Here is a 115,343-nt window from a genome sequence, read left to right on the forward strand (position 1 = left end):
CATCGTCGCGCTGCTGTCGTTGCTCGTCCTCGGCGTCGGCGTCGCCGGCATCGTCTTCACGCACAAGATCGCCGGCCCGATCTTCAAGATGAAGCGGCTGCTCCGTCAGGTCGGCGAGGGCAAGCTCATCGTGCGCGAGCGGTTGCGGAAGGGCGACGAGCTCCAGCACTTCTTCGAGGCGTTCGAGAAGATGGTCGAGGATCTGCGGACACGTCAGCAGGCCAAGATCGAGAAGATGGACGCCATCCTCGCGAAGCTCGAGGCCGACGCGCGCGCGCAGAAGGTCACCGAGATCGACCCCGACGGCCTCGCGCAGCTGAAGCGCCTCCGCGCCGAGATGCAGGAGCAGATCGAGGCGTGACCGCGACCGCGCGCCGCTCCAGCGGCTGCGCACCCCCTCGAGCAGCCCCTGCAGCAGCTCGAGATCAACCCAAAATCAACCCGAATTTACGAACCTGAGCGAGCCAGGCGATCGCGTGGCCGCGTCGTCCTCTCCCCGACCACGGCGTCGCCGCGCTCCGCGCTAGAAGGCCGCTTTGATGTGCTCGATCGCTGCTTCTCCGTTCGGGAGGAACGTCACCGACGCGGCGTCGAAGCGCATCCGCTCCACGCCGCGCACGCGCGAGAAGCGGGCGCGCCAGAGCTGCTCTCCGGCGCGCCGCACGCGGGCGCGCTTGCCCGCGTCGATGCTGTCGAGGGCGCGAACGTACGAGCCGGCGCCGCGCGTCCGCACCTCGACGATCGCGATGACCGGGCCGTCCCGCGCGATCACGTCGATCTCCAGGCGGCCGACCCGCGCGTTGCGCGCGACGATCTCCATTCCCTGCGCCGCGAGGTAGGCGACAACGGCGTCTTCCGCGCGCACCCCGAGCGCTCTCCGCGCGTCCACCGGCGGAGCGGCAGCGGGCGTGAGCGCCGCGCGCCTCGGCGACGCCTCGCCCCGGGCGCCGCGCCGCGCGGAGCCCCCGGCGCGCGCGTCTCCACCGCTGCCGGCATCGTCCGTCGCATGGGCCGTCGGCGCTCCGGCGCGCGCTGCGCGTTCCGGGCGCGCCGTGCGCCCGGGCCGCAGGCCGTCGTGTGAGGCTGAATCGTCGCTGGAGGGGAGGGAGCCGCCGGCCTGATCGACCGGCGCACGTCGAGGGCTGCGCGAGGCGCCGCGGCCCGTCACCCGATGCCTAGAAGCCTTCGCACTGGTCCGAGTTGACGCGGCCGGGCACGTCGCCGCACGCCTGCTCGCCCTCGAACTGCGAGCCCTGCTTGATGCAGTACTTGCCGGTGATGTTCGGGTCCCCGAGCCCGACGTTCGGGCGGATCTCGGAGCAGGTGAAGCCCTGCGGGCACTCGCAGAAGTTGAAGTTCGGGTCGTCCGGCTCTCCGTCGGCCACGCCGCACCGGCAGGAGCAGTACACCGCCTGCTCCGCGTTCCGTTGCGAGTTGCCGGCGCACTGGCCGCAGACGGGCGACGCGACGGGATCCTCGGTCCCCGGCACGCAGCAGGGCTTCCCCTGGTTCTCCGCCGCGGACTTGGTCGGGTCCTGGCATAGGGTCTTGCCTTCGTCGGACTTGGGCATGCCGTCGTGGCAGATGTGGAGCGTGCAGACCCCGTCACCGCCGCAGGTCCACTCCGTCGTGGGGCAATCCGTGTCGGCGGTGCACCTGCAGAAGGCGCCCGCCGCATCGCAGTTGCCGCTGAGGCACTGCGCCTTGCCGCCGTCCGGCTCTGTCGGATCGCAGTCGGGAGCGTACGTCCCCGACGGCTTGCAGTCGGTGCATCCGGCCGCGTTGGGTTTACAGGTCGGAGGCGCCTCCTGGCCCATCGGGCAGCTCACGCGCCCCTGGAAGTGGTTCACCAGGCAGATCCGCGTCTGGCATTGGAAGGACCGCGATTCGATGTTCTCTTCCGTCACCTTGAAGCCCGCGAACTGCGGATCGTACTCGTCTTCGGGCAGGCACGGGTCGCCCACGCCGCCGCTTTCACACGCGGAGGGCAGGCTCGCCATAGCGACGACGCTGAGCAGGCCGAGCAGGCCGGACAGAATGGAACGGGTCATCAGAACGTGCTCCTTCGGCGGCGGTGCGCGCCATCGCCTCGGCTGAGGCGCGCGGACGGGAGGCAAGAAAACGCTCAAGTCGAGGTGCTCAAAGGCACAACGTCAGCGGTTGGACCCTAGACGAAGCGCGCCTTGAGCGTCAACAGCCGGATGGGGCGCGCCCCGACGAGGTCGGGGCCGTGCCCGGCGCACAGCGTTCGACCCCGCGCCCGCCCGTCCCTTGGCAGCCGGCGGCCACGCCTCCGCCGCGCGGCGCCGCCGTGGCGCTCGGGTGAGGGGAGCGGCCGCTCATCCTTGAGGAAGCGGTCGCGCTTCCGTTCGAACATTCCACCCTCAACTCCTACGCAGTGCGCAACCCCAAGGTCGACGCGGCGCCCGGTGTCTGAGGCCGGGAATGTAGAGCAGGCCCACAGCCGGCATCGCTTGACAAGCCGCGTGCCGCAATCCTACCATCCCCCGCCACACGCAAGTATCCGTTGATTCTCATTGAACTTTTTGGTTCTCGACCGAGCTGCCTCGGGGGTCTACGGCGCGCGCTTCCGGTGTGTGGAGCCGCGAACGGGGCGAAGGGGCCACGATTTTACGTCGCCGAAAGCGAGGAACGACGATGCGGAACCGGGTGGCGAGTATCTGCCTTGTAGCTTCTGCCCTCTTGCTATCCCCCGCCGTGGGGCATGCGCAGGCCGGCAAGGGTAAGCCCGTCGCGGCTGAAAAGGCGGACGCCAAGGGCAGCACGAAGCCCAACAAAGAGATCAACCTCGACGACGATGCGGGCCCCGTGACCGCGGGCCAGATGACGGAGGAGGCGGCGCAGGCGAAGCGGCTGTTCGACGGCGAACGGTGGAGCGACGCCGCGCGGCAGCTGAAGCGCGTCGTCGACGGCGACACCGGCGACGACGAGGGCAACCGGCAGATCGCGCAGTACCACCTCGCGATCGCGCTGTACCGGCTGCAGTTCTACCAGGCGAGCTATGCGATCTTCTCGCAGGTCGCCGACAAGCCGAGCCACATCAAGTTCAACGAGACGCTGCTCTGGCTGTCCAAGCTCGCGACGCAGCTCCCCGAGCCGGCGGACATCATCGAGCGCGTCGGCAAGTACAAGACCGAGCAGATCGCGCGCTTCAACAACCCCCAGCAGCGCGACCTCTACTGGCAGCTCAACTACCTGCTCGGCCGCTACAAGTACCGGAACCGGAACTACGAGGAGGCCATCGCCCTCTTCGCCAAGGTCGACCCCAACAGCAAGTACTACGTCCAGTCCCAGTTCTTCAGCGGCATCTCGTACGTGCAGCTGCGCAAGTCGGTGCCCGCGGTCAAGTCGTTCCAGCGCATCGTCCAGGCGATCGACGAGGGCGTCGAGGGCCTCGAGGACGAGGCGCGCATGCGCGACCTCGCGTTCCTCTCGATGGCGCGGACCTACTACTCGGCCTCTGTTCGCCTGGACGACAACAACGTCCCGACGATCGACGCTGCGAAGCTCTCGGCCGCCGTCAAGTACTGGAACCGCGTCGACGTCGCGAGCGAGTACTGGCTGGACAGCCTCTTCGAGGGGTCCTGGGCGTACTTCATGGCCGGGCTGTACCCGCAGGCGCTCGGCAACATCCACACGATCGAGGCGCCCTACTTCCCGAACTCGTTCTATCCCGAGGCCGACATCCTGAAGGCGGTCGTCTCGTTCACGATCTGCCAGTACGGCGACGCGACCACGATCGTCGCGAAGATGCAGAAGAAGTACGAGCCGATCAAGAAGGAGCTCGAGGCGATCCTGAACCGGTTCCAGGGGGAAGGGAACGAGGAGCGCTTCTTCCAGTTCCTGAAGGACGTGAGCGCCGGCAAGGCGAACCTGTCGCCGACGGTCCGTCCGATCGTCGAGAACGCGCTCTCGGACCGGCAGCTGCGCCGCAACATGGAGTACGTGCGCGTGCTCGACGAGGAGGCGGAGCGGTTCAAGAAGGCGCCCGCCAACTTCCGCAACTCTCCGGCGGGCAGCGAGGTGACCGACGCCCTCGACTTCGCGAGGAGCCTCGCGGTCCGGAACGCCGGCACGCTCGGCCGGGAGCGCTACCAGCGCAACCTCGACGAGCTCAACGAGCACCTCCGCGACTCGTCGAAGATCCTCATCGACATCACCGCGGCCGAGAGGAACAAGCTCGACCAGCAGGTCGTCAGCGGTCAGCTGTCGAAGGAGGACGCGCTCACGTACGGCGTCGTCAAGCCCGACGATGAGCACGTGCTGTGGCCGTTCGACGGCGAGTACTGGCGCGACGAGCTGGGCTTCTACCGGCAGGTCGTGACCTCGAAGTGCAGCAAGTGAGAGATTTCTTAAGGGTTCGCCTCGCGGCACGAGACCGCGGGGCAGACAGCGCTTCCTCACGGGGGTCCGTGGCGGAGGGACGGAGATGGAGATGAAGCAGTCGAAGTTCGATGTACTGCATGCGCTCCGCGCAGCGGCGGGCACGCTGGCCGTGGCGGCGTGCGCCGTCACGACGAGCCCCGCGTCGGCGGCGGACGCGTGCATCACACAGCCGGCGAAAGATGCGATCGCCGCCTGTCCGGGCGGCAAGCTCCAGGTGTCGGCGGGCAAGAAGCCGCAGGTCAGCTTCAAGTCGGCCCCCACGGGCGTTCAGCTGAAGAAGCGCGACGACCTGACGAAGCCGACCAACCCGACGGCTTCGCAGGCCTCGGCGCAGCGCGACGAGCGGCGGAACCGCCTCGCCCCCAAGGTAAGGAGCCTGCTGATCACCGAGATCCAGGGCCTCGAGGGCCTGTACCGCTCGACGCCGAAGAACGCGCCGGATCGACCGAAGCTGATGCGGCGGCTCGCCGAAGGCTACGTCGAGCTCGAGTCGGCGGCGTTCCGCGACAAGACCGAGGGGCAGATCAAGGCGGACGAGGCCAAGCGGAAGAACCCGAAGGCGGTCGCCGCGATCCGGGCCGAGGTCGGCAAGGCCGACAAGATCCTCGCCGCCGCGCGGAAGAGCGCGATCAAGTACTACACGCAGCTCAAGACGCAGTACCCGAAGTACTGCCAGAGCACCAACGCGTCCGACCCCGCGAAGAGCACGGGCTGCACGGACGAGGTCCTCTATTACCTCGCCTACGAGTACGAGCAGGCGCAGCAGCTCGAGGACGCGCGCAAGGTCTACTTCGAGCTCATCAAGAACTGGCCGAACTCGAAGTACATCCCGAACGCGTACCTCGCGTTCGGTGAGCTCTTCTTCAACGAGGCGCAGGGCGACCCGTCCAAGTGGGACCTGGCCGAGCAGTCGTACGTCAAGGTCACCCAGTACCCGGCGCCCGAGAACAAGGTCTGGGGCTACGCCCACTACAAGCTCGGGTACGTCTACTGGAACAAGGGCGACTTCGCCCGCGCCATCAGCGAGTTCAAGAAGACGATCGAGTACGGGCAGCAGTTCCAGCAGATGCCGAACGCGGCGCAGCTCGCGATCTCGGCGCGGCGAGACATCATCCCCGTCTACGCGCTGGCGGGCGATCCGCGGAAGTCCCATGACTTCCTCCGGCCGCTCAGCGGCGACTCGAGCGGCAGCTCCGAGAAGACGTTCAAGATGATGGACGACCTCGGGCAGAACTACCTCGACACCGGTCATTACAAGGAGGGCATCGAGCTCTACACCGACCTGATGACCCGCGATCGGGGCCCGAAGTTCTGCGTCTACCAGGGGCACATCGCCGAGGCGACGCTCGCCATGAAGTCTGGCAACAAGGACCAGATCGTGGACGTGCTCGGGCGCCAGCTCGACGTGCACAACAAGTTCCAGGGCGACGGGCACCCGGCGGACGCCAAGCTGAAGTGCTCCAACATCACCGCCGGCCTGATGACCGAGACGGCGATGGCCTGGCACCTCGAGGCGGTGGGCTCGGGCGGCGTGCGCGGCACCAGCGACAAGAAGACGATGCAGCTGGCGGCGCAGCTCTACGACAAGGTCGTCAACAACTTCAAGCAGGAGCAGTTCGCCAAGTTCGAGTTCCCCCGCATCCTGAAGGAGGACTGGCCGAACATCTTCAAGATCAAGTACGCGATGGCCGACCTTCTGTACTTCCAGAAGGACTGGGCCAAGTGCGGCCCCGCCTTCGACTCGGTCGTGGCGGAGGATCCGAACGGCCCGCAGGCGCCGGAGGCCGCGTACGCCTCGGTGCTCTGTTACCAGAACATCTACACCGAGACCCACAAGGACGGCTCCCACTTGAAGGGGGCCGGCAACCTCCCCGATCCGAGCACGGGCAAGAAGGGCGAGAAGGACAAGAAGGCGGACAAGGCGAAGTTCCAGCCGAAGGACTTCACCGACAGCCAGAAGGGCATGATCACCGCCTTCAACCGCTACGTCTGCTACATCAAGCCCGCCGCGAACGACAAGGATGCGCAGGAGCAGTACGTCGAGGTGAAGTACGCGCGCGGCCGCACGTACTTCGAGGCGCAGCACTGGGAGGAGGCCGCGCTCGCGTTCCGCGACGTTGCGCTGAACCACGCCGACAAGGAAGTCGGCATCTACGCGTCCCAGCTCTACCTCGAGTCGCTCAACGTCCTCGGCGCGAACATGGACCCGCCGCGTCCGTCTTGTTACGACGACATGGCCGCGGACGTGCCCAAGTTCATCGATCTCTACTGCAAGGGCGGCAAGGAGAAGGAGAACGCCGAGCAGTGCGGCATCCTGATCCGCATCCAGCGCGACATCGAGCGCCTGCGTGCCCAGAAGCTCGTCGAGGCGGCGGACGCCGCCGGCGGCGTCGAGGCCCTCAAGAACTACGAGAAGGCCGCCGTCGCGTACATGGACATGTGGAAGAAGTACGGCGAGGCCGCGTGCGAGGCGAGGCAGCCCGCGTGCGACAAGAGCGAGGAGGTCCTCTACAACGCCGCGAAGGCGTTCCAGGCCGCTCGCCTCATCGCCAAGTCGATCTCGGCGCGCAAGATTCTGCTCGATCCGAGGTACAACCTCCACAACACCGAGCTGGCGAAGACGTCGATCTACGAGATCGGCGGCAACTACCAGGCGATCGCGGTCTATGACGAGGCGGCGAACTGGTACGAGCGCTACGCCCGCGAGAACCCGAAGGGGGACAAGGCCGCGGAGGCGCTCCAGGACGCGGTCGTGTTGCGGCTCGGCCTCGGCCAGGAAGACCAGGCGATCAAGGACGCCGACCTCTTCAACAAGAACTACGGCAGGGCGAAGCCGACGCAGACCGCGCAGATCGCGTTCGCGATTGGCGCGCACTACATCGACCGCGAGGACTGGGACCAGGCGCGCAGGCGGCTGTCGACGGCGATGCCGCAGATCGACCGCAACGCGACGTTCGACGTCCAGGTGCAGGCGCACGCGATGTACGCGCGCGTCCTGCTACAGACGAAGAGCGTGACCCCGGCGAACGGCGAGTACAACAAGGTCCGCGGCTACTGGAAGGACCCCGCGGCCGCGCTGAAGAAGCTCAACGCGATCGGCGGCGAGGAGCCGGAGCAGCTGCGCCGGCTCGGCAAGGTGCTGACCGCGGTGGGCGAGGCCTACTTCCACTTCGCGGAGCAGAAGCGGAAGGACGTCGATAAGATCAAGTTCCCCGAGTACAAGGGCGCCGGGAACCGCGAGGACGTCCTCAAGCACATCAACACCAAGGTCGCCGACTGGGTGAAGAAGAAGCGCCCGGCGATCGAGGCGGCCGACGCGGAGTACCAGAAGATCCTCAAGCTGGAGCCGACGCCCCCGCCGAAGTGGGTCATCGCCGCCGGTGCGCGCGTCGGTCAGATGTGGGGCAAGTTCGTCGCCGAGTTCCGGGCCGCTCCCATTCCGAAGGAGTGGAAGGGGCACGGCCTGGTGCCGGGCACCGACGTCTCGTACGACGAGATCCGAGGCGAGTACTACTCGCGCCTGGATGAGGCGAGCGAGCCGCAGAAGCAGATGGCGAAGGGCGCGTTCAAGACCTGCCTCGACCTGTCGGTGAAGTACCAGTACTTCGACGATTACTCGCGCACCTGCGAGGTGTGGCTCTCGAAGAATTACGGCGCCGAGTACCACCTCATCGACGAATTCCGCGGCTCTCCGTCGCGGGTCAACTCCGGCTTGAGCGATCGTCCGGCACCGCTGAACCTCGACGGGACCCCCTTCCGAGAAGCGCTGACCGCGACCGACAAGCCGGCTGCGACCAAGGAAGAGGGTGAGGACAAGAAGGCGGCGCCCGGCGGCTCGAAGGAAGGCTCGGCGCTCGATCGGGCCACGACCCGACCCAGGAAGTGATGGAGCGAAATATGAGAAGCATCACCTCATTGGCAGCGGTTGCGGTGCTCCTGCTGGCCGCGACGGGTTGTGGCGGCGGGAGCGTCAGCGGTACGTCTCGCGCGGCGAAGGACCCGACGACCGGCAAGGAGCTCACCGACAGCAAGGGCAACGCCGTGTCGGTCAAGGCGGCCAACAAGTTCAAGACCGCCATGGACACCATGGTCCAGCACGACAAGGTTGGGGACTGGAGCGAGGCGACTTGCAGCTCGACGGCCCAGCTGTTCCTGGACGCGGCGGACGAGCAAGGGGACGCGATGTTCGCCGAGGCCATCTACAACGCGGGGCTCGCGTACCAGCGTTGCAAGAAGGACTCTGAGGCGAAGAAGCACTTCCAGCAGGCGCTCCAGAAGAACCCGAAGTTCCACCCGGCGCGGGTCCAGGTGGCGCTCTACAACCTGGCGGAATCGGGCGAGAAAAACATCGACGCGGCGATCAGCGAGATGCGCCAGGCCGCCGTCGTCGATGCGCAGTACAAGAACGTCGAGGCGCTCGTGCACCTCGCGCTCCTGTACATGAAGCGCGGCAACCAGGTCGCCGACAGCGACGGCCCCAACGATTTCCAGCGCGCGAAGCGGTACATCCAGAGCGCGCTGGCCGTCGACGACGCCTTCATGCCCGCGTTCAACCAGCTCGCCATCTACTACCTGGAGACGGCGAAGCAGAAGGCGGGCCGGAGGTCGGGCAAGGCGGTCGCGGCCAGCGTCAGCAAGCAGAAGAAGATCGACACGCAGGCGCTGGAGCTCGCCGCGCTGGTCTGCTCTCAGGCCATCCGCAAGAACCCGAACTACGCGCCGATCCACAACACCGCTGGCATGATCCAGGTCGAGCTCGCGAACCTGAACGGCGCCGTGCAGGAGTTCAACCTCGCGAGGAAGCTCGACCCGACCTTCTACGAAGCGCAGATGAACTACGCGGCGGTGAACCTCCAGTTCCGCGGGTTCCAGCAGGCAGAGGAGGCTTACCGCGCGGCCTTGAAGATGCGTCCGAACGACTACGACGCACACCTGGGGCTCGCGCTCGCCCTGCGCGGTCAGATCGACGACGCGAACTTCGACAAACTGGTGGCGGCCGCCAGCGCCGAGCTTGACTCCGCCAAGAAGCTCGCCCCCGAGCGTCCCGAGACCTACTACAACGAGGCGATCCTGACCCAGGAGTACAAGGCGAAATCGGGCGGCAAGTCCGCCGAGGGGGCCCTCCAGTCGGCGAAGGGGCTGTTCGGCCAGTTCATCCAGAAGGCGGGCTCCAATGCCGAGTTCGTCGACGCGGTGAAGCGCTCGAAGGAGCGCATGGAGGAGATCGACCAGATCATCGCCTTCAACAAGCAGACCGAGGCCGAGCGCAAGGCGGCCGAGGCTGACATGAAGACGAAGGAAGCCGAGCAGGAGGCCGCTGCCGGGAACGAGGGCGAAGGGGGAGAAGGGGCGACTCCGGCGCCCTAGGCAGAAGGAGCCTTGTCCCAGGCGCCGTCTGACGCACGTCGCGAGCGGCCCGAGCCCCAGGGAGAGCAAGCCAGGGATACTGCAATATTCCGAGTGAGCTCAACCGGCGTCCCGGGCCGTGTAGCGGTGCGTCAGACAGTGCTCCGAGCCCCCCTCTCTCGCTGCACGTAACACGCTGCACGTAAGGAGAGGGGGGTTCGTCGTTTCTTCGCAACGCTCTGGGAACCTTGGGTTGATTCGGTTGTCGAGGTGAGTGTGGGTCGTGCTCTCCGACGCCTCGATGGCATGCGAAGCTGGTTGACCGGCCGCCGCGTCCGGCGGTACAATGGCACTGTAACCGCGTCGAAACATTGTGAGGAGGCTGGAATGAGAGGGTTGACCCGATTGGGTGCGGGAGTCGTGGCTGCCGTTCTTACGAGCGTGGTCGCCTCATCGGCGTTCGCGCAGGCCGCTCCGGGCGGCGCCGGCGCTGGGAAGAAGGATGAGGGCTACGGGTACGAGTTCTCCGACGATCCGCTGAACGCCGGTGGATTCGGCCCCAACGACGCCACCATCCGCGTGCGACCCGGCCCCGTCCGGACGACGCTGATCCGGCCCCGCACCTCGTTCGTTCCGGAGATGCTCAAGTCGGTCGAGAACCTCTGATGTGTCGGGCAGGTTGGCGCCTGCCCTATCGATTTATCCCCCGGTGCCGGGGGCGTGCGCCGCGGGGCGTATAGGGAAGGCTGGCGGAGATGGAAGGCAAGCAAAGGGTCGCTCTCACATTTGCGCTCTACCAAAACGAAGCGCTCGTCCGTCGAGAGACGATCACGCAGGACATCGTCAAGGTAGGCAAGGACGCGAAGAGCCATCTGCGTGTCGATGACGAGCTTGCCTCGCGCATGCACGCGGTCATCGAGGTCGCCTCCCCGCAGGACATCACGCTCATCGATCTCGGCAACGAGCCGGGGACGATGGTGAACGGGGCGCGCGTCAACAAGTGCAAGATCAGCCCAGGCGATCAGCTCCAGATCGGCGGGACGAAGATCATGCTGGAGCGCGCCGAGCCGGTGGCGGTGGCCGCGGCAGCGGGCCCTGCGAAGCCGGTCCCCGCGAACCCGTTCGCCGCCGCGCCACCGTCGAACCCGTTCGCGGCCGCGCCGTCGAACCCGTTCGCGGCCGCGCCGTCGAACCCGTTCGCCGCGACCGCTACGAGCGGGGCAGACCCGTTTGCCTACAACAACCCGTTCGCGCAGTCGGCGCCCGCCGTCGACGAGGTGCCCCCGGACGCGCCGGAAGGCTCGTACACGTACACGCTCGTGAAGAACGGGCCGGACGTGCCGAACGAGGAAGTCGAGGTCCCGGCGGCCTCCGTCGAGATCATGATTTTGTGGGATGCCGCGGTGCTTCACGTCGCGCACCTCACGCCGCCGCGCTCCTTCTACGTGGGTGAGGAGGAGAGCAAGAACTTCAAGTGCGACTACTTCATCCCCTCGGAGAAGCTCGGCACCACGCGGGCGCCCATCGTCCTCGCCGACCGCACGGGCTCGGTCTCCGTGGTGCTCCTTCCCCGCGCCACCGGCACGATCGATATCCCGGGGACGCCGAAGATGACGGTGCAGCAGGCGATCGACCAGGGCCGCGCGCAGCCTTGCTCCGAGCTGTCGGGCGCCTACCAGATGGCGCTTCCGTCCGGCGCGAAGGCGAAGGTCGAGATCGACGGCATCGCCTTCCAGGTGTCCGCCGTGAACGCAGGCAAGGCTGTGGCCGGCCACTTCCAGATGGACTCACAGAGCCTGCTGTACACGGGCCTCTCCATGGCGGTGCACCTCGGGCTGCTCGCGGCGATGGCCTTCTTCATGCCGCCGCTGGGCGACACGGGAGAGGACGGGATCTCGGCGGACCAGCAGTTCCTTATCCAGCAGTACCTCGCGGCGGCCGCCGAGAAGGAGATGGAGGAGAAGGAGACCGAGCAGGTCGCCGAGAACGCGGCGGACAACAAGGAGGGTGGCACCGGTACGCGCGCCAAGGGTGAAGAGGGTTCGATGGGTAACCCGAACACCAAGGCCACCGGCAACCGCTACGGCGTCCAGGGCCCCGCGGACAACGCCGATCCGCACATCGCCCGCCAGGCCGCGCTGCGCGACGCCGCGGAGTTCGGCATGATCGGCCTGCTGAACGCCGGCGCCGGCGGCGACCCGAACGCCCCGACCGCGCCGTGGGGGCGCGACGATTCGCTGGGCAACGATGCGCTGAGCGCCCGCGGCAACATGTGGGGCGATCAGATCGGCGACTCGTTCGGCGCGGGCGGCCTCGGCCTCTCCGGCATCGGCGAGGGCGGCGGCGGGCGCGGCGAGGGTATCGGCCTCGGCTCGATCGGGACCATCGGTCACGGCGCCGGCACCGGCACGGGCCAGGGCTTCGGCTCCGGCCACGGCCGCCTCGGCGGGTCGCATCGCACCAAGCCGCCGCAGGTGCGCATGGGTGCGACGAGCGTGAGCGGCCGTCTGCCGCCCGAGGTCATTCAGCGTATCGTTCGCCAGAATTTCGGCCGATTCCGGCTTTGCTACGAGAACGGCCTCAGGAACAACCCGAATCTGCAGGGCCGCGTCGCGGTGCGCTTCGTCATCGGGCGCGACGGCGCGGTCTCCAACGTCGGTAACGGCGGCTCGGACTTGCCGGACAACGGCGTGGTCTCGTGCGTGGTGCGGGCGTTCTACGGCCTGTCGTTCCCGCAACCCGAGGGCGGTATCGTCACCGTCGTCTACCCGATCATGCTCAGCCCCGGCGGCTGAGCTCGCCTCGCCGGTCGGCTCTCGCGAGCGCCCCGCACGCACTGTGCGGGGCGTTTGCCATTTCGGGAGCCGGGTGCGGCAGGCGCCGGGCACCGCTCGGCGTCGCCGGCGCTCGCCGCGCTGCGGTCGTGGGGGGCCAACGTCGGCGTGCGTCATCGCGGGGGAGGGGACGGGGGCTCGCCGGAAGGCGCTGCCGGCCGGCGCATGACCGGGGTCGAAGCCCTGGACTTCCGCGGTAGCCTCCGCCTATTCTCGCGACGCCGCGCGAGGTTGAACGCGCGCCACCTCAGGACGCTTGTGACGGTGCCACACGGAACGGCGCAGCCCGTCTCCGGATTGCTGATGGAGCGGCGTAGCCGGCTCCGGGAACTGTTGGAGGAGCGGCGGAGCCGACTCCGGGAACCGTTGGAGAGGGGCGGCGTGACCCCGCGGACACTTGGACGCCGGCAGAGCCGATCCCATTCGAAAGGTGAGCAGATGAAGCTTGGGGCATTCTTGATGGTTGGGCTGGTCGCGGCGAGCGCGGCGGGGCTGGGCTGCTCCCGGCATCGGCAGGAGGCCGTCATCCTGGCGAATCAGGCCGACAAGGAGGTCGCCGTGAACCCCGAGGGGGCGGCCAACAAGTACGAGCAAGCGACCAAGCTCGACCCCACGAACCACCGCATCTTCTTCAAGCTGGCGATGGCGCACAAGAAGAGAGATGCGTGGGATAAGGTCGCATCCACGCTGGCTCGCGCCACGCAGATCGCTCCGAATTTCGCCAACTACTGGTTCGAGCGAGGCTGGGCGCTCGAGCAGCAGGCGAAGAAGAAGACGATCTCCTACGAAGAGGCCAAAGAGCCCTACCAGAAGTGTATCGAGAACGATCCCAACTTCGCGGACTGCTACTCGCAGCTCGGGAACGTCTACCTCTGGACGGACGACGAGCAGAAGGCGCTCGAGAACCTCACCAAGGCGATCGAGCACAACCCGAGCGAGATCCGTTACTACGCGGCGCTCGCCGACCTGTACACCCGTCTCGGTTACACGAAGGAGGCGGAGCAGGTGCTCAAGGAGGCGAAGTCGCTCGCGAAGCCGGGGGACAAGTACCTCTTCGGCGTCCACAGCCTGCTCGCGTCGGTCTACCAGGAGCGCGGGTCCACGGCGGAGATGGTGACCGAGCTCGAGGCCGCTCGAGCGGTTGCCCCGGCGGATGGTCCGGAGTCAGTACAGATCCTCTGGAGTCTCGGGAGCACCTACGCGACCCTGGATCCGCCGCGCAAGCAGGAGGCGATCCAGATGCTCAAGGGGTTCACTACGCGCGCCTGCAAGGGATCGAGGGCGGCGAGCTTCAAGACCGAGTGCGAGACGGCGAACACGCTCGTCGCGCGGCTCGGTGGCCAGTAGCCGTGATGCCGCGCGTGGCGCGGGACACGTAAGGCGTTTCAATCCGTTCGAAGGTCGGGGCCGAGGGTCGATAATCAATGGATCTTGCGCAGCGTCTCAATCATCTCGAGTCGGTTCATGACTGGCAAGGGCTCGTCGAGGAGCTCGAGAAGGGGATTGCGGCCGAAGGGGACGCGACCCGGAAGGCGGCATATCACCTGAAGCTCGGGCGGCTGCTCGAGGAGAAGTTCCTTCAGGCCGTCAAGGCGCTGAAGCACTTCCAGGACGCGTACAAGCTGAATCCAGCGCTGCTCGAGGCGCTGGAGTCGGCTCGTTCCATCTACTGGGACCTCGGCAAGACCAACATGGTCCAGAAGCTCCTGGAGCTCGAGCTGAGGAACGCCCCCGAAGGGACATCGGCCGCGGAGCTCCTCGTCGAGCTCGGCGACGTGCTCTGCGACGCGGGCGACTTCGAGCGAGCGACGGCGACGTACGCGCGCGCGCTCGGCGCCTCGGGCGGGACGAGCGAGGAGGCGCGCGCCTGCCTCGGCGACATGCAGGTCGATCAGTCGTCGTGGGCCGCGCACATGGCGGAGCTGGTCGACGCGGCCGACACCGGCGCGACCACGAGCGAGCGCAAGCGGCTGCTGCTGCGCGCGGCGCGCCTCGCGAAGCGCTTCGATCGCGGCCAGCTCGAGGGCCTGCTCCGGCGGGCGTACGAGACGGCGCCCTCCGACAAGCAAGCCGCGGCGATGTTCGAGGGGCTGCTCGCCGAGGAGGAGCGGCCGCAGGCGATCGTCGAGACGCAGCGTGGCATCCTCGAGTCGCGCGCCGGCGTGGCGCGCGGCGAGGCGGCGTTCAAGTTCGGCGTCCGCTGGGCCACGCGGCACCAGAACGTCGAGATCGGCTCGAAGCTCCTGGAGGAATCGCTCCGGTACGACCCCTCGAACGAGGCGGCGTTCGCCTACCTGCGCGAGCTCTGGGGGACGAAGGAAGGCAACTGGGAGCGCGTCGCGGCGCTGGCGGAGAGCGCTGCGAACCAGAACGGCAACTCCCCGTTCATGATCGCTCAGGCGGGCGGCATCGCCTGGCGGCAGCTCGGCAACCTCATCCGGGCAAGGAGCTGGTTCGAGCGGCTCTCGGCGGTCGCACCGACGCACCCGAGCGTCAGTGCGTTCGAGGCGCAGATCGGCGAACGTCTCACGGCCGCCGCGCCTGTTGCGACGCCTGCGCCGGTCGCCATCGCGCCGGTCGAGCGGGCGGCGGACGTCACGCCGCTCCCCGTGAGCACGCCGGCGCCCGTGAGCACGCCGGCGCCCGTGAGCGCGGCTGCGCCCGTGAGCGCGCAGGCTCCGGTCAGCGCGCAGGCTCCGGTCAGCGCGCAGGCTCCGGTCAGCGCGCAGGCTCCGGTCAGCGCGACTTCCCCCCTGAGCGGCAGGGCGAGCACGCCTGCGGACGTTCCGGTCGATGGCGCGTCGGACGACGACGGCAACGCGAGGTCCTCGGTCGTCAGCGCAGAGCCGGCGTCGCCGCGGCGCGCTCCCGCCGAGAGCAGGCCTGCCGATTCCGAGGTCGGCCGGCGGCCGACCGCGCCGCCGCCCCCGGCCGCCGAGGTCGCGGGCCGCGTCGAGGAGCTCAAGGCGAAGGCCCAGAAGCAGGAGCAGGCCAAGCGGTACAACGAGTACGTCAAGACGCTGATCGAGATCGCCGAGGCGGTCTCGGATCCCGCCGAGAAGATCGAGAACTACGCGAAGGCGGCGGAGCTCTACTCGGGCAAGTTCTCGAACGCGGCCGAGGCGGTGAAGTGCTACGAGGCGATCCTCGCGATCGACGGCGAGCACGCGCAGGCGATCGATTTCCTCCGCCAGAGCTACGAGAAGCGGCGCGACTGGGAGAAGCTCATCGGGCTGCTCCGCCGCGAGGCCGCCGCGCTCCCGGAGGGCGGCGAGCGCGCCGCGAAGTACCTCGAGATCGCGAAGCTCGCGTCGGAGCGGGTGAAGAAGGTCGACTTCTGCATCGAGCTCTGGGACGAGGTCCTCGCGAACGATCCGGAGAACCCGGAGGCGCTGAACGCGCTGGCGGGGCTCTACGAGAAGAACAAGGACTACCAGGCGTTCGCGCGGGTGCTTCAGAAGCAGGTCGACACGACCTTCGACAGCACCCAGAAGCTCGCGCTCCTCAGCAAGCTCGCGCAGCTCTACGGCGAGCGCCTCAAGGACGACGAGGCCGCGGTCAAGGCCTGGCAAGAGGTGATCGCGCTGAACCCCCAGGACCGCAAGGCGCAGGAGGCGCTCAAGAAGGCGTACCTCCAGCTCCAGCGCTGGGACGACCTCGAGGTGTTCTACGCCGAGAGCGGCAAGTGGGACGAGTTCATCCGCGTCCTCGAGTCGCAGGAGGCGAAGGAGACCGACGACGCGGCCAAGATCAGCCTGCTGCTCAAGATCGCCGAGCTCTGGATGGTCCAGAAGCAGAAGGCGGATCGCTCGGCGCGCGCCTACGAGAAGGTGCTCTCGATCGACGTCGCGCACCTCGCCGCGGCCGAGGCGCTGATCCCGATCTACACGCACGCGAACAACTCGAAGGGGCTCGCCGGCGCCATCGAGGTGAAGCTCTCGCACGACCAGGACGATGTCTCCCGGCTCGATCTCTACCGGCAGGTCGCGGCGCTCTACGAGACGCGCCTGAAGGAGCCGCAGAAGGCGTTCGAGCGCTATCTCTCGGCCTTCCAGATCGCGCCGCAGGACGAGCAGTGCATCGATGACGTCGAGCGGGCCGCGCGCTCCACCGAGGGCTGGGACGCCCTCATCGACGCCTACTCGACGGCGATCGCGCGCGGCGAGAGCGAGGGGGACATCGCGCTCGGGGTCGATCTCCGGCTCCGGCTCGGGCGCGTGCTGCTCGATGAGGTGAAGCGCATCGACGAGGCGCTCTCGCAGTTCCGCGCCGTGTACGAGGCGGACGGCGAGAATCAGGCCGCGATCAGCGCGCTGGAGCGGCTGTACCGCGAGACGGGCCGCTTCGGCGAGCTGCTCGGCATCTACGAGAAGAAGCTCGGCATCGTCACCGAGCCCGAGGAGCGCAAGCAGATCCTCTACGCCATCGCCGAGCTCTACGAGGGCGAGCTGCGCGACGCCGTGCAGGCGATCGCGACGTACCGCCAGGTGCTCGACGACGAGCCGACGGACCCGCAGGCGCTCGCGGCGCTCGACAAGCTCTACCGCGAGCAGCAGGACTGGGAGTCCTACGTCGACGTGCTCCGCAAGCGGATCGACTCCCCGCTCGACGAGGAGGCGCTCATCGACCTCAAGTTCCGGCTCGGGAGCACCCTCGAGAAGCACCTGAACGATGCGGCCGGAGCGCTCGAGAACTACAAGGAAATCCTGATCCTCGATCCGGGCAACGACGCGGCGCGCCTCGCGCTGGAGGCGCTGCTCACGAACGAGTCGCTGCGGGCCGAGGCGGCGGCCATCCTGCAGGAGATCTACGAGGGGCGCGGCGACTGGGAGAAGCTGATCCAGGCGCTCGAGATCCTCGCGGCGGCCGAGGGCGACACGGCGACGCGCGTCTCGCTGCTCCGGAAGGTGGCGCGGACGGCCGCCGAGAGCCTGAGCGATCTGAACCGCGCCTTCGACGCGCAGTCGCGGGCGCTCAAGGACGACCCGTCGCACGCCGAGACGCGGGCGGAGCTCGAGTCGCTCGCCGCCCAGGCGGGCGCCTGGGACCGGCTCGACGTCATCTTCAGCGAGATCGCCGATTCGCTGAGCGACACCCGGCTGAGCCGCGAGTACTGGATGCGGCTCGCGAGCACCCACGAGCGGCTCGGCAAGGTCGAGGAGGCGGCGAACGGCTACCTCCGCGTGCTCTCCATCGATCCCGCCGACTCGGAGTCGCTGGAGGCGATGGACGCGCTCTACCGGCGCACCGAGCGCTGGGGCGATCTCATCGGCGTCTACCGGCGCCGCATCGAGCTCGTGCACGAGCCCGCCGAGCGCGAGGGCCTCTACGCGCAGATGGCCGAGGTCTACGAGCAGCGCCTCGGGCAGCCGGAGGAGGCGATCGCCGCCTACCGCGAGGTCCTCTCCATCGACGACACGAGCCTTGTGGCGCTCTCGGCGCTCGACGGGCTCTTCAGCCGCCAGGGCATGTGGGAGGAGCTGGCGGACAACCTCGAGGCGCAGCTCAACATCGCCGCAGAGGAGGAGGCGCAGATCCGGCTGATGCTCCGGCTCGCCGCGCTGCGCGAGTCGCGGATGCGGCTCGTCGATTCGGCGATCGACATCTACCGGCAGGTGCTCGAGCGCGAGCCGACCAACGTCGAGGCGCTCGCGGCCCTCGAGCGCCTCGGCAAGCTCCCCGAGCACGAGGTCGCGATCGCGGAGATCCTCGAGCCGCTGTACCGCCAGTCGGGCGACTACCAGAAGCTCATCGGGGTGCACGAGGTGCAGGTGCGCCGCAGCGACGACGTGACCCGTCGCGTCGAGCTGCTCCACCAGATCGCCGTGCTCTACGAGGACGCGGGCGCCGATCTCAGCTCGGCCTTCGACACCTACGCGCGGGCGCTGAGCCAGGATCCGGCCTCGGAGTCGACGCAGGAGGGGCTCGATCGGCTCGCGCGCGCGACCGGTCGCTTCGCCGACCTGGCGCGCGTGTTCGAGACGCTGGCGGCGCAGCAGACCGACGCAGAGCTCGCGAGCACGCTCTACACGATGAGCGCGCGCATTTACGAGGGTGACCTCGGCGACATGGACAGCGCCGTCGGGCACTACCGGCGCGTGCTCGAGATCGATCTGCGCAACCTGCACGCGGCCGAGTCGCTCGAGCGGCTGTTCCGGACCTCGGAGCGGTACAACGAGCTGTCGCAGATCCTCCAGCAGAAGGCGGAGATCCTCGACGACCTGAGCGAGAAGAAGCTCGCCCTGTTCCAGGCCGCGAGCATCGAGGAGGAGGTGCTCGATCGGCACGACCAGGCGATCGCGGTCTACGGCAAGGTGCTCGATCTCGACGCCGAGGATCTGCGGGCGATCGACGCGCTGACCAAGCTCTACCTCAGCCTCTCGCGCTGGCAGGAGCTGCTCTCGGTCTACGCGAAGAAGGCCGATCTCGTCCTCGACTCGAACGAGAAGAAGCGCATCTACTACCAGATCGGCGCGGTGTACGAGCGCGAGCTCGGCAACGTCGCGAGCGCGATCGACACGTACCAGCGGGTGCTCGAGATCGATCCGGACGACCTGCAGGCGCTCGGGCGGCTCGACGTCCTCTACCAGACCTCGCAGAACTGGCTCGAGCTGCTCAGCGTGCTCCAGCACGAGGCGGAGATCACCGCGGACCCGGCCGAGGGCATCAGCTACCAGTACCGGATCGCGGAGCTCTACGAGAAGCACCTCGACGACGTCTCCCGGGCGATCGAGCTCTACCGCGATCTCCTCCAGCAGATGCCCGACCACGAGCCGACGCTCCGCGCGCTCGAGCAGATCAAGGACGGCAGCCGCGATCCGCTCGGCGCCGCGCTGGTGCTCGAGCCGATCTACGACGCGTCCGGCGAGTGGCAGAGGCTGATCAGCGTGCTCGAGGTCCGGGTCAGGGTGGCCGAGGACCCGTACGAGAAGGTGGATCTGCTCCACCGCGTCGCGCGCCTCTCGGAGGAGATGCTGAGCGACCACGTGACCGCCTTCGAGACGTACGCGCGGGCGGTGACGTTCGACATCGGCAACGAGGAGTCGCTCGCGAACCTCGAGCGCCTCGCGATGATGGTGAACCGCTGGCCCCAGGTCGCCGCGCTCTACGACACGGAGCTCGGCCGGCTCGACGAGGAGCCGTCGCGCTTCGTCGAGCTCGGGCTCCGGCTCGCGCAGATCTTCGAGACGCAGCTCGACGACATCGACAGCGCCGTCGCGCGCTACCGGCGCGTGCTCGACGTCGAGCCGGAGAACCAGACCGCGATCGCGTCGCTCGACCGCCTGTTCACGGCGACGGAGCGGTGGAGCGACCTCGTGACGATCCTCTCGCGCGAGTCGGAGGTCGCCCAGTCGCCCGACGAGATCCTCGAGTTCAAGTACCGGCTCGGCGTGGTCTACCAGACGCGGCTCAACGACCTGCCGGCGGCCATCGCGGCGTACCGCGAGGTGCTCACCGCAGCCCCCGAGCACTCGCCCACGCTCGAGGCCCTCGAGGGGCTCTTCGCGGCCGGGATCAAGCAGATCGAGATCGGCGCGATCCTGGAGCCGCTCTACCAGGCGGCGGCGGAGTGGGAGAAGCTCGGCGGGGTGCTCGAGGCGGAGCTCACCCACCTCACCCAGGAGCCGGATCGGCTGTCGATGTACTACCGGCTCGGCGAGCTCCAGGAGGAGCGCCTCATCTCGCCGGACGGGGCCCTCGCCGTCTTCATCCGGGCGCTGAAGGAGTACCCGGGCGACGAGAAGACGATCGAGGAGGTCGAGCGGCTCGCCGGCTCGGTCGACGGCGGCTGGGAGCTGCTCGCCAACGCCTACGCCGACGTGCTGGGCATCCACGCCGACAAGGACGTGCAGACCAGCATCGGCAAGCGGCTCGCGCGGGTCTTCGAGACCGACCTCAGCGACGTCGCCAAGGCCGAGGAGACGTACCGGTACGTGCTCGGCATCGAGCCGCTCGAGGCCGAGGCGCTCTCGAACCTCGACCGGATCTACACGCAGCTCGAGCAGTACCCGGAGCTCGCGAGCGTCCTCGAGCAGCGGGTGCGCGCGACCGAGGATCGCCCGGAGCTCGTCGACCTGTACCTCCGGCTCGGCCAGACGTACGAGGAGCGGCTCGGGCAGCTCGACGACGCCATCCGCGCCTTCCGGCGCATCTTCGACGAGCTCGAGACGACGAACGAGCAGGCGATCAGCGCCCTCGAGCGCATCTACACGACCAAGGGGGCCTGGACCCAGCTCAAGGTCGTGCTGGAGCGCGAGCTCGAGAACGCGATGGGCGACAGCCAGGAGGCCGACATCCGCGCCAAGATGGCGCACCTGCTCGCCGATCGGCTGAACGACGTCCAGGGCGCGGTCGAGACGTGGAAGCGCGTCCTCGACCTCCGCGGCGAGGATCCGGAGGCGCTCGGGGCCCTGTCCAACCTGTACGAGCGGGTCGGGCAGTGGGCCGAGCTCTGCGACGTGCTCGAGCGACACTACGACATCGCGCTCGACGACGAGTCGCGCGTCGCGGTGCTCCTCCGCCGCGCCAAGCTGTTCCACGAGCAGCTCGGCCGCGACGACTCCTCGCTCGACGACTACCAGCGCGTGCTCGACATCGACTACGCGAACCTCGAGGCGCTCTACGCCATCGCGGCGATCTGGCGGCTCCGCAACGAGCCCGAGCAGATCGTGACCTCGCTCCACCAGACGGTGGATCGGGCGAGGGACGTGCTGCCGGCCGAGAACGTGATCGCGCTCTACCGCGAGCTCGGGACGACCTACCAGCACGTCCTCGGGCAGGCGTACGACGCCATCGACGCCTGGAGGAAGCTGCTCGAGGTCGACCCGAAGGACTTCGAGGCGATGGCCGCCCTGGAGAACCTGCTCCGGGCCGAGGGGCGCTGGGTCGAGGTCATCGACGTGAAGATGGGCCGAGCGGCGGCCTACGAGTCGCCGGCGGACAAGGTACGCGAGTACCTCGAGGTGGCGCAGATCTGGGAGCACCAGGTCGAGGAGAAGGACCGGGGCACGCTCGCGTACGAGAAGGTCCTGGAGCTCGACCCGACGCACGACCAGGCCTTCGCGGCGCTCGAGGAGCTCCACGACGCGGCCCGGCGCAGCGAGCCGCTCATCGAGCTCTACCTCGCGCGGCTCGAGTCGCGCGAGGAGGTCCACGAGAAGACCGACATCCTCCGCAAGGTGGCCCGGGTCTTCGAGGAGCAGCTCGAGGACAGGCCCCAGGCCTTCGACGCGCTGCTCACGGCGTTCGAGATGGACTTCTCCGACATGGAGACGGTCCGGTACCTCGAGCGCATGGCGCAGGCGACGAACCGCTGGCCCGAGCTCGTGCAGACGGTGAACGGGTGGCTGCAGCAGCAGACGTCCCCGGTCCAGAAGATCACGCTCTGCCTGCGGCTCGCCAAGTGGTACTCGGAGGACCTCGGTCACCCCGAGTACGCCCAGCCGTACTACCAGCAGATCTACGCGTACGACCCGAACAACGTCGCTGTGCTGCGCCAGATGGCGAACTTCTTCAAGAAGACCGGCCAGTGGCAGCGGCAGGGCGAGATGCTGACGAACGCCCTCAACGTCGCGGTGATCGACGTCGACCGGAAGGAGATCCTGACCGAGCTCGGCGAGGTCCTCGAGAAGCACATGGGCGAGGTCGAGCAGGGGCTCAGCTTCTACAGGCGCGCCCTCGACGTCGATCCGCTGCACCTCGCGGCCCTCGAGGCGCTGGAGCGGATCTACACGGATCGCGACCAGTCGAACGATCTCGTCGACGTCCTGCTCCGCAAGGCGCGGGCCGTCAGCGAGCCCGACGTCGTCGCGTCCGTGAAGCTGCGCACCGCCGGCCTCTACGAGACCAAGCTCGGCCTGATCGACAAGGCAGGCGCGGTCTACCGCGAGGTGCTGGAGATCGACGCGTCGAACCTCCTCGCGATGCGGGGGCTCGAGCGCGTGTACACGACCACGCAGCAGTGGCCGGATCTCGTGCGCGTCCTCGAGATGCAGCTCGACGTGGTCACCACCGAGCGCGAGCGCATCGACGTGCTGATGAAGATCGCGACCCTCCAGGAGGAGCAGTTCCTGAAGCCCGATCTGTCGGCCGCGCGGCTCGAGCAGGTGGTCGAGATCGACCCGACGCACGAGCCCGCGCTCGAGGCCCTGGAGCGCTGCTATCGCCGGCTCCGGCAGTGGCACGATCTCATCAACACGTACGATCGGCACATCAACGCCGCGGAGGATCGCCAGAAGAAGATCGAGCTCTGGTCCCACACGGCGAAGGTCTACGCCGAGGAGATCGAGGACCTCGACCGCGCGATCGACGCCTACCTGAACATCGTCGAGATCCAGGACACGCACATCCCGTCCCTGGAGTCGCTGGCCAAGCTCTACGAGAAGCAGGACAACTCGGCGAAGGCCATCGAGTACATGACGCGCGTCGCGGATCTGACCGCCGACGGCAAGCAGCGCGTCGAGATGTACTTCCGGATCGGCCGGCAGCTCGACGAGAAGCTCGGCGAGCGGACGCTGGCGCAGGAGCGCTTCGAGATGGCGCTCGATCTCGATCCCACCCACGTGCCGTCCTTGGCGGCGCTGCGGGTGATCGCGATCGACGCGGCCGACTGGGATCGCGCGGCGCGCTACCTCGAGCAGGAGCAGATGAACACCGACGCGCCCCGCGCCAAGGCGCGGCTGCTCGTCGAGCTCGGCAAGCTCCGCGACGACATGCTCGGCGAGCACACGCTCGCGGTGCAGGCGTACGAGATGGCGCTCCAGAGCGACCCCGACAACGAGGACGCCGCGATGCCACTCCTCAACGAGTACGTCTCGACGGAGCGGTGGGCCCAGGCCGAGCCGCTCGCTGAGATGCTCGTCAGGAAGAGCGGCAAGCGCGACCGGTCAGAGCAGCACAGGCTGCAGCGGACCTTCGGCAGGGTCCTCGATCGGCTCGGCAAGGACGAGGCGGCGCTCAAGGCGTACACGGCCGCGCACAACCTCGATCTGACCGACCAGGAGACGATCCGTGGCCTCGCGGACGTGAGCTTCAAGCTCGGCGACTGGGCGAGCGCGCTGACGAACTACCAGAAGGTGCTCACGAGCCTCGACGAGGTCGAGACCGAGGAGCGCGCCACCGTCTACTACAAGCTCGGCTGCATCAAGCAGGCGCAGGGGCAGTCGAAGCAGGCGGTCAACAACTTCGAGAAGGCGCTCGGGGCCGACCCCGCGCACCGGCCGACGCTCGAGGCGATGGTCTCCGTCTACGACGCGCTCAAGGACTACAAGCAGGTCTGCCACTACAAGCGGCTGATCCTCGACAACATCATGGACGGCCTCGAGCGGTTCAAGATGTTGAACGAGATCGGGGACATCTGGGTCGAGAAGGAGAACAACACCTCGAAGGGCGTGGAGGCCCTGGAGGAGGCGCTCGATCTCGAGCCGCAGAACCACGTCCTGCTCCACAAGCTGCTCCAGCTCTACCAGCGCACGGGGCAGTGGGAGCAGATGGTCGACTGCCTCCAGCGGATCGCGGAGCTCGAGACGCAGCCGGATCGCAAGAGCCGCTACCTCTACACGATGGCGCAGATCTACCGCGACAAGCTGGAGGACCCGGCGCGCGCGGTGGAGCTGTTCAACGACACGCTGGACCTGAACCCGCACTCCCTCGAGGCCTTCGAGCGCATCAACAAGATCCTCACGGCGCAGAAGGAGTGGAAGCAGCTCGAGCGGGCGTACCGCAAGATGCTGCACCGGGTCGCCGGCAAGGGGAACACGGACCTCGAGTACAGCCTCTGGCACGCGCTCGGGCTCATCTACCGCGACCGGCTCGGCGACCGGACGGCCGCGGTCGAGACGTTCCGCATGGCGTCGCGGCTCAAGCCCGAGGACGCGACCGAGCACCTGATCCTGGCGGAGCTCTACGAGCAGTCGGAGCAGTTCGATCTGGCGACCGGCGAGTTCCAGGCGATGGTCAAGATCGACCCGATGAAGATCGACCCGTACAAGCGGCTCTACCGCCTGTACGTGGACGGCAAGCGCTACGACCAGGCCTGGTGCGTCGCGGCGGCGCTCGCGTTCCTCCGCAAGGCCGATCCGGACGAGCAGCAGTACTTCGAGGACTACCGCCCGCAGGGGCTGATCGCGGCGAAGAGCCGGCTCGACAACGAGCAGTGGATCAGGAACCTGTTCCACGAGGAGGAGAACCTCTACGTCGGCAAGATCTTCGAGATGATCGCGGGGGCCGCGCTCAGGGCGAAGATCGAGACGCTGAAGCAGAGGAGGGAGCTGCCGGTCCTCGATCAGCGGTTCCTGCAGGATCCGGCGACCTCGACGGTGACGTTCGCCCGGACCTTCGGCTGGGCGGCCAACGTCCTCGGCCTCCCGGCGCCGCGGCTCTACGTGCGGAGCGACGTGCCCGGCGCGCTCGTCGCGGTGGCGAACGAGCAGCCGGCGTCCGTCGCGGGGCAGACCGTCCTGACAGGGTTCTCGCCGCAGGACCTCACGTTCATCGTGGGCAAGCACCTCGCGATGTACCGTGGCGAGCACTACATCAAGACGCTGTTCCCGACGGTCACCGAGCTGACGGTGCTCCTCTTCGCCGGGATCAAGCTCGTCGCGCCCGACACGCAGGTGCCGCAGGACATCGAGAAGCAGATCATGGCCACCGCGCAGACGCTCCGCGGCTTCATGCAGCCGATGCAGCTCGAGGGGCTCCGCATGGTGGTCAAGAAGTTCCTCGCGGAGGGTGCGAAGGCGAACATCAAGCGGTGGGTCCAGTGCGTCGACATCACCGCGGCGCGCACCGGCCTGCTCCTCTCGGGCGATCTCGAGATCGCGAAGAAGATCATCGCCGCCGAGCCGCAGCAGCCCGGGGATCTCCCGCCCCAGGACAAGCTCAAGGAGCTGATCATCTTCTCGACCAGCGATCAGTATTTCGCGCTGCGTCAGGCGCTCGGCATCGCCATCGGCGAGGGGTGAGCGCGCGCGACTGCGGGTCCTAAGTAGCTGAATTTACTTCATAATCGGAGATCTGGGGCCGGGAGCCGTCCGCTTCCGGCCCCAGATCTCGCCGGCGTCCTCGGGAGGCACATCTCCATGAGTCTGCTTGACGAGTCAGCAATCCTTACGAACGATCGGGTGCTGTGACCTCGTCATCGATGATCGTCCGGCTCCCCGTGCAGTCCGCGAGAGGCTTCGGGAGATACAGGCTGATCGCAAAGCTGGGGCAGGGAGGGATGGCCGAGGTCTTCCTCGCTGCGCATCGCGGCCCGCTCGGTTTCGAGAAGCTGGTCGTGATCAAGCGGCTCAGGCCGGGCATCGCGACCGAGCCCGAGGTCAACGCGATGTTCCTCGACGAGGCGAGGCTCGCGGCGCGGCTGAACCACCCGAACGTCGTGCAGACGTACGAGTGCGGTCAGATCGACGACCAGTACTACATCGTGATGGAGTACCTGGAGGGGCACTCGCTCGATCGGATCTGCCGGAAGATCGACCCCTCACGTCATCGCGCGGTCTACCTGGCGATCCTCTCGGACGCGCTCGCCGGGCTGCACTACGCGCACGACCTCATGGACTTCAACGGGCAGCCGCTCCATGTGGTCCACCGCGACATCAGCCCGCACAACATCTTCGTCACCTACGACGGGCAGGCGAAGGTCGTCGACTTCGGCATCGCCAAGTGGGCGACGCGCGACGCGGACACGAGCACCGGCGTCGTGAAGGGGAAGATCCGGTACATGGCGCCGGAGCAGGCCCTCGCGACGATGGTGGACCGCCGCGCCGACGTCTTCTCGATGGGCCTCATCTTCTGGGAGCTCGTCGTGGGCGAGCGCTTCTGGGGAGATCTCTCCGACGTGCAGATCCTCCAGCGGCTCACGTTCGGCGAGATCCCGCAGCTGCGCGAGCGGTGGCCCGCGGCGCCCGAAGCGCTCGAGCGGATCTGCTCGCGCGCCCTCGCGATGGCGCCCGACGACCGGTACGCGACGGCGGCCCTGATGCGCGAGGACGTCGAGGCCTACCTCGCGACGATGGGCCGGCGCCCCTCGTCGGCCGAGATCGGCCGCCTCATCGGCGAGACGTTCGCGAACCGCCGGGCCGAGGTGCGGTCCGCGATCAGCGACCAGCTCGGGCGGCTCCACGCGGTCGCGGGCGAGGGCGCGGAGGAGTTCGAGGTCCTGCCGGTGCTCGAGGAGCGCGCCGCGGTGCCGTGGTCCCAGCGCATGCCGATGTCGCAGATGTCGCAGCAGTTCTCCGCGCCGGTGGCGGACCCGATGCTGGGCGACGACAGCTCGCGCGAGGACAGCATCTCGGACCGCCAGACGATCCCGACGATCATGGTCGCCAACGCCAGGTCGACCCGGCGCAAGGCGCTGTGGAGCGCGGGGATCGCCGTGCTCTCGGTGCTGCTGATCGGCGGCGCCTGGGCGGTCATCTCGATGTTTCCCTGGACGTCGTCGGAGCCGGATCCTCTTCCGGCCGACACGTCCGGCCCCGGGCCGACGCCCACCTTCACTCCGCCCGTCGTCGCCAATCTCATCGAGCTCCGGATCATCGCCACGCCGCTCGACGCGAAGATCTACCTCGATGATGTCGAGCTCCCCAGCAACCCGTTCTTCGCGCGCTTCAGCCGGGATGGCACCGGACACCGCATCCGGGTCGCGGCCGACGGGTACACCCCGGAGGCGCGCTTCGTGGTGTTCACGCGTGACGAGGTGCTGACCATCAACCTCCGCCCGGTGCAGTCGACGTCCCCCAAGCAGGGCGGCGGCGCCGCGCCCCGGAAGTGACGGGCGGGGCCGCCGGCTCGCCGTAGCCGCCGGGGGGCGGCGAGGGCTGCCGCGAAGCGGACGCCGGGGTTGGGGCGGAGCCCCGAGGAAACGACACCAGGGCCGCCCGGGCGAAGCCGCCGCGGAGCGGCGCAGACGTCCGGCCAACCCTGGCCGGACGTCTGGCGGGCGGAGCTAGAGCTTGCCGCTCATCATCGCCTCGAGCGGCGGCGGTACGCAGCCGTAGGCCTCGGCGGCCGCGAGCAGCGCCGAGTTCTGCGGCAGGTTGAGCAGGAACGAGCTCGCGTAGGGCGTCCCCTCCAGGCCCTTCAACCGGCGCAGGAGCGGCGGCATCGCGCGCTCCATCGCGTCCCGCGCGCCCTCCAGGTCGCCCATGTCCACGCAGGCGTCGTGGAGCGCGAGGTAGATGGGCGCCTCGTTGAGCAGGCTCGGCGCGCCCGCCTCGACCAGCGCCGCCGCCTCGCGCGCGATCTCGCGGGCCTGCTCGGCGTTGCCGAAGCGGCGCTCCGCCTCGGCGCAGAACCCGAGCGCCACGGGGAGGACGTCGCGGTTCTCCGTGACGCGGTAGGCCTCCGTCGCCTTCTTCAGCAGCGAGCGCGCCCGCGCGAGGCCCGACGAATCGAAGCGCAGGAGCTCGCAGCCCCGGTAGAACAGGATGCCGAGCGTCACCCGGTCGCGCACGACCCAGATGCTCCCCGCGGCCTCGTCCGCGCTCGCGCGCGGCTCCGCGAGCGCGGCGTCGAGCTGCGGCTCGGGGCCGAACGTCGCCGCCCAGCAGAGCAGGATCATCTGCCCGTGCCGCGCCGCCCCGGAGCTGCCGATCGCCTGCGCCCTCGCGATGCCCCCCTCGATCTCCTGGAGCGCCTCCGCCCGCGCGCCGATGGTCGTGAGCGCGAAGCCGACGTTCATCGTCAGCATCGCCTCGCGCTCCTGGAGCCCCGCGCGGCGCGCCGCCCGCGCCGCGTTCCGGCGCGCCTCCAGCGCCGCGGCGGGCTCGCCGCGGGTCTGGTGGGCGACCGCGCGCGTCTGCCAGGCGTCGACCGCCGCCCAGACGAGGCCCCGCCGCGCCGCGAGGTCGAGCAGGTGCGCGGCCTCCTGCTCCGCCATCGCGAGCTGCCCGGCGAACGCGTGGACGTGCGCCAGCGTGGCCGAGCACTGCGCCTCCTCCTCGACCCGATCGATCGACCGAGCGCGGTCGCGCAGCGCCGTCAGGCGCCCCTCCAGGTCCATCCCGGAGCCGCAAGCGTGGTCGTAGCGGGCCCGCGCGGTGAGCGTGCGCAGCTCGCTCGCCTCGTCGTGGACGTTCTCCCACATCGCCCGGATCGCCGAGTCGCGCTCGGGCGAGCGCGCGTCGAGCCGCGAGTACGCCTCCTCGAGCAGGACCGCGCGCGAGAACCCGGTCGGCTTGTCGGGGGAGAACACGAGCGCGCGATCGGCCATGGTGACCGCGTCCCGGAGCGAGTTCGTCGCCAGGGCGCGCCGCGCGGCGGCCTCCCAGCGGATCGCGGCCTCCTCGTGCTCGCCGCCGAGGTCGAAGTGCTGCGCCACCGTCGCGCTGTCCTCGCCGTGCCGGTCGAGCCAGCGCGCCGCGGCGGCGTGCAGCTTCTGGCGGAGCTCGTCGCCGACCGAGGCGTACGCGACGTCGCGGACGAGCGCGTGCTTGAACAGGAACTCGCGCGCGGCCGGGACGCGCGACGCGGGCTGCTCGACGATGAGCTCCGCGGCGATGAGCTTCTTCAGCGCGATCTCGGGCTCGACCACGCCGACCTCGGCGAGGCCCACGTCCCAGACGGACAGGCCGAAGACGCTCATGCGCACCACCGCCTCGCGCGTGGGCTCGTCGAGCGCGTCGAGGCTCACCTGGATGGCCGCCTCGATGGTCGGCGCCGTGGCCGCGTCCTTGCCGGAGGCGATGACCCGCGCGAGCTCCTCGGCGAAGAGCGGCGAGCCGGCCGCCTGCTGCGCGACCCGGTCGAGCGTCGCGTCGTCGACGGGCCGCGCGGCCGCGGCGGCGCTGAAGACGGCGCGCGCGATCTCGCGCGTGGCCCGGCGCGCGATGGGGCGCAGCTCCACGCGCACGTGGTCGCGGCCGGTGAAGCGCTGGCCCTGGTCGCGCCAGAACGCCGGGCGCACCATGAGCATGACGAAGAGCGCCCGGCCCGCCGCCCGCCCGAGGAGGTGATCGAGCCACGCGACGCTCTCCGGGTCGGCCCACTGCACGTCCTCGACGAGCAGCGCGCACGGCTCGATCGAGGCCGCGCCGACGGCGATGTCGGTCATCGAGAGGTACAGCGCGTCGCGCGCGCCGCGCAGGTCGACCCCGTCGGGGAACGGCTGGTTCGCGAGGAGGCGCGCGAGGAGCCCGCCGTCGCCGTGGGGCATGCGCCGCGCGCGCACCGCGTCGTCGGCCTGCTCCAGCGACGCGCCCTTCGGCAGCCCCGTGAGGACGCGCAGCGCGTCGGTGGCCACGCCGAGCGCCTGCGCCCGGCCGAACGACTCGCAGCGCAGCTGGACGAGCCGGGGCGGATCCGGCCGGTCCGCGATGCGCGCGGCGAACTCGCGCGCGAGCCGGCTCTTGCCGATGCCCGGCGGCCCCGAGATGCTCACCACGACCGGCGTCCGCTCCTCCACGCAACGGTCGAACGCGGCGACGGTGGTGAGGAGCTCGGCGTCCCGCCCCACGAAGGGCGTCTGCGCGTCGGGCCGCTTCGGCGCGCGCGAGAGCACCCGCACGGCGCCGCTGTCCTGGATCTCGCCCAGGAAGCGCCCGCGGGACAGCTCCACCGTGGTCGCGTCCGCGAGGACCCGGCCGAGGCCCGCCTCGCGCGCGAGCGCGACCGCGCGGTCGACGACCTCGCCGGCCGATCGCGTCCGGTCGACGCGCATGCGGCCGGAGGCGACGCCGACGCGGCCGCCGCGGTCGCCGAGCGCGAGCCCGAGCTCCAGGGCCCGCGACGCCTCGTCGCCGTGGGCCTGCCGCACGCCGAGGTGGGCGGCGATCGAGTCGGCGCCGAGCGGCAGCGCGTCGGCCCCGCGGCGCCGCAGCGCCTCGAGCTCGCGCTGTCGCTCCTCGCCGGTGGCCACGTGCAGCGCCACGATGGTGGTCACGAGCCGCGTGCCCATCACGCCCGGCGGGTTGTCGCTCACGCGCAGCGGGGAAGGGGTGGGCAGGTGCGGCTCGCGGACGAGCGCCGCGAGCTTCTCCGCCACCTCGCGCGCAGAGCTCGGCCGGAGCTGCCGGTCGGCGAGCAGCAGCGCGTGGATCAGCTCGTCGAGCGCCGGGACCACGTCGAGCAGGAACTCCGACAGCCGCGGCGCGGGCGTGGTCGCCAGGCGCACGAGGGTCGCCATCGAGGTCGGCCCCATGTGCGGCGGCCGGCCGGCGACCAGCTCGAACAGCGTCGCGCCGAGCGAGTAGAGGTCGCTGCGCGCGTCCACCGTCGCGTCGCCGCGCGCCTGCTCCGGCGAGATGTAGGCCGGCGTGCCGACGAGGCCGCCCGCGTCGGTCGTGAGCACGAGCTCCTTCGACGCCGCCACCCCGAAGTCGACGAGCTTGACCCGGATCTCGGCGTCCGGCGGTCCGCGCAAGAGGAGGATGTTCGACGGCTTGATGTCGCGGTGGACGACGCCCGCGTCGTGCGCGGCCGCGAGCGCGCTCGCCACCTGGCGCCCGACCTCGATCCCGTCGCGGAGCGAGAGCGGGGAGCGCCGCTGGCGCGACGCCAGGTCCTCCCCGTCGAGCCACTCCATCGCGATGAACGTCGCCCCCTCCTCGATCCGCCGCCCCTCCCCGTCCGTCGTGCTCGAATCCAGCGTCCCGAACGCCACGACCCGCACGATCCCTGGATGATCGAGCTCCGAGAGGATCTGTCCCTCGCGGGAGAGCCGGGCCTGGCTCTCGGCGTCGACGCCGAGCGCGGTGATCAGCTTCAGCGCGACGTACCGCTCGGTCTGCACGTCGAACGCGCGGTGCACGGTGCCAATCCCGCCGCGGCCGACCTCGCGCTCGATGTGGAATCGGCCTGCGATGAGCGGCCTTGCGGACTCGATGCGCGCGGTGTTCATGCGCTGGCCAACGTGATGCGTGGGATGGGCGCCGGGGGCGCCCGGCGCGGCGGGGAGGCGATCTCATGGCGCCGCGGCGGGTGGGCCTGCGGTGTTCCGACAAGGCGCATTGGCCAAGGAGACTACGCTGTCGTCCATGGTAGTTCCAGCGTCGCGGTCGCGCTGCGCGCGGTTCCGCGGCCGCGCCGTGCGCCGTACGCGACCGCCGTACGCGACCGCCCGAGCCGTTCGCCGCGCCGCGCTCTCGCGTCGCCGCGCCGCGCCTCGCTTGACGGATCCGAATGCGCTTCTTACGGTCTGCGGCTCTGCGCTAACGTCGGGAGCCAATCGATGCTCGATCGCGTCGCCGTTCACCAGACCCGGCTGCGCACGCCCGGCCTCGGGCTGGATGCCAAGGGCGTCGCGCTCGGGGCCAAGGGGCTCGTCCTCCTGCCGTCGATCGATCGGCTCGTCGCCTTCCTGGCGCTCTACACGCGGCAGGGCTCGCTCGGCGACATCATCCGCTCGCTCGTCGTCGAGATCGTGCGATCGAAGCTGGGCGCCCGGGAGGTCACCCTCGTGTTCGCCGCGGAGAGCAGCGACCGGCTCGACCGCGTCGCCGAGATCGCGCGGCTCGCCGGCGGCTACTGCTTCACCGGGACGAGCCGGCACTTCGTCCAGTACCGCGACGCCGCCGCGCCGTTCGGGTACGACATCCCGCAGATCCTGCCCAGCGACGCGGCGCTCTCGCTCTACCACAACGCCTTTTCGCAGACCTACGAGGTCGAGCGGCGCCTCGACGTGCGCGGGCTGCTGCTCCGGCTCGAGCCGCACCTCGATCCGGCCGCCGGACGCGAGCCTGGGCCCCGCTGGCTCCTCGCGGAGTCGGGGCTCGGCCCTGCGCTGATCCGCTACCTGTCCCGGAGCAGCGTCGAGGCCGAGGTGGGCCTGTGCGAGTGGCCGCCGGAGTCGAGCTTCGACGACGCCCCGGTCCTCCGGTACCTCTTCCGTGTACCGGCCATCCCCGGCCGGATGGTCCCGCTGCTCACGAGCACGCCGGGCCTCGGGTACTTCGTCCCGGTCGCGCCGGGCGCCGCGGTGGAGGTCGGGTTCCGGCATCCGGTCAACCTCCGCGCCTGCCCGGTGTTCAGCGAGGCGGGCCTCGTGCTCTTCCGCGGCAAGGGCCGCGAGGCGCTGGAGATCGCGAAGCTGCCGGCGATGGGGGACGTCTCGGCGTTCGCCCGGGTCGAGCTCAGCCGCGAGCCCGCGGTGGCGCGGGCGACGCCGGAGGGCGACGCCCTGCGCCCGGCGTCGGTGGTGCTGTCGCTCCGCCTCGTCCCGAGCTCCGAGCCGTGGCGGACGGTCACCGCCTCGTGGATCCGGCCGGAGGAGATGCAGCTGTTGCGGCACGTCGCCTACGCGCTCGGCCCCGAGACCCTGCGCCGCGCCCGCATCGCCTTCACCGCCGCCGGCGCCTTTCTCCGTCACCCGACCGGCATTGAGGGGATCCCGGTCGGCGAGTTCTTCCGGGAGGTCCACCCGGGCCTCTACATCCCCGCCGGCTACGACGCGGTCCCCGCGGTCGCGCCCAGCGTGCTGTTCCGCGCGATGGGCGCCCCCGCCGGGCAGGCGCTGTTCATCGGGCGCGACGGTCGGGCGATCGGCGTGCCCGAGGAGGCGTTCGTCTCCCTGGAGACGGCGCTCCTCGAGGCGCAGCAGTGGTCGCCGGTGGCCGCGCGGTCCGCGGGCCTCACGGCCGCGCTGGCGACCGAGCTGCCCGAGGTCGTCCTCGGCGGCGTCGGCATCCGGCCTCTGCGCGACCTCGCCCCGCCCGACGGGAGCGCCGAGCCGAGGGCGCTCCCGCCGGGCACCGGTCGGACACCTCAATGACGGAGCCCGAAGCGATCGCCGAGCGCCTCTCCGAGCTCCAGGCGAACGTGCTCGCCCCGCTCGTCCTCGGCGGCCCTCTCCATCCGGTGCGCCCCTTCGGCGTCCGGCTCGCGCTCCTCGTCGGCGACGGCGCGCCGGCGCTCGATCGCGACCTCGGCTCGCGCGTCGATCTGGTACGCGTCCGCGTCGCCCGCCTCGTCGCTCCGGTCGACGTGCTCCCGGAGCTCACCTCCGCCGACTGGGCGCTGCTGGCCGCGCTGAACGATCTGCTCCAGCTCACGAACCACGAGCTCGCCGGCGTCCTGACGCGGAGCCGCTACCCCCGCCTGCTCGCGAGCGTGCGCGATCTCTGCGAGCTCGTGCCCGCGCCGGCGGACGTCGCGACAGCGCTCTCGCGGCACGCGACGTTCGCGCGCGTGCTCGACTGTTTTCGCACGGATGCGCTCGTCGCCTGGTGGACGGGCCGCGCGAGCTTTCGCGGCCAGCGCCCGCCCGCGCGGCTGCTCCGGTGGCGGCAGCTGCGCAACGTCGAGGTCGAGACCCGCCGCGTCGGCCTGGCCGACATGGGCCATGACATCCCGGGGCTCGCCCCGCCGGACTTCACCGACGCGGTCGCCCTCTGGATGACGCGCACGCCGCTCACGGATCTCGCGACCGCCACCCGGAAGAGCCCGCCGTTCGCGTGGTCGTCCTCGACGCTCGCGATCGTCGCGACCCCCCCTGGCCGGAGCCTCGCGTACCGCGTCCTCCTGCGCCAGCCCCACGACCTCGCCGTCGCGGCGCTCGCCCGCGCCGCCAGGGAGGTCCCGCCGCGGTTCGGTCAAGCCCTGGCGATCGCCGAGTCGTTCGCGAGCGAGGTCGCCGCCGGGATCAAGCTGCTCGACGAGCGCTCCGGGGCCGCGTGAGCCGCGTCCGCCGCGCGCCTCCGTCGCCGCGCGCCTCCATCGCGCGCCGCGCGGTTTTGATCGGTTCGACCGGGGCGTGATACGCTCGGGCCCCCTCTTCACGAGCCTCGCCTGGAGCGACGATCCGTTTGAACCGGCAAGACGCTGAGCCCTCCGAGAACCGGCTTTCTTTTCCCTGGCGCTCCTTCCGCCGCGGCCTCTTCCGGGAGGCGGTCGGGCGCGCGCGGCGCCCGTGGGCACGCATCGCCGGTGCTGCGCTGGCGCTGGCGCTGGCGGTGAGCCCGGGCGTCGCGTTCGCCCAGGCGGCGGCGCTGCTCGACGAGGGCAAGGCGCTGATGAAGAAGGGCAAGCTCGCGGAGGCGTGCCCCAAGATCGAGGAGAGCTACCGGCTGAGCCCGCGATCGGCCACGCTCCTCGCGCTCGCCACCTGCCACGAGAAGCAGGGCAAGCTCGCGACCGCCTGGTCCGAGTACATCGATCTCGGCGCCGCGGCCCGCAAGGAGGGCAACAAGCGCCTCGAGGCCGACGCCAAGGCGCGGGGAGCGAGGCTCGAGCCGCGGCTCCCGCGGCTCACGGTGAATGTGTCGCGGGCCGCCGCCGTCGAGGGGCTCGAGGTGACGCTCGATGGGGCGCCGCTCGACAGCTCGATCTGGGGCCAGGCCCGGCCGATCGACCCCGGTGCGCACAAGGTGAGCGCGAGCGCCCCCGGCAGAAAGACGTGGGAGGGCTCGGTCTCGATCAAGCGGGGCGAACGGAAGGCCGTGGCGGTTCCGGCGCTCGCCAAGGACGGCTCGGCGGCGCCAGAGCCCGCGCAGGCGGAGGCGGCGCCCGCGAGGGAGGCGGCAGCGCCGGCGGCCGCGGCGCCGGAGAAGGGCGCGGCCGGGCCAGGGAAGGGCGCGCCAGCGCCGGGGCCAGGAAAGGGCACCGCGGGGACCGGGAAGGGCGCGGCGGCCGGGGCAGGGAAGGGCGCGGCGGCCGGGGCAGGGAAGGGCGCGGCGGCCGGGGCAGGGAAGGGCGCGGCGGCCGGGGCAGGGAAGGGCGCGGCGGCCGGGGCAGGGAAGGGCGCGGCGGCGCCGGAGCAGGCCGCTGCGGACCCGGAGGCGTCCGCGCAGCCCGAGGCGCCTCCCTCGGCCGAGGCGCCGGAGTCGACCCAGGGCCCCTCGCCGGGACATTCCGGGAGCTTCGTGCTCGAGGTCGGCGCGGCCGGCGGCCTGCTGGTCGGGCTGATGGACTCCGGCAGCTTCGGCGATCTGAGCGCCTATTCGTACAGCTACAACATCCCGGAGGGGGAGCTCATCGCGCCCTGCAACGACGACGTCTGCCACGCCAGCTTCGACCCGGCATTCGGGCCGTTCGCCGGTGGTCAGGCCTTCGTCGGGGTCGCGCTCTCCGAGCAGCTGCACCTCGGCGCCCGGGCGCTCGGCGGCTACCGGTTCGGCGGCGGCTACCTGCTGGTCGGCGGCCCGTCCGCCTCGATGCGCTTCGGGCGTCTCTGGCTCGGCCTCACGGGGCTCGTCGGCATGGTGGGGCAGGAAGCGAAGGTCACCGGCGTGAAGGGGGAGATCCCCTCCGAGTTCGTCGACCTCAACTACGGCCGGAGCGAGGTCGACGTGACCGCGCGCGAGGGCAGCCTCCCCGAGACCGCGCTCGTCGAGACGCTCGCGTTCGGCGGCAGCGTCGAGGTGTCGCTCGTGCTCGCGGATCTGCCGAGCTCGAGCTGGACGTCGGGGGCGCTCCTGCTGAGCGCCTGGCCGACGTTCATGAAGGGGCTCGACGGCTTCGTGATCGCCGCGCCGGTGGGCCTCGGTTACCGCTTCTATTGAGCGGCGCCGTCACGCCGGCGGGCGTCCCCCCACGCGGCGCTGCACGCCGGCGGGCGTCCCCCCACGCGGCGCTGCACGCCGGCGGGCGTCCCCCCACGCGGCGCTGCACGCCGGCGGGCGTCCCCCCACGCGGCGCTGCACGCCGGCGGGCGTCCCCCCACGCGGACCGCGACCACCAGCCGCTCGGCTATCCCGCCTTCTCCGCGCGCCGCCGCCGGGCGCGCCGCGGCTCGCTCCGGGCGCCGTCGCCGTGGGTGGACGGCTCGGGCTGCGGCGCGAACCCGATCGCCGCGAGCTCCTTCTCGCCGATCACGTCGCCCTTGGCCACGAGCGCCGCGCGGAGGAGGACGGCGCCCATCTCGGCGTCGTTGCCGGGCCACGGATGGTCGAGCACGGCCTGCAGCGCGCGCAGATCGAGGCCGAACGGCCGGCCCCGCAGCCGGACGCCGATGCGCGCGAGGTGGTCCAGCGAGAGCGCCCGGAGGTCCTCGCCGCGCGACGACAGCGAGGGCAGCGCGACCGCCCGGTCGCCGAGCCGGTCGGCGAGCCGCTCGCTCATCTGGCCGGTCGCCACCAGCGCGTCGACCGTCTGAGGCACCGCCACGACGAGCTTCACGTCGTCCGGCAGCGCCGCGCCGAGGTAGCTCTGCACCTCGGCCGGCAACGCCTGGGCGTCGAGGACGAGCAGCGTCCCCCCCTTCGCCGCCTCGATCGGCGAGCTGTCCGGATCGCGCCACAGGGCGAGCGCGGGCGGCGTCTCCTCGGAGCCCGAGGACCCGGCGCCGCCCGCGCGCTCCGAGGAGGCGCCCCGCGCCTGCGCGAACGCCTGCGCGAACCCCTCGGGGACAGGCGCCGCGCCGTCGACGATCGCCAGCGGGCCGCCCGCCCGCGCCGACGACAGGTGGACGACGGCGCCCCACGCCACCGCGTCGATCCCGGGCGCCGTCAGCAGCGTGACCGGGCCGCCCGCCGCGCCGAGCCGCTCCAGCTGCTCGATCGCCGCGCGCGCAGCGGGGCTGTAGGCCGCGGCCCGCGCCGGCCGCGCGAGCAGCGCCGCGATCGCGCGGAACCGCCCCGCGCCCTGCGTCACGGCGCGCGTGAGTCGCCTCACTTCGCCCGCGCGCGCCTCGGCCTCGCGGCGGGCGGCGACCTCACGGCCGCGCGACCCCGACAGCATCGCCGACACAGCGATCACCGCGCCGAGCCGGTCGGCGACCGCGCGCAGGCCGCTCACCTCCTCCAGCGTCATCGGCGACGCGCGCCGGCCCCGCGGGATCGCGAGCGCCCCGATGGGCCCCTCCGCGTCGTTCACCAGGGCGACCACGCCGATGTCGCGCTCGGCAAGCCAGGCGAGCAGCGGGCGCACCTCCGGACGCCGGACCTCGACCGCCTCGGCCGCCTCGACGCGCAGGACGCGCTCCGGCTCGATCTGAGCGAGCTCGATGAGGCGCGGCGGCACCTCCGCAGGCGCGGTGTGCGCGTAACCCGCGCGATCGACGGTCACCCGCTCGGGCGGCGAGAGCAGGTACAGCGCCGGCGGAGCCTGCCCGGCGGTGCCCGCGTCGGACGCGTCGCGCAGGGCGGCGAGCGCCGTCTCCAGCGCCGCCTCCGGCTCCGGGTTCATGGCCGCGCGCGTCGCGGCGTCGAAGGCGCCGAGCCAGCGCGCCCCCTCCGGCGCGAACCGGCGCGCGAGCGCCGGCGCGGCGAGCCCCGCGAGGGCGCAGAGCGCGCACGCGCCGAACACGGCGACGCCGACGGAGGACGGCGGCGCGCCGCGGAGCCCGAGATCGCCGCGCGGCGCCTCGTGCACCGCGTAGACCGCGAGGAGCGCCGGCGGGGTCGCGAGCGTCGCGATCGCGAGCGTGCGACGGAGCGCGCGCGAGACCTGCGCGGCGTCCGCGGCCACCGTGCAGAACGCGACGCAGACCGCCGCGACGGCGCTCGTGACGGGCAGGATCGACTCGGGCGGCGCGACGCCGACGAAGGCCGCCGCGAGGCCGACAGCGAGCGCGGTCGCCGAGAGCAGCAGCGCGGCCTCGACCCGGTCGGCGACGCCGAGCTCGATCCGCCGCGCGATGCGGACGCGCGCGATCGCCACGAGCATCACCGTGAGCGAGCCGAGCGACGCCGCGGACGTCGCGTAGGGCACGAGCAGCGGATCGAGGTCCGCCGCGCGCTCGGGCGCCACCGCCGAGACGGCGGGCAGGGCGACCGCGACGGTCCAGAAGAGCGAGGCGAACGCCGCGGCGTCGAGGCGCCGCGTGCTGGGCGGCGGCTCGAGCAGGCCGCCGAGGCCCGCGATGCGCGCGAGCCCGACCAGGGCGGCCATCGCCGCGGCCGCGGCGCCGAGGTTGCCGAGCGCGATCAGCGCGAGCCCGGTGGGGCCGCTCCGCGCGGCGGCGAGCATCGCGGCGCCGGTGAGGCAGACGGCGGCGGCGCTGCGGGCGGCCGGCTCGATCCGGTCCTCGCCGCGCGGCGGCCGCTCGACCCACCGGAAGCCGAGCGCGAGCAGCGCCGGCAGCCCGAGCAGGGCGAGCCACGCGGGCCCGTGGCCGCCGGACGCCCGGAGCGCGGCGAAGGCCGTGTAGGCGACGGCCGCCGCGGCGATCCAGAACGAGCGCCGGCGCAGCATTGCGGCGAGCGTAGCGTCTGGCCGAGGGGGCGCCAACGAGGCGGGCACGTCGATGGAACGACGCTCCGCCCGCGCCGCCGCCCGCGGCGTTCCGCTCCCTCAGCTCCTCACGGTTGGAGCGTCATGATCCAGTCGCGCACGCACGCGATCTGCTCTTCCATGAGCGCCGGTTGGTTCAACGGCATCCGGTTACCGCATTTATTGGCGGCCGTGATCTTCGTGTAGATCGAGCTCATGTCCGGCTGACCCGGCACGAGCACCGAGCCGCCGCACGACCCGGACGGCTGGTTCTTGAGCATCGTCTCGAACCCCGCCGTCAGGGCGAGGCCCGAGGCCCTCGTGGTCGCGTTGTGGCAGTTTGTGCCGCCGCACGTGCCGACGATCAGCGCCGGAACGTCGCCGCAATCCGGCCCGCCGCCGGTGGTCGCGGTGGTGGCCGCCGCCTCGCCGCCGGTGGTCGCGGTGGTGGCCGCCGCCTCGCCGCCGGTGGTCGCGGTGGTGGCGCTTGTGGCGCCGCCGCCGCCGCTGGTCGCGCCGGTCGTCGCAGCGGCCTCGCCGGTGCCCTGGCCATCGCCGGCGCCGGCCCCGTCGCCGCCGGCGGCGTACTCGTCCTTGAAGTCGTCGTCGAGGGTCCCCGCGCAGCTGGCGAGCAGCGCGGCGCCGCTCATCAGCGCGGCAGCTGCGAGCGCGGCGCGCCCGTGAAAGGAAGCGATGAACGTCACGTACTACCTCACTCTCAGTGGATGTAAGCCCCGGCGAGCCGGATTCCAAGGTACTGGTCGGTGGCCCCGCCCGCGGCGTAGGCGTCGGTGAGCTCGGGCTGGAACGACGAGAAGAACCGGGCGTACTCGAGGAGCAGCCGCGCCTCGATCCCTGTCGCGACGGGGATGAGGACCCCGGCCGTCGCGCCGATGCCCTGCACGCTTGCCCCGGTGAACCGGTCGTAGACCGGGCCGGACGAGAGCGGCATCAGGTAATCGGCGCCCAGGGCCAGCGCGACCGGGCCGACCGGCACGCGCGCGTCGAGGCCGACCCGGAAGATCGTGTAGGAGACGTTCGGAACCGTGTTGGCGAGCGCCCCCTGCGCGTCGATCTCGAAGGTCAGGAACCGGAGCCCGGCCGAGATCCCGAGCACCGACGACTCGCCGATCGACAGCCGCTGCCGCAGCCCGAGGTTGATGCGCTGGTAGGTCGTGCTGATCGGGTCGCCGTCGCCCACCGCCGAGTTGAGGCCGAGCGCCTGCGCGTACCCGGCGGTGATCCCGAGGCCCTTGAGCACCGAGATGTCCGTCCCCGCGAGCGGGTACAGCTCTCCGGAGAGCGACAGCGCCGGCTGACCGAAGACGCCGTAGGGCCGGAGGTTCTGCGAGAGGGGATCGGAGTAGTCGAACCAGCGGCCGACGAACTCGAGGCCGAGCTCGACCGAGAAGAGCGCCGAGCGGACGTCGTTGCGCGTGCGCTTCGCGCCCCCGTCGTCCTTCTCGTCCTCGTCTGCCTTCTTCTCGCCGTCGCCGTCGCCGTCGCCGCCCTCGCCGCCGTCGCCGTCCTTCTTGTCCTCCTCGACGGCGGGCGGGGGCGCGATCTGCGCCAGCGTCGGGCCGAGCAGATCTTCCAGCGCCCTCTTGCGCTCGTCCCTCGAGCCGCCCAGCGGCACCGCGCTGTCCACCTCGAGGTCGCCGGCGTTCTGGTCCACGTAGACGAGGTGGACCTCTTTCTTCTTCTTCTTGTTCGTCCGCGAGACGCCGTAGATCACCCCCTCGACCTTCGCGGCCTTGCCTGCCTTGCGAATGCGGTCGAGGGCCTTCTTCCGCTGGGCCTTGCTCACCAGGGCGTCCCCGACGGGCTTGGTCTGGCCGGCGCCCTTCAGCGACTTCGAGAACGCGGCGGGCTCGACGACCTCCAGCGTCTCCGGAACGAAGGAGAGAATGTCGTCGCGGATGGCATCCGCGTTGGGCCCCTCGATGTGAACCGCGATCGACGTCGACGCCTTGGGGGCGGCGAGCACGACGGGCGAACCCGCGAACGTGGCTACGGTCGCGGCGGAGAGCCCGAGGAGGATCCTCCCGCAGAGGCTCAAAGAGAGAGATAGCGTGGTGAACCGGGTGCGCTTGCGCACGGGCCTTTGGGGGGAGGTTGCGGCGTCAACTGAAGCTTGCACGCGCGCGAGCCTACAGGCGATGTCATGACAGAATCCAGCGTCTTTCGAGGGGCTCAGCATTCTTTCGAGCGACACGCAGTGTCGGTAGGAGACTCCGCTACAACCGGATTCCGAAGGCTCGCCGCGTCGCGGCCCGGCTTTCGCGACTGGCTTCAATGGAGTAAGAAAAGTCGTCGCACGATGCGCGGCGCCGCAACGCAACGCAAACCAGCGCGTCCCAGGCAGGGGGCAGATGGATCGGTCAAGAGGACGGCATCCCCGCGCGAAGCGCGGCCCCGGTGGCTGGCTGGGGCCCGCGACGATCGTCGTGACGGCGGCAGCCGCCTGCTCCGGCAGGCCCGTCGCCGGAACGGCGGACGAGCCTACGCGCTGCGCGGAGATCCGGCCGGGCGCCTCGCCGCTCCGTCGGATGACGCGCTTCGAGTACAATAACACGATCCGGGATCTCCTCGGCGATGACAGCGCGCCGGCCGACGCCTTCGTGATCGAGGAGGAGGCGCTCGGGTTCAACAACCAGGCGGCGGCGCTCGGCGTCACCGCGCTCCTCGGCGAGCAGCTCATGAAGGCCTCCGAGAAGATCGCGGAGCGCGCCGTCCGGGATCTCGAGAGGCTCCTCGAGGGGTGCGACCCGGCGGTGCAAGGGCCCGAGGTGTGCGCCGACGAGCTCATCGCGCGTTTCGGCAAGCGCGCGTTCCGCCGGCCCCTCGCGCCGCTGGAAGGCGAGCGGTTCGCGCGGCTCTTCGCCTGGGGGAACGACGAGCACGGCTTCTCGACCGGCGTCGAGCTCGTGATCCAGGGGATGCTCCAGTCGCCGCACTTCCTCTACCGTGTCGAGCTCGGCATGCCGGACCCGGTAGGGGACGGCGTGGTGCCGCTCTCCGATCACGAGATCGCCTCGCGGCTCTCGTACCTGCTCTGGGGCTCGATGCCCGATGACGCGCTGTTCGTCGCGGCCGACGCGGGCGAGCTCCGCACCGCCGAGCAGATCGCCGCGCACGCCCGCCGCCTGCTCGAGGAGCCGCGCGCCCGCGCCGCGGTCGCGAACTTCCATGCGCAATGGCTGCAGCTGTCGAACATCGACACCCTCACCAAGGACACGGCGGTCTACCCGGGCTTCCACGCCGGGCTCCCGGCGCTCTTCCGGGCGGAGACCGAGGCGTTCCTCGAGCACGTCGTGTTCGAGGACGCGGCCGGCGACGTGGCGACCCTGCTGACGGCGCCTTACTCGCTGATGAACGCCGAGCTCCGCGCGTTCTACGGGCTCCCGGCCCCGGCGGGCGGCGCCGGGGCGCCGGGCGAGCTCGCGATCGTGCCGCTCGATCCGGCGCAGCGCGCCGGCTTCCTCACCCACGCGAGCCTGCTCTCGGTGCTCGCGAAGCCGAACCAGTCCTCGCCCGTTCACCGCGGCAAGTTCGTCCGCGAGCGGCTGCTCTGTCAGACCTTGCCGCCTCCGCCGCCCGACATCGACATCCAGCCACCCGAGGTGCGGGGCGGGATCCCGACCCGCAGGCGGTTCGAGCGCCACGCGGAGGACCCGAGCTGCTCGAGCTGCCACCGGCTCATGGATCCGATCGGCTTCGGGTTCGAGCGCTACGACGGGATCGGCCTCTACCGCGAGGTCGACGAGGGCGTCCAGGTCGACGCGAGCGGCGAGATCGCCGGGAGCCGCGGCACGGATGGACCCTTCGACGGGGCGGTGGAGCTCGCGCACCGCCTCGCCGAGAGCGACGAGGTGCGCCAGTGCGTCGCGACGCAGTGGTTCCGCTTCGGCCATGGCCGCGCCGAGCAGGCGGAGGACGAGTGCAGCATGAACCAGATCCAGGAGGCGTTCGCCGAGGGCGGGTACAGCATCAAGGCGCTGCTCGTGGCGCTGACCCAGACGGACGCGTTCCGCTACCGCCGCAGGGGGCCGGGCGCGTGGGGTGAGCCGTGAGCGGCGCCGCGCGGCATCGCGCGTCGAGGAGGCGCCTCGACCGACGCACCTTCCTGCGCGGGGCCGGAGGGCTCGCCCTCGCGCTGCCCTTCCTCGACGCGATGGCCGGCTCGGCGAGCGCCGTCGATTTCCCGAAGCGGTTCGTCGTCTTCTTCACGGGCCTCGGCACGGTCAAGAACGCCTGGCAGCCGATCGGGACCGAGACGTCGTTCGAGCTCGGTGAGATCCTCGCCCCGCTCTCGCCCTACCGGGACAAGCTGCTCGTCATCGAGGGCATCGACATGGAGTCCGCCCACCACGGGCCGGGCGACTCCCACCAGCAGGGCATCGGACAGGCCCTCACCGGCACGGAGCTCCAGGAGGGGACGCTCTTCCCGTACGCCTGCGATCCGGCCGCGCGCGTCGGCTGGGGCGGCGGCATCTCGGTCGACCAGTTCCTCGCCGCGAAGCTCGGCGAGCGCACGAAGCTCTCGTCGCTCGAGCTCGGCGTCCAGGTCCAGTACGCCAACGTCTCGTCGCGCGTCTCGTACCTCGGCCCGGGCCAGCCGGTCCCGCCCGAGGACGACCCGCGCGCGGCGTTCGACCGGCTCTTCCTGGATCTCAGCGCCGACCCGGCGGACCTCGAGCGGCGGCGCGCCCTGCGCCGCCGGGTGCTCGGCAGCGTCATGGAGGACTACGGCTCCCTCGCGAGGACGCTGGGCGGCGAGGATCGACAGAAGCTGGAGCAGCACCTCGACGCGGTGAGCGAGATCGAGAAGCGCCTCGACGCGCCGGGGCTCCTCGGCGGCGCGTGCGCGCTGCCGGAGCTGGGCGAGCCGCTCGACGTCTACGCGAACGACGACTTCCCTGCGATCGGGAGGCTGCAGGCCGACCAGCTCGCGATGGCGCTCGCCTGCGATCTCACGCGGGTCGCGTCCATCCAGTGGAGCGCGACGCAGGCCGGGAAGGTGTTCACGTGGCTGGGCCAGTCGGACACGCACCACGCGCTCTCGCACTCGAGCCTGGGCGACGCGGACAAGCAGCGGCAGCTCATCGACATCGGGCGCTGGCAAGCGGAGCAGCTCGCGTACCTCCTCGGGAAGCTCGACGCGGTCCAGGAGGGCACGGGCACGCTCCTCGACAACACGCTCGTCCTCTGGTGCACCGACATCGCGCAGGGGCAGAGCCACGCGCGGCGCGACATGCCGTACGTGATCGCCGGCGGCGCCGGCGGGGCGCTCCGGACCGGGAGGTACCTGCGCTACGAAGGCGACCCCCACAACAATCTGCTCGTGACGCTGTGCAACGCGATGGGCGTGGACGTGTCGACGTTCGGCAACCCCGCGTACTGCACGGGTCCGCTGCCGGGCCTCCTGGCCTGAGCGCCGGGCGGGTGTTTTGGGCTTTTCGTCGCGCCCCGTTTTTGGCAAGTAGGCCCGCATGGGCGGCCTGCTGTCTTCCGGGAAGCCTCGCTGTGCGTCGCGGTCGATGCGCGCGGCGCGCCTCGTTCTTCGTCTCGCTCGTCTCGCTCGTCTCGCGCGCGCCGCGGCGCTCACGGGGGCGGTGTGCGGGGCGGGCGCGTGCAAGAAGCCCGCGGACGCGCCGGCGGACGCCGTGGCCGACGACGCGGGCGCGGAGGCGGCCGCCGCAGCGCTCACGGCCGCCGCGGGGGAGCCGGCGCCCGCGGTGACGGCGTGGCCGCCGAGCGACAAGCCGCTGCTCGGGATCACCGGCTTCGTGGCGACCGTCTACAAGGAGCCACGCGACACGTCGAAGAAGCTCGGCTACCTGCGCGTCGGCTCCAGGGTGCCCCGCGCCGCCGAGCCCGCCGGCACCGCCGGCTGCCCGGGCGGCTGGTACGCGATCGAGCCCCGCGGCTTCCTCTGCGTCGGCCAGGACGCGACGCTCGATCTCGACGACCCCCTGCTGAAGGCCGCCGGCCCCGGGCCGAACCTGAGGGCCGCGCTCCCGTACCGGTACGCCTTCGTCCGCGCCGTGCTGCCGCTCTACCTGCGCGTGCCCACCGCCGAAGAGCAGCGCAAATCCGAGTTCAAGCTCGACGAGCACCTCTCGTGGTTCGAGGAGAACAAGGCGACCGTGCAGCGGGTCATCCTCGGCGCGAACGACGTGGCGATCGACGCGCGCGGCGTGCCGCTGCCAGGCAAGCGGATCGGCGAGCTCGGCCTCGGGAAGAACTCGCTCGAGCTCGGCGAGGGCGCCCTGCTCGGCGCGGAGGGGGACAGCGACCCGATCCCGTTCTGGCTGGAGGGCGGCAAGCGCCTCATCCGCAACATCAGCGACTTCAAGGTGCCGGACTACGCGGTGTTCGCCGATCGCGCGCGGCGCTTCACCGGCCTGTCGCTGATCGGGTCGTTCCCGACCGGACCGGAGTCGCTGAACCGGCGGTTCGCGATCACGACCGATCTCCGGCTCGCGCCCGCCACGAAGATCAAGCCCGACACGGGCTCTCCCTGGCACGGCGTCGAGCTGAACGAGCAGCTCACGCTGCCGCTCGCGTTCGTCCGGGCGCGGAACGCTCGCGACGTCCAGATCCAGGGGGACAAGGCCACGCCGGGCAAGGAGCTCCCGTTCCGCGACGTCGTCCCGCTGACCGGGCGGATGCGCCGGATCGAAGGGGTGAAGTACTACCGCACGAAGGATCAGCGGTACGTGAGCCAGCTGGACGTCGGGCTCGCGGTCGCCCCGTCCGTGTGGCCCCAGGTCGCCGAGAAGGGCGAGAAGTGGATCGAGGTCTCGATCACGCACCAGACGCTCGTGCTCTGGGAGGGCAAGCGCCCCATCTACGCCACGCTGGTCTCGACAGGCCAGGCGGGGGTGGCCGACCCCAAGACCACGACCGCCACGGTGCGCGGCACCTTCCGGATGCGCAACAAGCACATCACGGCGACGATGGACTCGAACGAGTCGTCGAGCGTCGGCGGCCGCGCGGACACGACCGCCGACGCGCCCTCCGCGTCGCGCGGCGCGAAGCCGGACAAGGGCGGCTCGTCGAAGGAGCGCTCGTCGAAGAAGCCGGGCGCGAGCGCGGCGGCGAAGCCCGAGGCGGGCCAGAAGGCGGCCCCCCGCAAGGGCGACGGGGAGTACGGCGTCACGCGGCGTCGCGGCGAGGGGACCTACGCCCTCAAGGACGTGCCGTACATCCAGTACTTCGCGAGCGGCTACGCGCTCCACGCCGCATACTGGCACGACGTCTTCGGCACGCCGCGCAGCCACGGCTGCATCAACCTGTCGCCCGTCGACGCCCACCGGGTGTTCCTGTGGACCGAGCCCCCCGTGCCGCCGGGGTGGCACGCCATCAACACAGGCGAAGAGCTGGGCGAGGGTACCACCATCATCATCCATGAGTGAGGCGGTCACCCGCTTCGGATACGGGCCCATCTCGACGTTTTCGGTGCTCGGCGTACAGAAGTACGCCTCCGCGCCGAAAACGCCGATCTGGGCCCGTCTCCTGTGCGGGTGACCGCCGCGGGGCGCCGTCGGGATTAAGAGGGAGGGATGGGGGACGGCTTAGCGGCGGGGCGGGGCGGTGTGGAGGAGGTCGTCCAGGGCGTCGTCGGCGGAGGGGGTGAGGGTGTCGAGGAGCGCGGCGAGGTGGTCGTGCTGCTCGGGGGTGAAGGGGGGCATGCCGAAGCGGGCGCGCACGCCGGAGAGGCGTAGGGTGAGGCCGGCGCCGTGCTGGTAGCCGGCGATCCAGGGGCCGCGGGCGAGCTCGTCGCAGATGTGACGGAGGCGCGCCTCGAAGGCGGGGCGATCGGTGAGCGCGGCGGTGGGGGAGGGGGCGCGCCGGTCGAAATGATGGAGCGAGGCGGCGGCCTCGGTGGGCGCGCCGGCGATGGCCGTGAGGCCGGCGCGGAGGTCGTCGAGGAGGGGCGCGAGGCCGGTCCGGCGCACGAGCGCGCCGTCGAGACACATCTCCCAGAGCACGTGGGCGAACAGCGCCAGCCGCGGCGCGCCGAGCGCGGCGCCGCGCAGCGCCTCGGAGAGGCGGCGCTCCCCCTCCACGAAGACGGGGGCGGCGTGGAACCAGCGGTCGAGGGCGACGTGGTGATCGATGCCGGCCAGCACCTCGGCGAGGCAGGTCGTCGGGGCGTCGGGGCGCTCGGGCGCGCGCGCGGGCTTCACGCGCCGGTCCGCCATGCGCCAGAGGTCAGGGAGCATCGCGCCCGCGCCGGCGGCGACCGAGCCGAGGTCGCGCGCGGCGAGGTGCCGATGAAGCAGGAAGTTCATGCGTTCAGGATGGCGCCGCCGCCCGCGGCGGTCGACGGTGAACGGATGCAGCGCGGTCTCCCTCGCCTCTCGCTCTTCGAGTGGAACGATTCGCCGTGGTCTCCCGGTCCGCTGCGCGAGCTCATCATCGAGTCGCTGAGCCGGACGATCCGGTGGGGCGGCATGCTGCGCGGCCTGATCGCGCCGTTCCGGCGCTTCCTCGCCGCCTCGGGGGCGACAGAGGTCATCGAGCTCGGCGCAGGCGCGGCCGGGCCGTCGGAGGTGCTCATCGACGAGCTCCTCCGCGCGGGCGCGACGCCGCCGCGCTTCGTGCTCACCGATGTCCTGCCGCAGCCGGAAGCGTGGGCGGCAGCCGCCGCGCGGCACCCGTCGCTCGTCGCCTTCGAGCCCTCGCCGGTGGACGCGACGCGCATCCCGCGGGCGCTCGCCGAGGGCCGCGCGCGGCTGATGATCAACGCCTTCCACCATTTCTCTCCCGAGCTCGCGCGGGCGATCCTGGCGGACGCGGCGCGCGGCTCGTCCGGCATCTTCCTGTCCGAGGGGTTCGAGCGGAACCCGCTGGGGTTCTTGCCCATGGTGCCGGTCGGCGTCGCCGCGCTCGCCGCGAACCCGCTGCTCACGCGCCGATCCCGGGCCGCCAAGGCGTGGCTCACGTGGGCGACGCCGATCGCCGCGGCGGCCAGCGTGTGGGACGGCGTGGTGAGCACGCTCCGCGTCTACACCGAGGCCGAGCTGCGGGAGATGGTCGCCCCGCTCGGCGGCTCGTTCCGGTGGGAGTACGGCACCTATGAATTCCCGCTCTGTGGCAAGGGCTATTACTTCTTCGGCGTCCCTGCGGCGTGAGCTGCGCGAGCCCTGGCCCCGTGGTCGATCTCAACACGAGCTCAACACGAGGGGGGTGAGGTGCTCACCTTCACGGGCGACGAGGATCTCTTCACCTTCATCACCCGCTGATCTTCTCGGACGCCGTGCCAGCCACACCGCCGTCCATCTCCCCACCGTCACTGCCCCCGCGTGGCCCCTCCTCGCCGGCCCCAGCGGTCCGGGCCCGCGACTTGCGCCGGCCGTTGCCTCTGCCTCTCTTGCTCGTGGTTCGTCGCAGCAGGTAGCCTAGGTAACGATGCAGGCCAGCGACCCGTTCGGCTGGGTGGGGTCGATCATCGACGGTCAGTTCGCTGTCGAGGCGCTGGCGGGCGAGGGCGCGTTCGGCGTCGTCTACCGGGCCCGGCACCTCGGCTTCGACGCGCCGGTCGCCGTCAAATGCCTCAAGATCCCGACGGGCCTGGGCCCTGAGCCGCAGGACGCCTTCCTCGCCAAGTTCCGCGAGGAGGCGCGCCTGCTCCACCAGCTCTCGCGCCGGACGATGGGCATCGTCCAGGCGCTCGACATCGGCGCTGCGGCCGCGCCGAAGGGGCCCTGGACGCCGTACATCGTCATGGAGTGGCTGGAGGGCGAGACGCTCGAGCACGACCTCAGGCGCCGCCGCGCCGAGAACCTGCCGCCGAGGAGCCTCGCCGAGGCGATCAAGCTCCTCGCGCCGGTCGCCTCCGCGCTCGCCGTCGCCCACGACGAGAACGTGTCCCACCGGGACGTGAAGCCGGCCAACCTGTTCCTGCTCGGCGACCGCATGAAGGTGCTCGACTTCGGCCTCGCCAAGGTCTTCTCCGAGACGCCGACGTTCGCCGAGGCGCTCGTCCAGACGGGACGAACGTTCCGCGCCTTCACGCCGCAGTACGGCGCGCCGGAGCAGTTCAGCCCGCGGTTCGGCGCCACGGGGCCATGGACCGACGTCTATGCGATGGCCCTCATCCTCGTGGAGGTCGCCAGCGGTCAGCCCGCCCTCTCCGGCAGCGACGTGATCCAGCTCTTCGTCGCGTCGAGCGACGAGTCGATCCGGCCGAGCTTCCGCGCCCGCGGGGTGAACGCGAGCGCCGACGTCGATGCGGTCCTCGGCCGGGCGCTCGCGATCAACCCCGCGCAGCGGTTCCACAACCTCGGCGAGATGTGGTCCGCCCTGGAGGCCGCCCAGCGCTCCAGCGTCGTCGTTGTGGCGCGCGACACCCTGCGCGCGCCCGGGTTCGGCCCGGACGGCGGCGCCGCGGACGACGACGCCGACAACGACCCCGACGGGCTGCTCGACTTCGCCGCCGTCCACCTGCCGCCGCTGCCTCCGCCGCCCGCGCTCTCGGTCCCGCCGCCGTCGCGGCCGCCGGCGTCGCGGCCGCAGCGGCGGCCGCCGGAGAGCAGCGGGGGCCGGGGGAGCGTCAGCCCGGATCGGAGCGCGCCGAGGGGCCGGGCCGGCGTCCCGTTCGAGGGCGGAGAGCACCGGGTCTGCACCGTCCTGTTCGCCGATCTCTCCGAGGCGAACGCGCTCTCGTCGCGGCTCGATCCCGAGGACGTCAAGGACGTGGTCGATCGCTGCTACCAGGCGCTCGCGGAGCACGTCGAGCAGATGCACGGGATCGTCGAGCGGCCCATCGGCGGGCGTGTCATGGCCGTCTTCGGCGTCCCCCGCTCGACCGACTGCGACGCGGAGCGGGCGATCGTCGCGGCGCTCGGCGCGCAGGCCGCGATCCCGCGCCTCGCGCTGCCGCGCGCGGCGCGCTCGTTCCGCCTCTCGGTGCGGATCGGGATCTCGACGGGGCGGGTGTTCGTCGGCGCCGCGAGCTCGGCGCGCCAGGATCTCGCGGTCCTCGGCGACGCGGTGGACGTCGCCGCGCGCCTGCAACAGCTCGCGCCGCGCGGCGCGATCGTGATCGGCCGCGACACCCACCGCCTCGTCCTCGGGCGCTTCCGGGTCGAGCCGATCGAGGCGAGCGCGGACTCCGGCGCGGTCCGGGCGGCGCCGGCGTCGCCGGTGCCCGCCGCTCGCGGCGCGGCGCTGCCGATCTACCGCGTGCTCGGCGAGGCCCCGCTCCATCGCGCGTTCGCGCCGGCCGAGTTCCACGGGCTCGCGACGCGGCTCGTCGGGCGCGGCGCGGAGATGCAGCGCCTGCGCGATCTCGTCGAGACCGCCTTCCACGAGCGGCGGCCGCGCCTCGTCACGCTGGTCGGCGCGCCCGGCGTGGGCCGGACACGGATGCTCGCCGAGCTCATCGCGGGCCTCGGCGACGGGCCGGCGTTCGGCGCGCCCTCGTCCGAGCGCGGCGCCGCGTCCTCCCCGTCCGAGGGGCTGTTCGTCCTCTCGGCGCAGTGCTCGGCGCTCGCGCGGGAGACGAGCTACGGGCTGGCCGGCGCGCTGCTCCGCCGCTGGTTCGGGATCCACGAGGCCGACCCGGCCCAGGTCATCCTGCGCAAGCTGCGCCGGGGCCTGCGCTGGCTCCGCCTGCGCACCGCGCGCGCCCGCGCCCGCGCCGAGCAGGAGGCCGCCGGCGCGGGGACCCGCGCTGCGCTGGGGGGCGCGTCGCCCATGGTGACCCGCGCGTCGACCATCCCCCTGCGAGGGCCGGTCAGCTCGACCGTGAGCGGGCGCAGGGCAGCCGGCGCGGTGCGGTACGAGGACGACGACGAGCTCGATCCATCCCCGTCGCTGGCGAGGTCGAGCGGATCGAGCGACCTCGAGGACATCCTCGCCCGGCTGGCGGCCATCCTGGGCGCGCGGCCTGCGCCTGCCGGGCTCCTCGAGGCCGCGGCGCGCGGCAGCGTGCTGGCGAAGCGCAGGATCGCCGCCGCGCTCGCGCAGCTCGTCACCTTCGCGCTCGAGCGGACGCCGATGGTGATCGTGTGCGACGACCTCCAGTGGGCCGACGACGCCACGCTCGACCTCATCGAGGAGCTCGTGGCGCACGCCGAGGGGCTGCCGCTCTGCGCGGTGTGCGCCGCGAGCCCCGAGCTCTACGAGCGCCGCCCGGACTGGGGCATCGCGAAGGAAGCCTACGTCCGCGTCGACGCGCTCCCGCTCGCGCGGCGGCACGCGGAGGAGATGATCCGGGATCGGCTCCGCGGCGTCTCGGAGCTCGACCCGGAGCTCGTGCGCGCGCTCGCCGAGCGCGCCGAGGGCAACCCGCGCACCGTCGAGGAGATGCTCCAGCTCCTCGTGGACGCCGGCGCGATCGATGTGCAGGACGGCGCCTGGCGCGTGCGCGAGGACGCGATCGGCACGCTGAGCCTGCCGCCGTCGGTGCACGGCGTCGTCCAGGCGCGCCTCGATCGCCTCGACGCCGACGCGCGCGGGCTCCTCGCCCAGGCGGCCGTCGTGGGCCGGACCTTCTGGGAGGGCGCGGTGGAGCGCCTCCGGAACGACGCCCCGCAGGCGCGCTCGCCGATGTCGAGCGAGCGCATCCTCGCCGAGCTCCAGGATCTCGACCCGCCGTTCTCGGTGCGGCACGGCGCCGGCGCCTCCACCGCCGAGCTGCTCGCGCGCCTGTGCGATCGCCAGCTGATCCGGCTCCGCACCCCCGCGTCGTTCCCCGGCGAGCGCGAGTACGTGTTCGCGGAGCACGCCACGTGCGAGGTCGCCTACGAGATGCTGAGCCTCAAGATCCGGCGGCGGATCCACCTGCTCGTCGCGGACTGGCTCGAGCACCGCGCCCCGGACGCGGTGGCGCGCGACGAGGGCGCGGCCCTCCTCGCGCACCACTACGATCGGGGCGGCGATCTGCGGGCAGCCGCGGCGGCGTACGACCGCGCCGTGGCGTACGCCGCGGCGATCGGCGAGGGCGCCGAGGCGGCGCGCCACGCGGCGCGAGCCCGTGAGCTTTACGACGAGCTCGCGGCCGACGAAGCGTAGACGCGCGCGGCGCGGGTTCGGGGCGGAGCCCCGAGGGAGCTACCGCGCCTTGCGCTGCACCTTCGGCAGGCGCGCGCCGGATACGCGCAGCGCGTGGCGCAGGGCGTCCTCCAGCTCGCCGAAGGTCTCGAAGGTCCGCGCGTCGCTGCCGAGCTCCACGATCGCCTGCGCGACCCGGGGGGAGATGCCCGAGATGAGGCAGCGGCTGCCGAGCAGGCTCGCGGCCCGGGCCACCTGGAACAGGTGGTCGACGGTCGGCGCGTCCACGTCCTCCACGCCGGTCAGGTCGAGCACGGCGAAGTGGGCCTGCGTGCGGACGACCTCCCCGAGCAGCTTCTCCATGATCTGCGTGGCCCGGCCGCTGTCGAGCGCACCGATGATCGGCAGCACGAGGACGCCCTCCCACGCCTGGATGATGGGCGTCGACAGCGCGCGGATCGCCTCCTGCTGCTGGCGCAGGACGCTCGCGGTCCGCTCGCGCTCGGCGTTCTCCTCGGCGAGCATCCGGTTCTTGCCTTCCAGCTCCTCGGCGTACGCCTCGAGGCGCTCGATCGACTGGCGCAGCTGGTCTTCGAGCCGCTTGCGGTCGGTGGTGTCCCGCATCGTCACGGCCACGCCGTCCTGGATCGGCACGACCTGGTGGTGCACCCAGGCGCCCGGGCGCGCCGGCTGGGCGGGCGGCGCGGGCAGGAAGATCTCCTCCGCGAGCGGCGTTCCCTTCCGGATGACGCGAAGGCACTTCTCGAGGAGGACGCCGGCCTCGACCGAGTGATCGAGCTCCGAGAGGCGCTGGCCGAGGAGCTGCTCGCGCTGCATCGACAGCATCGCCGCGGCGCGCGCGTTGAGGCCCGTGATCACGAGGTCGGCGATCTCCTCGCCCTCGTCGCGCCGGCACCTCATCGTGAGGAACGCGTCCATGCTGGCCTCGACGGCCGCGTGGAACCGCGCTTCGCTCTCCCGGCGCAGCTCCTCGGCGCGCCGGCGCTCGGTGATGTTCTCCGCCACGATGAGCACGTTCGTGACCTCGTCGGCACCCCGGATCGGGCTGACGTGGTTCGCGTACCACGCTCGCCCGCCGTTCATCCCGACGCCGACCACCTCGTAGTGCGCCCGGTCGCCCGTCCGGAGCACGGTCTCCAGCGCCTCCTTCACGGTGGCGTGGTACTCCGGCGACGTGAAATCGTGGAGGCTCCGGCCGACGAGGCTCTCCTGATCGATCCCCAGAGGAGTCCGGTTCACGGAGACGATCCGCGCGTCCTTGTCGACGACGGTCAGGACGTGCGGGATGCCCTCGTAGAGCGCACGCAGCTTCTCTTCGGACTCGCGGAGCGCCAGCTCGGCGCTCTTGCGCCGCGTCACGTCGCGGGCGACGAAGTAGACGAGCCCCTCGTCGAGCGCGAGCATCGCGTTCCACTCGAGCCACCGGTACGAGCCGTCCTTGCAGAGGAAGCGGTTCTCGTAGGTGAGCGTCTGCGCGCCGGTCGAGAACGTATCGGTCTCCGAGAGGGTGCGCGCCCTGTCTTCGGGGTGGATGAACTCGACGTACGGCCGGTCCATCAGCTCCTGGCGGCTGAACCCGAGCGTGCGCTCCCACGAGGGGCTGAGCTCCCTGAAGCGTCCGTCGAGCGTCGCGATGCCGAGCATGTCGACGGCGAGCGCGTAGAGGCGCCGTTGCTCCTTGTCCTCCTCGCGCACCACCGCGCGCAGGATCGTCCCCGTGCCCTCGGTGAGGGCGAGCCGGGCGAGCTGCGTGTCGGCCTGGATGAACCCGCCGCCCGGTCGCCCGTAGAGCCATCGAAACCGCTGCGGCTCGCCGCGGCTCGCCGCGTCGATCCGCTGCTTCAGGCCTTCCGCCGAGGCGTGTCCATCGGGCTGCAGGAGCGGCGAGAGGCCCGTGAATTCGCGCCCGAGCAGGCCCTCCGTTGGCCCGGCGAGCAGCCGCACCGCGCTCGGGTTGGCGTCGATCACGCGGCCGTTCTCGAGGAGGAGGAGCGCGTCCTCGGCCGCCTCGAACGCGGCCCGGTAGAGATCACGATGGCTCATCGTTGGCGCCGCCTGGCGCCGGGAGTGTCCTGCTGCCGCGTTGTCCTCTCGAGCTCGATCGCCAATCCGCACCTCGAGCGGCCGCCTGCTTCCCCCTCTGCCGCCGCCAACGGCCATTGTGCAGGAAGCCTCGGTGGAGATCGAGAACCATGAGCCCGCTCTGTGCGTCGCCGTCGCGCGCGGAGCTGTTGTCTGCCTGCCACTTGCCGGCGACGACCTCTCGCGTGCCGCGCGCGTCGTGGTAGCGTTGTGCTGTGTCGGGGAGGTTTCCTGCTGCACGACCTGCTGGCGGGCCGCGCTCGCGCGGCGCGATGGGGGCACGATGATCTCCGAGGCGTGCGGGCTCTGCGCCTGGCCGGTGAGCCTCGAGGTCGGGGACGTGCAGCGGCACAAGAGCGCGCTCATGGATGTGGCGCTGCAGATGCGCGCCGAGGGCAAGGATCCGCTCGCGCGCGTCGCCTTCCGGGGTGCGCTCTACTGGCAGCGCTGGCTCTTGACGAAGGAGCCGGGCCTCCATGAGGAGGCCCGGGTCGTCTCCGGTCTCGAGTTCGCCCGCGAGGCTGGCGACTGGAAGGAGGCCGATCTGCTCCTCGCTCATGTCGACAGGTCGAGCGCGCTCGCGGAGCTGCCGTTCGTCGATCACTGGAAGAAGCTCGTTGCGGAGCACTTGCCGGAGCAGGTCAGCGACGAGCACGAGCTCGAGGAGGCGTTCCAGGAGTTCCGGCGGCATCCCAGCGAGGCGGCCGCGGAGAACGTGCGTCGCTGTGCGACGGCGATCGCGCCGCTCGGGTCGCCGGTCCCGGTGCACAGCCTCCTTGCGCGGGTTGCGGTGGACCTCGGTCAGACCGAGGAAGCGGAGTTCCACCTCGCGGCGCTCGTCGTTTGCCGGCCGCTCTGGATCCCTTACGTCGTGCAGCTGGCCGAGCACCAGGCCAAGCTCGACCTCCCCCGCGCCCTCCGCACCATCGAGGCCGCGCGCCGCCTCTTCGGCCCCGACTTCTGGCTACCGCTTTAGTTACACGGCGGGGGCACGCGCCCCCGCCGCCCCGCCGAGCAAAGCTCGTCGGGGCCCCACCACGTTAGTTATACGGCGGGGGCACGCGCCCCCGCCGCCCCGCCGAGCAAAGCTCGTCGGGGCCCCACCACCCCGCGAACCACACGAGCCGTTGGGGACGTGTTGCCGCTTCGGGCCTGACATTCGTCTCGGCTGAAAGCGTCTGTAGCGCCACGGAACACGCCTAACTCGCCTCGGAAATCAGGCGAGCGCCAGCGTCCGCATCCACCCGCTGATCCGCGTCCCCGCCGGCTTGGGCCACCCCATCCGCGCGAACCGCTCCAGGAGCTGCGGCGTGTGGTCCCCGGTCCGGCTGTCCTTGAACGACGCCCGCGCCGCGTCGAGCTCCCGCGCCGCCTCGTGGAACCGCCCCTCGTGGTACGCGAGCCACGCGAGCGTCAGGTGCCGGTGCTGCCGCGGCTCCGCCTCCGCGAGCGCCACCGCCTCGCACGCGATGAGGTGCTCGCGCGCCTGCTCCGCGTCCCCGCGGTGGAGCGCGATCTGCGCGAAGAGCAGCCGCGCCTCGACGAGGCCCCACGGGTCCGCGAGCGTCTCGTAGATCCTGCCGGCCGAGAGCGCGTGCTCCTCGGCGAGCTCCGGCGCGCCCGCGTCGAGCGCGGCCATCGAGAGGAGCCGCTCGCACCCCGCCTCGCCGCGCGGGTTCGCGAGATCGCGGAAGCTCTGCCGCGCCGCGAGCGCGCCCGCGCGCGACGCCTCGAAGCGGCCGAGGCGGTGATCCACGTGCGAGAGCGTCAGGTCGCACTGCGCGAGCCCGAGCCGGTAGCCGATCGCGTCGAAGTTGGCGCGCGCCGTCGTGAGCAGCGATCGCGCCGCCTCCGAGAGCGCCCCGGCCTGCTCGACCATGCTCTGGAGCAGCAGGCACTGCGCCCGGCCGAGCCGATCGCCGACCTCGAGAAAGCGCGCCTCCCCCGACGCGAGCACCGCCCGCGCCCGCGCATGCTCGCCGAGCTGGTAGTCGATCTCCCCGAGCAGCACCTCGCACTGCGCCTGCCCGTGACGGTGGCCGATCTCGTCGAAGATCGCGTGCGCGCGCGCCACGAGCCGCCGGCCCTGCGCCTCCGCGCCGACGTCCGACGCGATGTGCCCGAGCAGGCGCAGGCAGTGCGCCTGGTTCTCCCGATCGCCGGCGTGCTCGAAGATGCGCCGCGCGTCCTCCGCGTCGCGCCGCGCCTCCTCGAGCCGCCCCGCCAGCCGCAGCGCCTCGGCCCGGAAGCGCAGCTGCGTCCCGAGCCGCGTCCCCGTCAGCGCGGGCCGCGTCTCCACGCCGCCCCGGAGGCCCGGGCGCGAGTCGCTGCCCCCGGGCAGCTTGCCGTCGAGCACGGCGAGATCGCGCAGCGTCGCAGCGATGTCGCGCGAGCTCTGCCAGTGCGCCGCCACGTGCGCGTGCATGAGCGCCGCCGCCTCGTCGGTGTCGCCGGCGCGCAGCAGGCTGACCACCCGGTGCCGGAGGATGCGGCGGCTCGACGCGGCCGGGTGCGCGCCGAGCGCGTCGGCGGCGGCGCGGAAGACGCGGGCCGCGTCCGGCTCGAGGAACAGCTGCGAGAGGAGGTGCTCCTGGAGCAGCGCGTGCGGCCAGCGGAGGCGATCGCCCACCGCGAGGAGGATCTGGGCGCGCTGCATGGCCGCGATCGCGCGGTCCGCGGGGATGTCGAGCGGGGTGAGCAGCGCGCGCAGGATCTCGCGCCGGATGTCGCCGCCGAGCGCGGCGGCGGCGCGCGCGCCGGCCCGGAGCTCCTCGGGCAGGGCCGCGAGCCGCTCCTCCCAGAGGTCGGCGGTGGTCGCCGCCTGCACGGCCATCGACGCCTTCGGCACGAAGTACTTGCCCGCGCGGAGCTGCAGATGGCCGCCGCCCGCCCACGCGTGCAAGAGCTGCAGCGCGAAGAGCGGGTTCCCCTTGCAGCGGGCCGTCGCCGCCTCGGCCGCGGCGTCGTCGAGCGGCAGCGTCTCCCGGAGCAGCGCGTGCGTCTGCGTGGGGTTCAGCGGGGCGACGTCGAGCCGCTCCCCGCCGTAGGCCGCGAGCGCCCCCTCCACCCGCTTCGCCGCGACCGGATCGCTCTCGACCGCCTCGCTCCGGACGGTCGCGACGACGAGCAGGCCGAGGTTCGGCGCGTCGCGGTGGAGCGTGAGGAGCCCCTCGAACGTCGTCGAGGACGCGTAGTGCAGGTCGTCGAGCCAGAGGAGCACCGGCCGGTCGCGGCCGATCCGCTCCAGGGTCTTGCGGATGATCAGCCAGCGCAGCTCCGGCCGGTCCAGCCGGAAGCGCTTCCCCGTCGGACCGACCGCCTCGCTCCCCGGGGGCGACGGCTTGATCCACTCGGCGGTCGCCGCGACCCACGTCTTGCCGACCTCGTCCTCGGGCGGGACCTCCCAGAGGTTCATCAGCACCTTCTCGACGATCTCGCGCTCGGCCCGCTCCAGCCGGTAGTGCTGGGTCACCGCGCCGAGGACGCCGTCGAGCGGCGCCGCGATCCGCCGGTAGCGCGCGCGGAGCGGCACCATGAACGCCCGCTCGTGGACCTCCTCGCAGAGCCACTCGGCCAGCCGGCTCTTGCCGACGCCCGCCTCGCCCGCGAGCAGGACGAACCGGTGCATCGCCTTCGGCGCGTCGACCATCTCGGCCACGACCTCCATGAGGCGCGCCCGCTCGCCAGTCCGGGCCACGAACGGGCTCGGCCGGAGCGCGAGCAGGCCGGTGGTCGTCACGGACGGCGGCGGATCGTCGTCTGGAGGCTCGATCAGCTCGGGGGTGAGCAGCTCCTTGCGGCTCGGGGGAAGCCGGCCGCTCGTCAGCAGGGCGAGCGGCAGCGGCGTGGCGGTCACGTTCACGTCGCTGCGCGGCTCGAACCGCTTCCAGACCCGCCGCGCGTCGCCCGCGAAGTCGAAGCGGTGCCAGGGCCGCTTCGCGAGCAGCCGCTTCACGAACTTCGCGACGTCGCCCGGCACCTCCGGGGGCAGCGGCAGGTCCGGGACCGGCGCGCTCCGGTGCTGCTGGAGGAGCTCGTCGTTCGTGCCGTCGTAGACCTCGCCGCCGGCGAGCAGGGCGTAGAGGATGCAGCCGAGCGCGTAGAGGTCCGTCGCGGACCCCACGTGCGGCGCCGCGAAGCGGATCTGCTCCGGCGCCATCCAGCCCGGGGTGCCCGCGCCCCAGCGCACGGTGGGCTCGCTCTCCCTGGAGCCGTCGAGCCGGTGATCGACCCGGTCCTGGATGAGCCACGCGAGCCCGAGGTCGAGCACGTGCACGAGCGGCGGCTCGCCGCCGTGCTGGAGGTCGACGAGGACGTTGGACGGCTTCAGGTCCCCGTGGATCACCCCGCGCGCGTGCGCGTGCGCGAGCGCGCCGAGGACCTGGTCGATGACGCTCCAGATGATCGGCCAGGGCAGCGGGTCCTCGAGCCGGGCGAGGTAGAGCCACTCGTGGAGCGACCTCCCCGGGACGGCGTCCATCACGAGGTAAGGCGTCCCGTTGCTGAGCGCGCCGAAGTCGCGGGCCTTCACGAGCGCCGGGTGCGAGAGGCCGGCGAGCGCCCGGGCTTCCTCCTGGAACCACCAGGCGTCTTCGGGGCGCGCGGCCGCGCCTGGCCGGTCGAGCAGCTTCACGGCGACGCGCTCGTCGATCACGAGATCGCGGCAAAGATAGACGACCCCCATGCCGCCGCGCCCTAGCTCGCGGCGGACCTGGTAGCGACCGGCCAGGATCGTGCCCGGTAAAAAGCCTTCTTCGGACATGGCGGTGAGCGGTCCGATGATAGCCGTGCCGGCCGGGCCCGGTAGACTCGATCTCGCTCGGGCGCTCCCAGGTCGCTCGGCCCCAGTTCGTCGTGTCGCGGCAGCGGCGCGATGCTAGGTTGCAGCCATGGATGCAGCGGTTCGCGTGCTCGCTTTCGCAGGCGCGAGGGACGTCCTCGGCGCCGGAGAAGTGGCGTTGCCCCTGCCTGGCCCCTGCACTGCGGCGGAGCTCCTGGATCACGTCTGCGCTCGCTATCCGGGGCTGACGCCCTACAAGGGCTCTATCCGGGTGGCGGTGAACGGCGTCTATGCGACCTCGAGCGATCCTGTAGGTTTCGGTGACGAGGTGGCGCTCATCCCACCGGTGGCAGGCGGCTAGGGGACCCGCTAGGGACACGTCATGCCTTCTTCTACCGGCCTCGATTCTGCGCGCACGGCGGCCGAAGCCTCGGCCTCGAAGCGGCGCTCGCTGCCGCTCGTCGGCGGCGGGGAGCCCGGCCGCCGCGCCGCCGTGATCCCGTACCGGGAGGGCGCCGGCGGGGCGCCCTCTGCGCATGCGGGGCCTGCGCCGCGGAGCGTGCGCATCTCGGTCACGGACCGGTGCGACTTCGCGTGTACCTACTGCCGCCCGTCGCGCCACGACGGCTACGCCGACGTCCGGCTGATGACGTCCGCCTGGCGCACCATCTTCGAGGCCCTGCGCGACGCCGGCATCCGGCGGGTCCGCCTGACCGGCGGCGAGCCGCTGCTCCACCCCGAGATCGTCTCGATCGTCGCGTGCCTCGCCTCGCTCGGCTTCGAAGATCTCGCGCTCACGACGAACGCCTCGCAGCTCTCGCGGCTCGCCTCGCCGCTGCGCGAGGCCGGGCTGCATCGCCTGAACGTCTCGATCGACTCCCTCGATCCCCGGCGTTTCCGCGAGATGACCCGCGGCGGCGAGCTCGCCCGCGTGCTGGAGGGCATCGACGCCGCGATCGCGGCGGGCTTCTCGTCGATCAAGCTGAACACGGTGGTCCTCCGTGGCGTGAACGACGACGAGATCGAGCGGCTCGCGCTGTGGGCCTGGGAGCGGCGGATGGTCCCGCGCTTCCTCGAGGTGATGCCGATCGCCGAGGGCGCGAAGCTCGTCGGCGAGCACCTCGTCACCGCGCCCGAGATGAGGGCGCGCCTCGCCGAGCACCTCCTCCAGGAGGACGCGGTCACCGAGCCCGGGCTCGGGCCGGCGAGGTACGTCCGTGCGCGTCGCGACCCGTCGCTCCGCGTGGGGTTCATCACGGGCACGAGCGACACGTTCTGCGAGAGCTGCGATCGCCTGCGCGTCTCCTCGACGGGCGTGCTCCGGCCGTGCCTCGCCACGGACGACGGCGTCGACGCCTCGCGCGAGGCGAAGGCGGGCGATCCGGCGGCGATCCGCCGGCGCCTGGACGAGGCGTGGCGCCTCAAGCCGGACGGCAAGGTCTGGAAGGGCTGCACGGAAGAGACGGCCTCCACGGTGTCGATCCGCGCGATCGGCGGCTGACCTGCGCGGCGCCGGATCACGGATCGGCTTCGGTCCTGGCGGCTGCCGTGTCAGATTCCGGAGCGATGTCGCAGACCCCTGATCGACCCGGCGAGGGCGGAGCGCTCTCGACCCACCTGTCCCCGAGCGGCGAGGCCCGCATGGTGCCTGTCGAAGGCAAGCCCGTCACGCACCGCCGCGCGGTCGCGTCGGGCGCCGTCCTGATGCGCCCCGAGACGATCGCCCGGGTCGCGCGCGCCGACGCGCCGAAGGGCGACGTCCTCGCCGCGGCGCGGATCGCCGGGATCATGGCGGCGAAGCGCACGCCGGAGCTCATCCCGCTCTGTCACGGGATCGCGCTCACCCACGTCGCGGTCGAGCTCGACGTGGACGAGCCCTCCGCGGCGATCCGGGTGACCGCGGCCGCGGAGGCGCTGGATCGCACCGGGGTCGAGATGGAGGCCATGGTCGCGGTGAGCGCCGCGTGCCTGACGATCTACGACATGCTCAAGGGCATCGACCGCGAGATGGTGATCTCGGAGATCAAGCTCCTCGAGAAGAGCGGGGGCCGTTCCGGTCATTTCCAGAGGAGCGCGCCGTGAGCCGGATCCGCGCCGAGCCGCTGAGCCTCGACGAGCTCATCGCCGCCGTGTCCCATCCTGGCGCGGGCGGCATCGCCACGTTCCTCGGCGTGGTCCGGGACGTCAACGACGGCCGGTCGGTCACGCTGCTGGAGTACGAGGCCTACGGGACGATGGCCGAGGCCGAGCTCGAGCGGGTCCTGGCGGAGATCGCCGCGGAGATCCCCGGTGTGCGCGTCGCCGCGACGCACCGGGTCGGCGCGCTTCACATCGGCGACGTCGCCGTGGCCTGCGCCGCGAGCGCGCCGCATCGGGGCGAGGCGTTCCGGGCGTGCCGCCTGCTCATCGACGGCATCAAGGCGCGCCTGCCGATCTGGAAGCGCGAGCACGGCCCGGACGGCCCGTACTGGGTCGGCTGGGAGGACGCCCGCTGCGGCGGCGAGCACGGGCCCGAGGAGCACCACGGGCACGCGCACGGCCACGGTGGGGCGGCGCCTCCGGACGGCACTGGCGGCGTCTAGCGCAGGCGCAGCCCGGGCGGCGGCGGCGGCGAGGTGAGCGGGTCGTTCTCTCTCAGGCGGTTGCTGTGCCGGATGTCCGTGCCCTTGACGAGGAACACGACCGACTCGGCGATGTTCATGGCGTGATCGGCGATGCGCTCCAGGTACTTCGCGATCGACTGGATGCGCGTGGCCCTGTACACGGTGCTCGGATCGCGGCTCATCATGCGGAGCACCTCCTGGAAGATGCGGGCGTAGTGCTCGTCGATCACGTCGTCGCGCGTGAGCAGCTGCTGCGCCCGCTCGCAGTCGCGGGCGACCAGCGCGTCGAGCGCCTCGTGCACCACCTCGATCGCCTCGTTCGAGAGGCCTTGCAGCTCCGCCGCCGGCGCGAGCGGCGGCTCCTCGTTGAGCTCCTGCACCCGCTCGCAGACGTTCACCACGAGGTCGCCGATCCGCTCCAGATCGGTGACGATCTTGAGCGCGGTCGTGACGAAGCGCAGGTCGGAAGCGACGGGCTGGCGCGTCGCGAGGATCCTCATGCAAAGCTCGTCGACCTCGCACTCCAGGCGGTTGATCCGGCGATCGAGCCGGATCGTCGCCTTGGCGAGGCCCGTGTCGCGCGTCGCGAGCGCGGTCGAGCCCTTCTGGATCATCTCCTCGACCAGACTGCCCATCAGGAGCAGTTTTTCGCGCAATGTGCGCAGCTCGTGCTCGTAGACCTTGCTCGTGCGCGACGTCGGCATGAAATTCCCCTCTCCCCTCAGCCGAACTTACCGGTGACGTAATCTTCCGTCTTGCTTTCCTTCGGGTTGGTGAAAATTGTCTCGGTTCTGTCGAACTCCACCAGGTCCCCCATGTAGAAGAAAGCCGTGTAGTCGGAGCACCGCGCGGCCTGCTGCATGTTGTGCGTGACGAGCACGCAAGTATATCGCTGCTTCAGCTCATCGATGAGCTCCTCGACGCGCGCGGTCGCGATCGGATCGAGCGCGGAGCACGGCTCGTCGAGCAGGATCACCTGGGGCTCGACGGCGAGGACGCGGGCGATGCAGAGCCGCTGCTGCTGGCCGCCGGAGAGCGAGAGCCCGGACTGGTCGAGCTTGTCCTTCACCTCGTCCCAGAGCGCGACCTGGCGCAGGCACTTCTCGACGAGACCGGTGGAGTTCTTGACGGAGACGCCGTTCAGCTTGTGCCCGGCGAGGACGTTCTCGCGGATCGACATGGTGGGAAACGGGTTGGGCTTCTGGAACACCATGCCGACGCGGCGGCGCAGTCGCACCGGGTCGACTGCCTTATCATAGATGTTCACGCCGTCGATCATCACCGAGCCCTTCGCCGTGGCCCCGGGCACCTGCTCGTGCATCCGGTTGAGACAGCGCAGGAACGTCGACTTGCCACATCCGGACGGGCCGATGACCGCGGTGACATGGCCGTCCGGGATGTCCAACGTGATGTCGTGGATGGCGTGGAATTTGTGAAAATATGCGTTCAGCCGCGTGACGCTGATCTTGGCCGGCGGCGCCTCGGATTCGGGCTCCGCGGAGCGGTGGTCGACGATGTCGGCGTCGAGGTCTCCGCGGTGTTCCCCGGTCTGTCCATTGTGCGGTGAGTCGAGCGAGCTCATCGGGTGCCTTTAACGTGCCTTGACGCTCCGGGACGTCGCGATGCGGGCGAGCAAGTTGAGGAAGAAGACGATGGCGATCAGCACGAGCGCGCCGGTCCAGGCCTCCTGCTGCCATTTCGGGTAGGGCGAGGTCGCGTTCCTCCAGATCTGCACCGGCAGCGAGGCGATGGGGCGGTCGATGGCGACGCTCCAGTACTGGGAGCCGAGCGCGGTGAGGAGCACCGGCGCGGTCTCGCCGGCGATGCGGGCCACGGCGAGCATCACGCCGGTGCCGATGCCCGGAGAGGCCGTCCGGAGCACGACGAGGAGGCTCGTGCGCCACTCCGGAACGCCGAGGGCGAGCGACGCCTCGCGGAGGTGCGCGGGCACGAGCTTGAGCAGCTCCTCCGTCGTGCGGGTCACCGTCGGGAGCATCACGATCGCGAGCGCGATGCCGCCGGCGAGCGCCGAGAAGCGCTTCATCGTGACCACGACGAGGGCGTAGACGAACACGCCGATGGTGATCGAGGGGACGCCGCCGAGCACGTCGGCGATGAACCGGATGGCGCTCGCGAGCTTGCCCCGCCCGATCTCGGCGAGGTACATGCCGGCGAGGATGCCTGTCGGCAGCCCGATGCCGCAGCCGATGGCGACCAGGATGAGCGTGCCGACGACGGCGTTGCCCATGCCGCTCCGCTCCTCGCCGACCGGCTTCGGGAGCTGGGTGAAGAAGTCGAGGGACAGCCCGCTCAGGCCCTTGCTGACCACGTAGATGAAGATCAAGAACAGCGGGACCAGGACGACGACGGCGCTCGCGACGCAGAGCCCTTCGAAGAAGTAGCCGCGGGCGCGGCGCAGGCGCTCGCCGGGCGCGGGCGTGAGCAGCGTGCGTCGGGGGGCGGTGGACGGGCTCGCCACGGGGGCAGGGGTGTCGCTGCTCATGCGTGCCTCTCCAGCTTGCTCTTGGTCGAGCTCACGAGCCACCGGGCAAAGAGGTTGAGGACGAGGGCGACCCCGAAGAGGAGCAGCGCGATCTTGGAGAGCGCCGACACGTACATGTCGCTGGTCGCCTCGACGAACTCGTTGGCGATGACGCTCGCCATCGAGTACCCGGGGTGGAAGATCGAGGCGCTCACCTTCGGGACGTTGCCGATCATCATCGTGACCGCCATGGTCTCGCCGAGCGCCCGGTTCAGCCCGAGGATGATCGCTCCGATGATGCCCGAGCGCGCGGACGGCAGGACCGCGTAGCGGATGGTGTCCCACGCGGACGCGCCGAGGCCGATCGCCGCCTCGCGATGCAGCTGCGGGACCGCCTGCATCACCTCGCGCGACACCGAGGTGATCGTGGGGACGATCATGATCGCGAGGATGACGCCTGCGGCGAACATGCCGAAGCCGAGCGGCGGGCCCTCGAAGAGGGGCAGGTAGCCGAAGTACTCGATCATGAACGGCTCGACGGTGTCCCGGAGCCAGGGGCGGAGCACGGCGATGCCCCAGAACCCGTAGACGACGCTCGGGATCGCCGCGAGGAGCTCGACCATGAAGCCGAGCGGCTTGCGGATCCGGTGGGGAGCCAGGTCCGACAGGAAGATCGCGAGTCCCAGCGAGACGGGGACCGCGAGCACGATGGCGATCAGCGAGGTGACGACCGTGCCGTAGACGAACGGCAGCGCGCCGAACTGCTCGCGCGCAGGGTCCCACACGGTGCCGGTGAGGAACCCCAGGCCGAACTTGTCGATGGCCAGCCGGGATGACTGGACGAGCTGCAGCACCATCAGCGTGGGCACCGCGAGCACCGTCAGGCCGAACACCGTCAGGATGACGCGGAACGCTCGATCCGCGCCGCGCGCGCCGCGCGCCGCGTCGATCACCGGCGCGGACGATGCGGCTTGTTGCATCGGGACTTCCACCGTGCTCATGGACCTATCCTGCGCGCGCGTCGGCGGCGCGCGACGGAGCGCCGTATGCGCCGCTGACGCGCCTTCCTTCATGGTGATGGGGCGAGGAGGGGCTTGCCGTCAGGGCCCACCAGCGCGGCGAGCTTCTTGTCGACCTTCTCCACGACGGCCGTCGGCAGCGGCGCATAGTGGAGATCGTTGGTGAACTTCTGGCCGTCTTGCAGCGCCCATTTCACGAAGCTGGCGAGCACCTTGCCCTTCGCGAGCTCCTTCTGCTCCTGGTACACGAGCAGGTAGGTGAAGCCGGCGATGGGGTACGCGTCCTCGCCCTCGGCGTCGACGAGCGAGACCCGGAGGTCGTCCGGCATCCGGGTGGCGACGCCGGCGCCCGCGGCGGTCGTGCTCTCGAGCGACGGGGCGACGAACTTGCCGCTCTTGTTCCTGAGCGAGGCGAACGTGAGCTTGTTCTGCACCGCGTACGCGAGCTCGATGTAGCCGATCGCGCCGGGCGTGCTCGTGATGAGGGCGGAGACGCCGTCGTTGCCCTTGGCGCCGAGGCCGCCCGGCCAGTTGACGCTGGTCCCGGTCCCGGGCCCGCTCTTCCACTCCGGGCTCACCGCGCTCAGGTAGTCGACGAAGATCTTGGTCGTCCCGCTGCCGTCCGAGCGGTGAACCGTCGCGACGTCCTTGTCGGGGAGCTTCACGTCCGGGTTCTCCCTCTGGATGGCCGGGTCGTTCCACTTCTTGATCTTGCCCAGGAAGAGGTGCGCGGCCGCCTCCGGCGTCAGCTTCAGGCCCGACGGCACGCCCTCGATGTTGTAGGTCAGGACGACCGCGCCCAGGCAGGTCGGCAGGTGCAGGATGCCGGCGGCCTTCGCGAGCTGCTCCTCGGTCATCGGCGCGTCGGTGGCGCCAAAGTCGACGGTCCGCTCGGTGATCTGCCGGATCCCGCCGCCGGAGCCGATGGACTGGTAGTTGATCTTGACCTTGGGGTTCGCTTTCTGGAACTCGGCGATCCACTTCACATAAAGCGGGTACGGAAACGTCGCGCCCGCACCGGTGAGGGGGACCTCCCCGCCGGCGGCCGGCTGGGGCGCCGCGTTCTTGTTCGTGCCAGGGAGCGAGCCGGCCTCTTGGGGAGCGTCGGAGCGACCGCATGCGGCGGCCAGGAGGAGCATCGTCAGGGTGAGCAGAATTCGAGCCATGCACCGCCAGGCGTAGTCGAGTTCTGTGACAGCTGTGTGACAGCAGGGTGGAACGGCGAGCACCGTGTTTCCCTGACTTTGCGGGTTCACGCCGCGCGCGCGAGGCGGACGGTGAACTGAGTGCCGCGGCCGATGGTGCTCTCGACCTCGATCGAGCCGTTCATGAGCTCGACCAGGTGCTTCACGATGGCGAGGCCGAGCCCCGTGCCGCCCAGATCGCGTGAGCGGCCGGCGTCCACGCGGTAGAACCGCTCGAAGATGCGGCCCAGGTGGTGGGGCGGGATGCCGGGCCCGTCGTCGGCGACGGCGATCGTCACCTGGTGATCGATCGAGCGCGCCTTCACCGTGACGTGAGCGCCCTCACCCGCGTACTTGATGGCGTTGTCGAGCAGGTTCATGAGCACCTGCTCCAGCGCGCGGCGGTCGCACCGCGCGGGCGCGAGCGCGGCGGCATCGACGGTCAGCGTGACCCTGCGCCGGCGCGCCGCCTCGGCGAGCAGGTGCGTGACGTGATCGATCGCGGGGGCGATGTCGAGCGCCGCCAGCGCGAGGGGGAAGCTCTTCGCCTCGATCTTCGAGAGGTCGAGCAGGTCGTCGACGAGGTGGCGGAGCCGCTTCGCGTGCCGATCGATCACGTCGACGAACTCGGCGGCCTCGAGGGGGTCCTGCAGCGCGCCGAGCTGCAGCGTCTCGGCGGCGGTGCTGATCGCGGTGACCGGCGTCCTGAGCTCGTGGGACACGTTGGCGACGAAGTCGGTCCGGATCGTCTCCAGCCGGCGGAGATCGGTGACGTCGTGGAACACCGCGATGAGCCCCGGCTCCGCCGACGCGCCGCCGTGCTCCGCGCGCGCGTCGAGCGCGTCACGTCCGGCGCGCGCCGGGCCCTTCCGGCGCGACACGCGCACGAGCAGCCGCCTCGGCAGCGTCCGCCCGAGCTCGACCTCGACGTCGACCGGCTCGTCCCGCTGGCCGGCGAGCTGGATCGCCTCGGTGAGCCGCGCGTTGCGGATCGACTCGATGACCGAGCGGCCCAGCGCGTCCTCGTCGAGGGAGGCCATCGCGCGCAGCGCCCGGTTGGCGAGGAGGATCCGCCCGTCGCGATCCAGCACGAGCACGCCCTCGCTCATGCCGTCGAGGATGCCCGCGAGCAGGTCGCGCTCGGTCCGGACGTCGGCGATGGAGCGGGAGAGCTCGCTCGTCAGGTGGTTCAGTGCGCGCGCGAGCTGGCGGAGCTCGCCCGAGCCGCGCAGGGGCGCGCGCGTCGACAGGTCGCCCTCGGACATCGCCAGCGCGAAGCGGGTCAGCCTCCGGATGGGGCGCGTCATGAAGAAGGTGGTGGCGGCGCCGACCGAGACGGCGACGACGATCACGGCGCCCATGCCGAACAGCAAGGTCCGCCGCGAGCGCGAGAGGGCCGCGTCGACGGCGGCGCGCGGGCTGTGCTCCGCGAGCAGCGCCGCTTCCATGTCGCGCGCGGCGAGGCGCTCGATCGGGACGCCCGCGAGCAGGAGGACGAGCACCGTCGCCGCCACGAGCTTCGCGCCGACGCCGAGCTGCCTCAGCACGAGCATGGAGCCCCTAGGCGACCTCGGGCCCGGCGCGGAACCGGTAGCCGACGCCGCGCACGGTCTCGATGTAGTCGCCGGCCGCCCCGAGCTTCTCGCGGACGCGCTTCACGTGCGTGTCGACGTTGCGCGCGGTGACGTCGACGTGCGAGCCCCACACCTCGTCGAGGAGCAGATCGCGCGAGAGCACGCGCCCGCGGCGATCGTGGAGCATCATGAGCAGGCGGAACTCGAGCGCCGTCAGCGCGATCTCGTTCTCCTGCACCCACGCCCTGTGCGCGGCCCTGTCGACCCGCAGGATGCCGAAGTCGAACTTCTCCGGGGCCGACGTGGGGCTCTCGGAGCGCTTGAGGATCGCCCGGGCGCGCAGGATGAGCTCTCGCACGCTGAACGGCTTGACGACGTAGTCATCGGCCCCGAGCTCGAAGCCGACGATCCGGTCGATCTCTTCCCCCTTGGCCGTGACCATGATGACGGGGACCGCGGAGGTCTGCGGGTTCTGCTTGAGGCGACGGCAGATCTCGGTGCCCGACATGTCCGGGAGCATCAGGTCGAGCAGGACGAGATCGAACCGCTCCTCCTTGACCGCGCGAAGCGCTGTCTCTCCGCTCCCGGCGGAGACCACATCGAACCCAGCTTGACGGAAGTTGTACGTGAGGACGCGCTGCAGGTCGCGCTCGTCCTCGACGATGAGCACGTGGCTCGGCATGGCCGATGGGTGTAGCAGCGCATTGTGACAGCTTGATGGCGATCGCACGTGCCGCGCGTCGTCGTCGCGAGGCGGAGCTCCTGCGAGCAGGCGGTGGAGCTCGAGGGCGAGGAGAGCGCAGCGAGGCGCGACGGACGGCGGAAGGGAAGCGCACCGGAGGGCGGGCGGCCCGAGCGGAGGCAAGCTCTTGGGCAGCGCCGGGCGCAGCCGGGGGGGCCGCCGGGAGCGGCGTGGCGGCAGGCGGGCGGAAGCGACGGGAGCGCGAGAGCACGCCGGGGGCGCGCAGCGGGACGGATCGCGGACCTTGAGGACGGAATGCGTGGCGCTTGCAACGCTGGGCGTTTTCGCCTAACTGGGCCGCCCATGGCCCTCGAGCGAACCCTCTCAATCATCAAGCCTGATGCGGTAGAAAAGAACACGGCCGGCGCGATCATCGCCCGCCTGGAGCAGGAGGGCTTCACGATCAAAGCGATGAAGCGCATCCACCTCACCCGCGCGGAGGCGGAAGGCTTCTACGCCGAGCACCGTGGACGCGGCTTCTTCGACGAGCTCGTGACGTTCATGTCGCGCAGCCCCATCCTGGTGATGGCGCTCGAGCGCGAGGACGCGGTCGCGAAGTACCGCGAGGTCATCGGCGCGACCGACCCGGCGAAGGCGGCGGAGGGGACGATCCGCAAGCTGTACGGGGCGAACGTGGGCGAGAACGCGGTCCACGGGTCCGACAAGACGGCGACCGCCGCGCGCGAGATCGGCTACTTCTTCGCGGGTTACGAGGTCGCTCCGAGCGCGACGAACTGATGCTCGGCGAGCGGCTCGCCGCTGCGCTCGGCGCGGCGCGGGACGGCGCTGCAGGCATCGAGAGCTTCGCGCACCTGCTCGGCTCGCGCCGCGTCGGGCCGCGCGGGGTCGCCCTCGCGCTGCCGGAGGTGTGTGAGGGGTGCGCGGCGCTCGTCTCCGCCCTCGACAGCCTCTCCGCGGCGGTCCGCGACGGCTTCGTCGAGACCGACGACGCCGCGGCGGCCGACGCCGCGTGCGCGCTGCTCGAGCACGCGGGCGTCGAGGCCGCGCGCCTCACGGAAGAGCTGTCGCGCGCCGCGGCGAGCGCCCCGCCGGGGCGCGGCCCCGGGCGCGGCCGCGGGGAGCGCGCCGGCTCCGAGCGCGGCATCGACGCGCGGCAGCGCCTCGCGCTCGAGGCGTCGGTGCGCAGGACGGCCCGGGAGCTGAGCGGCGCGCTGCGCCTGTCCGAGCTCGTGATCGCGACCCTCGAGCTGCGCCCGACGCCGCTCGATCTCATCGACGTGCTCCGCAACTGGAGCGCCTCCGCGGTCGAGGGGCGGCCGGTCGTCGGCATCTCGGTCGCCTCCGCGGACAGCCGCGCCAACGAGGTGGAGGGCGACGTGCGCGCCGTGAGCGGGCTCATGGAGCTCGCGGTCGGCATGGTCAGCGCCGCGGGCATCGCGAGCCCTCACCTCACCGTCTCCCGCCTGCCGGACGGGCGCTCGACCGTGCGCATCGCGGAGCGCGGCCCGCGCGAGGGGGCGCCGGTGGTCTCCCTCGACGTGGTGCTGCGCGACGGCGGCGAGCGGGCCGCCGCCGTCGCCCGCGTCGTCGCGCGCCGCGCGCGCGTCGATCTCGTCGAGGGGGCAGGCGGGCGCGTCGTCACCATGACGTTCTGACGCCGGTGCCGGTGCTAGCGCGGCCGTGCTAAGGCGGCGCCATGGCCACCGAAGAATCCATGAAGTCCCTTGTCGAGGCGGCGTTCCGCGACCGCGAGCTCCTGCGCTCGCCCGCGCACGAGGCCGCGGTCCTCCGCACGATCGAGTGCCTCGATCAAGGCCTGCTCCGCGTCGCGGAGCCCGACAAGACCCCGCAGGCGGACGGCGAGGTCGCGGCGCCAGGCGGCGACGGCGCGGCGCACCGGTGGGTGACGCACGCGTGGATCAAGGAGGCGATCCTTCTCTACTTCGCGCTCCGCAGCATGAGCGTGATGGAGGTCGGCCCCTTCGAGTTCCACGACAAGATCCCGCTCAAGCGAGGGCTCGACAAGGCGGGCGTCCGCGTCGTCCCGCCGGGGACGGTGCGCTACGGCGCGTTCCTCGAGCAGGGCGCGATCGTCATGCCCGGCTACGTGAACATCGGCGCGTGGGTCGGCTCGGGATCGATGGTCGACACGTGGGCGACGGTCGGGAGCTGCGCGCAGATCGGTCGCGGGGTGCACCTCGCCGGGGGCGTCGGCATCGGCGGGGTGCTCGAGCCGCCGGGGGCGCGGCCGGTGATCATCGAGGACGGCGTCTTCGTCGGCTCGCGCGTGATCGTGGTGGAGGGCGTCGTCGTCGAGGAGGAGGCGGTGCTCGGCGCCGGCGTGGTGCTCACCGCGTCGACGGCGATCCTCGACGTCACGGGGGCCGAGGTCGTCGAGCACCGCGGCCGGGTGCCGGCGCGCAGCGTGGTCATCCCGGGCACGCGGCCGAAGCGCTTCCCCGCGGGGGAGTTCGCGATCCCCTGCGCGCTCATCATCGGCAAGCGGAGCGAGGCGACCGACCGCAAGGTGTCGCTCAACGCGGCGCTGCGCGACTTCGCGGTGCCGGTGTGAGCACGCGGCCCGACCAGGACGCGGCGGCCGGGGCCGCGCTCGTGGACACGCTGCTCTGGCTGTGCTCCGTCCCGTCGCCCACGGGCGAAGAGCAGGAGCTGTGCTGCGCGGTGGCGGAGCGGCTCGGGCGAGCGCAGCTCGCCGCGCCGGTGCGCCGTCACGGCGATTCGCTCGTCGTGCAGGTGACGCAGGGCACGGGCGGCCCGAAGATCGCGCTGGCCGGGCACCTCGACGTGGTGCGCACCTCGCACGACGGGCCGCCGCGGATCGAGGGGGATCGCCTCTACGGTCCCGGCGCGAGCGACATGAAGTCGGGCCTCGCGCTGATGCTCGATCTCGCCGAGGGCGAGCGGAGGGACGTCGCGGGGGTCGATCTGACGCTCGTGTTCTACGCCCGGGAGGAAGGCCCGTACCTCGAGAACGAGCTCGCGCTGGTCATCGAGCGCGAGCCGGGCCTCCGCGCGCTCGATCTCGCGGTGTGCCTCGAGCCGAGCGACAACAAGCTGAGCCTCGGCGCGAGCGGCTCGCTCCACGCGGGGCTGACGTTCCGCGGGCGGACGGCGCACAGCGCGCGACCGTGGCAGGGCGAGAACGCCATCTACAAGGCGGGCCCGCTCCTGGTCGAGCTCGCCGCCCTCGCGCCGCGCGAGGTCGAGATCGACGGGTTCGTCTACCGGGCCGTGACGACGGCGACGATGGCGCAGGGCGGGCGTGGGCGGAACGTCGTGCCCGACGAGTTCACGATCAACCTGAACCACCGCTTCCCGCCCGGGACCTCGATCCAGGAGGCGCAGCGGACCATCGAGGCGCTCGTGGGCGGCCGCGCCGAGATCGACTGGCGCGACCTCAGCCCCTCGGCGCCGCCGCACGCGTCGCACCCGCTCGTCGTGGCGCTGCGCGAGGCCGGCGTCGCCGCGGTCGAGCCGAAGCAGGCGTGGACCGACGTGGCCCGCTTCGCAGAGCTCGGCGTGCCCGCGGTGAACTTCGGCCCCGGCGAGAACGCCCAGGCGCACCAGCGCAACGAGTGGGCGTCGCTGCAGAAGCTGTCGGAAGGTCGCGCGATCCTCCGCCGCTGGCTCTCGGCGCTCGGACCGGCCTGACCGCACGCGCGCCCCGCTCCAGCGGCGCGCGGCGGTGCGCACCCCTTCCGCGGCGCACGGGCTGTCCGTCAGGACGTTGCGCGCACCGAGAGCCCGACGGCGGGGATGGTGAAGAAGAACGTGCTGCCCTGGCCGGGCGAGCTCTCGACCCAGATCGTGCCGCCGTGGGCCTCCACGATGCCCTTGGTGACGAAGGCCGCGAGCCCCATCCCCTGTCCCAGCGGCCGGCGAGGGGGCGCGTGGCGGGCGAACAGCAGCGGCTGTTGATCCGGCGAGATGCCGGGGCCGGTGTCGGAGATCGAGAATCGCGCGTCGGTGCCCGCGGGCTCCGCGCGCACGGTGATGCGTCCGCCCTTGGGTGTGAAGCGCATCGCGTTGCCGAGCAGGGTGGCGATGACCTGAACGATGCGCTCCCGGTCGCACGCGATGGGCGGCACGTCGTGCGGCAGCTCCTTCGCGATCTCGAGCGGCTTCAGCGCGACGGTCGGCGCGACGAGCTCGATCGCCCTGTCGAGGATCGGCTCGACCTCGTGCGCGCCCTTGCCGACCTTCAGCGAGCCGCTCTCGATGCTCATGGCGTCGATCAGGTCCTGCGCGAGCTGGTTGATCTCGTCCGTCGCGCGGGTGATCGCCTCGAGCTGCCTCCGCCCCGGGCCGTCCTGGGGGATCGAGCGCATCAGCATGCGGGCGCTGACCACGATCACGCTCAGCGAGTTCCTGAGGTCGTGGGAGATGGTGGACACGGTCTCGCGGAGCATGCGCTCGGCCGCCTCCGCGCGACCCTCCAGAAGCTGGCATTGCTCCTCGAGCCGCTCACGCTCAGCCGCATCGCCCCGTGGGGCATGCCGGTCCGCGTCCGCCTTCGATCGCCTGGGCACCCTGGCGCGCAGGGTAGCCGGTCCCGCGGAGCGGGGCCCGCTCGCCGCAGTGGACGTCGAGCCCCTCTTCGGCGAGCGCAGGGGCACCGTGCTGGCGCGCCCGCGGAGCGTGCGGCCGTGCGCTGCATCCGCGCTGTCCGTCGCGTCTTTACCGGCTTTTTTTCTCGTCACCCCCGCCATCCTGGTTCCCTCTTGTCTCTCAGGCGATCAGTTAGCCAGAAAGACTGTACTTGGGATAGTCAGGTGGTGCCTCAGTCAAGTCCTGCCAACGCGGGAGCGCACGTGCGCTGTTTCTCTCGTCGGTATCGCGTCTCGCGCGTCTCGAGGATCTCGCGAGCTCGTGTGCGCGGGACAGGTTTCGCAGGCTGGCCGGGGAGGGGATTGGCGACGCGTCAGGTCGTTCTTTCCGGCTGCGACGACGCGCCCCGCGCGTCGCCGTCGCCGCGCGACAGGAGGCGGCGAATCTCGAGCACGAGCGTGTCCGGCAGACACGGCTTCGTGAGGAAGGCGTCGCACCCCGCGTCCTTCGCCTCGCGCGAGTGCCCCGCGAGCGTGTGACCGGTGAGCGCGACGATGGGGATCCGCTTCGTGCGAGGGTCGCTCTTGAGGTGGCGCGTCGCCTCCCAGCCGTCGATCTCCGGGAGCGACAGATCCATCAGGATGAGGTCCGGGAGCAGCTCGAAGGCGCGATCGAGCGCCTCCCGCCCCGTCGCGGCCTCGGCCACGCGGAACCCGGAGAAGGACAGGTATTCCGCGAACATCTCCCGGTTGTCCTGGAAGTCGTCCACGACCAGGACGAGCGGCGAGAACGCGTTGTCGTCACACTTCACTTCCATCCCAGTGAACCTTTCCATTCCTCGGCGCGCCGCCCGATCGGCGTGAACGACTCCGGCACCGTGCGGTCGGCCTGTCACGCAGGTCATGTAGGGGGCGATCCGCTCGGGTCACGCGATGTTTGTATACCTGATTGCCGGCCCGACGCCGGGCATTTCCCCTCCCCCGCAGGGGTTGCCCTGCACTTGCCCTGAAGGGATCTAAGGTTGTCCCTTACATGCCCTAGGTAGGCCCGTAGGGCCGGCGGACGCCGACGATGTCGTGGAGCAAACGAGCGGCGCTGTCCCAGTCGACCGGCTTCACGAGCACGCCGTCGAAGGCCGAGGCGTTGAGGGCGGCGCGGGCCTCCAGATCGCGCCGGCCGGTGCACGCGAAGATGGCGACGTGCTGGGTCGCCGGGTCGGCGCGCAACGCTTCGGCGACGACGAAGCCGTCGATGCCGGGCATCCTCAGGTCGCACAGGATCACATCCGGCACGTCCTGCGTGGCGAGGAACACGCCGCGCAGCCCCCCCGCCGCCCGCTCTACCAGGAAGCCGTGCGCGGCGAGCGCCGCCTCCGCCATGACGAGGAAATCGGGATCATCGTCCACGATGAGGACCCGGCGACGTCGTTCGACCACCAGGGTGTCCTCGTCGACCTCCTCGTCGTGCTGCTCGGCGAACTCTCGGCGCTCTGCCTCGGACATGCTCCCCCGCTCGCGGCTCGGCTGACAGCGGCTCCCCAGGTGCTCGGCTTCGATGCGTGGCAGCAGGGCAACGACCCCCCGCCGGCGTTCCTGGAAAGGCCCCCCTGCGTTGGTGGAGGCGAAACCTGAACCCCGGGTACACCTTGTGCCCAGGTCGCTTATCCGCAACCATCAACTGTCCAGCGTAGATGAGGTCTCGGCGCGGTTCGACCTCAGCGTCTGGCGACGGCTGTTTCGGGGCGGTCCCGACGACAGTTGGCTTGCTCGTCCGATGCTCGAGGTCCGCGTTGCTGCATATTCGGAGCAGGCGTCTATGTGGATGGATGACGAGTTCTTCGCGCGGGTGGGCCACGATCTCCGGGGCGAGCTGGCGACCATGCTGGCGGGGGTCCACTATCTTCTGCGTTACCAGAAGGACCTCGGGCCAGCGCCGCGCGACATGCTGGAGCGCGTGCGCGGTGCTGGCGAGCGGCTGAAGCGGCTGCTCGACGAGTTCGACAACTCCATCTGGCTCCGCGCGGACGCGAGCCGTCCGATGACGATCGCCCGCTGCGATGCGGGCGAGCTCGTCCGCCGGGCGGCCGTGCAGCTCGAGGGGACGGCCGCTGCTCGCGGTGTGCAGATCTCCTTCGAGGCCGAGCCCGATGGGGTCCCCACCGTGGAGGGCGATCCGGAGCTCCTCCGGGTGGCGCTCGAGTACGTGCTCGGCTTCGCCATCCTGCGATCGCGCGATCGGCCGGTGCAGGTCCGCGTCTCGAGCGCCGATGGCATGCCGGTGGTGACCTTCATCGACGAGGCGGGCGCTGTCCCGCCGGAGCCGCTCGCCCGGCTGCTCGATCCGTTCGGCGAGCGGGCGGCGATCCCCGCCGACCCGGTCGCGCCGCGCCGTCGAGAGCGGCTCGGCCTCGGGCTCGCGATCGCGCGCGGCATCCTCGACGCGCATGGGGGCGGGCTGACCGTGGAGCCCTCGTCCGGGCGCACGGACGGCGGCGCGCCGGCGCCGGTCGCGGACCTCTCCGCGACCGGGCTGCGCTTCACATGCTTCCTCGGCGGCGTTGGGCGGGATTCTCCCACCCAGCTTGCCTGAGACGGAAGATCGCTGCTACGCGGCGAGCGGCGGCGACCAATGAGGCCCCTCCGAGGCCTCCCAACGCGTGGATCGTGTCCGATGAAGACTTCGTCTAGGATGGACCGGGCCGCACGTCGCGAGCGTGCTCCAACCTCCACCGCACACCGATGAATGCGCCTCGATGCCGACGCTGAGCTCTCTCCTCGTGCAGCATGGGGTTACCTCGATGCGGGTGGTCGAGGAGGCCATCGCCCGCCAAGTGCTCCATGGCGGCGACCTCGCCACGAACGTGCTGGAGCTGGGCGCGGTGCGCGAGCGCGAGCTCACGGCGTTGCTCGCGGAGAGCCTCGGGCTCCCGCCCGCCGTGGGTCGGCTGCAGCCTGCGTCGCCCGACGTGCTCCGGACCATCCCGGTCGATCTCGCGGTCCAGCACCGCGTGTTCCCGCTCGACGTGCGCACGGGCCTCGACAGCGCGGCGACGGGAGCCGCGCAGCCGGAGCCGACGCTGGTCATCGCCACGGCCGAGCCCCTCGCGCCGGCCGTGGCGGAGCAGCTGAGCTTCGCGCTGGGGGTCAGCCTGCGGCAGCTCGCTGCGCCGCTGGTGCGCATCCGCCAGGCGCTCGCGGAGCACTACGGGATCGCCCTCGAGCGGCGCCTGTCGCGGCTCGTGAAGCAGCTCGACGCGCGCGCCGAGCCGAGCCCGGCGGAGCGGGTCGAGCCCGCCCCGGCGGCCGCCGCCGCGCTCCCGCCGGAAGCGCCTCCGCCGACGGCCTCGCCCGCCGGTGCGGATGCGGCGCCGCCCGCGCGAGTCGACGCGTCCTCGTCCGCGCAGGTCGACGCGGCGTCCTCTGAGGACGCCGACGCGACGTTCCCCGACGGCGTCGGTGCTCGTGAGCAGGCGGCTGAAGCGGAGCAGCACAAGCGATCGATCATCGACGATGCTCCGACGGTCGAGGCGCTGACCTCGATCCATGACGAGGAGACCGTCGTCGCGGAGGTCTCGCTCAACGAGGCCGTGCCCACGCCGAGGAAGCCGCCGCTCCACGAGCTGGATGACGAGCCGACCGTCGTCGCTGAGTACCCGATCGATCTGCCGTCGTTCCGCTATCTCGAGGCGAACACGCCTGGGGCAGAGGCGCTCGCTTCACGCCTCGCCGAGCTCGCGCCGCGGCGCGGCCGAGCGGCTGCGGCGCCGGCCACGCGCGATCTCGCCACGGCAGATCCGGGCGAGGAGAGCGCGCCACCGGGCCACCTGGCCGCGCCGCAGGAGGAGCCCGCGATCGAGCCGGCGGAGCCGACGCCCCGCCCCGAGGAGCTCGCGCCGCGCCTCTCGGCGTTCGCGGCGGGTGTGCACGCGGCTGCTCCCGTGGAAGCGGCGGCGCCGGTGCCGGCTCCGTCCGGCGCGCGTCCTTCAGCGCCGGGCACTCACCTGCTGACCGGCTGGTTGAAGCGGGCGTCGGCCGCGCCCCGCGCTCGGCAAGATGCGCTGCCGCAAGCCACCGCGTCACACCAGCGCCGGCCCGGCGACTCCGCGCCTGCGACGCAGGCGCCTGTGGCATCTGCACCCGCGGCGCCCGCGCCTGCGGCGCCTGCTCCTGCGGCATCCGCGCCCGTGGTTCCCGCAGCAGCGGCGCTCGCACCTGCGGCATCCGCGCCCGCGACGCCCGCGACGCCCGCGCCCGTGGCGCGCGCGGTCTCGGCGAGCGCGCCGCCGGCGAAGGGCTCGATGCGCGAAGCGGGCCGGTCTGCGCCGACTGCGCAGCGGCGCAAGGGCCCGTTCACGCTGGCCATGGCCGAGCAGGAGCTCGCCGCGGTCGACTCGAGCGAGGCGGTGCTCGCGATCCTCTTCGACTTCGCGCAGCAGTACTTCGAATACACGGTCCTGTTCACCGTCCACGGCGAGCGCGCTGAAGGCCGCAACGCCGCAGGCCCCGGCGCCGAGCGCGAGCGCGTCACGAAGATCACCGTGCCGTTCGAGCGTCCGACCGCCCTCGCCAGGGCGCGCGCGCTCCGTGCGCCGCTCATCAGCGCCCTCGCCGGCAGCGCCCCTGACGCGGAGCTCCAGCGCGAGCTCGGCAGGAAGGTTCACGCGGCCGCAGTGGCGGTCGTCCCGATCGTCGTGCGCGGCCGCGTCGTCGCGCTCGTCCACGGTGACGATGGCGCCGCGTCGGTCGAGCTCTCCAGCATCGGCGACCTCATCGCGCTCGCCGGGCTCGCGGCAGCGGTGCTGGAGCGGCTCATCCTGCGAAAAAAGCTGAACCGGAGCGGCGGAGCCCAGGAGCCCGCCGCGCCGCAGAGGGCGTCCGCGCCGCCGGCCGAGGCCGCCGCGCCTGCGCAGAGGGCGTCCGCGCCGCCGGCCGAGGCCGCCGCGCCGCAGAGGGCGTCCGCGCCGCCGGCCGAGGCCGCCGCGCCGCTGGACGAGCACGGCGACGAGCTCGCCAAGGATGGCCCGCTCTCCCTGCGCACCCGCGCCGCGCTGCTGGAGCTGAGCAGCAGGGTCCGCGCGGCGTCGCACGGGTCGCCCGCGCCCGACGCTGGATCCCCGCCGCCCGCGGCGCATGCAGACCTCGGCGTGGGAGAGGCAGCGCATGCCGACCGCGAGGAGGTCGAGCCGCAAGGCCCGCGGCACCAGAGCGGCTGGTCCACGGAGGACGGCGGATCCGGGATCGATGCCGTCGCGCGGGCATTCGGGCTCCGCGGCACCGGCGTGGAGGCCGAGCCCGTGCCGCCGGACGAAGGCGTCGCGCACACGATGGCGTTCAGCTCGACCATCCCGTCGGCCCCGGCGCTGCACACGCCGATCCCCGGCGCGGAGCCGCAGTCCCGGCTCGGCCGCGAGGCGAGCGTGGACGTCGTATCGGGTACGGCCGTCACGGCGCCGATGATGCCAGCGGTCACCGAGCCGCTCCTGCAGGCGGTCAAGGCGCCGTCTTCGCCGGTCATCACGGCGTCGTCGGCGCCGCCCGCCATCGACGAGATCCCCGACCTGGAGATCCCCGCGGCGCCGGCGCTCTCGCGGTCCGAGGACTTCGATCTCGGCGAGCCTGAGGAGGCGCGGACGAAGCGGTACTCACGTCCGCCGTGGATGCTCGACAGCTCGATCACGCCCGGCGAAGAGCACCGGGACGCCGGGCCGGCGCCGTCGTCGGACGCGGCGCGCCCTCACTGGCGCCGCCGCACGCCCGTCGCCCTCGAGGCCGCCGCAGCGTATCCGAGGCCCCCGTCCGAGCGGCGCGCCGCGGCCTCGCCCTCTCCGGCCGGCGAGCTGCGCGCGGAGTACAGCTCGCTCGTGCAGCACGTCCTCGCGGGCGGCGAGGCGGGCTCGAGGGCTTTTGCTGAGCTCGTGCGCAACGGCGAGACGGCGATCTCGATCGTCGCCGCGCGTTTTCCCGGTCCGCTCCGGGTCGATCGCCAGCGCTTCCGTGAGCAGATCGCCGGCCCGGATGGCGTCGCGAGCGTCGCCGCGGCGCCCCCCGCCTCCCAGTGCGGGACGCTGCTCGAGCTCATCGTCGCGATCCGGCGCCCGGCGCTTCCCTTCATGACCGTGCGGAGCTCCTCGCCCGACCCCGAGGTGCGCTTCTGGGCCACGCACGTGCTCGGCGAGCTGCCGTATCCGGAGGCTGCCAACGCGCTGCTCCCGCGGCTCTTCGACGACAGCATCGCCGTCCGGCGGATCGCCGTCCGGTCGGCCGCCTTGTTGATCGCGGCGCCGCCCGCGGGCGGCCCGATCCTGCAAGGGCTCGATCACATCGCGCGCGACCGCGAGGAGTCGCCGGTGCGGCGGCTGACCGCCATCGAGACCATGGCCGAGATCCGCTCCGGCTCCAGCGTGCCGGCGCTCGTCAGCGCGCTCTCCGATCCGCACGAGGTGATCGTCGAGGCGTCGGCCCGGGCGCTGCTCGTCATCGCGCGAGAAGATCACGGCCGCGACGCGCGCAAGTGGATGTCGTGGTGGTCGAGGAACGGCGAGCGCCATCGCATCGAGTGGATCATCGACGCGCTCACGCACGAGAAGCCCGCCATCCGCCGCGCGGCCATCGACGAGCTGAAGGGCATCACCCGGGAGTACTTCGGCTACTACGAGGACCTGCCGCGACAGGAGCGGGAGGCCGCCCAAGAGCGCTATCGCGCGTGGTGGACCTCGGAGGGGCGCTCGCGGTTCCGCACCACGGGCTGACGTAGCCGCGCCGAGCGCAACCTGCGGCCGCAGCGGCGAGCGACCTGCTGCCCGTCGCGGCGCGCGACCTGCTGTTCGCAGCGGCGCGCGACGCCGTTGCGCGTGGGACGTGGGGGGGCGGGCCCGCCCTCACAGGAGGCGGGAGCGACGAGAATGCCCACCGAGCCCGCGCAGGGCAGGGGGTGGGCGGCTCATCCGGTCACCGGGAGCCGCCCCTCGGGTGGATTGGCTGTGGCAGGCGGGAGATCAGACCGCGCAGCGGCGGTTCACTTGGGGGCGGCGGGAGCGGCGGCAGGCTGCGCGGCGGGCGCCGGCCTCCTGGGGGCCGCGGGAGCGGCGGCAGGCACGGTCTCGCCGGCCTCCTTCATGGCCTTGTCGATGAGCTTCTTGAACTTCGAGAACGGCTGCGCGCCGCTGAGGAAGTAGCCGTTCACGACGAAGGCCGGCGTCCCGCTGATGCCCGACTTGTCCGCCACGGAGTTCTCGGCGTCCACGAACGCCTTGTGGGTGTTCGTGTCGAGCGCCTTCTTGAACTTCGTCATGTCGAGGCCCAGCTCCTCGGCGTACTTCTCGAGCGAGGCGCGCGAGAAGGCGTCCGGCTGCCCCTGGTTCTTGAAGAGCACCTCGTGGTACGCCCAGAACCCGGCGTTGCCCTTCTGCGCGAAGGCCTCCTGCGAGGCCTCGGACGCGAGCGGCGCGTTCTTGTGCATCGGCAGCGGCCGGTGGCGCCACACGATCTTCAGCTTGTCGCCGTAGGTCTTCGAGACCTGCGAGACCGTATCCTCGACGCGCTTGCAGAACGGGCACTCGAAGTCCGAGAAGACCTGCATGACGACCTTGGCCCGCTCGCCGCCCTTCCACGGGCTGTTCGGGGCCGGCGCGGCGACTTCCTTGCGCTCGGGCGGCGGCGGCTCCTTGCCGTCCTTGATGATCGCGGCGTAGAGGTCCTTGGCGGCGACGCCCTTGGCGAGCATCCCCTCGGCCTTCTTGATCTCCTCGTCGATGATCGTCTTGAACTTGTCGATCGGCTGCGCGCCGACGAGCCGGCGGCCGTTGATGAAGAAGTGCGGGGTCCCGGACGCCTGCAGGTCGTCCGCGAGCTCCTGATCGGCGGCGATCGACGCGCCGTGCTTCTTTGTGGCGATCGCGACCTTCACCTTCTCGGCGTCGAGCCCGAGCTCCTTGGCGTAGCCGAGCAGGTCGTCGTCGCTGAGCTTCTGCTGGTTCTTCCAGAGCAGGTCGTACGTGTCCCAGAAGCCCTTCTCGCCCTTCTGAGCGCGGGCCTCCATGGCGAGCTCGGCCGCGGGCTCGGCGCGCTGGTGGAACGGGAGCGGGTTGTTCTTCCAGACGAACCGGACCTTGTCCCCGTAGGTCTTGAGGAGCTCCTCCATGGTCGGGACGACCTTGGTGCAGAAGGGGCACTGGAAGTCGGACCACTCGACGATGGTGACGAGCGCGGTGGCCGGCCCCTTCGCGGGCGAGTCGCCGACGGGCACCTTCCAGACCGTCGTGTCGTCCTCCTGCGGGCGCTCGCGGTCCTTCTGGGGGGGCGCCTTCGCCTTGTTCTCCCCGGCGAGCTTGGCGTACACCTTGTCGGGCTTCGTCCCCGCGGCGACCGCCGCCTGCGCGGCCTTGAGCTGCTCCTCGATGACGGCGGTGAACTTGTCGATCGGCTGAGCGCCGCTCAGGAACACGCCGTTGATGATCGAGGCGGGCGTGCCGGTGACGCCGGAGGACTTGCCGACCGCCATGTCGGCGTCGATCTTGGCCATGTACTCCTGCCGATCGAACGCCGCCTTGAACTTCGCCTTGTCGACGCCGGACTCGACCGCCCACTTCTCGAAGTTGTCGGGCGTGAGGCTCTTCTGGTTCTGGAAGGCGAGCTCGTGGAACTTCCAGAAGGCCTTCGAGCCGCCGAGGCGGAACACGGTCTCGGCCGCGAGCGCCGCCGGGCGCGCGTTCTTGTGGAAGGGCAGCGGGTTGTTCTTCCAGATGACGCGCAGCTTCTCGGGACCGTACTTGTCCTTGAGCTGGTTGATCGTGGTCTCGACCCGGGTGCAGAACGGACACTCGAAGTCGCTGAAGACGACCATCGTCACCGGCGCCGTCCGCGCGCCCCACATCGGGTCCTTCGACGACACCGGCACCGCCGCGTCCTCGTCGGTCCACGGCTGACCGTCATCGACGGCCGCCGAGATCTCATGCCCGCGCGAGCCGGCGCTCCGATCGATACTCCACATCAGCCCCATCCCTGCGATGAAGCAGAGAAGAAAGCCGACGATGGCTGTTCCCTTGTTCATGATATTTCCTCTCTCAACGGTGGTGGGGCTCCGCCAGGCGGGCCCCTCCTTCAACGCGGGCGCGACACCAGGTGGCGTGCCCGCGACAAGATCGCCAATCGTGCGCTCCCAGGGCGGCGAGCCACCCTGGGCCGAAGGAGCCGCCACCGCGCAGTGCGGCCGCAGCCCCCCGGCGGAGCGCCGGGACCGCTCTGGACCCGCCACGCCGGCGTCTGCGCCCGGCCTCCGTCGCGAGGGCGCGTCGCCCCGGAGAGGGCGAGCCTGCGCGACGCGGAGCCGGACGAGCCGCCTAGCGGGCTCGGGTCAGAACGGCGAACGCTCCGGATCTCGCGGCAGGGCCGGCCACGAACCGCCAGCAGCGGGCTCCGAGAGACCACGCGGCGCGATCGAGCACGGCCTGCCGGCGAGCTCGCCTCATCGAGGCGGGTGGTAGACGCCCTGCTCCACGCCGGAGCGCGGCCCCCCGGGGACCGCGAGGAACGAGAAGAGCCCCACGGGCGTGCCCACGGCAGGGAGGACGAGCTCCGGAACGAGCAGCGCCTGCTGCGGCGGGCTGGAGAGCTCGCTCACAGGGCCGGGATGGCGCGAGCTCGGTCCGACCCTCGGCCAGAGATCGCCCCCCTCGCATCCAGGGACCGCGTCGATCCGCGCATCGGTGATCGGGAGGGTGCGGGGCGGGGCGACCGACGATGCGCCGCGGGGATCGCAGATGGGCGCAGCCCTCGTCGCGCCCGTCGCGTCGTCGACGCTCGTCAGGACGGTGCACGATGGCTCGTCCGGGGGAGCGACGATCGTCATCCGGTCCTCCTCGCAGACCGGAACGATCGCAGCGCCCGCGCGCAGCGGGAGGACCAGCGCCAACGCGAACGTCAGCAAGGTCATCAGGCGCTGGACGGCGTGTCGCGACATCCCTGCCAAGGAGTAGCCGAGGCCAGCGGGGAGAGCAATGGCCGGGGCCTCGGGGGATTGCGGCGTTTTCTGGACTCCCTGGACGGATTCCGGCGCCGCTCAGGGCGGCCGCCCGGAGCGCGCGACTTGTCGACAGGGTGGGGATAACCCTGTGGATAATCTGGAGAGCCCCTGTGTCGAAACGGCGCGGCACGGCGGGAGCACCGCGAAAGCGCGGCCCGTTTCGGCGCGGCAGAGCGAACCTCCCGAAGTTGGCCCACCTTGTCCTACATCCGGTAGGTTCGGTTCATGGCGAACTCCTCCGCGACCGTGCCTCGCCCGGTTCTTCCGCCCTCGCATGAGCCCAACAAGAGCGGCTTCGCTGCGGACGATGTTCCCCGACCGCTCGGACGCTACGTGCTCCTGCGGCGCATCGCTCGGGGGGGCATGGGCGAGGTGTTCCTCGCCTCCACGACCGGCCTCGAGGGGGCCGAGCGCGCCGTCGTCGTGAAGATCATCCGCCGCGAGCACGCGTCCGACCCGAGCTACATCGCCCGCTTCCTGGACGAGGCGCGGGTGCAGGCGCAGCTCCAGCATTCCGGCGTCGCGCAGGTCATCGAGGCGGACGTCGACCCGGCGACGGGGGAGCCGTACGCGGTGGTCGAGCACGTCGAGGGCCGGAGCCTCGGCGAGGTCCGGGCGCGCGCGGTGCAGCTCGGGCACCGCTTCGACTGGGCGGAGGCGGTCGCGATCGCGACCATGATCGCCGAGGCGCTCGCCCACGTGCACGAGCGCAGGGACCCGTCGGGCGCCGCGCTCGGCATCGTGCACCGCGATCTGTCGCCCCAGAACGTGATGCTCGGCTTCTCCGGCGACGTGAAGATCATCGACTTCGGCACCGCGCGCGGGCAGAACCGGCGCTGCCACACGGTCGCGGGCGTCGTCTTCGCGAAGCCGGGCTACGTCGCGCCGGAGGTCGCCAACGGCGACCCGGGCGACGCGCGGGTCGACCTCTACGCGCTCGGGATCATGCTCTGGGAGCTGTGCGCGGGGCGCCGCTTCCTCCAGGGCGACGCGCAGACGCACATGGCCGCGGTCGCGCGCAACCAGAACGACCCGCCGCCGATCGCTCTCTCGCTCGGGGCGACGCCGGCGCTCGACGCCGCGATCGCGCGGCTCACGGCCTTCGACAGGGAGGCCCGGTACCTGTCGAGCCGCGCCGCCGCGCGCGACCTCGCCGCGCTCCTCGGCGCGGCGGTCGCGCTGCCGGGCGGCGAGCGCGGCGTGCGCGCGCGGGCCGCGCACCTGATGCAGCGGCTCTTCCCGGGCGAGCCGGGGCGCTCGCGCGGAGAGTTCGCGACCCTCGCCGCCGCCGCCAAGGCGCACCGCGCCACGGCCGTGACGCCGGTGAGCCCTCGCGCCGAGGCGATGGCCTCGGCCGAGCGCGGCGACGAGGGCATGCTGCCGGGCACGCGCTACCGGCTGCTGCGCGAGATCGGCGCCGGCGCGAGCAGCACGGTCTACGAGGCGGAGCACGTCGACCTCGGGCGCCGCGTGGCGCTCAAGGTCGTCTCCGCCGAGCACTCCGCGACGGACGTGGTCGCGAACCGCTTCCGCCGCGAGGCGCGCGTCCTCTCGCGCCTGTCCCACGAGCACCTCGTGAAGGTGCACGACTTCGGCATGGCCGCGGATGGCCGCCTGTTCTGCGGCATGGACCTGCTCGAGGGCGCGACGCTCGACGCCGTGCTTGCCCGCGGGGCCGCGATCGACTGGAGGGACGCGCTCGCGATGGCGGTCAAGGTGCTGAGCGCGCTCGAGCTCACGCACGCCGAGGGCCTCGTGCACCGGGACATCAAGCCCGAGAACCTGTTCCTGACGCGCCCGAGCGGCGCCGAGGGGGCGCCCTCCATCGCGGAGGCCGGCCTGAAGCTGCTCGATTTCGGGCTCGCGAAGTGCCTCTCGGAGGACCGCGGCGAGGTCGACGGCGTCGCGGACGCGACGGGCGCGGGCGAGGGGCCGGCGCGGGCCGCGGTCGCGATCGTGGGGACGCCCGAGTACATGGCCCCCGAGCAGGCCGCGTCGGGGCGCATCGACGGGCGCGCGGATCTCTACGCGCTCGGGTGCGTCCTCTACGAGATGCTCACGGGGCGCCTGCCGTTCGTCGAGCCGAGCCTCGTCGCGCTGCTCGACGCGAAGGTCAAGGGCAGCCCCGAGCGCCTCCGCGAGCGCGCGCCGGCCCGACAGATCCCTCCCTTCGTCGACGAGCTGGTGATGCGCGCGCTGGCGCGCCATCCGAGCGTCCGCTTCCAGAGCGCCACCGAGATGCGTCAGGCCATCCTGACGGCGCTGGGCACGCCCGGGCGTGCGCGCGCCCGCCGCCGCGCGCTCGGTTTCGCGGCGGTGGCCGCCATGATGGCGCTCGCGGGCGTGGTCGTCGTGGGCAAGGGGCGCGAGATCGCGGCGCGCGTTCCAGCGGCCGCTGCGCTGCTCGGCGTCGCGGGCGAGGCGGCCCCTCCGTCGGGCGAGGCGGCTCAGCCTGCTGCGCCCGGCGACGCGCCGGCGGTCGTCTCGGAGGCGCTAGCGGCCGGCGCGGCGCTGCAGGCCCTCGCGGCCGCCGCACCGGCGCAGGCGGCCGGTGCGCCGGCTGCCGCGGTCACCCCGGATGCGGCGGCGCCCGGCGCAGCCGGCGCGCTCGTGCCCAGCGAGGCGGGGCAGGGGAGCGGCGCCCCTTCGGCCCTCGTGGCCTCGCCCGCCGCCGGACCCGATGCGGCCGCGCCCCGAGCAGGGGCCGTGCAGCCCGCCGCCGTCGCGCCGCCTGCGCAGCCCGCCGTCGCGAAGGCCGACGCGGCGAAGCCGCCCGCCAGGAACCAGACCGTCCCGCGCAGGCCGGCGGTCGCGACGCGCGGATCGGCGCTGAAGGCGGACAAGCCTGCGGCGCGCGGCGCGGCGGATCGCGCCTCCCGTGAGGTCGCGAAGCGCGAGTCGAAGGCGCGCGAGCGATCGTCCTCGTCCTCAGCGCGCGAGCCGTCGACGCCGACGCCTGCCCGCGGCGACGCTGACGCGGCAGAGAAAGACGGCAACGAGCACGAGGAACCCACCGAGGCGAAGCGGCGCCGTCACAAGCGGCGGTCCCGGGTCGCCAAGGCCGAGTAAGCTGCGCCCCACGGGGAGCATTTCTCTCGCGCGCACGCTGCGGCGTTGTATACCGCGCAGCCTGCGATGGCTCAGATAGCTCTGTCCGCCCCGGGATCGAACGCCGTTACCTCGGGCCCACCCCATCGCGCCATCCTGCGGCTCGCGCTGCCGACCGTGGCGGCGATGCTCACCCAGAGCATCGTCAACGAGGTCGACATCGTCTTCTTCGCGCACCTGCCGTGCCCCGAGTCGTCGAACGCGCACGCGGCGCTCCTGCCGTCGCTGATCGTCCTCTGGCTGTTCGGCGGCTCGCTCAGCGCGATCTCGGTCGGCACGCAGGCGTTCACCGCGCGCCGATTCGCCGAGAAGCGGTCCGAGGACGCGGGTGCGGTCCTCGCGAACGCCCTCTTCTTCGCGATCGTCGCCGGCGTCGCGTTCTCCGTGATCGGGTACCTGACGATGCCGTACATCCTGTCGGTCATCATCAAGGTGCCCGACGCGCGGCAGGCGGCGCTCGACTACCTCGGCTGGCGCCTGCTCGGGGTGACGTCGATGGCGGCGACGTTCGCCCTGAAGGCGTTCTTCGACGGCATCGGCAAGACGCACATCCACCTCGTCTCGGCGCTCGCGATGAACGCGCTGAACATCGTGCTCTGCATCGTGCTCATCTTCGGCAACGCCTCGCTCGGCATCCCGAAGTACGGCATCGCCGGGGCGGGCATCGCGGGCTTCATCTCGACCTACGTCGGCCTCGCGATCATGGTCGTGTACGCGCTCCTGCCGCAGTACCGGCGCCTCTACCGCCCGTTCGCCACGAGCAAGCTCTCGGCCCCGCTCACCTGGTCGATCCTCAAGCTGTCGATCCCGAGCGCCGTCGCCACCGTCGCCATCATGACGGGCTTCGCCCTGTTCTACGCGATCGCCAGCAAGCTCGACCAGGTCGCGCCGGCGGGCGTGATCTCGCCGCTCTGCCCGGGCGGCCGCGCCGAGCCGGTCTACGGCGCGGCGACCACGGTGATCGTCGGGATCTTGAAGCTCACGTTCACCGCCTGCCTGGCCTTCGGCACGTCGACCGCGACCCTTGTCGCGCAGTCGCTCGGCGAGAAGGACGGCGACAAGGCCGCGCGCTTCGGCTGGGTGAGCGTCCGGCTGGGGCTCGCGATCTTCGGGGTCGTCGGCCTGCTCGAGGCGATCTTCGCCCCGCAGATCCTCGCGTTCGCCAGCAGCAGCGAGCTCGTCCAGGCCGCGGCGCTCCGGCCGCTCCAGGTGATGGGCATCTGCACGCCGATCGTCGCGGTCGGCATGATCCTGACGCAGGCGCTCTTCGGCGCGGGCAACACCGTGTTCGTGATGGTGGTGGAGCTCATCCTGCACTTCACCTGCCTCGTCCCGCTCGCGTGGCTGCTCGGCATCACGCTCGGCTTCGGCCTGATGGGCATCTGGGGGGCCGGCGTCATCTACGTGGTCCTCCTCGCGGCGACCATGGTGTGGAAGTTCCGCTCGGGGGACTGGAAGAAGATCCGGCTCGACGCCCAGCATCCACCTGACAAGGCCGTGCTCGGCGGGGGCGGCGGCGGTCCGGGCGTGGAGGGGCTCTGACCCGGGCTCAGCGGGGGAACGCGGCGGCGTTCCCGCCGTCGACGGTCACGACGCAGCCCGTCGTGGCCTCGGCGGTCGCGAGGTAGACGAAGGCCTGCGCCACGTCGGCGGCGGTGGTCTCGCGCCGGAGCAGGTTGTCGCGGAAGTAGTCGTCGACCGAGACGTTGCGGGCGCGGGCGCGGGCCTCCAGCAGACCGGCGCCGAACAGCGCGGTCCGGATGCGGTCGGCGTTCACGGCGTTCGCCCGGATGCCCTGGGGGCCGAGGTCGACGGCGTACTGGCGCATCAGCGCGACGAGCGCCGCCTTGGCGACGGAGTACGGGCCGAAGTCGGGCCCCTGGTTGAACGCGCTCTTCGACGCGTTGAACAGGAGCGCGCCGCCCGAGTCCTGGGCGAGCAGCACCCGCGCCGCCGCGCGGGCGACGTTCTGGTGGCCGAGCAGGTTCAGCTCGAGCGAGGCGCACAGGGCCTCGTGTCCCTCGGACGTGTGGATGGGCCCCGAGAACGCGCGGCCGGCGTTCGACACGACGACGTCGACGCCGCCGAAGTGCGCCGCGGCCTGCGCGAACGCCCGGTTCACGCTCGCCTCGCTGCGCACGTCGCAGGCGATCTTCGTGCAGCGGCCGCGGTGGCGTCCCCCGAGCTCGGCGGCGGCCTTCTCGAGGGGCTCCTCGTCGCGATCGGCCAGCACCACGTGCGCTCCCGCGGCGAGGAACGCCGCCGCGGTCGCGTGGCCGATCCCCGAGGCGGCGCCCGTCACCAGCGCGATCCGCCGATCGAGCGGGCCCCTCTGCCCCGCCCCGAGCTTCAGCTTCGCCTGCTCGAGGCTCCAGTACTCCATGTCGAAGAGGTCGAGCTCCGGGACCGGCTGGTACCCGCCGAGCGCCTCGGCGGCCTCGATCACCGAGACGGTGTGATCGTAGACGTCCGCGACGATCTCCGCCTCGGCGTGCGAGCCGCCGACGCACAGCGCGCCCACCCCGGGGAAGAGCAGCACCCGCGGGAACGGATCGAGCTCGTCGCGGGCGACGCCCCGCGCGGCGCAGGAGCGGCGGAAATAGTCGTGGTACTCGGCCACGTACCTCGCGATGGCCTGCTCGACGGCCGCGCGGAAGCGCGCCGTGTCGGTGACGTCGCCGCCGTCGACGATGAGCGGCCGCGCCTTGGTGCGGATGACGTGATCCGGGGTCGCGCAGCCGATCTGCGAGACCCGCGCGACGTCGTCGCGGTCGCAGAACGCGATCAGCTGCAGGCTGGTGCGGAGCGTGCAAACCCAGGGGCGACCCGAGGCGCGGGCGAGCGCGCCCCGGACGACCGGCCCGATGGCGGCGCGGAACTCCGGATCGGGCGCCGCGACCGTCGGGTGCGGGACGATCGCGCTGCGCTGGGCGATGTAGCGCTCGGCGCGCGTCACGGCGTCGATCATGCGCGCATAGCTCTCCTCCGCGGTGTCGCCCCACGTGAAGACCCCGTGCTTGTCGAGGATCATCACCGACGGGAGCGCCCCTTGCGCGAGGCGCGCCCGGACGAGCTCGGCGACGCGACGGGCGAGCGCGAAGCCCGGCATGACGTACGGCACGAAGAGCGCCTGGTCCCCGTAGATCTCGCGCACGACCTCGGCCGAGCCGGGCTGATCGATGACCGAGAGCACGGCGTCCGCGTGGGTATGATCGACGAACTTCGCGGGGAGGATCGCGTGCAGCAGCGCCTCGACCGACGGCGTGGGGCTCGATGGATCCAGCATCTGGCCGCGCAGGAGCGCGACCATCTGCTCGTCGGTCATCGCCTCGAGCTCGCACGCGCGCTGGAGCGGCGCGAGGCGGCACGCGGGGAAGCCGCGCGGCTCGATGGTCGCGAGATCCCACCCGCTGCCCTTGATGAAGAGCACGTCGACGCGATCGCCGAGCAGGTCGACGGCCGTGCTCTTGACGCTCGTGTTCCCGCCGCCGTGGAGCACGAGCGACGGATCGGCGCCGAGCAGGCGCGAGGTGTAGACGCGGAGGGCGAGATCCTCGCCGCAGGTAGCGGCGTAGGTGTCGAGGTAGCGCTGGGCTTCGTCCCTGCTGTGGCGAGGATCCATCGTTCGGCCGCCTACCCCAGCGGCGGAGGCGCCGAAAGCCCGCCGCTCAGTAGCGGTAGTTCTCGGCCTTGAAGGGGCCCTCGGCGGGGATGCCCAGGTACTTCGCCTGCTCCTGCGTGAGCTCCGTCAGCTCGACCCCGAGCTTCGGCAGGTGCAGCGCGGCGACCTTCTCGTCGAGCTTCTTCGGCAGCAGGTGGACGCCGACCGTGTACTTCTCCGTCCACAGGGCGATCTGCGCGAGGACCTGGTTGGAGAACGAGGTCGACATCACGAACGACGGGTGGCCCGTGGCGCACCCGAGGTTCACGAGCCGGCCGCGCGCGAGGACGATGAGCCGCTTGCCGTCCGGGAAGATGAAGTGATCGACCTGCGGCTTGATGTTCTCCTCCTTGATCTCGGGGTTCTTCTCGAGCCACGAGATCTGGATCTCCGAGTCGAAGTGGCCGATGTTGCAGAGGATCGCCTCGTCCTTCATCGCGGTCATGTGCTCGGCGCGCACGACGTCGGCGCACCCGGTCGCCGTGACGAAGATGTCGGCGACCGGGGCGACGGTCTCGAGGCGCTTCACCTCGTAGCCCTCCATCGCCGCCTGCAGCGCGCAGATCGGGTCGATCTCGGTGATGATCACGCGCGCCCCGAGGCCGCGCAGCGACTGCGCGCACCCCTTGCCGACGTCGCCGTAGCCGCACACGACGGCGACCTTGCCGGCGAACATCACGTCGGTGGCCCGCTTGATCCCGTCGCCCAGCGACTCGCGGCAGCCGTAGAGGTTGTCGAACTTGCTCTTCGTCACCGAGTCGTTGACGTTGATCGCGGGCACCTTCAGCTTGCCGGCGCGGTGCATCTCGTAGAGCCGGTGCACGCCCGTCGTCGTCTCCTCCGAGAGCCCGCGGATCGGGTCGGTGCCGGCGAAGAGCTCCGGGTGCTTCTCGTGGGCGATGATCGTGAGATCGCCGCCGTCATCGAGGATCATGTTGGGCCCCTTGCCGCCCTTGAAGGCGTAGATCTGCTGCTCGATGCACCAGTCGTACTCCTCGAGCGTCTCGCCCTTCCAGGCGAAGACCGGGATGCCGGCCGCCGCGATCGCCGCCGCGGCGTGGTCCTGCGTCGAGTAGATGTTGCAGCTCGACCAGGTGACCTCGGCGCCGAGGGCGACCAGCGTCTCGATCAGCACCGCGGTCTGGATCGTCATGTGGAGGCAGCCGGCGACGCGCGCGCCCTTGAGCGGCTGCGACGAGCCGTACTCGGCCCGGAGCGTCATCAGGCCCGGCATCTCCTTCTCGGCGATGCGGATCTCCTTGCGACCCCAGTCAGCAAGCGTGATGTCGGCGACCTTGTAGGAGAGCTTTTTCTCAGCAGTCATGGTGTCCCTTTGCCTTTTCCGGTGAATGCGCTCGAGCGCGCGCCGCGCCAGCCGACGAGCAGCTGCCAAACGAGGTGTCGATCCGGACCTTCGCCCTGCCAGGCGGACGGCAGCCGCCGGATCTCGACGCCGGAGAGCCCGGCCTCCTCGGCGAGGCACCGGAGGTCGTCCGGCGAGAAGCCGAGCCAGATGTCCGCCTCCTGCTCTCGCAGGGTCTGATCGTGGTGCGCCTCGTAATCGAGCACGCACACCGCGCCGCCGCGGGCGTGCGCGGCGTCCTCGCCGCGGCCGGGCGCGGCCGGCCGCGCGAGCTCGACGAGGGCGCGCATCGCCCTCGCCGGCTGCGGCGCGTGGTGCAGCACGCGGGCCGCGAGGACCACGTCCGCGCCGCCGGAGAGGGCCTCGCCGGCCTCCGGCGGACCGCCGCCGAGCGCGCGGGCCACGGCCTGGATCACCTCGGGCCCGTCGATCTCGCCGCACACGAGCTCGACGTTCTCGAGGCTGCGCCGCCGCAGGCGCTCGCCCGCGAGCTGCAGCTGGGCGCTCGCGCGATCGAGCGCGACGACGCGGTCGAAGACGGGGGACAGCACCTCGAGCAGCGCCCCATCGCCGGTGCCCGCGTCGACCGCCAGCCGGCGGTGGGGCAGGAGCGGCGCGAGCGCGGCGAGGTACGCGGCGAGCTCGGACGGCGGCCCCGGGCGCAACGGGCGCCCGCCGCGCGCGAAGAACTCGCGCGTCTCGGCGTCGCGCGCCGCGAGCACCTCCTCGATGCGCGCGAGCGTCCCGTCGGCCGCGCACGCGCGCCGCCCCGCGCGCACGGCGTCGTCGACAACGGGGTCGCTCGTGGCGCGCGGGTCGAGGCGGAGCAGCGTCCACGTGCCCTGACGGCGCGCCAGCAGGATCCCCGCCTCGCGCAGCGCGGCCGCGTGGCGCGAGATCTTCGGCTGGCCCTCACGGAGCAGCTCGGCCAGCTCGCCGACCGCCAGCTCCTCCGCTGCGGCCAGGCCGAGGAGCCGCACCCGCACCGGATCCGAAAGGAGCCGGTACAGCTCGCACCGCGCGACCGCCCCCATCGGCTCGGCCGAGACCTCCGTGAGCGTCATCACGGTTCACATATATGTATCGATGCGCATGAATGCAAATTGAAAGTTCACGCGCAGGAGCGCACGTGCGGTGACGCGGACGTCCGCCAGTCAGGCGCGGACGGGCTCAGTCGAGCGATTGGACGGGAGCCGCTGAAGTTGCGGACGGGATCAGCCGAACGAGCGGACGGCCTTGTCGAGCTTCGCCTCTTCCGAGGAGCGGAGCAGGCCCACGGCCACCACGGTGAGGCGCTCCGGCCGGAACAGCGCGCGCGCGGCGTTGCGCACGTCCTCGGCCGTGACGCGGGCGAGCTCCTCGTGCCGCGCCTCCGGGGTGCGGGTGATGTCGGCGAGCGCGGCGAGCCCGTGGAAGCCCGCGGTCGCCTCGGCGTCGTCGAGCATCGCCTCCACCGACCACAGGTGGCGGTCGCGCGCCTTGGCGAGCTCGTCCTCGCGCGGGCCGACCTCGGAGAGCTCGCGGAGCAGCGAGAAGATCTCCCGGACCACCACGGTCGCGCGGTCGTGCTGCACGCCCGCGGCGATGTCGACGACCCCGTCGTCCTCGTAGGCCTCGAACATCCCCGACACGTCGTAGCAGAGGCCCAGCCGGTCGCAGATCCGCTCGTACAGCCGCGTCGACATGCCGTCGTCGAGGACGCGGAGCAGCATCTCCACGGCGGGCTCGCGCGGATCGCGCTCGCTCACGCCACGGAACGCGACCCGCAGCTCGGTCTGGCTCGACTGGTTCTCGATGAAGCGGAACCTCGGCTTCTTCTGTCCGTTCGGCGGCGGCGCGGCGGGCACCTGCTCGCCGCGCGGCATGGCGCCAAAGTGCCGCTCGACGGCCCGCGCGCACGCGTCTGGATCGAGCCGCCCGGCGAGGCAGAGCACCGCGTTCGCCGTCGTGTAGTGCCGGGCGTGGTGGGCGCGCAGCATCGGCTCGTCGAAGCGATCGAGCGCGTCGATGCCGCCGGTGATGGTGAAGCCGAGCGGGTGCCGCTCGTACATGAGGGAGCGCGCGTTGTTGTCCGGGTCGATGTCGCGCCCCTCGTCGTCGAGGTCCTCGAGGATCTCCTCGCGCACGATGCCGCGCTCGACCTCGATCGCGGTGAAGCGGGGCGACGTGGCGACCTCGCCGAGCAGGGCGATCACCGGCTCCAGGTTCGCGGGCGGCACGGAGATGCTCATCACGCCGTGGTCGACGTGGGTCGCCGCGTAGAGCGTCCCGCCGAGTCGCTCGAACGCGAGCGCCTGCGCGTGCGCCGACGGCAGCGTCGGCGTCCCCCGGAACACCATGTGCTCCAGGAAATGGGAGATCCCGTTGTTCTCCTGGTTCTCGAACCGCGAGCCGACGCGCAGGTAGAGCGAGGCGACCGCCCGGTGAACGTGCGGCTGCGGGACGAGGACGACCTTGAGGCCGTTCGAGAGGAGGACGTCGCGAGCGTCACGCGGCGGGAGCGACGTCATTCCCCCTCGTCCCCGAGCGGGAGCTCCGACTCGCCGGAGCCGTCCTCGGCCGGCCTGGACTCCTTGAGGAGGTTCTGGTCGTACTTCACCTCGCTGCCGATCGTCGACTTCAGCCGGCGCATGTACCCGATGAGCGCGTCGTTCTGCTTCGCGGCGCGCATCGCGGCGGTGTAGAACTCGCGGTCCTTGTCCCATTGCTCCTGGCTCGCGGACGTCTTCTCCTTGAGCTGGATCACGGCGTAGCCGTTCTCCAGCGCCACGACGTCCTTGGGCAGAGCGCCCGGCTTGTCGAGCTGGAAGGCGATGCGCGCGGCCTCGGTGCTGTCCCTCGCGTCCGTGATCGGGGAGCCCGACACGTTGAACGGCAAGCTCGTCTCGACGGTCGGCCGGTTCGGGTGGTTCGCCATCGTGTAGGGCGGCCGCGCCTCGCCAGGCTCGGCCTGGCCGCCGTCCTTCGCGCCCTCGCTCTTGTTCCCGTCCTGCTTCGCGGCGGCGGGCTGCGCCCCCGCGGCGGCGCCGGCCTTGTCCTTCGCGGGCGCGGGCGCGAGCTGGGCCAGGTAGGCGGCGAGCGCGTCCTCCAGCGACTTGCCGCCCGCGGCGGCGGCGAGCACCTGCTTCGCGGCCTCGGCCGCGAGCCGCTCCGACTCGTGGGCGATGTACAGGTCGCGCGCCGTCTCCAGCCGGCCGATCCTCTCGGCGTCGGCGTCCTTCGCGATCTGCTCGAGCTTGAGCACGTGGAAGCCGTCCTCGGTCTCGATGAGGTCCGACACCTCGCCCGCCTTCATCTCGAAGAGCTTGTCCTCGACAGGCTTGCTGAGCCGGCCCTTGGTCACGCAGCCGAGCTCGCCGCCGCGCGCCGCGCTCGGATCGTCGCTCGCGCTGCGCGCCACGTCGGCGAAGCCCTCGCCCTTCTTGAGGCGCTGGACCGCCGCCTCGATCCGGGCCTTCGCGGCGGCCTTGCCCGCCTCCGGCCCCTGCTCGGCCTCCGCGGGCTGCACCTCGACCATGAGGTCTCGGGCGACCCGGCACTCGGGCAGATAGTGCGCCTTGCGCCCCTCCCAGGTCTTGTCGAGCTCTTCTTTGTTGACGTCCGCCCAGGCCTGGATCGCCTTCTCCGAGGTGTCGACGATGAGGTCGCTGTAGAAGCGCCGGTCGAAGCGCACGTAGCCGAGCGTCCGGGTCGACTTCTCGCGCGAGAACTGCTCGAACGCCTCGCTCTCACCGACCCGGACCCGCGCGCGGATGAGGTCGCGCATCCGCGCGGCGACGAGCTCCTTCCGCTGAGTTTCGCGGAAGTCCGTCGGGCTCATCTTCGTGATGTTCCGGATTTGCTTCTCGTACTGCTTGCTGTCGAACTTCTTTGTCTGGCGGTTGCGGACGTCCAGGTAGCGAATCAGGTCTTCCCGGAGATTCAGGGCGTAACCGACCTGGCGGATCTTGTCCGCCGGCAGCGAGACACGCACCCTGCCGGCAACGAGCTCGGCCGTGAGCTCGTCGTCCGAGACGCTGATCCCGAGGCGCTCCGCGTCCTCGTTGAGCAGCCACCGCTCGTAGAGCCCCTCCGCTGTGAGCCGCCGGTACCCCATCGCCCGGAGGCGGTTTTCGTCGACGGCGCGCATCGCGAGCAGGTTCCTCGAGGCATTGAAGTCGACCGAGGAGATGCAGCTGCCTCGGACCTCGACGGCGCAGCTGCTCGCGGTCGACTGCACGGGGCCCGTGCTCGGGCGGAACTGGACGATGAAGACGACGGCGATCGCGATGACGATGGCAGCGCCGAAGATTTGGCTCAATCTGTTCACGAAGGGCTTGCTCCCGGGGCGTGCGCCGCTCGCTCCTCGAGCGGCCTCCCGCCTTGGCCAGGCGCGGCATAGCACGGCGTCGACGGCGTGTCTTTACGGCGGTCGAGAGCGGGGCTAGGGGCACAGGCCATGGCAAGCTCGAAGTCACACCTCCCTGATTGCGGCCTCTACCTGACGACAAAGCCGCTCCCCGGAAACGAGGACAAGGTGCCTGCCGGCATCCTCGTCTCCTTCCACAACCACTCGGACAACGGTCTGCCGACGGTCACGACGCCTGATCACAACGTGCACAACCGCTGGCACTTCCACGGCCCCGCCGTCGCGTTCCGGGGAACGACGTGGGCGGACTCGCTGCAGCGTCTCCCCGCCGAGGGGTTCTACACGCTGCGCAAGGAGCTCTCGTTCGACGGCGGCAACTGGCCGAAGGGCACGCTGGTGCAGCTCGGTTACACGCAGGCGGGCATGCCTATCCTGTTCATCGCCCGCGTGCGATCGCGGCTCCAGGAGAACGACCTCTTCTTCTCCGACAAGGGCGTGGGCATCAAACGCGACCAGCTGTCCCTGCTCGAGCCCGTCTCCGTCTTCGAGGAGCCGAACGACGGCTCCGGTCACAAGCCCGACCATGCCGAAGCCCACTGAGCGGTCCCACGCTCCCGTCCCTGCTGGATATCAGCCGTAGCCAATATTTCTGTCCTCGGGCACGGCTTGTGCTTGTAAATTTCTTCTGTGATTCGACGCAGAACCCTCACTCCCCCGTCGCTCCAGATTCCCCCTGAGCTCCTGGCCAACCGTCGCAGGAGCCCGCGCCGCGAGCTGAGCGAGCGGGTCCGCCTCGAGGCCGCCGACCGCGCCGTCTCCGGCTGGACGCTCAACATGAGCGTCGGCGGGCTCCGGGTGGTGATAGAAAATTCACTCGACCCCGGCACGGAGCTAACGGTCTGGCTCGACGGTAGATCTCCGCGCCCGGGTCGGATCATGTGGGTGCAGGACGAGCCGGACGGGTCGATCGTGGGGGTCTGCTTCCTGGATGCCCCCGAGGGGGCAGAGGTCCCGGGTCGCCTGGACGACGGGGCGTCGAGGTCGTCACGGTCGAGCTCGTGAGCGGGCACAAACGCGCCGGCCCGCCAGAGCGCCCCACCCCGGTCAGCGCTGGCAGCTTGACGAGGCACCCGTAATTTTGCGATGGATGGTCCTGCTCGCAGCTGGGGGTAGCCGGAAACCAGCGGAAGATGCCGACACCCGCGGAGATAAAGAAGGCCCTGCTCCAAGCCGGATTCGAGGTTTATCGCACCCGTGGCGACGCCGTTCAGGTCGCCGAGCGGGTGCGGGAGAACCTCCTCATGGACTCGGGCATCGTCGTGGGCGCCGAGCCGCTGCGGGTCGGGTTCGTCGTGCGCGCCCAGCGCAACGACTTCCCGGGCGCGACGGACGAGCAGCTCTTCGAGCGGGCGCGGCGGATGGCCGAGCCCGCCGTGGCGCGAGGCTACACCGAGGGCGAGGCCGCGCTCCTGCACGTCCGCGACCCCGGTGACGCCGAGCGGACGCTGGACACCTGGTGCGAGGTCCAGTTCGAGAAGCCGGTCGCGTCGCTCGAGCTCGCCCTCGGCGAGGTGGGGTTCGCCCTCTCGCTCGAGAAGACTGCCCTGCCGCGGTAAGCGGTCAACGATGCCCTTCGACCGAGCCGCGAGCCTGCTCGGGCCCTCGGGCCCGTTCGCGCGCGGGCTGCCGGGGTACGAGGACCGCGAGGGGCAGGTCGCGATGGCGAGCGCCGTGGAGCGGGCGATCGCGGAGGACCGCATCCTCCTCTGCGAGGCGGGCACCGGGACCGGCAAGACGCTCGCGTACCTCGTCCCCGCCATCCTGAGCGGCCGCAAGGTCGTCGTCTCGACCGCGACGAAGGCGCTCGAGGACCAGATCTACACGAAGGATCTGCCGCTCGTGGCCGAGCACCTCCGGCTGGATCCGCGCGCGGCGCTGGTGAAGGGGCTCGGCAACTACCTCTGCCTGCGCCGCTTCAACGAGCTCCGCCAGAGCCCCGGCGCGGGCGCCGGGACCGCGGGGCGCTCGCTGCCGCTCATCGAGGCGTGGGCGCAGGAGACCGAGATGGGCGACGTGGCCGAGCTCGCCTACCTCGCCGAGGGGGATCCGGTCTGGCGGGAGGTGGCGTCGTCCAGCGAGACGCGGCTGGGCGCGTCGTGCGACTACTTCGACGAGTGCTTCGTCACGCGGATGAAGCGCGACAGCGAGGCGGCGCGCCTCCTCATCGTCAATCATCACCTCTTCTTCGCGGACCTGGCCCTGAAGATCGCCGGGGCGCGCCGCGGCTTCGCCGGCGCGGGCGCGCTCCCGCCGTACGATGCGGTCATCTTCGACGAGGCGCACCAGCTCGAGGACATCGCGACGAGCTTCTTCGGCGTCCGCGTCTCGCGCGCGCGGGTCGACTCGATGCTGCGCGACGCGGACCGCGCGTTCATCACGTCGGGCCTCGCCGACCGCATCCTCGGGCGGGGCGAGGGGACGGCGATCACGGCCATCGTGCGCGAGTCCGCGGACGCCCTCTTCGATCGGCTCGCCGCGCTCGGCGGCGCCGCGGGCAGCGGAGATCGCGGCGACTCCCGGGTCCCGCTCGCCAGGGACGCGTGGTCCGGCGAGCTGCTCGGGGCCTACCATCGGCTCGACAACCACCTCGAGGCGCTCGCGGGGTACGCGAGCGCGAACGCGAGCAGCGAGGCGGTGCAGCTCGTCGGCAACCGCGCCGCCCAGCTGCGGGACGACGCCGCGCGGATCGTCGACCCCGGGACGAACCAGGTCACGTGGGTCGAGGTGCGCGGCCGCGCCGTCTCGTTCGGCGCGTCGCCGGTCGATCTCGGGCACATGCTGCGCGAGCACGTCTTCGAGCGGATCGGCGCCGTGGTGCTGACGAGCGCCACGCTGACCACGGGCGGCTCCGCCGGGTCGGGGTTCCGCTTCCTCCGCTCGCGGATGGGGCTCGACGCGGACGTGCCGGTGCCGGTCGACGAGCTCACGGTTCCATCGCCCTTCGACTACCCGAACGCGGCGCTGCTCTACACGCCGCGCGACCTGCCCGAGGCGACCGACGCGGCGTTCGTCGAGCGCGGGGCCGATCGCATCGCCGAGCTCATCGGCATCACGGGCGGCGGCGCGTTCGTCCTCTGCACCTCGGTCCGCGCGATGAACGCGCTGGCCGCCGCGCTCCGCGTCCGGCTCGCGCGCGCCGCGGCCGAGGCCCGGGCGGGCGGGGGCGCGCCGCGGCAGCCGGCTCCGCTGCTCGTGCAGGGGGACGCGCCGAAGGGCGCGCTGCTCCGCCGCTTCCGCGCCGAGCGGCACGCCGTGCTGGTCGCGACGATGAGCTTCTGGGAGGGCGTGGACGTCCCCGGCGAGGCGCTGCGCCTCGTGATCATCGAGAAGCTCCCGTTCGCGGTGCCCACGGATCCTGTCGTCGCGGCCCGGTGCGCGGCGATCGAGCAGGGCGGCGGCAACCCGTTCATCGCCTACAGCGTCCCGCAGGCCGCGATCACCTTGAAGCAGGGCTTCGGCCGGCTTATCCGCGGGCGCACCGATCGGGGCATCGTCGCGATCCTGGACCGCAGGGTCCGCACGCGCGGCTACGGCCGCGTGCTGCTCGACAGCTTGCCCGACGCGCGCCGGACCGAGCGAATCGAGGACGTGCGCGCGTTCTGGGCCGCCGCGACGGCCGGCGCGGGAGCGGAAGGCGAGGAGCGCCGGCCGGGAGAGGCGCCCTGAGGCGAGGCGCAGGGCGAGCGTCCCGGTGAGGCGGTCGCGGGGCGGGGCGAGCGGCCGCTCCGTCGATCGTCAGGGGTACGACGTCTTCCCGTAGATGCACCAGGCGCCGCCCTTCTTCAGGGCGATGGCCTGGCGGAGCTTGTAGTCCTTCTTGAACCTGGGATCGCCGTACGAGGCGCGCGAGGAGGGCACCGTCGGACTCTTGCAGTCGGCCCCGGAGGCGATGATCACGAAGTAGCGCGGGTTCTTGGCGAAGAGCGCGTCGGTGTAGCCGGTCCCCACCTTGTGCGTGTACCCGCCCGGCAGGCGCGAGACCTCGGGGCTGAGCAGCCCGAGCATGTCGACGACCGGGAAGCCCGTGCGGTACCCGATGTAGCCGATGTCGGCGACCGCGATGGGGCCGGGCTCCCCCTTCTGGACGAGCCAGTCGGCCGTGCGCCCGGCCGCGTCGTCCCAGAAGCCCTTGTCGTTGACGAGGAGGTTCCGCTGGGCCCGCACCAGCTCTCCGGTGCGGGTCGCCAGCGTGATCGCGCCGAACGCGGCGATCGCGAGCGACGCTGCCCGCTCGCGGCGCGCGGCGATCGCGCGGATCGCGTCGTCGGCGAGCAGGAACGCGAACGGCTCCGCGGGGGCCAGGAACCGGAAGTACGGCATCCAGTCGCCGCCCACGAAGACGACGTACACGCCGAAGAGCAGCGCGATCGACGCGAGCGCGAGGCCGCTCCGGCGCCGGTGGACGATGGACGAGGCGACCGAGAGGAGCCCGAGCCAGAGGAAGGTGCCGGCGTGCTGCGCGTACTTGCGGACGTAGTCGCTGCCGCCCTGGATCTGATGCGAGAAATTGCCGGTCTTCGCGGCGAGCGTGTTCGGGAGCCACTCGCCGTAATAGCTGTGCCGCCAGAGCAGGTGCGCGGCGACCGGGAGCGCGAAGGTGAGCAGGCGGAGCACGCTCCGCCGCGAGAACGCCTGCTCCGCGTGCCAGACGACGAGCAACCCGAGGAATAGCGGCGCCTCCGGGCGGGTCAGCGCGGCGAGCGCGAACACCGCGCCGGACCAGGGGAAGGCGAGCGCGGGCCGAGGTGCGCCGCCGGAGGCGGCGGCGTCCTCTTCGCGGAAGAAGAGCTCGGTCCCGCCGAGCGTGAGCAGGAGGAAGAGCGGCGTCTCCAGCCCGAACACCGCGTAGCCGGAGAAGAGGATGCTCGTCGCGAGGAGCCACGTCGCGAGGCAGGGGACGTTCGAGAACGGGCGCAGCCGCTGCGAGAGGAGGTAGGTGGGGACGAGGGCGCCGCAGGCGCAGGCGGCGCCGAGCACCTTCGCGGCGGCCTCCGGCGTCGCGCCGACCTTCACCGCCGCGGCGAGGAGCACCGTCCAGAGGAAGTTCGTGTAGCCCTCGACGCGCTCGCCCACGTTGTAGACGAGCCCGTTTCCGTTCGCGAGGTTCTCCGCGTACCGGAAGGAGATGTACGCGTCGTCGATCGTGAAGCTCGCGACGCGCAGCGCCGCCACGAGCGTGATCAGCATCGGCACGGCCAGCCCGAGCGTGAGCTGCAGCCAGGCGGGGAGGGGAGCGCCGGCGAGCCACGTCCGCAGGTCGCGCGCCGGCGAGGTGTGGCGCTCCTCTTCCATTTCCATCGGCACCTCGCCTCCTGCCTCTTCGCTCATGTCCACGGCGCTCTTCGGCTCTTCGCTCATCGGGCGCCGACCATACCGCGACTGTCACAGCCGCAACGTCGGGCTGCGTAAATCAGGACAGGACGGTGTGCGAACACCCCGACGCAGCGCGAACGAAATTGCGCACTCTGGGCGTCGGACTACGCTGTCGAGGCAGCCAGGCGATGGCTTCCCGCTGGGAAGGAAGGAGTCGAGTGATGAGCGAGCTCGTTGCGCATCTGCCCGTGATCTGTCTCGTCATTGCCCTCGCGGCGCTCGCCGCCGCCGTGGGCCTCGCCCGCCGGGCTTCGCCCCCCGGGGCGCGCTCCCGCGCGCTCTCCGTGAGGGAGCGGGCCATCGTGGCTGCCTGCGCCGACGCGCTCTTTCCCGCCGGCGGCCCGATCCCGGTCTCCGGCACCGAGGCGGGGCTTGTCGAGTACATCGAGCACTACGTCGCCCGCACGCCGCGGCCTCTGCGGCCGTACATGCGGCTGCTCTTCCACTTCGTCGAGCTCTCGCCCTGGGTCTTCGGGCCGCGCCGCGCCCGCTTCACGCGCCTCCCGCAGGCCGATCGCATCGCGGTGCTCGCGTCGATGTCGCAGAGCTGCATCTACCTCCGGCGGGTCACGTTCCTCTCGCTCCGGACGATGCTCTCGATGGGCTACCTCGCGAACGAGAAGGTCGCCCGCGCGATCGGCGTCGCCTGCTGCGCCACGCCCTTCGAGCGCCGCGCCGCCACGCGCGCGTCGGGAGAGCCGGTCGCCGTGAAGCCCCCGTCGCTCGCGCCGGGGGTGACGGCATGAAGCTACCCGCCCCTCAGGAGCCGCCGCGCTCCGCGCACCCCGATCGCGGCGACAAGCGCCTGCTCTCCGGGGCCACGCTCCGCTCGAGGGCCGAGGTGGAGCCGCTCCCGCCCGTCGAGCCGCGCTCCCAGGTGAAGGTGTTCGCCGACTACGACGGCGAGGTGCAGGCCTCGTGCGAGGTGCTCGTCGTCGGGTCGGGGCCGGGCGGGGCGGTCGTCGCCAAGGAGCTCGCCGAGGCGGGGCGCGACGTGATCCTCGTGGAGGAAGGCCCGCCGTTCGGGGTGGAGGATTTCCGGCAGGAGGCGGGCGAGTCGCTGGCGCGCACGCTGCGCGAGGGCGGGATGCGAGCGGCCCGGGGGCGCATGCTCATCCCGACCATGCAGGCGATCGCGCTCGGCGGCGGCTCGGTCGTCAACTCGGCGATCTGCGCGCGCTCGCCCGCCTGGGTGTTCGACAAGTGGGCGGAGCGAGCGGGGACGGCGGCGATCACGCTCGACGCGCTGCTGCCCCACTACCAGCGCGTCGAGCGCCTGCTCGGCGTCTCGCCGACGCCAGTGGAGGTGCAGGGCGAGCGCAACCTGCGCTTCAAGCGCGGCTGCGACGCGCTGGGGCTGTCGAGCGAGCCGACCCACCGCAACGTGCGCGGCTGCCGCGGCTCGGGCGAGTGCTTCACCGGGTGCCGCAACCGCGCGAAGATGTCGACCGACATCTCGTACGTCCCGGCCGCGATCCGGGCAGGCGCGCGCGTGTTCACCAGCGTCCGCGCCGAGCACCTGCTCGTCTCGGGCAGGCGGGCCGCCGGGATGCGCGGTCGCACCATCGAGCCCTTCACGTGGCGCGAGGGCGCGCCCGTCGAGATCCGGGCGAAGCTCGTCGTGCTCGCCGCGGGCTGCATGGCCACGCCGCTGATCCTGCTCCGCAGCGGCGCCGCCAACTCGAGCGGCCACGTGGGCAACGAGCTGCAGCTCCACCCGGGGCTCGCCATCATGGCGGTGTTCCCGGATCCCACCGATCCGTGGGAGGGCGCGACCCAGGGCTATCATTCGCTCCACTTCCTCGAGCAGGGCATCAAGCTCGAGGTCCTCTGGTCGCCCCCCGCCGTGCTTGCCGCGCGGTTCCCCGGGTTCGGGTACGACTACCAGCGTCACCTCCGGACCTACAACCGGATGGCGCCGTTCGACGTGATCATCGCGGCCGAGCAGTCGCGCGGGACGGTCCGTCCGAAGCGCGGCAGCTGGGATCCCGATGTGCGGTTCGACTACGCACCGCGCGACGTCGAGAAGATCCAGCGCGGTCTGGGCATCCTGTCCGACATCTGCTGGGCGGCCGGGGCCGCGTCGATCCTGCCCGGGCTGCACGGCGTCCCCGACGAGCTGACGTCGCCGGAGGAAGCCGAGATCTTGAAGAGCAAGCGGCTCGACGGGCGCGACACGATCACCGCGGCGAACCACGCCTTCGGCACGGCGCGGATGTCGCGGAGGCCGCGGGACGGGGTCGTCGACGAGGAGGGGCGCTGCCACGACCTCGACAACGTTTACGTCGCCGACACGAGCATCTTTCCTGGAAGTCCTGCCGTGAACCCGATGCTCACGTGCATGGCGCTGGCCGATCGCATCGCGTACGGCATCATCGAGCGCTGGTGATGCGCGCGGCGGCGTGTCACCACAGGAGTCAGCGATCCGGGGGCGTCGCGTCCGTTGCGCAGGAACGACATGTCACGGACGGCATGTGAGGGGGGCCTTGCACCCGAGAAGGAGGCAACTCCCGAGTTGATGAGGGGCCCGCGCGAGCTACAAGTTTAACGGCACGTTTCATAACGCACGGGGCCGAGCCGTCCGTCCGCCGAGCTGGGAGGGAAGCTTTGGGACCGAACGCAGTTTCTGCTGCAATTCCGCGCGGACAGGCGCGCTCGCCGCACCGGAGCCACAGCCACCACGGCCGGGTGCTCCTCGTCGAGGATGAGCCTGACCAGGCAGCCATCCTCGAGGCGGTGCTGCGCCATGAAGGGCTCGACGTGGTCGTCGCGTCGAGCGGCGAGCAGGCGCTCGAGATCCATCAGCGGACGCCGGCTGACGTGCTCGTCACGGATCTCAACCTGCCCGGGATGACGGGCGTCGATCTCATGCGCCGGCTCTCGCCGAGCGAGCTCGATGGCCCCGAGCCGAAGGCGCCGCCGCCCCACGTGGTCATGGTCACCGGCGCCGCGTCGATCACGAGCGCCGTCGACGCCCTCAAGCTGGGAGCGGCTGACTACCTGCAGAAGCCGCTCGATCCCGCCCGCCTCGTGCTGCTCGTGCGCGAGCTGCTCTCGTCGCCGCCGACCGAGTTCGACGACGACGATCCCCTCCACGGGCAGCTCGTGTTCGAGGGGATGATCGGTGGCTCGACGCGGATGCGGGAGGTCTTCACCCGCATCGATCGCGTCGCCGCGACGATGGCGCCCGTGCTGATCGTCGGCGAGAGCGGCACGGGCAAAGAGCTCGTCGCGCGCGCCATCCACAACCGGAGCCGCCGTCGCGCCGGCCCGTTCGTACCGGTGCACACCGGGGCGATCCCGCGCGAGCTCATCGGCAGCGAGCTCTTCGGTCACGAGAAGGGCTCGTTTACCGGCGCGTTCGCGGCCGCGGAGGGCAAGTTCGAGGCGGCGGCCGGCGGCACCGTCTTCCTCGACGAGGTGGGCACGATGGACGCTGCCGTGCAGGTCAGCCTCCTCCGCGTGCTCGAGACGTACCGGTTCACCCGCGTCGGCGGCCGCAAGGAGATCGAGGCCGACGTGCGCGTCGTCGCCGCGACGAACAAGGATCTGCTCGACCTCGTCGACGACTGCGTCTTCCGCGAGGACCTCTACTACCGGCTCAACGTGTTCACGGTGACGCTGCCGCCGCTGCGCGAGCGCCGGGACGACATCCTGCCGATCGCCGAGCGCTTCCTGCTCAAGTTCGCCAAGCGCTACGGCACCCCGGCCCGCCGCCTCTCGGACGCCGCCGTCGAGCGGCTGACGGAGCACGACTGGCCGGGCAACGTCCGCGAGCTGCGCAACGTCATCGAGCAGACCGCGCTCTTCGCGTCGAACGAGCTGGTCTCGGCGAACGACGTCCAGCTCGGCCAGGGCCGGATCGAGCGGCGGTCTGCCCGGCGTTCTTACGACAGCATCTCGACGGGGAGGGCCGCGGCGCCGGTCGTCCATCCCGAGCCGGCCGAGCCGCTGTCGGTGCCGATCGTCCACGTGTCCGACATGGCGGTCCCCTCCGAGCCGGCGCCATCGCACGTCGTCACAGCGCCGCCTGCGCCGCCCTCCACGGGCCCTGCCTCGCTCCCGCGGAGGCCGCAGGGGGAGGCGGGCGTGCACGAGGCCGAGCCGCCCCGGGACGCCGGTGAGGCGGCGGAGCACCCGCTCGTGCTGCGCCTCCCGGTCGGCACGCGCCTGGCCGACGCGGAGCGCAAGCTCATCCTCCTGACCCTCGAGGCCGTGCGCGGCAACAAGCAGCGCGCGGCGCGCGTGCTCGGGATCAGCCGCCGCGGCCTGTACTCGAAGCTGCAGGCGTACGGGGAGCACGTGGGCAGCCACGAGGCCCAGGGGCCGAGCGAGAGCGTCGAGCCGCAGGACCCGGTCGACGATGTGCCGGTCGTGGCCGACGAGCCCAGCCTCGACGAGCTCGGCTCCGTGCGCGGCGACGCCTGAACGGGGATCTCTCGCCGCGCCGTCCTGCCGTACGGCAGCACTCCAGCCCTGCCGGACCCCGGCACCGCTGGGTGTGAGCCAGATCCCCACCGAGCACCGGCGTTTGAGGCGCTCCGCACGGCGGCTGGTCTCACTCCAGGCGCCGGCCTGCGGGCTCCTACGATGCGTCCCGACAACGGTTACGTCGGCGGCTCGTCCCTTTGTGCTTTACGAAGGGACGACGACCTCGGCTATCGTAAAGCGGAGCTGCGAGATCAGACGCGCGACTGGCACGTCAGAGAGCGGGCCACCGGCGCGGCATCAAGGTAAACTCTACGCGACGCCTCGCCGGCACCACACCCCTGCGGGCCAGCCCCCAATGAAGATCACCTGCCAGTCCTGTCAGTCGAAATACACCGTCTCGGACGAGAAGGTCCAAGGCAGAACCGTCAAGATCAAGTGCCGCAAATGCGGCGCCACGATCCTCGTGAACAGCTCGGGCGTGACGACCAGCGGCGGGGTCGCCGATCCGGTCTCCGGCACGAGCATTCCGGCCGACGGGACCACGTACCTGGTCAACGTGGCGGATGGCGATCAACGCTCGATGACGGTGGCCGAGATCGTCGCCAGCTATCAGGCGGGGACGATCAACGCCGAGACGTACATCTGGGCGGACGGGATGGCCGACTGGCAGCCGCTCGGCCAGGTCGACACGATCGTCGCGGCGCTGCACGCTGGCAGCGCCCCGGCCTCCGTGGCCGCGCAGGACTCGGCGCCCGTGCAGTCGCAGTCCGTGCCCAGCGCCGCCGCGCCGGTCGGTCCGACGTCCCCGGGGGTCGAGGCGGTCGCGGCGGCCGCTCCTCGCGCGGCGGCGGTGCGCCGCGATCCGGCGCGCCCGACGCAGGACCTCTTCGGCGCGAGCCCGGGGCCCGAGGCGCACCGGCCCAGCTCCGACGACGTGGCCACGAGCGCTCCGCTCTTCAAGAGCGGCGCTGCTCCTGGCCAGCGCGACGAGAACTCGATGCTGTTCTCGCTGAGCGCCCTCACGGCGAAGGCCGCCCCTGCTCCGGCACGGGCGGCCGTCAGCGCCTCGGACGACTCCGGCCTCATCGACCTGAAGGCCCTCGCCTCGGGGGCCGGCGTCCGAGCGCCGTCGCCGGTCGCGAGCATCGTCGCCAGCGACGGCGGCCTGTTCCAGCTCAGCGCGCCCATCGTGACCACGGCGCGGGCGCCGTCCGTCGCGCCGCCGACCGTCGATGCCCCTGCCAAGAACCGGGCGCCGATCATCATCGGCGCCGGCATCGCGATCGCGGGCATCGCGATCGCAGGCGTCTTCCTCCTGATGAAGGGCGGCGGCGAAGCGCCGGCGCCCACCGCTGCCGAGATCACGCCGCCCGTGGCGGCGGCCCCGGCGACGACGGCGCCCCCCGAGCCCGAGCCGCCGCCGGCGCCCACCGCGACGGCGATCGCGAGCGCCACGGCGGAGCCGGTCGCGACCGCGGCGCCGACCGCCGCCCCGGCGGCAGCGGGCGCGCGCGCGGGATCGAGGCCGGCGCGTCCGGCGAGCGGCAGCACCGGGGGCAAGGCGCAGCAGTCCGGCGCGGCCTCTCCCACGCCCGCCGCCCCGGCCCCGAAGCGCGGCGGCTGCGGGTGCGCGGTGGGCGATCTGATGTGCGCGATGCAGTGCTCCGCCAAGGGCAAGTGAACGCGCGGGGGCCTGTCGTCAGGCCCCGCTGTGATCCGGAGCGCCTCGCCGGGTGAGCGGCGCTCCTGCGGCTGGCGACTCGCCAGCGCTGGCCGCGCGAGACGCGATCGCCGCGAGCCGACGGACCAGACCACGCACGAGATGAGCCGTGGCTGCCTCCGTCGAGCGGACGGCAGCAAGAACGGTGCGGCGCCCCGGGGGGCGCGCTAGCATCGTCCGTCATGACCGAGCCCGACGGGCGGCTGCACGCGCCGATTCCTCGGTGGACGCCGCGCGCTGCGCCGCTCCTCGCGATGACGCTGCTCCTCGGCGTGAGCGCTGCAGGGTGCGGCGGACAGGCGGCGATCGCGTCGGCCGGAGGGCAGGCGTCGAGCGATCACGGCGGCGCTGCGCAGGCGTCGCTCTCGGCGCCGGGCGGCCTAGCCGCGCGGGGGGCGCTCGTGACGATGGTCACGCCGTCGCTGCTGCTCCCGGATCTCGTCGGAGAGCGCGGCGTGGTGGCCAGCGAGGCAGGGGCCAAGCGGGTGCTCATCGATCGCATGCGCGTCATCGCGCGCGACGATGGATCGCTCGAACGCGCCGCTGACCTGTTGCCGTCGGGTCAGGTCACCGCGCTCAAGCTCCCGACGCGGCTCGGCGGCGGTTACCTGTTCTACGCGTCGAACCGCGGGAGCGCGCAGCTCTGGCGAGCTCAGTCGTGGCTCGCCCCGCTCGAGCCGCTCGTCCAGCTGCCGTCGGAGGCGAACGAGATCATCGCGGGGTTCGATCGCCTCTATGCCCGGCTCTCGCACAGCCATCGGCTCTTCGCGATCGACGCGCAGACGGGCGCGGCGATGCCGCTCGGCCCGCTTCCGCCGGCGAGCGCCTACGGCCAGCTCGCGTTCGCCGACGGCTGGCGCGCCGTGGTCGAGGCCGATCTGCGCGGCCTGCTCGTCACCTTCGACGCCGGGGCCACGTGGCGTGAGGTCGAGATCGACGCGCGGCCGACCTCCGTGAGCATCATCGGCGGCGACCCGGCCGTGATGACGGCGAACGGGTTCTACTCGGTCGATGCCCGCGGCGGCGTGACGTATCGGACCCTCGATGCGTCGGACGATGTGCAGGAGCCCCCGGCGCGCGCCCAGGGGCCGTTCGGGCGGCGCGCGCTGCGCACCGCGGTCGAGGACGGGTGGCCCGAATCGAGCTCGACCGCGGTGGTGGCGCGCGGCGGCGCCCTCGCGCGCGTGTCGCTGCGCGATGGGTCGGTCGTGGACGTCGCGCCCGACGCCTACCCCGAGCGCGAGGCGACGTGCCATGCGATCCGCACCGGCGCATCGTTCGGCTTCGTCTGCGGCGAGCGCGAGGGGCCGACGACGCTCTACGCCTTCCAGCCGCCGCTCGGCATGCGCCGGCTGATGCGCTTCGACAAGCCTCGCTTCGTGGCCTCGAGCGGCAACGGCGCGCTGGTGATCCGCGGCTCGTGCGGTGAGGACGGCGATGTGCGGGACGGCCGCGCGTACTGCATCGTCGCCGCCGAGGGAGGCGCCCGCGAGATCCACGTCCGCGCGCCCGCGCGAGACATCGGCATCGAGCGTGTCGTCGCGCTCGCGGACGGCCGGGTCGCCGTCCTCTCGCCGCCTCGTCCCGGCGTGTCGGGGCAGCTCACGCTGCTGAAGGGGAGCGACGTTACGGCCGTCCCCTTGATCTTTCCGACCAAGCCCCGCAGCACGGTCCGCGACCTGCAGCGCGGCATGTGGCTGGAGGGGTTCGAGGAGCGGGAGCCTGGCGTGCTCGGCGGCTGGGTGGAGGCCGGCGGTCCGATCGTGGGCGTCCGGATCGACGTGAAGAGCGGCAACGTGACCGCCGGCGCGCCGCGCCAGGACGGTACGGGCGCGCTCCTGTCAGGACGGTTCGCGCTCTCCCTGGGAGAGGGCGAGCTCGCCGCCGAGTCGACGGACGGCGGCATGACGTGGCGCTCGATCGAGGTGCCGGAGCGCGACGACGACAGGGCGGCGTCCCGGACGCGCGCGTGCGGCCCTGTCGGCTGCGTCTTCAAGGGCTGGATCCGGGTCGGCTGGGGGAAGACGACGGTGCCGGACGATCTCGCCGAAGCGAAGCCGCCGCCGGTGCTTCAGACGCCGCTCCGCGCGGGGAGCCCGATCGGGATGCGCTGCGAGGCGCTCGGCTCCTCGACCCCGCCGCTGCCGGACAGGCCGTCGGCCGCGCGCGCCGCGCCCGCCGTGCGGCCAGCGCCGTCGGCCGCGCGCTCGGTGTCCAAGGCGACGGCGGCTTCCGCGTGGGCTCCGTTCCGCAACACCCCGCCGCCCGCGCTCGGGGCGGATGAGATCGGCTTCGACAACGGAGCCCCGTACGACATCGTGACGATGCGCGCCTACGCGTGGGGCAAGCGGGGCGCTGACTGGGCGCGCGCTGGGCGATGGCTCATCCGCTTCGATGACCGCTTCGACCCGGAGGGCGGGGTGCGCTCCAGCGGCGTGAGCGCCTCACCGTGGTCGGATGAGGCGTCGGCCGCCGAGGCGCTCGGGGTGGCGAACTACGGGGCTGCCTCCTGGGGCGCGTACCTCGATCCCGGCGGACGGGCTGCGTTGACCCACGTGTGTCGGGGCGCTGGATGCAACCTGTTCGCCGTCTCCGAGGGGCTGTCGGTCCTTCCGTTTCGCGACAGCGCCGGCCGCGCCGGCAATTTCCTCCGGCCGTTCCCGAACGGCGCCGTCCGGCTCGGCGAGACCTGGTTCTTCGTGACGCCCGGCGGCTCGTACGAAGCCGTGGCGCTGTGGCGCGCCGATCTCGGGATCGCGCGGCAGCTGGCGACCTACCATCGCCCTGGGCGCACGAGCTACGGCGTCGATCCGCCGCGCCTCGTCCGGCGTGTGCTGGGCGGCGGCGTCGGCCTGCTCATCTCGACGGCCCCGGACCCTGGCGTGCGCGCCGGCTCCTGGCACGTGCTCCCGATCGATCGCGACACGGGCGCGCTCGGCGAGGCGGTGCCGCTCGGCCGCAAGGATCTCGTGGGCACGCCGCTCGACCGCTGTCATCCGGGTCAGGACGGCTGGCTGCTCGACACCAGCCTGGAGGGCTCGCCGAGCTTCGATCTCGGCGGCAGCTATCCGTCCGTCGATGGCGCCGAGTTCCGGCTTCGCCTGGATCCCGGCAGCGCGTGCGTCGAGGCGATGTCGGTGAGGCTGCAGGGCACCTTCTCGAAGGCGCCCGAGAAGCAGCTCGATATCGCCGCCGGGGCGATCCCGCTCGCGGCGACCGAGCGGACGACGGGCCGGAGGTGGCGGCTGCGCTGCGAGCCGAAGGACGCTGCCAGGTGAGCGTTAGTTTGCGATGGCGTCGGTGGAGACCGCGTTCACCTGCCCCTCGACGCTCACCTCCTCGCCGTCTCCGTAGCGGATGGTTCCGAGCCAGTCTGCCGTCCAGGCGATCGGCGCCGCGGCGCTGTTGACCTGCGCCGGCCCCGAGGCGTTCACGACGATCTCGCCGATCAGCCCGGCGGTCTCCGAGGCGTCCATGCCCTCGCGCCAGAGGAGCTTGAGCCCGCCTGCGCAGAGCATCGCCATGCAGTCGCTGTTGCAGCCGGCGTAGCCGCCGAGCAGCTCGCCGAGCGCCGAGCATTCCGCTCCGTCGGCGAGCGCCGCAGGGACGGACTCCGCCGTCGTCTCCGCTGCAGCCCCGAGCCCGGCCGCGCCGCCGATGTAACCGCTCGGCACCCACGAGAGCGTCCCGGCGAGGCGGAGCACATCGCCGGGATCCGCTGTCCACGACATGAGCTGCTCTGGCGGTACGCCCGCGCTGTCGGCGGTGACGCTGCCGAGCCAGCTCGCCTCGAAGAGCGCGCTTCCCGGCATTTCTTCCAGCCCGCTCAGATGGCCGTCGATCGCGAGCGGCGTATCCGCGAGCCCGGCGCGGGCCCATGCACGACACCTGTTGCGCAGGGGGATCGGGAGCGCGGCGAGGTGCGCCTGCGCCGCCGCGTCCCAGCCGCGCTCGACCCGCTGCGCAGCGAACGCACCTGCCTGCACCGACGGCGCCGCGCGCTGCATGGCGTCGAGCAGGGACGCGGCTTCCGCGCCGGCGGGCAAAAAGGCGTCGAGCAGCTGCTCGGTCGCCGCCTCGAGCAACGCGTTCAGCCCATCGTCCGTCACGAGCGTCAGCTTCGTGTTCAGGTGCGTCGCCGCCAGGTGGATGGGCAGGTCCCTGATCGGGACGTACACGTCACGCGCGGACCCGGCTTGCAGCTCCCGCTCGCCCACGCATCCCCACATGATCCGACCGCTGTGGAGCGCGATGGTGAGGCTCGGCCCCACAGGAGCGCCCTCGACGACGACCGGCTCGTCCGGACCGCCGTGCGCCACGAGCGCACCGATGGGCGCCTGGGGCGCTGCGGTTGCGAGCTCCTCGCATGTGGACTCGGCGACAACGCTCGCGGTCCAGCTCTTCGCGACGCGCGTGCCCTGGTAAACCGGGATGACGCGCAGCGTGCCGAAGCCCTCCGCGCTCACCGACACGCCGAGTTCGGCGGCCGGGCCATCCTTCGTGGCGGCGCGGAGTCGAAACGTGCTCCCCAGGTTCGAGGCGTGGAGCTGGACCGAGGCCCTGCCGTTGGCGTCCGCGATGGCCGTGGTGCGGTCGACCCACGCGCCCGCGGCCTCGCCGAGGAGGGTGAAGCTGATCTCGTAGGGCGCGGGCGGCTTGCCCCGGATCCAGAGCGTGCGCAGCTCCCCCGGCACGAGCTGAAGCGTCCCTTGCTGCTCGAACGCCAGCGTTCCCGGTCGAGGGACATCCGTGGGAACATCGGCGTCCTCTGCCGACCCGTCGGTCAGACGAAGCGAGCAGGACGCCAGTCCGACCATAAAAATCCGGAGCGCCCAGTGTTTCGAAGGCAAGTTCACCCGTGGAGTGTACCTCGCACCTCCCCCGGCGGAAAGCCGAGGGCCGAGCGCACGGCGGCTCACCCGGCGAGCCGTGGCCAGCGACGCTGCCGAGCGTCGGCGCGCGAGGTCAGCGGGCGCACACCGGACGAGCCCGCGAGCAACGCCGCGACGCCAGGGGCTCGCGAGGCGCGAACGGCGGCGCCGCGCGGGGCCGCGGGATGCGTGGCAGGCGGCGTCGAGCCGCGGGATGCGTGGCAGGCGGCGTCGAGCCGCGGGATGCGGCTACTTCACGTAGATCTGGGCGACGGCGAGGCCGCTGCCCCGGACGGTCATGACGGCCTTCGCAGGGCCGCCGACGGGGAGCGGGTTCTTGAAGCACTGCCCCTTGCCGCCGAGCGTGGCGTTCGGTCCGGTGGTGTTGTCCTGCGAGAGCACCACCGGCGGCAGCATCGGCGCGGGTTGCGCGACGATCTGCAGGTTGAGCTCCTGGATGCCGAGGCCCACGCCGATGACCGAGTAGCACTTGCCCGGCTGGATGTTGAACGGCTGCTCGAGCGTCTGGCCGTCCTGGAACTGCCCGGCAAAAGCGCCGCCTTCCGGTTGCATGCCCTGGACCTCGGAGGCCGCCATGGCCGTGAGCACCGGGGTCGCGGCGCTTACCGCCGCGGGCGCGATCGGGGTCGCCTGCCCGGTGCTCGTGCCCGTCTGCGTCGGGGCGGGGGTCGTCGTGGGGGTCGTGGGGGCAGGCTGCGTGTATCCCGGCTGGGGGGGCGTCTGACCGTACTGGCCCGGCTGCTGGGGGGTCGGAGCGTACTGCCCGGGGGGGTACTGGCCGGGCGGGGCCCCGTACTGGTTCTGCATCTGCGACGGGTTGTTCGGCTCCGGGTCGCTGCCTCCGCAGGCGAGGGGCGCGAGGCCGAGCAGGGCCGCAGGGATGAGGACGTACAAGCGCATACGAGGCTCCTTCAGGGTTGTGCGGGGTGAGGCCACGACATTGGGACGCTCGCCGCACCCGCGGCGGCTCACGGCCGCTGGTCACGGGCGGTAAGACGGTTGAGGTGGGGGCGTGTTCTACAACGACTTGGCGGCGCGAGGCCAGACGCTGAGGTGCGGCCAGGCTGAAGCGTGCAGAGCCAGAGGAGAGCGGAGGTCGCCGCGGCTGGGCCGCGGACCGAGGAGCACGTTGCCGACCGGCGTGCGTCTCCCGTGCCCACGGAGAGAGGAGGGCACCGCATCGCGTCGACGATGCCCCCCCGGCCTCCCAGGCTGCGGCCGTTCGACCCTCGCCGGATGCGCTGAGCTCGCCTGGCGTCCCAGCGCGCCGCCGCTCATCGCCCCGCTGTGTTGAACGAAAGGAGGCACCCTGCCGTCGCCGCATCCGCCCGCGAGGCGCGCGCCGGCCCCCTATCTCACCGCACTGGAAGCCCTGCGGCGCTTTCGCCCAGTTGACGCGGGCGAAAGGCGACACCAAAAACCCGGTCCACAACTGCGCGTCCGGGGCGCGGCGGTCACGTGGTCCGCCTGGCGATCCAAGGCCGATACCGGCGCGAGCCCCGCCGGCCGGCCCATGCGCGGTCCGGCAGGCACGCGCCGCTTCCCTGTAGATTGAACAACGGGCGATCCCGCTCGCGGCGGGAGATCAGGAACGAGCCATGAGCGACATCCACCAGGCGATCAAGGATACCGTCGAGAGCAACCGCGTCGTCCTCTTCATGAAGGGCACCAAGACCTTCCCGCAATGCGGCTTCTCGGCCCGGGCCGTCGACATCCTGAAGAAGTGCGGCGTGGAGTTCAAAGACGTCAACGTTCTGAGCGACCCCTCGCTGCGCCAGGGAGTCAAGGACTACTCGCAGTGGCCGACGATCCCGCAGGTCTACGTGGACGGGAAGTTCGTGGGCGGCTCGGACATCCTGATGGAGATGTTCCAGTCGGGTGATCTGCAGAAGATCCTGTCGAAGCAGGGCTAGCCTCCGGATCGCTCCAGGGCACGCAGCCCCGCTGCCTCCAGGGCGCGGCGCAGGACCGCGTCGAACATGTCGCCGGTGAGCCGCCCGGTCTGGGTGTTCTGCTGGCTCACGTGGTAGCTGCCGAAGAGCCGCGCCTCCCCGGCGCCGCCGCGCGGGTCGGGGAGGCGCGCCTCCACGCCGTGCGCGAACGGAGGGAGGTGCGGGGCAGCGTCGGCGCCGCGCTGCGCGCCCTCACCGGCGGCGGACGCGCTGCGCGAACGGGCGAGCGCGCCGACGGCGTCGTAACCGATCTTGCCGAGCGCGAGGTAGACGCGCGCGCGCTGCAGGGCCGCGAGCTCTCGCTCGATCCAGCCGCGGCACGCCGCGAGCTCGGCGGGCATCGGCTTGTTGTCCGGGGGAGCGCAGTGGCAGGGGGCGGTGATGAACACGCCCTCCAGCGAGAGCCCATCGTCGCGCGCGGTGCTCGTCGGCTGCGAGGCGAGCCCCGCGCGAAAGAGCGCCGCGTAGAGGAAGTCACCCGAGCGATCGCCCGTGAACATCCGGCCGGTGCGGTTCGCGCCGTGCGCCGCCGGAGCCAGCCCGACGATCACGAGCGGCGCATCCGGATCGCCGAAGCCTGGCACGGGGCGACCCCAGTAGGTCTGGTCCCGGTAAGCGCGCCGCTTCTCCCGCGCGATGTCCTCGCGCCACGCCACGAGCCGCGGGCACCGACGGCACTCGACGAGCTCCGTCGCGATCTGCTCGAGCGCGCGCGCTGCGCCGCCGCCGCTCACGCGGCGGGCTCTCCGCTCGATCCCGTTGAGGCGCCGCCCTGCGCCATGTCCACCAGATCGCGCTCCACCACGCGCGTCTCCACGACCGGGCGCGGCGGCGCCGCCGCGCGCTCCGCGCTGCTCTGCTCGCCGGCCACCATCCCGGTCACGATCCGGTCGAGCACCGCGTCGAAGCGCAGGCGATTGAAGCGCGCGCCGCTCGCCAGCCAGTCGATGTGCCCGCCCTTGCCCGGAAAGTGGCCGACGATATCCAGGTGGTCGGCCTTGCCGGCCCAGATGAGGTCCCCCCAGACCTGCGAGGCGAGCGGGACCACGCCGTCGTTGGCGTCCGGCGGCGGCAGCTCGCCGAGGAGGCGCGCGAGCTTCTGCTCGATCGAGCCGTCATGCGAGCGACACGGGTAGTGCTCGTTCAGTCGCGCCGTGATGTTCGAGAGCGCAGTGAAGATGGCGGCCGACATCGCGCCCCACGGCGACCGGAGCGCCGACACCCAGTCGCGGACGGCGTTGCGCGGCGCGTACGTCGCGACGCTCTGGTAGCGCAGGCCCGCGCGGTCCACCAGGCCGGCGTGGAGCAGGTCCATCGCCTCGGGCATCAGCTGGACGATGGCGCCCTGGTCGTCGCGCAGGAGCTTCAACCAGGCGCGCAGATCGCGGCTCGAGGCGTCGTCGAGCACGCGGATGAAGCTCTCGATCGCGCGATCGATGAGCTCGATCTCGAAGAAGCCGAGCTGCGCCCGGCCGAACGCGGCGACGAGCGCAGACGCGGCCGCGAGCGGCGGCGCGCCGAGCTTGAGGCCCGCCACCGTGAGCGCCGTGATGGCGTAGAGGAGGCGCTGGCCGCTCACCGTGGCGAAGAACGCGGCGAGCGGCGTGCCGAAGTGAGGCGTGTTGATCGTGGTGACGGACCGCAGCCGGATCGTCCAGCCGAGCCGGCGGTGCGCGTTGCCGGGCAGGCGCACCGTGGGTGAGGCGACGAGGCGGGCGTCG

At 71.7% G+C, this 115,343-nt stretch carries 72 protein-coding genes (2 of these 72 running past the window's edge); 40 read left to right on the forward strand and 32 right to left on the reverse strand.

Annotated features, from left to right (window positions below; genetic code table 11):
- Positions 1–361, forward strand: partial view of a HAMP domain-containing protein gene (locus WMF17_RS14990; RefSeq protein ID WP_437602749.1) — the 3' portion only. 506 nt of this gene lie to the left of the window's left edge; only the last 361 of its 867 coding nucleotides appear in the window; the start codon falls outside the window, past its left edge; the stop codon is at positions 359–361.
- A gap of 162 nt (positions 362–523) precedes the next feature.
- Here the strand turns inward: WMF17_RS14990 and WMF17_RS14995 are convergent, their stop codons facing one another.
- The 3 genes from WMF17_RS14995 to WMF17_RS15005 form a co-directional block, all read right to left on the reverse strand.
- Positions 524–889, reverse strand: a complete 366-nt coding sequence (locus WMF17_RS14995) for a YraN family protein (protein ID WP_437602750.1) — start codon at positions 887–889, stop codon at positions 524–526.
- Between the two features lie 286 nt (positions 890–1,175).
- Positions 1,176–2,051 (reverse strand): hypothetical protein, encoded by an 876-nt coding sequence (locus WMF17_RS15000; RefSeq protein ID WP_437602751.1) that lies wholly within the window; start codon positions 2,049–2,051, stop codon positions 1,176–1,178.
- 116 nt (positions 2,052–2,167) lie between these two features.
- A complete protein-coding gene (locus tag WMF17_RS15005; protein WP_437602752.1) occupies positions 2,168–2,377 on the reverse strand; it encodes a hypothetical protein in 210 nt (69 codons plus the stop codon).
- A 341-nt stretch (positions 2,378–2,718) separates the two neighbouring features.
- Here WMF17_RS15005 and WMF17_RS15010 point away from each other — a divergent pair, with 341 nt between their 5' ends.
- The 8 genes from WMF17_RS15010 to WMF17_RS15045 all read left to right on the forward strand — a co-directional run bounded on the left by WMF17_RS15010 (position 2,719) and on the right by WMF17_RS15045 (position 27,357).
- On the forward strand, positions 2,719–4,365 hold the full coding sequence (locus WMF17_RS15010) for a tetratricopeptide repeat protein (RefSeq protein WP_437602753.1): 1,647 nt from the start codon (positions 2,719–2,721) through the stop codon (positions 4,363–4,365).
- A 91-nt stretch (positions 4,366–4,456) separates the two neighbouring features.
- Complete coding sequence (locus WMF17_RS15015; RefSeq protein WP_437602754.1) at positions 4,457–8,293, forward strand: hypothetical protein; 3,837 nt, start codon at positions 4,457–4,459, stop codon at positions 8,291–8,293.
- A 29-nt stretch (positions 8,294–8,322) separates the two neighbouring features.
- Complete coding sequence (locus tag WMF17_RS15020) at positions 8,323–9,774, forward strand: tetratricopeptide repeat protein (protein ID WP_437602755.1); 1,452 nt, start codon at positions 8,323–8,325, stop codon at positions 9,772–9,774.
- Positions 9,775–10,173: 399 nt separating this feature from the next.
- Positions 10,174–10,419 carry a hypothetical protein gene (locus WMF17_RS15025; protein ID WP_437602756.1) on the forward strand — a complete coding sequence of 82 codons (246 nt, stop codon included), beginning with the start codon at positions 10,174–10,176 and terminating at the stop codon, positions 10,417–10,419.
- Positions 10,420–10,508: 89 nt separating this feature from the next.
- Positions 10,509–12,548, forward strand: coding sequence for an AgmX/PglI C-terminal domain-containing protein (locus WMF17_RS15030; RefSeq protein WP_437602757.1), 2,040 nt, complete (start codon positions 10,509–10,511; stop codon positions 12,546–12,548).
- A 477-nt stretch (positions 12,549–13,025) separates the two neighbouring features.
- Positions 13,026–13,934, forward strand: a complete 909-nt coding sequence (locus WMF17_RS15035; protein ID WP_437602758.1) for a tetratricopeptide repeat protein — start codon at positions 13,026–13,028, stop codon at positions 13,932–13,934.
- A 77-nt stretch (positions 13,935–14,011) separates the two neighbouring features.
- Positions 14,012–25,549 carry a tetratricopeptide repeat protein gene (locus tag WMF17_RS15040; protein ID WP_437602759.1) on the forward strand — a complete coding sequence of 3,846 codons (11,538 nt, stop codon included), beginning with the start codon at positions 14,012–14,014 and terminating at the stop codon, positions 25,547–25,549.
- A gap of 197 nt (positions 25,550–25,746) precedes the next feature.
- Positions 25,747–27,357, forward strand: coding sequence for a protein kinase domain-containing protein (locus WMF17_RS15045; RefSeq protein WP_437602760.1), 1,611 nt, complete (start codon positions 25,747–25,749; stop codon positions 27,355–27,357).
- 174 nt (positions 27,358–27,531) lie between these two features.
- Here WMF17_RS15045 and WMF17_RS15050 read toward each other — a convergent pair whose 3' ends face one another.
- Positions 27,532–31,422 (reverse strand): serine/threonine-protein kinase, encoded by a 3,891-nt coding sequence (locus WMF17_RS15050; RefSeq protein WP_437602761.1) that lies wholly within the window; start codon positions 31,420–31,422, stop codon positions 27,532–27,534.
- Positions 31,423–31,752: 330 nt separating this feature from the next.
- Between WMF17_RS15050 and WMF17_RS15055 the strand changes: the two genes are divergently transcribed.
- The 3 genes from WMF17_RS15055 to WMF17_RS15065 all read left to right on the forward strand — a co-directional run bounded on the left by WMF17_RS15055 (position 31,753) and on the right by WMF17_RS15065 (position 36,019).
- Positions 31,753–33,291: a hypothetical protein gene (locus WMF17_RS15055; protein ID WP_437602762.1), complete on the forward strand. Its 1,539-nt coding sequence runs from the start codon at positions 31,753–31,755 to the stop codon at positions 33,289–33,291.
- On the forward strand, positions 33,288–34,196 hold the full coding sequence (locus WMF17_RS15060) for a hypothetical protein (protein WP_437602763.1): 909 nt from the start codon (positions 33,288–33,290) through the stop codon (positions 34,194–34,196). The genes WMF17_RS15055 and WMF17_RS15060 overlap by 4 nt, the downstream gene beginning before the upstream one ends.
- A gap of 128 nt (positions 34,197–34,324) precedes the next feature.
- Complete coding sequence (locus WMF17_RS15065) at positions 34,325–36,019, forward strand: hypothetical protein (protein WP_437650101.1); 1,695 nt, start codon at positions 34,325–34,327, stop codon at positions 36,017–36,019.
- A gap of 187 nt (positions 36,020–36,206) precedes the next feature.
- Here the strand turns inward: WMF17_RS15065 and WMF17_RS15070 are convergent, their stop codons facing one another.
- The 3 genes from WMF17_RS15070 to WMF17_RS15080 all read right to left on the reverse strand — a co-directional run bounded on the left by WMF17_RS15070 (position 36,207) and on the right by WMF17_RS15080 (position 40,767).
- Positions 36,207–38,651: a hypothetical protein gene (locus tag WMF17_RS15070; protein ID WP_437650103.1), complete on the reverse strand. Its 2,445-nt coding sequence runs from the start codon at positions 38,649–38,651 to the stop codon at positions 36,207–36,209.
- A 107-nt stretch (positions 38,652–38,758) separates the two neighbouring features.
- Positions 38,759–39,373 carry a hypothetical protein gene (locus tag WMF17_RS15075; protein ID WP_437650105.1) on the reverse strand — a complete coding sequence of 205 codons (615 nt, stop codon included), beginning with the start codon at positions 39,371–39,373 and terminating at the stop codon, positions 38,759–38,761.
- Between the two features lie 14 nt (positions 39,374–39,387).
- Complete coding sequence (locus WMF17_RS15080; protein WP_437650107.1) at positions 39,388–40,767, reverse strand: hypothetical protein; 1,380 nt, start codon at positions 40,765–40,767, stop codon at positions 39,388–39,390.
- A 349-nt stretch (positions 40,768–41,116) separates the two neighbouring features.
- Here WMF17_RS15080 and WMF17_RS15085 point away from each other — a divergent pair, with 349 nt between their 5' ends.
- Genes WMF17_RS15085 through WMF17_RS15095 form a run of 3 tightly spaced genes read left to right on the forward strand, consistent with a single transcriptional unit; the run spans position 41,117 to position 46,090 of the window.
- Positions 41,117–42,742 (forward strand): DUF1592 domain-containing protein, encoded by a 1,626-nt coding sequence (locus WMF17_RS15085; RefSeq protein WP_437602768.1) that lies wholly within the window; start codon positions 41,117–41,119, stop codon positions 42,740–42,742.
- Positions 42,739–44,103: a DUF1552 domain-containing protein gene (locus WMF17_RS15090; protein WP_437602769.1), complete on the forward strand. Its 1,365-nt coding sequence runs from the start codon at positions 42,739–42,741 to the stop codon at positions 44,101–44,103. The genes WMF17_RS15085 and WMF17_RS15090 overlap by 4 nt, the downstream gene beginning before the upstream one ends.
- 58 nt (positions 44,104–44,161) lie before the next feature.
- Positions 44,162–46,090, forward strand: coding sequence for a L,D-transpeptidase (locus tag WMF17_RS15095; RefSeq protein WP_437650108.1), 1,929 nt, complete (start codon positions 44,162–44,164; stop codon positions 46,088–46,090).
- A 159-nt stretch (positions 46,091–46,249) separates the two neighbouring features.
- Here WMF17_RS15095 and WMF17_RS15100 read toward each other — a convergent pair whose 3' ends face one another.
- Entirely contained in the window at positions 46,250–46,969 is a 720-nt protein-coding gene (locus tag WMF17_RS15100; RefSeq protein ID WP_437602771.1) for a hypothetical protein, read from the reverse strand.
- Between WMF17_RS15100 and WMF17_RS15105 the strand changes: the two genes are divergently transcribed.
- Together WMF17_RS15105 and WMF17_RS15110 are read left to right on the forward strand one after the other, a co-directional pair.
- On the forward strand, positions 46,952–47,812 hold the full coding sequence (locus WMF17_RS15105) for a hypothetical protein (protein WP_437650110.1): 861 nt from the start codon (positions 46,952–46,954) through the stop codon (positions 47,810–47,812). The genes WMF17_RS15100 and WMF17_RS15105 overlap by 18 nt on opposite strands.
- A gap of 277 nt (positions 47,813–48,089) precedes the next feature.
- The gene (locus WMF17_RS15110; protein ID WP_437650112.1) at positions 48,090–51,698 is read left to right on the forward strand and encodes a protein kinase domain-containing protein; all 3,609 of its coding nucleotides are present in this window, start codon (positions 48,090–48,092) and stop codon (positions 51,696–51,698) included.
- A gap of 39 nt (positions 51,699–51,737) precedes the next feature.
- Here WMF17_RS15110 and WMF17_RS15115 read toward each other — a convergent pair whose 3' ends face one another.
- Positions 51,738–53,741: a PAS domain S-box protein gene (locus WMF17_RS15115; RefSeq protein ID WP_437650114.1), complete on the reverse strand. Its 2,004-nt coding sequence runs from the start codon at positions 53,739–53,741 to the stop codon at positions 51,738–51,740.
- A 322-nt stretch (positions 53,742–54,063) separates the two neighbouring features.
- On the opposite strand from WMF17_RS15115, the gene WMF17_RS15120 reads away from it, so the two are divergent.
- On the forward strand, positions 54,064–54,756 hold the full coding sequence (locus WMF17_RS15120) for a hypothetical protein (protein WP_437602775.1): 693 nt from the start codon (positions 54,064–54,066) through the stop codon (positions 54,754–54,756).
- A gap of 240 nt (positions 54,757–54,996) precedes the next feature.
- On the opposite strand, the gene WMF17_RS15125 is transcribed toward WMF17_RS15120, so the two are convergent.
- On the reverse strand, positions 54,997–58,542 hold the full coding sequence (locus WMF17_RS15125) for a protein kinase domain-containing protein (protein ID WP_437602776.1): 3,546 nt from the start codon (positions 58,540–58,542) through the stop codon (positions 54,997–54,999).
- Between the two features lie 127 nt (positions 58,543–58,669).
- On the opposite strand from WMF17_RS15125, the gene WMF17_RS15130 reads away from it, so the two are divergent.
- The 4 genes from WMF17_RS15130 to WMF17_RS15145 all read left to right on the forward strand — a co-directional run bounded on the left by WMF17_RS15130 (position 58,670) and on the right by WMF17_RS15145 (position 61,142).
- Positions 58,670–58,921 (forward strand): MoaD/ThiS family protein, encoded by a 252-nt coding sequence (locus WMF17_RS15130; RefSeq protein ID WP_437580366.1) that lies wholly within the window; start codon positions 58,670–58,672, stop codon positions 58,919–58,921.
- Positions 58,922–58,942: 21 nt separating this feature from the next.
- Positions 58,943–60,061, forward strand: a complete 1,119-nt coding sequence (moaA, locus tag WMF17_RS15135; protein ID WP_437650116.1) for a GTP 3',8-cyclase MoaA — start codon at positions 58,943–58,945, stop codon at positions 60,059–60,061.
- A gap of 65 nt (positions 60,062–60,126) precedes the next feature.
- Complete coding sequence (moaC, locus tag WMF17_RS15140) at positions 60,127–60,642, forward strand: cyclic pyranopterin monophosphate synthase MoaC (RefSeq protein WP_437491183.1); 516 nt, start codon at positions 60,127–60,129, stop codon at positions 60,640–60,642.
- The gene (locus tag WMF17_RS15145; protein WP_437650118.1) at positions 60,639–61,142 is read left to right on the forward strand and encodes a molybdenum cofactor biosynthesis protein MoaE; all 504 of its coding nucleotides are present in this window, start codon (positions 60,639–60,641) and stop codon (positions 61,140–61,142) included. Before moaC ends, WMF17_RS15145 begins: the two co-directional genes overlap by 4 nt.
- Here WMF17_RS15145 and phoU read toward each other — a convergent pair.
- The 7 genes from phoU to WMF17_RS15180 form a co-directional block, all read right to left on the reverse strand.
- Positions 61,139–61,867, reverse strand: coding sequence for a phosphate signaling complex protein PhoU (gene phoU, locus WMF17_RS15150; RefSeq protein WP_437650120.1), 729 nt, complete (start codon positions 61,865–61,867; stop codon positions 61,139–61,141). The two genes, WMF17_RS15145 and phoU, sit on opposite strands and share 4 nt — an antisense overlap.
- 17 nt (positions 61,868–61,884) lie before the next feature.
- The gene (pstB, locus tag WMF17_RS15155; protein ID WP_437650122.1) at positions 61,885–62,745 is read right to left on the reverse strand and encodes a phosphate ABC transporter ATP-binding protein PstB; all 861 of its coding nucleotides are present in this window, start codon (positions 62,743–62,745) and stop codon (positions 61,885–61,887) included.
- Between the two features lie 9 nt (positions 62,746–62,754).
- The gene (gene pstA / locus WMF17_RS15160) at positions 62,755–63,666 is read right to left on the reverse strand and encodes a phosphate ABC transporter permease PstA (protein WP_437650124.1); all 912 of its coding nucleotides are present in this window, start codon (positions 63,664–63,666) and stop codon (positions 62,755–62,757) included.
- Complete coding sequence (pstC, locus tag WMF17_RS15165) at positions 63,663–64,646, reverse strand: phosphate ABC transporter permease subunit PstC (protein WP_437650126.1); 984 nt, start codon at positions 64,644–64,646, stop codon at positions 63,663–63,665. The genes pstA and pstC overlap by 4 nt, the downstream gene beginning before the upstream one ends.
- Before the next feature lie 68 nt (positions 64,647–64,714).
- Positions 64,715–65,830, reverse strand: a complete 1,116-nt coding sequence (gene pstS / locus WMF17_RS15170; RefSeq protein WP_437650127.1) for a phosphate ABC transporter substrate-binding protein PstS — start codon at positions 65,828–65,830, stop codon at positions 64,715–64,717.
- 86 nt (positions 65,831–65,916) lie between these two features.
- Positions 65,917–67,401, reverse strand: a complete 1,485-nt coding sequence (locus WMF17_RS15175; RefSeq protein ID WP_437650129.1) for a HAMP domain-containing sensor histidine kinase — start codon at positions 67,399–67,401, stop codon at positions 65,917–65,919.
- A gap of 7 nt (positions 67,402–67,408) precedes the next feature.
- Entirely contained in the window at positions 67,409–68,104 is a 696-nt protein-coding gene (locus WMF17_RS15180) for a response regulator (RefSeq protein WP_437602786.1), read from the reverse strand.
- 363 nt (positions 68,105–68,467) lie between these two features.
- Between WMF17_RS15180 and ndk the strand changes: the two genes are divergently transcribed.
- Genes ndk through dapE form a run of 4 tightly spaced genes read left to right on the forward strand, consistent with a single transcriptional unit; the run spans position 68,468 to position 71,797 of the window.
- Complete coding sequence (gene ndk / locus WMF17_RS15185) at positions 68,468–68,902, forward strand: nucleoside-diphosphate kinase (protein WP_437580377.1); 435 nt, start codon at positions 68,468–68,470, stop codon at positions 68,900–68,902.
- A complete protein-coding gene (locus tag WMF17_RS15190) occupies positions 68,902–69,780 on the forward strand; it encodes a hypothetical protein (RefSeq protein WP_437650131.1) in 879 nt (292 codons plus the stop codon). Before ndk ends, WMF17_RS15190 begins: the two co-directional genes overlap by 1 nt.
- A 41-nt stretch (positions 69,781–69,821) precedes the next feature.
- On the forward strand, positions 69,822–70,697 hold the full coding sequence (locus WMF17_RS15195; protein ID WP_437602788.1) for a 2,3,4,5-tetrahydropyridine-2,6-dicarboxylate N-succinyltransferase: 876 nt from the start codon (positions 69,822–69,824) through the stop codon (positions 70,695–70,697).
- On the forward strand, positions 70,694–71,797 hold the full coding sequence (dapE, locus tag WMF17_RS15200; RefSeq protein ID WP_437650133.1) for a succinyl-diaminopimelate desuccinylase: 1,104 nt from the start codon (positions 70,694–70,696) through the stop codon (positions 71,795–71,797). Before WMF17_RS15195 ends, dapE begins: the two co-directional genes overlap by 4 nt.
- A 68-nt stretch (positions 71,798–71,865) precedes the next feature.
- Here dapE and WMF17_RS15205 read toward each other — a convergent pair whose 3' ends face one another.
- The 3 genes from WMF17_RS15205 to WMF17_RS15215 all read right to left on the reverse strand — a co-directional run bounded on the left by WMF17_RS15205 (position 71,866) and on the right by WMF17_RS15215 (position 74,196).
- Positions 71,866–72,555, reverse strand: a complete 690-nt coding sequence (locus WMF17_RS15205) for a sensor histidine kinase (RefSeq protein ID WP_437580382.1) — start codon at positions 72,553–72,555, stop codon at positions 71,866–71,868.
- Between the two features lie 512 nt (positions 72,556–73,067).
- The gene (locus WMF17_RS15210; RefSeq protein ID WP_437602791.1) at positions 73,068–73,511 is read right to left on the reverse strand and encodes a response regulator; all 444 of its coding nucleotides are present in this window, start codon (positions 73,509–73,511) and stop codon (positions 73,068–73,070) included.
- Positions 73,512–73,731: 220 nt separating this feature from the next.
- A complete protein-coding gene (locus WMF17_RS15215) occupies positions 73,732–74,196 on the reverse strand; it encodes a response regulator (RefSeq protein WP_437602792.1) in 465 nt (154 codons plus the stop codon).
- 319 nt (positions 74,197–74,515) lie between these two features.
- Between WMF17_RS15215 and WMF17_RS15220 the strand changes: the two genes are divergently transcribed.
- Positions 74,516–75,283, forward strand: coding sequence for a sensor histidine kinase (locus WMF17_RS15220; protein ID WP_437650135.1), 768 nt, complete (start codon positions 74,516–74,518; stop codon positions 75,281–75,283).
- Between the two features lie 163 nt (positions 75,284–75,446).
- Positions 75,447–79,442, forward strand: a complete 3,996-nt coding sequence (locus WMF17_RS15225; protein WP_437650137.1) for a HEAT repeat domain-containing protein — start codon at positions 75,447–75,449, stop codon at positions 79,440–79,442.
- A 266-nt stretch (positions 79,443–79,708) separates the two neighbouring features.
- Here WMF17_RS15225 and WMF17_RS15230 read toward each other — a convergent pair whose 3' ends face one another.
- Positions 79,709–81,742 carry a DsbA family protein gene (locus WMF17_RS15230; RefSeq protein WP_437602795.1) on the reverse strand — a complete coding sequence of 678 codons (2,034 nt, stop codon included), beginning with the start codon at positions 81,740–81,742 and terminating at the stop codon, positions 79,709–79,711.
- Positions 81,743–82,156: 414 nt separating this feature from the next.
- Positions 82,157–82,651 carry a hypothetical protein gene (locus WMF17_RS15235; RefSeq protein WP_437602796.1) on the reverse strand — a complete coding sequence of 165 codons (495 nt, stop codon included), beginning with the start codon at positions 82,649–82,651 and terminating at the stop codon, positions 82,157–82,159.
- Between the two features lie 288 nt (positions 82,652–82,939).
- On the opposite strand from WMF17_RS15235, the gene WMF17_RS15240 reads away from it, so the two are divergent.
- Both WMF17_RS15240 and WMF17_RS15245 read left to right on the forward strand, forming a co-directional pair.
- Positions 82,940–85,783: a serine/threonine-protein kinase gene (locus WMF17_RS15240; RefSeq protein WP_437650139.1), complete on the forward strand. Its 2,844-nt coding sequence runs from the start codon at positions 82,940–82,942 to the stop codon at positions 85,781–85,783.
- A 66-nt stretch (positions 85,784–85,849) separates the two neighbouring features.
- Positions 85,850–87,364: an MATE family efflux transporter gene (locus WMF17_RS15245; RefSeq protein WP_437602798.1), complete on the forward strand. Its 1,515-nt coding sequence runs from the start codon at positions 85,850–85,852 to the stop codon at positions 87,362–87,364.
- Between the two features lie 7 nt (positions 87,365–87,371).
- Here WMF17_RS15245 and WMF17_RS15250 read toward each other — a convergent pair whose 3' ends face one another.
- From WMF17_RS15250 to WMF17_RS15270, 5 genes are all read right to left on the reverse strand, one after another.
- Entirely contained in the window at positions 87,372–89,444 is a 2,073-nt protein-coding gene (locus tag WMF17_RS15250) for a bifunctional aldolase/short-chain dehydrogenase (protein ID WP_437602799.1), read from the reverse strand.
- Positions 89,445–89,490: 46 nt separating this feature from the next.
- Positions 89,491–90,807 carry an adenosylhomocysteinase gene (gene ahcY / locus WMF17_RS15255; RefSeq protein WP_437602800.1) on the reverse strand — a complete coding sequence of 439 codons (1,317 nt, stop codon included), beginning with the start codon at positions 90,805–90,807 and terminating at the stop codon, positions 89,491–89,493.
- Positions 90,804–91,910 (reverse strand): ArsR/SmtB family transcription factor, encoded by a 1,107-nt coding sequence (locus WMF17_RS15260; protein WP_437604257.1) that lies wholly within the window; start codon positions 91,908–91,910, stop codon positions 90,804–90,806. Before WMF17_RS15260 ends, ahcY begins: the two co-directional genes overlap by 4 nt.
- Positions 91,911–92,060: 150 nt before the next feature.
- Entirely contained in the window at positions 92,061–93,356 is a 1,296-nt protein-coding gene (locus tag WMF17_RS15265; protein WP_437602801.1) for a M16 family metallopeptidase, read from the reverse strand.
- Positions 93,353–95,155 carry a peptidylprolyl isomerase gene (locus WMF17_RS15270; RefSeq protein ID WP_437650141.1) on the reverse strand — a complete coding sequence of 601 codons (1,803 nt, stop codon included), beginning with the start codon at positions 95,153–95,155 and terminating at the stop codon, positions 93,353–93,355. The genes WMF17_RS15265 and WMF17_RS15270 overlap by 4 nt, the downstream gene beginning before the upstream one ends.
- Before the next feature lie 129 nt (positions 95,156–95,284).
- On the opposite strand from WMF17_RS15270, the gene WMF17_RS15275 reads away from it, so the two are divergent.
- The 4 genes from WMF17_RS15275 to WMF17_RS15290 all read left to right on the forward strand — a co-directional run bounded on the left by WMF17_RS15275 (position 95,285) and on the right by WMF17_RS15290 (position 98,920).
- Complete coding sequence (locus tag WMF17_RS15275; RefSeq protein WP_437602804.1) at positions 95,285–95,794, forward strand: hypothetical protein; 510 nt, start codon at positions 95,285–95,287, stop codon at positions 95,792–95,794.
- A gap of 87 nt (positions 95,795–95,881) precedes the next feature.
- Entirely contained in the window at positions 95,882–96,256 is a 375-nt protein-coding gene (locus WMF17_RS15280) for a PilZ domain-containing protein (protein WP_437602805.1), read from the forward strand.
- A gap of 128 nt (positions 96,257–96,384) precedes the next feature.
- The gene (locus tag WMF17_RS15285) at positions 96,385–96,810 is read left to right on the forward strand and encodes a hypothetical protein (protein ID WP_437602806.1); all 426 of its coding nucleotides are present in this window, start codon (positions 96,385–96,387) and stop codon (positions 96,808–96,810) included.
- Positions 96,811–96,820: 10 nt separating this feature from the next.
- Complete coding sequence (locus tag WMF17_RS15290; RefSeq protein WP_437602807.1) at positions 96,821–98,920, forward strand: ATP-dependent DNA helicase; 2,100 nt, start codon at positions 96,821–96,823, stop codon at positions 98,918–98,920.
- Positions 98,921–98,989: 69 nt separating this feature from the next.
- Here the strand turns inward: WMF17_RS15290 and WMF17_RS15295 are convergent, their stop codons facing one another.
- Complete coding sequence (locus WMF17_RS15295) at positions 98,990–100,612, reverse strand: hypothetical protein (protein ID WP_437650143.1); 1,623 nt, start codon at positions 100,610–100,612, stop codon at positions 98,990–98,992.
- A gap of 176 nt (positions 100,613–100,788) precedes the next feature.
- Between WMF17_RS15295 and WMF17_RS15300 the strand changes: the two genes are divergently transcribed.
- The 5 genes from WMF17_RS15300 (at position 100,789) to WMF17_RS15320 (ending at position 110,056) form a co-directional block, all read left to right on the forward strand.
- Positions 100,789–101,373: a gluconate 2-dehydrogenase subunit 3 family protein gene (locus WMF17_RS15300; RefSeq protein WP_437650145.1), complete on the forward strand. Its 585-nt coding sequence runs from the start codon at positions 100,789–100,791 to the stop codon at positions 101,371–101,373.
- Positions 101,370–103,016 (forward strand): GMC family oxidoreductase, encoded by a 1,647-nt coding sequence (locus WMF17_RS15305; RefSeq protein WP_437650147.1) that lies wholly within the window; start codon positions 101,370–101,372, stop codon positions 103,014–103,016. Before WMF17_RS15300 ends, WMF17_RS15305 begins: the two co-directional genes overlap by 4 nt.
- A gap of 218 nt (positions 103,017–103,234) precedes the next feature.
- Positions 103,235–105,055 carry a sigma 54-interacting transcriptional regulator gene (locus WMF17_RS15310; RefSeq protein WP_437650149.1) on the forward strand — a complete coding sequence of 607 codons (1,821 nt, stop codon included), beginning with the start codon at positions 103,235–103,237 and terminating at the stop codon, positions 105,053–105,055.
- A 358-nt stretch (positions 105,056–105,413) separates the two neighbouring features.
- Entirely contained in the window at positions 105,414–106,739 is a 1,326-nt protein-coding gene (locus tag WMF17_RS15315; protein ID WP_437602812.1) for a zinc-ribbon domain-containing protein, read from the forward strand.
- A 221-nt stretch (positions 106,740–106,960) separates the two neighbouring features.
- Positions 106,961–110,056 (forward strand): hypothetical protein, encoded by a 3,096-nt coding sequence (locus WMF17_RS15320; protein WP_437650151.1) that lies wholly within the window; start codon positions 106,961–106,963, stop codon positions 110,054–110,056.
- A gap of 3 nt (positions 110,057–110,059) precedes the next feature.
- On the opposite strand, the gene WMF17_RS15325 is transcribed toward WMF17_RS15320, so the two are convergent.
- The gene (locus WMF17_RS15325; protein WP_437602814.1) at positions 110,060–111,634 is read right to left on the reverse strand and encodes a hypothetical protein; all 1,575 of its coding nucleotides are present in this window, start codon (positions 111,632–111,634) and stop codon (positions 110,060–110,062) included.
- Positions 111,635–111,898: 264 nt separating this feature from the next.
- Positions 111,899–112,570, reverse strand: a complete 672-nt coding sequence (locus tag WMF17_RS15330; RefSeq protein ID WP_437602815.1) for a hypothetical protein — start codon at positions 112,568–112,570, stop codon at positions 111,899–111,901.
- 698 nt (positions 112,571–113,268) lie between these two features.
- Here WMF17_RS15330 and grxD point away from each other — a divergent pair.
- Positions 113,269–113,583, forward strand: a complete 315-nt coding sequence (gene grxD / locus WMF17_RS15335; protein WP_437602816.1) for a Grx4 family monothiol glutaredoxin — start codon at positions 113,269–113,271, stop codon at positions 113,581–113,583.
- Here the strand turns inward: grxD and WMF17_RS15340 are convergent.
- Together WMF17_RS15340 and WMF17_RS15345 are read right to left on the reverse strand one after the other, a co-directional pair.
- Positions 113,580–114,356 (reverse strand): uracil-DNA glycosylase, encoded by a 777-nt coding sequence (locus WMF17_RS15340; protein WP_437602817.1) that lies wholly within the window; start codon positions 114,354–114,356, stop codon positions 113,580–113,582. The genes grxD and WMF17_RS15340 overlap by 4 nt on opposite strands.
- A protein-coding gene (locus tag WMF17_RS15345) for an esterase/lipase family protein (protein WP_437602818.1) crosses the window boundary here: on the reverse strand, positions 114,353–115,343 show its 3' portion. Its footprint extends 227 nt past the window's final position; the window shows 991 of its 1,218 coding nt (coding positions 228–1,218); its start codon lies beyond the right edge, outside the window; the stop codon is at positions 114,353–114,355. The genes WMF17_RS15340 and WMF17_RS15345 overlap by 4 nt, the downstream gene beginning before the upstream one ends.

Origin of the sequence: Sorangium sp. So ce362 (genome assembly GCF_051519845.1) — a bacterium.
Classification (GTDB): Bacteria; Myxococcota_A; Polyangia; order Polyangiales; family Polyangiaceae; genus Sorangium.

Bases quoted from the DNA above. Each gene is read 5' to 3' on its own strand.
- WMF17_RS15250 (WP_437602799.1), bottom strand. From the start codon at position 89,444: ATGGATCCTCGCCACAGCAGGGACGAAGCCCAGCGCTACCTCGACACC.
- WMF17_RS15315 (WP_437602812.1), top strand. From the start codon at position 105,414: ATGAAGATCACCTGCCAGTCCTGTCAGTCGAAATACACCGTCTCGGAC.
- WMF17_RS15290 (WP_437602807.1), top strand. From the start codon at position 96,821: ATGCCCTTCGACCGAGCCGCGAGCCTGCTCGGGCCCTCGGGCCCGTTC.
- WMF17_RS15230 (WP_437602795.1), bottom strand. From the start codon at position 81,742: ATGAACAAGGGAACAGCCATCGTCGGCTTTCTTCTCTGCTTCATCGCA.
- WMF17_RS15235 (WP_437602796.1), bottom strand. From the start codon at position 82,651: ATGTCGCGACACGCCGTCCAGCGCCTGATGACCTTGCTGACGTTCGCG.
- WMF17_RS15320 (WP_437650151.1), top strand. From the start codon at position 106,961: ATGACCGAGCCCGACGGGCGGCTGCACGCGCCGATTCCTCGGTGGACG.
- WMF17_RS15190 (WP_437650131.1), top strand. From the start codon at position 68,902: ATGCTCGGCGAGCGGCTCGCCGCTGCGCTCGGCGCGGCGCGGGACGGC.
- WMF17_RS15205 (WP_437580382.1), bottom strand. From the start codon at position 72,555: ATGCTCCGCGAGACCGTGTCCACCATCTCCCACGACCTCAGGAACTCG.
- WMF17_RS15040 (WP_437602759.1), top strand. From the start codon at position 14,012: ATGGATCTTGCGCAGCGTCTCAATCATCTCGAGTCGGTTCATGACTGG.
- WMF17_RS15100 (WP_437602771.1), bottom strand. From the start codon at position 46,969: ATGAACTTCCTGCTTCATCGGCACCTCGCCGCGCGCGACCTCGGCTCG.
- pstA (WP_437650124.1), bottom strand. From the start codon at position 63,666: ATGAGCAGCGACACCCCTGCCCCCGTGGCGAGCCCGTCCACCGCCCCC.
- WMF17_RS15285 (WP_437602806.1), top strand. From the start codon at position 96,385: ATGCCGACACCCGCGGAGATAAAGAAGGCCCTGCTCCAAGCCGGATTC.
- phoU (WP_437650120.1), bottom strand. From the start codon at position 61,867: ATGCCGACGTCGCGCACGAGCAAGGTCTACGAGCACGAGCTGCGCACA.
- WMF17_RS15055 (WP_437602762.1), top strand. From the start codon at position 31,753: ATGCTCGATCGCGTCGCCGTTCACCAGACCCGGCTGCGCACGCCCGGC.
- WMF17_RS15105 (WP_437650110.1), top strand. From the start codon at position 46,952: ATGAAGCAGGAAGTTCATGCGTTCAGGATGGCGCCGCCGCCCGCGGCG.
- WMF17_RS15260 (WP_437604257.1), bottom strand. From the start codon at position 91,910: ATGACGCTCACGGAGGTCTCGGCCGAGCCGATGGGGGCGGTCGCGCGG.
- WMF17_RS15125 (WP_437602776.1), bottom strand. From the start codon at position 58,542: ATGTCCGAAGAAGGCTTTTTACCGGGCACGATCCTGGCCGGTCGCTAC.
- WMF17_RS15050 (WP_437602761.1), bottom strand. From the start codon at position 31,422: ATGAACACCGCGCGCATCGAGTCCGCAAGGCCGCTCATCGCAGGCCGA.
- grxD (WP_437602816.1), top strand. From the start codon at position 113,269: ATGAGCGACATCCACCAGGCGATCAAGGATACCGTCGAGAGCAACCGC.
- WMF17_RS15330 (WP_437602815.1), bottom strand. From the start codon at position 112,570: ATGCGCTTGTACGTCCTCATCCCTGCGGCCCTGCTCGGCCTCGCGCCC.
- WMF17_RS15035 (WP_437602758.1), top strand. From the start codon at position 13,026: ATGAAGCTTGGGGCATTCTTGATGGTTGGGCTGGTCGCGGCGAGCGCG.
- pstS (WP_437650127.1), bottom strand. From the start codon at position 65,830: ATGGCTCGAATTCTGCTCACCCTGACGATGCTCCTCCTGGCCGCCGCA.
- moaA (WP_437650116.1), top strand. From the start codon at position 58,943: ATGCCTTCTTCTACCGGCCTCGATTCTGCGCGCACGGCGGCCGAAGCC.
- WMF17_RS15300 (WP_437650145.1), top strand. From the start codon at position 100,789: ATGAGCGAGCTCGTTGCGCATCTGCCCGTGATCTGTCTCGTCATTGCC.
- WMF17_RS15220 (WP_437650135.1), top strand. From the start codon at position 74,516: ATGGATGACGAGTTCTTCGCGCGGGTGGGCCACGATCTCCGGGGCGAG.
- WMF17_RS15305 (WP_437650147.1), top strand. From the start codon at position 101,370: ATGAAGCTACCCGCCCCTCAGGAGCCGCCGCGCTCCGCGCACCCCGAT.
- moaC (WP_437491183.1), top strand. From the start codon at position 60,127: ATGTCGCAGACCCCTGATCGACCCGGCGAGGGCGGAGCGCTCTCGACC.
- WMF17_RS15000 (WP_437602751.1), bottom strand. From the start codon at position 2,051: ATGACCCGTTCCATTCTGTCCGGCCTGCTCGGCCTGCTCAGCGTCGTC.
- WMF17_RS15095 (WP_437650108.1), top strand. From the start codon at position 44,162: ATGGGCGGCCTGCTGTCTTCCGGGAAGCCTCGCTGTGCGTCGCGGTCG.
- WMF17_RS15265 (WP_437602801.1), bottom strand. From the start codon at position 93,356: ATGACGTCGCTCCCGCCGCGTGACGCTCGCGACGTCCTCCTCTCGAAC.
- ahcY (WP_437602800.1), bottom strand. From the start codon at position 90,807: ATGACTGCTGAGAAAAAGCTCTCCTACAAGGTCGCCGACATCACGCTT.
- WMF17_RS15115 (WP_437650114.1), bottom strand. From the start codon at position 53,741: ATGAGCCATCGTGATCTCTACCGGGCCGCGTTCGAGGCGGCCGAGGAC.
- pstB (WP_437650122.1), bottom strand. From the start codon at position 62,745: ATGAGCTCGCTCGACTCACCGCACAATGGACAGACCGGGGAACACCGC.
- WMF17_RS15275 (WP_437602804.1), top strand. From the start codon at position 95,285: ATGGCAAGCTCGAAGTCACACCTCCCTGATTGCGGCCTCTACCTGACG.
- WMF17_RS15210 (WP_437602791.1), bottom strand. From the start codon at position 73,511: ATGGAAGTGAAGTGTGACGACAACGCGTTCTCGCCGCTCGTCCTGGTC.
- pstC (WP_437650126.1), bottom strand. From the start codon at position 64,646: ATGAGCACGGTGGAAGTCCCGATGCAACAAGCCGCATCGTCCGCGCCG.
- WMF17_RS15225 (WP_437650137.1), top strand. From the start codon at position 75,447: ATGCCGACGCTGAGCTCTCTCCTCGTGCAGCATGGGGTTACCTCGATG.
- WMF17_RS15070 (WP_437650103.1), bottom strand. From the start codon at position 38,651: ATGCTGCGCCGGCGCTCGTTCTGGATCGCCGCGGCGGCCGTCGCCTAC.
- WMF17_RS15240 (WP_437650139.1), top strand. From the start codon at position 82,940: ATGGCGAACTCCTCCGCGACCGTGCCTCGCCCGGTTCTTCCGCCCTCG.
- WMF17_RS15295 (WP_437650143.1), bottom strand. From the start codon at position 100,612: ATGAGCGAAGAGCCGAAGAGCGCCGTGGACATGAGCGAAGAGGCAGGA.
- WMF17_RS15030 (WP_437602757.1), top strand. From the start codon at position 10,509: ATGGAAGGCAAGCAAAGGGTCGCTCTCACATTTGCGCTCTACCAAAAC.
- WMF17_RS15060 (WP_437602763.1), top strand. From the start codon at position 33,288: ATGACGGAGCCCGAAGCGATCGCCGAGCGCCTCTCCGAGCTCCAGGCG.
- WMF17_RS15120 (WP_437602775.1), top strand. From the start codon at position 54,064: ATGATCTCCGAGGCGTGCGGGCTCTGCGCCTGGCCGGTGAGCCTCGAG.
- WMF17_RS15110 (WP_437650112.1), top strand. From the start codon at position 48,090: ATGCAGGCCAGCGACCCGTTCGGCTGGGTGGGGTCGATCATCGACGGT.
- WMF17_RS15130 (WP_437580366.1), top strand. From the start codon at position 58,670: ATGGATGCAGCGGTTCGCGTGCTCGCTTTCGCAGGCGCGAGGGACGTC.
- WMF17_RS15175 (WP_437650129.1), bottom strand. From the start codon at position 67,401: ATGCTCGTGCTGAGGCAGCTCGGCGTCGGCGCGAAGCTCGTGGCGGCG.
- ndk (WP_437580377.1), top strand. From the start codon at position 68,468: ATGGCCCTCGAGCGAACCCTCTCAATCATCAAGCCTGATGCGGTAGAA.
- WMF17_RS15195 (WP_437602788.1), top strand. From the start codon at position 69,822: ATGGCCACCGAAGAATCCATGAAGTCCCTTGTCGAGGCGGCGTTCCGC.
- WMF17_RS15215 (WP_437602792.1), bottom strand. From the start codon at position 74,196: ATGTCCGAGGCAGAGCGCCGAGAGTTCGCCGAGCAGCACGACGAGGAG.
- WMF17_RS15245 (WP_437602798.1), top strand. From the start codon at position 85,850: ATGGCTCAGATAGCTCTGTCCGCCCCGGGATCGAACGCCGTTACCTCG.
- WMF17_RS15005 (WP_437602752.1), bottom strand. From the start codon at position 2,377: ATGTTCGAACGGAAGCGCGACCGCTTCCTCAAGGATGAGCGGCCGCTC.
- WMF17_RS15180 (WP_437602786.1), bottom strand. From the start codon at position 68,104: ATGCCGAGCCACGTGCTCATCGTCGAGGACGAGCGCGACCTGCAGCGC.
- WMF17_RS15015 (WP_437602754.1), top strand. From the start codon at position 4,457: ATGAAGCAGTCGAAGTTCGATGTACTGCATGCGCTCCGCGCAGCGGCG.